This window comes from Mesobacillus maritimus (assembly GCF_044803185.1).
GTDB classification, from domain to species: Bacteria; Bacillota; Bacilli; order Bacillales; family Cytobacillaceae; genus Mesobacillus_B; species Mesobacillus_B maritimus_B.
Genome location: NZ_CP085225.1, coordinates 3,805,520 through 3,920,862 on the forward strand (window position 1 = coordinate 3,805,520; position 115,343 = coordinate 3,920,862).

The 115,343-nt window shown below is 39.0% G+C and carries 112 protein-coding genes (2 of these 112 running past the window's edge); 23 read left to right on the forward strand and 89 right to left on the reverse strand.

Going from position 1 to position 115,343, the window contains the following annotated elements:
* Positions 1-487: the 5' portion of a glycerol kinase GlpK gene (gene glpK, locus LG336_RS18405; protein WP_404328948.1), read on the reverse strand. The gene continues 1,004 nt to the left of window position 1, outside the view; the window shows 487 of its 1,491 coding nt (coding positions 1-487); it begins with the start codon at positions 485-487; the stop codon falls past the left edge of the window.
* A gap of 111 nt (positions 488-598) precedes the next feature.
* Positions 599-1,450: a Ku protein gene (locus tag LG336_RS18410; protein WP_404328949.1), complete on the reverse strand. Its 852-nt coding sequence runs from the start codon at positions 1,448-1,450 to the stop codon at positions 599-601.
* Between the two features lie 151 nt (positions 1,451-1,601).
* Here LG336_RS18410 and LG336_RS18415 point away from each other — a divergent pair, with 151 nt between their 5' ends.
* The gene (locus LG336_RS18415; protein ID WP_404328950.1) at positions 1,602-3,440 is read left to right on the forward strand and encodes a DNA ligase D; all 1,839 of its coding nucleotides are present in this window, start codon (positions 1,602-1,604) and stop codon (positions 3,438-3,440) included.
* A gap of 294 nt (positions 3,441-3,734) precedes the next feature.
* Here LG336_RS18415 and dapF read toward each other — a convergent pair whose 3' ends face one another.
* The 5 genes from dapF to LG336_RS18440 form a co-directional block, all read right to left on the reverse strand.
* Entirely contained in the window at positions 3,735-4,697 is a 963-nt protein-coding gene (gene dapF / locus LG336_RS18420) for a diaminopimelate epimerase (protein WP_404333218.1), read from the reverse strand.
* A 319-nt stretch (positions 4,698-5,016) separates the two neighbouring features.
* Positions 5,017-5,592, reverse strand: coding sequence for a redoxin domain-containing protein (locus tag LG336_RS18425; RefSeq protein ID WP_404328951.1), 576 nt, complete (start codon positions 5,590-5,592; stop codon positions 5,017-5,019).
* A 101-nt stretch (positions 5,593-5,693) separates the two neighbouring features.
* The gene (locus tag LG336_RS18430; RefSeq protein WP_404328952.1) at positions 5,694-6,464 is read right to left on the reverse strand and encodes a hypothetical protein; all 771 of its coding nucleotides are present in this window, start codon (positions 6,462-6,464) and stop codon (positions 5,694-5,696) included.
* Positions 6,465-6,579: 115 nt separating this feature from the next.
* Positions 6,580-7,425 carry a patatin family protein gene (locus LG336_RS18435; RefSeq protein ID WP_404328953.1) on the reverse strand — a complete coding sequence of 282 codons (846 nt, stop codon included), beginning with the start codon at positions 7,423-7,425 and terminating at the stop codon, positions 6,580-6,582.
* A 178-nt stretch (positions 7,426-7,603) separates the two neighbouring features.
* Positions 7,604-7,924, reverse strand: a complete 321-nt coding sequence (locus LG336_RS18440) for a DUF4870 domain-containing protein (RefSeq protein WP_404328954.1) — start codon at positions 7,922-7,924, stop codon at positions 7,604-7,606.
* A gap of 166 nt (positions 7,925-8,090) precedes the next feature.
* On the opposite strand from LG336_RS18440, the gene LG336_RS18445 reads away from it, so the two are divergent.
* Positions 8,091-8,870 (forward strand): undecaprenyl-diphosphate phosphatase, encoded by a 780-nt coding sequence (locus tag LG336_RS18445; protein WP_404333219.1) that lies wholly within the window; start codon positions 8,091-8,093, stop codon positions 8,868-8,870.
* A 290-nt stretch (positions 8,871-9,160) separates the two neighbouring features.
* A complete protein-coding gene (locus tag LG336_RS18450) occupies positions 9,161-9,721 on the forward strand; it encodes a GNAT family N-acetyltransferase (RefSeq protein ID WP_404328955.1) in 561 nt (186 codons plus the stop codon).
* Between the two features lie 47 nt (positions 9,722-9,768).
* On the opposite strand, the gene LG336_RS18455 is transcribed toward LG336_RS18450, so the two are convergent.
* From LG336_RS18455 to LG336_RS18465, 3 genes are all read right to left on the reverse strand, one after another.
* Positions 9,769-10,962, reverse strand: coding sequence for a DHH family phosphoesterase (locus tag LG336_RS18455; RefSeq protein WP_404328956.1), 1,194 nt, complete (start codon positions 10,960-10,962; stop codon positions 9,769-9,771).
* A gap of 112 nt (positions 10,963-11,074) precedes the next feature.
* On the reverse strand, positions 11,075-11,842 hold the full coding sequence (locus tag LG336_RS18460; RefSeq protein WP_404328957.1) for a CAP domain-containing protein: 768 nt from the start codon (positions 11,840-11,842) through the stop codon (positions 11,075-11,077).
* 533 nt (positions 11,843-12,375) lie between these two features.
* Complete coding sequence (locus LG336_RS18465) at positions 12,376-13,155, reverse strand: SDR family oxidoreductase (RefSeq protein WP_404328958.1); 780 nt, start codon at positions 13,153-13,155, stop codon at positions 12,376-12,378.
* Between the two features lie 193 nt (positions 13,156-13,348).
* On the opposite strand from LG336_RS18465, the gene LG336_RS18470 reads away from it, so the two are divergent.
* The gene (locus LG336_RS18470) at positions 13,349-13,828 is read left to right on the forward strand and encodes an Hsp20/alpha crystallin family protein (protein ID WP_404328959.1); all 480 of its coding nucleotides are present in this window, start codon (positions 13,349-13,351) and stop codon (positions 13,826-13,828) included.
* A 33-nt stretch (positions 13,829-13,861) separates the two neighbouring features.
* Positions 13,862-14,380 carry an Hsp20/alpha crystallin family protein gene (locus LG336_RS18475; protein ID WP_404328960.1) on the forward strand — a complete coding sequence of 173 codons (519 nt, stop codon included), beginning with the start codon at positions 13,862-13,864 and terminating at the stop codon, positions 14,378-14,380.
* A gap of 47 nt (positions 14,381-14,427) precedes the next feature.
* Here LG336_RS18475 and LG336_RS18480 read toward each other — a convergent pair whose 3' ends face one another.
* The 3 genes from LG336_RS18480 to LG336_RS18490 form a co-directional block, all read right to left on the reverse strand.
* Positions 14,428-15,825 (reverse strand): sensor histidine kinase, encoded by a 1,398-nt coding sequence (locus LG336_RS18480; protein WP_404328961.1) that lies wholly within the window; start codon positions 15,823-15,825, stop codon positions 14,428-14,430.
* Positions 15,822-16,502, reverse strand: a complete 681-nt coding sequence (locus LG336_RS18485; RefSeq protein WP_404328962.1) for a response regulator transcription factor — start codon at positions 16,500-16,502, stop codon at positions 15,822-15,824. The genes LG336_RS18480 and LG336_RS18485 overlap by 4 nt, the downstream gene beginning before the upstream one ends.
* A 209-nt stretch (positions 16,503-16,711) precedes the next feature.
* Complete coding sequence (locus LG336_RS18490; RefSeq protein ID WP_404328963.1) at positions 16,712-16,999, reverse strand: hypothetical protein; 288 nt, start codon at positions 16,997-16,999, stop codon at positions 16,712-16,714.
* Positions 17,000-17,302: 303 nt separating this feature from the next.
* On the opposite strand from LG336_RS18490, the gene LG336_RS18495 reads away from it, so the two are divergent.
* Complete coding sequence (locus tag LG336_RS18495) at positions 17,303-17,545, forward strand: DNA alkylation repair protein (RefSeq protein WP_404328964.1); 243 nt, start codon at positions 17,303-17,305, stop codon at positions 17,543-17,545.
* An 18-nt stretch (positions 17,546-17,563) separates the two neighbouring features.
* On the opposite strand, the gene LG336_RS18500 is transcribed toward LG336_RS18495, so the two are convergent.
* The 4 genes from LG336_RS18500 to deoD form a co-directional block, all read right to left on the reverse strand.
* Positions 17,564-18,427: a hypothetical protein gene (locus LG336_RS18500; RefSeq protein ID WP_404328965.1), complete on the reverse strand. Its 864-nt coding sequence runs from the start codon at positions 18,425-18,427 to the stop codon at positions 17,564-17,566.
* Between the two features lie 152 nt (positions 18,428-18,579).
* The gene (locus LG336_RS18505; RefSeq protein ID WP_404328966.1) at positions 18,580-20,085 is read right to left on the reverse strand and encodes a S41 family peptidase; all 1,506 of its coding nucleotides are present in this window, start codon (positions 20,083-20,085) and stop codon (positions 18,580-18,582) included.
* 161 nt (positions 20,086-20,246) lie between these two features.
* Positions 20,247-21,101 carry a D-alanyl-D-alanine carboxypeptidase family protein gene (locus LG336_RS18510; RefSeq protein ID WP_404328967.1) on the reverse strand — a complete coding sequence of 285 codons (855 nt, stop codon included), beginning with the start codon at positions 21,099-21,101 and terminating at the stop codon, positions 20,247-20,249.
* Between the two features lie 106 nt (positions 21,102-21,207).
* The gene (gene deoD / locus LG336_RS18515) at positions 21,208-21,912 is read right to left on the reverse strand and encodes a purine-nucleoside phosphorylase (RefSeq protein ID WP_404328968.1); all 705 of its coding nucleotides are present in this window, start codon (positions 21,910-21,912) and stop codon (positions 21,208-21,210) included.
* Between the two features lie 193 nt (positions 21,913-22,105).
* On the opposite strand from deoD, the gene LG336_RS18520 reads away from it, so the two are divergent.
* The gene (locus LG336_RS18520; RefSeq protein ID WP_404328969.1) at positions 22,106-22,234 is read left to right on the forward strand and encodes a hypothetical protein; all 129 of its coding nucleotides are present in this window, start codon (positions 22,106-22,108) and stop codon (positions 22,232-22,234) included.
* Between the two features lie 44 nt (positions 22,235-22,278).
* Here the strand turns inward: LG336_RS18520 and LG336_RS18525 are convergent, their stop codons facing one another.
* Both LG336_RS18525 and LG336_RS18530 read right to left on the reverse strand, forming a co-directional pair.
* The gene (locus tag LG336_RS18525) at positions 22,279-23,049 is read right to left on the reverse strand and encodes a sporulation protein (RefSeq protein WP_404328970.1); all 771 of its coding nucleotides are present in this window, start codon (positions 23,047-23,049) and stop codon (positions 22,279-22,281) included.
* A gap of 209 nt (positions 23,050-23,258) precedes the next feature.
* Entirely contained in the window at positions 23,259-23,432 is a 174-nt protein-coding gene (locus tag LG336_RS18530) for a YozD family protein (RefSeq protein ID WP_221872779.1), read from the reverse strand.
* Positions 23,433-23,595: 163 nt separating this feature from the next.
* Between LG336_RS18530 and LG336_RS18535 the strand changes: the two genes are divergently transcribed.
* Positions 23,596-23,763, forward strand: coding sequence for a hypothetical protein (locus LG336_RS18535; protein WP_404328971.1), 168 nt, complete (start codon positions 23,596-23,598; stop codon positions 23,761-23,763).
* Here LG336_RS18535 and LG336_RS18540 read toward each other — a convergent pair.
* From LG336_RS18540 to LG336_RS18605, 14 genes are all read right to left on the reverse strand, one after another.
* Positions 23,760-24,455: a hypothetical protein gene (locus tag LG336_RS18540; RefSeq protein ID WP_404328972.1), complete on the reverse strand. Its 696-nt coding sequence runs from the start codon at positions 24,453-24,455 to the stop codon at positions 23,760-23,762. The genes LG336_RS18535 and LG336_RS18540 overlap by 4 nt on opposite strands.
* 154 nt (positions 24,456-24,609) lie before the next feature.
* Complete coding sequence (locus LG336_RS18545) at positions 24,610-24,831, reverse strand: YozE family protein (protein WP_090749779.1); 222 nt, start codon at positions 24,829-24,831, stop codon at positions 24,610-24,612.
* Between the two features lie 83 nt (positions 24,832-24,914).
* Positions 24,915-25,694 carry an enoyl-CoA hydratase/isomerase family protein gene (locus LG336_RS18550; protein ID WP_404328973.1) on the reverse strand — a complete coding sequence of 260 codons (780 nt, stop codon included), beginning with the start codon at positions 25,692-25,694 and terminating at the stop codon, positions 24,915-24,917.
* A gap of 18 nt (positions 25,695-25,712) precedes the next feature.
* On the reverse strand, positions 25,713-26,912 hold the full coding sequence (locus tag LG336_RS18555; protein ID WP_404328974.1) for a thiolase family protein: 1,200 nt from the start codon (positions 26,910-26,912) through the stop codon (positions 25,713-25,715).
* Positions 26,913-27,030: 118 nt separating this feature from the next.
* Positions 27,031-28,008, reverse strand: coding sequence for an electron transfer flavoprotein subunit alpha/FixB family protein (locus LG336_RS18560; RefSeq protein ID WP_404328975.1), 978 nt, complete (start codon positions 28,006-28,008; stop codon positions 27,031-27,033).
* A 16-nt stretch (positions 28,009-28,024) separates the two neighbouring features.
* Positions 28,025-28,798, reverse strand: coding sequence for an electron transfer flavoprotein subunit beta/FixA family protein (locus LG336_RS18565; protein ID WP_404328976.1), 774 nt, complete (start codon positions 28,796-28,798; stop codon positions 28,025-28,027).
* A gap of 14 nt (positions 28,799-28,812) precedes the next feature.
* A complete protein-coding gene (locus tag LG336_RS18570; RefSeq protein ID WP_404328977.1) occupies positions 28,813-29,694 on the reverse strand; it encodes a 3-hydroxyacyl-CoA dehydrogenase family protein in 882 nt (293 codons plus the stop codon).
* Positions 29,684-31,306: a long-chain fatty acid--CoA ligase gene (locus LG336_RS18575; RefSeq protein ID WP_404328978.1), complete on the reverse strand. Its 1,623-nt coding sequence runs from the start codon at positions 31,304-31,306 to the stop codon at positions 29,684-29,686. Before LG336_RS18575 ends, LG336_RS18570 begins: the two co-directional genes overlap by 11 nt.
* 21 nt (positions 31,307-31,327) lie before the next feature.
* A complete protein-coding gene (locus LG336_RS18580; RefSeq protein WP_404328979.1) occupies positions 31,328-32,344 on the reverse strand; it encodes a TAXI family TRAP transporter solute-binding subunit in 1,017 nt (338 codons plus the stop codon).
* Positions 32,345-32,362: 18 nt separating this feature from the next.
* Positions 32,363-34,318, reverse strand: coding sequence for a TRAP transporter permease (locus LG336_RS18585; RefSeq protein ID WP_404328980.1), 1,956 nt, complete (start codon positions 34,316-34,318; stop codon positions 32,363-32,365).
* Positions 34,319-34,526: 208 nt separating this feature from the next.
* Positions 34,527-35,675 (reverse strand): acyl-CoA dehydrogenase family protein, encoded by a 1,149-nt coding sequence (locus LG336_RS18590; protein ID WP_404328981.1) that lies wholly within the window; start codon positions 35,673-35,675, stop codon positions 34,527-34,529.
* Positions 35,676-35,940: 265 nt separating this feature from the next.
* Positions 35,941-37,614 carry a sigma-54 interaction domain-containing protein gene (locus LG336_RS18595; protein ID WP_404328982.1) on the reverse strand — a complete coding sequence of 558 codons (1,674 nt, stop codon included), beginning with the start codon at positions 37,612-37,614 and terminating at the stop codon, positions 35,941-35,943.
* A gap of 187 nt (positions 37,615-37,801) precedes the next feature.
* The gene (locus LG336_RS18600; protein ID WP_404328983.1) at positions 37,802-38,116 is read right to left on the reverse strand and encodes a DUF3870 domain-containing protein; all 315 of its coding nucleotides are present in this window, start codon (positions 38,114-38,116) and stop codon (positions 37,802-37,804) included.
* A gap of 81 nt (positions 38,117-38,197) precedes the next feature.
* A complete protein-coding gene (locus tag LG336_RS18605) occupies positions 38,198-39,412 on the reverse strand; it encodes an acyl-CoA dehydrogenase family protein (RefSeq protein ID WP_404328984.1) in 1,215 nt (404 codons plus the stop codon).
* Positions 39,413-40,027: 615 nt separating this feature from the next.
* Between LG336_RS18605 and LG336_RS18610 the strand changes: the two genes are divergently transcribed.
* Positions 40,028-40,525, forward strand: coding sequence for a DUF4367 domain-containing protein (locus tag LG336_RS18610; RefSeq protein ID WP_404328985.1), 498 nt, complete (start codon positions 40,028-40,030; stop codon positions 40,523-40,525).
* A 73-nt stretch (positions 40,526-40,598) separates the two neighbouring features.
* Here the strand turns inward: LG336_RS18610 and LG336_RS18615 are convergent, their stop codons facing one another.
* The 5 genes from LG336_RS18615 to LG336_RS18635 all read right to left on the reverse strand — a co-directional run bounded on the left by LG336_RS18615 (position 40,599) and on the right by LG336_RS18635 (position 47,606).
* The gene (locus tag LG336_RS18615; protein WP_404328986.1) at positions 40,599-42,209 is read right to left on the reverse strand and encodes an acyl-CoA dehydrogenase family protein; all 1,611 of its coding nucleotides are present in this window, start codon (positions 42,207-42,209) and stop codon (positions 40,599-40,601) included.
* Between the two features lie 173 nt (positions 42,210-42,382).
* The gene (locus tag LG336_RS18620) at positions 42,383-42,694 is read right to left on the reverse strand and encodes a YbjQ family protein (RefSeq protein ID WP_404328987.1); all 312 of its coding nucleotides are present in this window, start codon (positions 42,692-42,694) and stop codon (positions 42,383-42,385) included.
* A gap of 192 nt (positions 42,695-42,886) precedes the next feature.
* The gene (locus tag LG336_RS18625) at positions 42,887-44,254 is read right to left on the reverse strand and encodes an aspartate aminotransferase family protein (RefSeq protein WP_404328988.1); all 1,368 of its coding nucleotides are present in this window, start codon (positions 44,252-44,254) and stop codon (positions 42,887-42,889) included.
* A 307-nt stretch (positions 44,255-44,561) separates the two neighbouring features.
* Positions 44,562-46,034 (reverse strand): NCS1 family transporter, encoded by a 1,473-nt coding sequence (locus LG336_RS18630; protein WP_404328989.1) that lies wholly within the window; start codon positions 46,032-46,034, stop codon positions 44,562-44,564.
* A gap of 786 nt (positions 46,035-46,820) precedes the next feature.
* Entirely contained in the window at positions 46,821-47,606 is a 786-nt protein-coding gene (locus LG336_RS18635; protein ID WP_404328990.1) for an HAD family hydrolase, read from the reverse strand.
* Positions 47,607-47,800: 194 nt separating this feature from the next.
* Between LG336_RS18635 and LG336_RS18640 the strand changes: the two genes are divergently transcribed.
* A complete protein-coding gene (locus LG336_RS18640; RefSeq protein WP_404328991.1) occupies positions 47,801-48,751 on the forward strand; it encodes an endonuclease I family protein in 951 nt (316 codons plus the stop codon).
* Positions 48,752-48,841: 90 nt separating this feature from the next.
* Here LG336_RS18640 and LG336_RS18645 read toward each other — a convergent pair whose 3' ends face one another.
* The 3 genes from LG336_RS18645 to LG336_RS18655 all read right to left on the reverse strand — a co-directional run bounded on the left by LG336_RS18645 (position 48,842) and on the right by LG336_RS18655 (position 52,616).
* Positions 48,842-49,636, reverse strand: a complete 795-nt coding sequence (locus LG336_RS18645; protein WP_404328992.1) for an endonuclease/exonuclease/phosphatase family protein — start codon at positions 49,634-49,636, stop codon at positions 48,842-48,844.
* Between the two features lie 2 nt (positions 49,637-49,638).
* On the reverse strand, positions 49,639-51,294 hold the full coding sequence (locus tag LG336_RS18650) for a PTS transporter subunit IIBC (RefSeq protein WP_404328993.1): 1,656 nt from the start codon (positions 51,292-51,294) through the stop codon (positions 49,639-49,641).
* Between the two features lie 827 nt (positions 51,295-52,121).
* Positions 52,122-52,616 carry a hypothetical protein gene (locus LG336_RS18655; protein WP_404328994.1) on the reverse strand — a complete coding sequence of 165 codons (495 nt, stop codon included), beginning with the start codon at positions 52,614-52,616 and terminating at the stop codon, positions 52,122-52,124.
* 290 nt (positions 52,617-52,906) lie between these two features.
* Between LG336_RS18655 and LG336_RS18660 the strand changes: the two genes are divergently transcribed.
* Entirely contained in the window at positions 52,907-53,866 is a 960-nt protein-coding gene (locus tag LG336_RS18660; protein ID WP_404328995.1) for a D-2-hydroxyacid dehydrogenase, read from the forward strand.
* Positions 53,867-54,362: 496 nt separating this feature from the next.
* Here the strand turns inward: LG336_RS18660 and LG336_RS18665 are convergent, their stop codons facing one another.
* Together LG336_RS18665 and LG336_RS18670 are read right to left on the reverse strand one after the other, a co-directional pair.
* Positions 54,363-55,121 carry an NADPH-dependent oxidoreductase gene (locus LG336_RS18665; RefSeq protein ID WP_404328996.1) on the reverse strand — a complete coding sequence of 253 codons (759 nt, stop codon included), beginning with the start codon at positions 55,119-55,121 and terminating at the stop codon, positions 54,363-54,365.
* 186 nt (positions 55,122-55,307) lie between these two features.
* A complete protein-coding gene (locus LG336_RS18670) occupies positions 55,308-56,162 on the reverse strand; it encodes a manganese catalase family protein (protein WP_404328997.1) in 855 nt (284 codons plus the stop codon).
* Positions 56,163-56,767: 605 nt separating this feature from the next.
* Between LG336_RS18670 and LG336_RS18675 the strand changes: the two genes are divergently transcribed.
* Together LG336_RS18675 and LG336_RS18680 are read left to right on the forward strand one after the other, a co-directional pair.
* A complete protein-coding gene (locus LG336_RS18675) occupies positions 56,768-57,982 on the forward strand; it encodes a CynX/NimT family MFS transporter (RefSeq protein ID WP_404328998.1) in 1,215 nt (404 codons plus the stop codon).
* Positions 57,983-58,010: 28 nt separating this feature from the next.
* Positions 58,011-58,685 carry an SOS response-associated peptidase gene (locus tag LG336_RS18680; RefSeq protein WP_404328999.1) on the forward strand — a complete coding sequence of 225 codons (675 nt, stop codon included), beginning with the start codon at positions 58,011-58,013 and terminating at the stop codon, positions 58,683-58,685.
* Positions 58,686-58,755: 70 nt separating this feature from the next.
* On the opposite strand, the gene LG336_RS18685 is transcribed toward LG336_RS18680, so the two are convergent.
* The 5 genes from LG336_RS18685 to gltB all read right to left on the reverse strand — a co-directional run bounded on the left by LG336_RS18685 (position 58,756) and on the right by gltB (position 66,796).
* The gene (locus tag LG336_RS18685; RefSeq protein ID WP_404329000.1) at positions 58,756-59,874 is read right to left on the reverse strand and encodes a YecA family protein; all 1,119 of its coding nucleotides are present in this window, start codon (positions 59,872-59,874) and stop codon (positions 58,756-58,758) included.
* A gap of 150 nt (positions 59,875-60,024) precedes the next feature.
* Positions 60,025-60,324, reverse strand: a complete 300-nt coding sequence (locus LG336_RS18690; protein ID WP_404329001.1) for a hypothetical protein — start codon at positions 60,322-60,324, stop codon at positions 60,025-60,027.
* Between the two features lie 68 nt (positions 60,325-60,392).
* Complete coding sequence (locus LG336_RS18695; protein WP_404329002.1) at positions 60,393-60,614, reverse strand: hypothetical protein; 222 nt, start codon at positions 60,612-60,614, stop codon at positions 60,393-60,395.
* 133 nt (positions 60,615-60,747) lie between these two features.
* Positions 60,748-62,229 carry a glutamate synthase small subunit gene (gltD, locus tag LG336_RS18700; RefSeq protein WP_404329003.1) on the reverse strand — a complete coding sequence of 494 codons (1,482 nt, stop codon included), beginning with the start codon at positions 62,227-62,229 and terminating at the stop codon, positions 60,748-60,750.
* 16 nt (positions 62,230-62,245) lie between these two features.
* Complete coding sequence (gltB, locus tag LG336_RS18705) at positions 62,246-66,796, reverse strand: glutamate synthase large subunit (RefSeq protein ID WP_404329004.1); 4,551 nt, start codon at positions 66,794-66,796, stop codon at positions 62,246-62,248.
* 127 nt (positions 66,797-66,923) lie between these two features.
* Here gltB and LG336_RS18710 point away from each other — a divergent pair, with 127 nt between their 5' ends.
* Entirely contained in the window at positions 66,924-67,826 is a 903-nt protein-coding gene (locus tag LG336_RS18710) for a LysR family transcriptional regulator (RefSeq protein WP_404329005.1), read from the forward strand.
* Positions 67,827-68,088: 262 nt separating this feature from the next.
* Here the strand turns inward: LG336_RS18710 and LG336_RS18715 are convergent, their stop codons facing one another.
* Both LG336_RS18715 and LG336_RS18720 read right to left on the reverse strand, forming a co-directional pair.
* Positions 68,089-68,211, reverse strand: a complete 123-nt coding sequence (locus LG336_RS18715) for a hypothetical protein (protein WP_404329006.1) — start codon at positions 68,209-68,211, stop codon at positions 68,089-68,091.
* Positions 68,212-68,248: 37 nt separating this feature from the next.
* Positions 68,249-69,214 carry a prolyl oligopeptidase family serine peptidase gene (locus LG336_RS18720; RefSeq protein WP_404329007.1) on the reverse strand — a complete coding sequence of 322 codons (966 nt, stop codon included), beginning with the start codon at positions 69,212-69,214 and terminating at the stop codon, positions 68,249-68,251.
* A 272-nt stretch (positions 69,215-69,486) separates the two neighbouring features.
* Between LG336_RS18720 and LG336_RS18725 the strand changes: the two genes are divergently transcribed.
* Together LG336_RS18725 and LG336_RS18730 are read left to right on the forward strand one after the other, a co-directional pair.
* On the forward strand, positions 69,487-69,651 hold the full coding sequence (locus LG336_RS18725) for a hypothetical protein (protein ID WP_404329008.1): 165 nt from the start codon (positions 69,487-69,489) through the stop codon (positions 69,649-69,651).
* Positions 69,652-69,836: 185 nt separating this feature from the next.
* Positions 69,837-70,796 (forward strand): arsenic resistance protein, encoded by a 960-nt coding sequence (locus tag LG336_RS18730; RefSeq protein WP_404329009.1) that lies wholly within the window; start codon positions 69,837-69,839, stop codon positions 70,794-70,796.
* A 107-nt stretch (positions 70,797-70,903) separates the two neighbouring features.
* Here the strand turns inward: LG336_RS18730 and LG336_RS18735 are convergent, their stop codons facing one another.
* The 3 genes from LG336_RS18735 to LG336_RS18745 form a co-directional block, all read right to left on the reverse strand.
* The gene (locus LG336_RS18735; RefSeq protein WP_404329010.1) at positions 70,904-71,203 is read right to left on the reverse strand and encodes a YokU family protein; all 300 of its coding nucleotides are present in this window, start codon (positions 71,201-71,203) and stop codon (positions 70,904-70,906) included.
* Entirely contained in the window at positions 71,196-72,626 is a 1,431-nt protein-coding gene (gene ablA / locus LG336_RS18740) for a lysine 2,3-aminomutase (RefSeq protein ID WP_404329011.1), read from the reverse strand. The genes LG336_RS18735 and ablA overlap by 8 nt, the downstream gene beginning before the upstream one ends.
* A gap of 149 nt (positions 72,627-72,775) precedes the next feature.
* A complete protein-coding gene (locus tag LG336_RS18745; protein WP_404333220.1) occupies positions 72,776-74,143 on the reverse strand; it encodes a sigma-54 interaction domain-containing protein in 1,368 nt (455 codons plus the stop codon).
* A gap of 235 nt (positions 74,144-74,378) precedes the next feature.
* On the opposite strand from LG336_RS18745, the gene LG336_RS18750 reads away from it, so the two are divergent.
* Entirely contained in the window at positions 74,379-75,362 is a 984-nt protein-coding gene (locus LG336_RS18750) for an MBL fold metallo-hydrolase (RefSeq protein WP_404329012.1), read from the forward strand.
* Between the two features lie 52 nt (positions 75,363-75,414).
* Here the strand turns inward: LG336_RS18750 and ablB are convergent, their stop codons facing one another.
* The 11 genes from ablB to LG336_RS18805 all read right to left on the reverse strand — a co-directional run bounded on the left by ablB (position 75,415) and on the right by LG336_RS18805 (position 87,847).
* On the reverse strand, positions 75,415-76,272 hold the full coding sequence (gene ablB / locus LG336_RS18755; protein WP_404329013.1) for a putative beta-lysine N-acetyltransferase: 858 nt from the start codon (positions 76,270-76,272) through the stop codon (positions 75,415-75,417).
* A 132-nt stretch (positions 76,273-76,404) separates the two neighbouring features.
* Positions 76,405-77,670 carry a peptidase gene (locus tag LG336_RS18760; protein WP_404329014.1) on the reverse strand — a complete coding sequence of 422 codons (1,266 nt, stop codon included), beginning with the start codon at positions 77,668-77,670 and terminating at the stop codon, positions 76,405-76,407.
* 38 nt (positions 77,671-77,708) lie between these two features.
* A complete protein-coding gene (locus LG336_RS18765) occupies positions 77,709-78,374 on the reverse strand; it encodes a 3-oxoacid CoA-transferase subunit B (protein WP_404329015.1) in 666 nt (221 codons plus the stop codon).
* Positions 78,375-78,401: 27 nt separating this feature from the next.
* A complete protein-coding gene (locus LG336_RS18770; RefSeq protein WP_404329016.1) occupies positions 78,402-79,103 on the reverse strand; it encodes a CoA transferase subunit A in 702 nt (233 codons plus the stop codon).
* On the reverse strand, positions 79,097-80,455 hold the full coding sequence (locus LG336_RS18775; RefSeq protein WP_404329017.1) for an aspartate aminotransferase family protein: 1,359 nt from the start codon (positions 80,453-80,455) through the stop codon (positions 79,097-79,099). The genes LG336_RS18770 and LG336_RS18775 overlap by 7 nt, the downstream gene beginning before the upstream one ends.
* Before the next feature lie 148 nt (positions 80,456-80,603).
* Positions 80,604-81,587, reverse strand: a complete 984-nt coding sequence (locus tag LG336_RS18780) for an LD-carboxypeptidase (protein WP_404329018.1) — start codon at positions 81,585-81,587, stop codon at positions 80,604-80,606.
* A 46-nt stretch (positions 81,588-81,633) separates the two neighbouring features.
* A complete protein-coding gene (locus LG336_RS18785) occupies positions 81,634-83,238 on the reverse strand; it encodes an ATP-binding protein (RefSeq protein ID WP_404329019.1) in 1,605 nt (534 codons plus the stop codon).
* 4 nt (positions 83,239-83,242) lie between these two features.
* Positions 83,243-84,082, reverse strand: coding sequence for a CheR family methyltransferase (locus LG336_RS18790; protein ID WP_404329020.1), 840 nt, complete (start codon positions 84,080-84,082; stop codon positions 83,243-83,245).
* Positions 84,083-84,131: 49 nt separating this feature from the next.
* The gene (locus tag LG336_RS18795; RefSeq protein ID WP_404329021.1) at positions 84,132-86,825 is read right to left on the reverse strand and encodes a response regulator; all 2,694 of its coding nucleotides are present in this window, start codon (positions 86,823-86,825) and stop codon (positions 84,132-84,134) included.
* A 197-nt stretch (positions 86,826-87,022) separates the two neighbouring features.
* Positions 87,023-87,211, reverse strand: coding sequence for a YjcZ family sporulation protein (locus LG336_RS18800; protein WP_404329022.1), 189 nt, complete (start codon positions 87,209-87,211; stop codon positions 87,023-87,025).
* 138 nt (positions 87,212-87,349) lie between these two features.
* Positions 87,350-87,847, reverse strand: a complete 498-nt coding sequence (locus LG336_RS18805) for a PTS glucose transporter subunit IIA (RefSeq protein ID WP_404329023.1) — start codon at positions 87,845-87,847, stop codon at positions 87,350-87,352.
* A gap of 436 nt (positions 87,848-88,283) precedes the next feature.
* On the opposite strand from LG336_RS18805, the gene LG336_RS18810 reads away from it, so the two are divergent.
* Positions 88,284-89,054, forward strand: coding sequence for a DUF4397 domain-containing protein (locus tag LG336_RS18810; protein WP_404329024.1), 771 nt, complete (start codon positions 88,284-88,286; stop codon positions 89,052-89,054).
* Positions 89,055-89,136: 82 nt separating this feature from the next.
* Here the strand turns inward: LG336_RS18810 and LG336_RS18815 are convergent, their stop codons facing one another.
* From LG336_RS18815 to LG336_RS18905, 19 genes are all read right to left on the reverse strand, one after another.
* Entirely contained in the window at positions 89,137-89,721 is a 585-nt protein-coding gene (locus LG336_RS18815; RefSeq protein WP_404329025.1) for a YpmS family protein, read from the reverse strand.
* A 146-nt stretch (positions 89,722-89,867) separates the two neighbouring features.
* Entirely contained in the window at positions 89,868-90,443 is a 576-nt protein-coding gene (locus LG336_RS18820; protein ID WP_404329026.1) for an SCO family protein, read from the reverse strand.
* Between the two features lie 160 nt (positions 90,444-90,603).
* Positions 90,604-91,446: a DegV family protein gene (locus tag LG336_RS18825; RefSeq protein WP_404329027.1), complete on the reverse strand. Its 843-nt coding sequence runs from the start codon at positions 91,444-91,446 to the stop codon at positions 90,604-90,606.
* Between the two features lie 330 nt (positions 91,447-91,776).
* On the reverse strand, positions 91,777-92,535 hold the full coding sequence (gene tatC, locus LG336_RS18830) for a twin-arginine translocase subunit TatC (RefSeq protein WP_404329028.1): 759 nt from the start codon (positions 92,533-92,535) through the stop codon (positions 91,777-91,779).
* A 118-nt stretch (positions 92,536-92,653) separates the two neighbouring features.
* Entirely contained in the window at positions 92,654-92,857 is a 204-nt protein-coding gene (locus LG336_RS18835) for a twin-arginine translocase TatA/TatE family subunit (RefSeq protein WP_404329029.1), read from the reverse strand.
* Positions 92,858-93,027: 170 nt separating this feature from the next.
* Positions 93,028-94,293, reverse strand: a complete 1,266-nt coding sequence (gene ilvA / locus LG336_RS18840; RefSeq protein ID WP_404329030.1) for a threonine ammonia-lyase IlvA — start codon at positions 94,291-94,293, stop codon at positions 93,028-93,030.
* 156 nt (positions 94,294-94,449) lie between these two features.
* Positions 94,450-95,163 (reverse strand): lysophospholipid acyltransferase family protein, encoded by a 714-nt coding sequence (locus LG336_RS18845; protein WP_404329031.1) that lies wholly within the window; start codon positions 95,161-95,163, stop codon positions 94,450-94,452.
* Between the two features lie 166 nt (positions 95,164-95,329).
* Entirely contained in the window at positions 95,330-95,827 is a 498-nt protein-coding gene (locus LG336_RS18850) for a dihydrofolate reductase (RefSeq protein ID WP_404329032.1), read from the reverse strand.
* Positions 95,824-96,618, reverse strand: a complete 795-nt coding sequence (locus LG336_RS18855; RefSeq protein ID WP_404329033.1) for a thymidylate synthase — start codon at positions 96,616-96,618, stop codon at positions 95,824-95,826. Before LG336_RS18855 ends, LG336_RS18850 begins: the two co-directional genes overlap by 4 nt.
* Positions 96,619-96,722: 104 nt before the next feature.
* Positions 96,723-97,424 carry a toxin gene (locus LG336_RS18860; protein ID WP_404329034.1) on the reverse strand — a complete coding sequence of 234 codons (702 nt, stop codon included), beginning with the start codon at positions 97,422-97,424 and terminating at the stop codon, positions 96,723-96,725.
* A gap of 444 nt (positions 97,425-97,868) precedes the next feature.
* Positions 97,869-98,441, reverse strand: a complete 573-nt coding sequence (locus LG336_RS18865) for a YpjP family protein (RefSeq protein ID WP_404329035.1) — start codon at positions 98,439-98,441, stop codon at positions 97,869-97,871.
* A 303-nt stretch (positions 98,442-98,744) separates the two neighbouring features.
* A complete protein-coding gene (locus LG336_RS18870) occupies positions 98,745-99,521 on the reverse strand; it encodes a class I SAM-dependent methyltransferase (RefSeq protein ID WP_404329036.1) in 777 nt (258 codons plus the stop codon).
* 111 nt (positions 99,522-99,632) lie between these two features.
* Positions 99,633-100,067 carry a BrxA/BrxB family bacilliredoxin gene (locus tag LG336_RS18875; protein ID WP_404329037.1) on the reverse strand — a complete coding sequence of 145 codons (435 nt, stop codon included), beginning with the start codon at positions 100,065-100,067 and terminating at the stop codon, positions 99,633-99,635.
* A 114-nt stretch (positions 100,068-100,181) separates the two neighbouring features.
* On the reverse strand, positions 100,182-101,321 hold the full coding sequence (locus tag LG336_RS18880; protein WP_404329038.1) for a glucose-1-phosphate adenylyltransferase: 1,140 nt from the start codon (positions 101,319-101,321) through the stop codon (positions 100,182-100,184).
* Positions 101,322-101,642: 321 nt separating this feature from the next.
* Positions 101,643-102,767 carry a conserved virulence factor C family protein gene (locus tag LG336_RS18885; protein WP_404329039.1) on the reverse strand — a complete coding sequence of 375 codons (1,125 nt, stop codon included), beginning with the start codon at positions 102,765-102,767 and terminating at the stop codon, positions 101,643-101,645.
* A 103-nt stretch (positions 102,768-102,870) separates the two neighbouring features.
* Positions 102,871-104,754 (reverse strand): ABC-F family ATP-binding cassette domain-containing protein, encoded by a 1,884-nt coding sequence (locus LG336_RS18890; protein ID WP_404329040.1) that lies wholly within the window; start codon positions 104,752-104,754, stop codon positions 102,871-102,873.
* Positions 104,751-105,395: an HD domain-containing protein gene (locus tag LG336_RS18895; protein WP_404329041.1), complete on the reverse strand. Its 645-nt coding sequence runs from the start codon at positions 105,393-105,395 to the stop codon at positions 104,751-104,753. Before LG336_RS18895 ends, LG336_RS18890 begins: the two co-directional genes overlap by 4 nt.
* A 318-nt stretch (positions 105,396-105,713) precedes the next feature.
* Positions 105,714-106,562 carry a DegV family protein gene (locus tag LG336_RS18900; protein ID WP_404329042.1) on the reverse strand — a complete coding sequence of 283 codons (849 nt, stop codon included), beginning with the start codon at positions 106,560-106,562 and terminating at the stop codon, positions 105,714-105,716.
* A 98-nt stretch (positions 106,563-106,660) separates the two neighbouring features.
* Complete coding sequence (locus LG336_RS18905) at positions 106,661-107,191, reverse strand: hypothetical protein (protein ID WP_404329043.1); 531 nt, start codon at positions 107,189-107,191, stop codon at positions 106,661-106,663.
* A 167-nt stretch (positions 107,192-107,358) separates the two neighbouring features.
* Between LG336_RS18905 and metA the strand changes: the two genes are divergently transcribed.
* Both metA and LG336_RS18915 read left to right on the forward strand, forming a co-directional pair.
* Positions 107,359-108,267, forward strand: coding sequence for a homoserine O-succinyltransferase (metA, locus tag LG336_RS18910; RefSeq protein ID WP_404329044.1), 909 nt, complete (start codon positions 107,359-107,361; stop codon positions 108,265-108,267).
* Between the two features lie 337 nt (positions 108,268-108,604).
* Positions 108,605-108,820 (forward strand): hypothetical protein, encoded by a 216-nt coding sequence (locus LG336_RS18915; protein ID WP_404329045.1) that lies wholly within the window; start codon positions 108,605-108,607, stop codon positions 108,818-108,820.
* Between the two features lie 249 nt (positions 108,821-109,069).
* Here LG336_RS18915 and mntR read toward each other — a convergent pair whose 3' ends face one another.
* From mntR to LG336_RS18930, 3 genes are all read right to left on the reverse strand, one after another.
* The gene (gene mntR, locus LG336_RS18920; protein WP_404329046.1) at positions 109,070-109,498 is read right to left on the reverse strand and encodes a transcriptional regulator MntR; all 429 of its coding nucleotides are present in this window, start codon (positions 109,496-109,498) and stop codon (positions 109,070-109,072) included.
* Between the two features lie 79 nt (positions 109,499-109,577).
* The gene (locus LG336_RS18925) at positions 109,578-111,740 is read right to left on the reverse strand and encodes a DNA topoisomerase III (RefSeq protein WP_404329047.1); all 2,163 of its coding nucleotides are present in this window, start codon (positions 111,738-111,740) and stop codon (positions 109,578-109,580) included.
* Between the two features lie 119 nt (positions 111,741-111,859).
* Complete coding sequence (locus LG336_RS18930) at positions 111,860-112,144, reverse strand: hypothetical protein (protein ID WP_404329048.1); 285 nt, start codon at positions 112,142-112,144, stop codon at positions 111,860-111,862.
* A 449-nt stretch (positions 112,145-112,593) separates the two neighbouring features.
* On the opposite strand from LG336_RS18930, the gene cspD reads away from it, so the two are divergent.
* Positions 112,594-112,794, forward strand: a complete 201-nt coding sequence (cspD, locus tag LG336_RS18935) for a cold-shock protein CspD (protein ID WP_046524220.1) — start codon at positions 112,594-112,596, stop codon at positions 112,792-112,794.
* A 125-nt stretch (positions 112,795-112,919) separates the two neighbouring features.
* Here the strand turns inward: cspD and LG336_RS18940 are convergent, their stop codons facing one another.
* Positions 112,920-113,105, reverse strand: a complete 186-nt coding sequence (locus LG336_RS18940; protein ID WP_404329049.1) for a zinc-finger domain-containing protein — start codon at positions 113,103-113,105, stop codon at positions 112,920-112,922.
* 17 nt (positions 113,106-113,122) lie between these two features.
* Positions 113,123-113,779 (reverse strand): reverse transcriptase-like protein, encoded by a 657-nt coding sequence (locus tag LG336_RS18945; protein WP_404329050.1) that lies wholly within the window; start codon positions 113,777-113,779, stop codon positions 113,123-113,125.
* Positions 113,780-113,900: 121 nt separating this feature from the next.
* Here LG336_RS18945 and LG336_RS18950 point away from each other — a divergent pair, with 121 nt between their 5' ends.
* Positions 113,901-114,308 (forward strand): reverse transcriptase-like protein, encoded by a 408-nt coding sequence (locus LG336_RS18950; protein WP_404329051.1) that lies wholly within the window; start codon positions 113,901-113,903, stop codon positions 114,306-114,308.
* Positions 114,305-115,249, forward strand: coding sequence for a DMT family transporter (locus LG336_RS18955; RefSeq protein WP_404329052.1), 945 nt, complete (start codon positions 114,305-114,307; stop codon positions 115,247-115,249). Before LG336_RS18950 ends, LG336_RS18955 begins: the two co-directional genes overlap by 4 nt.
* 26 nt (positions 115,250-115,275) lie before the next feature.
* On the opposite strand, the gene LG336_RS18960 is transcribed toward LG336_RS18955, so the two are convergent.
* Positions 115,276-115,343, reverse strand: the 3' portion of a protein-coding gene (locus tag LG336_RS18960) for a DUF6123 family protein (RefSeq protein ID WP_404329053.1). Its footprint extends 205 nt past the window's final position; the window shows 68 of its 273 coding nt (coding positions 206-273); its start codon lies beyond the right edge, outside the window — the gene reads right to left on this strand; the stop codon is at positions 115,276-115,278.

A 115,343-nucleotide genomic window follows, 5' to 3' on the forward strand; every position in this document is an offset into this window, starting at 1 on the left:
TGCCAAATAAAAGCTTGCCTTGTTTCGCCTGCTCACGTGCACCCTCAACATGATCAAGAATCCATTTCACCTTAGTGGCGGAAAAATAGGCGTCGATTAACAAACCAGTTTTTTTTCTAAATAAATCATTGTAGCCTTTTGTTTTTAGCTCTTCACAAATTTCTGCTGTTTGCCTTGATTGCCAAACAATCGCATGATAAATAGGATCCCCAGTCTCTCGGTCCCAAACGACTGCTGTTTCTCGTTGATTTGTTATCCCTATACCCGCAATTTGTGAGGATTTAACACCAGACTCTGTTAGTACAGTAGCAATCACCGAAAGAACAGAACCCCAAATTTCATTCGCATTATGTTCCACCCAGCCAGGCTCTGGAAAATATTGAGTAAATTCTGTTTGGGCCGAATGAACAATCTGACCTTGTTTATTAAATAAGATCGCTCTGGAGCTTGTCGTTCCCTGATCAATTGATAAAATGTATGTTTCCACCCTAACGCCTCCCTTGAATGCGTTTTATCTCTTACTCCATTTTCTTATAGATAATGTCCACAAACAAGAAAAAACCGATATGCATAAGCAAAATCGGTTTTTGCGCAATGTTTATGCTTGTTTTTTTACCTTCGTGACAGTACGCTTTCGTTTTGCAGGTTCTTTCTTCTTCACGGTTTCTGCCTTCTCCGGCTTGGTTCGGTCGATTGAGGCCTGAAGTGCCGCCATTAAATCAGTAACATTGGTAACCGGCTCTTTTTCTTTTGCTGTTACCGTTTCTTGTCCCGTACGCTTGTTTTCAATAAGTTCAAGCAATGCCGTTCGATAGTCATCACTATATTTTTCAGGATTGAATTCAGTTGTTAATTGATCGATAAGCATAATCGCTGTATCCAGTTCCTTATCAGTAACTTTATCTTCGGCCGGAACACTAGGGACATCAGCGGAACTCCTTACTTCGTCAGGAAAATGAATGGTCTCCATTACCAGTGTGTTTTCATAAACCCTTACTATGGCTAATTGTTCCTTCGCCCTGATGATAATTTTCGCTAGCCCAACCTTTTGCGATTCCTTTAACGCTTTTCTTAACAAGGAATACGCCTTACCCCCACCTTCATTTGGAGACATATAATAGCTGCGGTTGTAGTAAATCGGATCGATTTCTTCCATTTTCACAAAATCAATAATTTCTACAGCTTTATCCTCGTTTTCTTTTCTTAAGCTTTCGAGTTCTTCGTCTTCAAGAACAACATATTTTCCTTTGGTATACTCATATGCCTTCACAATATCATCCGGCTGTAATTCTTCTTCACAAACGGAGCAAACTTTTTCATATTTAACAGGGGAGTGACATTTTTTATGAAGGGTTCGTAATTTGATGTCCTTATCCTCTGTTGCCGTATGCAACTTTATTGGGATATTAACCAACCCAAACGAGATGCTTCCTTTCCACATTGTATGCATCGACATTTCTCCATTTCTAAATAGGTTAAGCTTAATTTATGTAAGAAATCTTGAATCATCCTTATAAACATTTGCCAGTGGTTTAGTTTCCGTCACTTCTGGAAAACTAACCACATAAAAGAATCATTAAAAGACCGGAAAGGAGACTATCATGAAACCAATGCTGCCGACACTTACCTTTCAGCTCCCGCAAGGAGACGAATGGCGTTACGAGGTAAAGTATGATGGATTTCGTGCCTTCCTAGAATGGGGAAAAGAGATAAAATTAACGAGTAGAAATGGGAATAGCCTTTTGGGGAACTTTCCGGAGATCGAAGCTTTTTTACGAGACAATCTAGAGCTTTTCCGCCCCTTTTTGCCATTGACACTTGATTGTGAGCTTGTTGACCTAGAAAGCCCCTATAACGCAAACTTTGGGGCGCTTCAAATTAGGGGCAGGATGCGTTCGACTGAAAGAATTAAAGAAAAGGCAAAGGAAAACCCTTGTAGGTTGATGGTTTTTGATGTTCTTAAACTCCAGGGGAAAGATACGACAAAAAAGCCCTATCAACAGCGACGTGAGATATTAGAACACTTTTTTAATGATTTGAAGCTACCTTCATTTCCAGAAAAGTCAAACCCAAAGCTTCTCCAGTTGGTTCCGGCAGAAAGTGACTTTTCTCAATTATGGGACCATATCCTTTTAAACGACGGCGAAGGGATTGTCGCGAAACATCTAAATAGCTTATGGGAAGAAGGAAAACGCACAGATAAGTGGTATAAGTTCAAGAACTGGAAATACGTATCATGCTTTGTCACTGCATATGAAAAATCCAATGGTTATTTTTATGTTTCCGTATTTAAGGGGAAGGAATTCTCTCCTCTCGGAGCAGTTCTTTTTGGGTTTAAGCCTGATGAAAAGGCAGCACTTTTTCAGACCATTAAAGATAACCATATTCGGGAGGACGATCGCTTTCTTTATGTTGATCCAGCAATCTGTTTGGAAGTAAAGTACCTAGAGCTTTATGAAGACCAAATGCGCGAACCTCATTTTCATCGATTTCGGTTTGATATAAAGCCAGAGGATTGTACATTTGAAAGGTTTGTTGAGCAGCAAAAAAATCTTCCAACCGGGATTGAAATTACTCATCCTGACAAACCCATTTGGGAAGAACCTGCAGTAAGTAAGATGGAGTTTATTCAATATTTACGGGAAGTATCCCCGTTTATGCTCCCGTTTTTGAAAGATCGGCTATTGACTGTGATTCGTTATCCCCATGGGATGTTTGGAGAAGCTTTTTATCAAAAAAATACTCCCGATTACTCACCTGATTTTGTACAAACCTCGATGTCAGAAGGAATAAATTATATTGTCTGCAATGATTTAAAAACCCTGCTATGGTTAGGAAATCAAATTGCGGTGGAATTCCATATCCCATTTCAAACCATTAGCAGCACCGGGCCAGACGAAATCGTGTTTGATCTTGACCCACCCTCAAGGGATTTTTTCCATTTAGCTGTTGAGGCAGCGTTACTGATAAAAGAGGTCTTGGATCAGCTTGAACTAATTAGTTTTATAAAAACTTCAGGAAATAAGGGCTTGCAAATTTACATACCACTGCCAAAAAATAAATATACGTACGACGAAACGAGATTGTTTACAGCGTTTATAGCAGAATACCTTATCAGCAAAAGTCCTGATTCTTTTACAATTGAACGAATGAAGAAAAAACGTGGAAACCGCCTCTATGTTGACTATGTGCAGCATGCAGAAGGAAAAACAATCATTGCTCCCTTTTCTCCTCGAGGCAAACAGCAAGCCACTGTAGCTGCTCCATTGTTCTGGGAAGAAGTAAATGAGGATTTATCAATTACAGATTTTAAAATTAACAACATGATGAAAAGGATAAATGAAAAAGGTTCTCCTTTTGCAGATTATCAAAAGGTAAAAGACGAGCAAAACTTCGACCCGGTTTTGGCCGTTCTGCGAAAAGGGAAAAAGAAGAAATAGTGAATGGAGAACGGACCTTCAATGTGACCGTTTCTCCAACTTCCTTTGCTGTTTGGTCACATTGAGTCCTTCAATGTGACCGTTTCTCCAACTTCCTTTGCTGTTTGGTCACATTGAGTCCTTCAATGTGACCGTTTCTCCGATTTTGTTTGCCACTTGGCCACACTTGATAGCGAAAGAAAAAAATAATGTCTAGAGAGTAAGAATATAGATAAAGGGCACATTCGACGCTCTAGGAAATTCCTAAACGACAAAAAAAACCCTGAAAATTTTACTTTTCAGGGTTTACCTGCTTTACTTTGCGCTTAACACAGTTTGGGCATGTTCACGTAAATGTTGATAAGCCTCTTGTTCACTGTAACCTTGCTTTTCGATAACCTTCTGGCTTTCTGGATCGACTGTTGCTTTATACAGATAAGTCGCATTGCCGATTAAATCAATCGTAAAACGGTCAGCCACTTTATGCACGACGCATTGAACCATACCCCCGTTGTTATAAACAGAGATCTTTTTTTCAAACTGATTTTCACCAATTAAGCAGGTCACAAGACTTGAGGAAGACATCGCAGTTCCGCATGCATTGGTAAAGCCTACGCCGCGTTCAAAGGTGCGAACATATATTTTTCCCTTCTCAAGGAGCTTAATAAAACTTACATTGACTCCATCCGGGAACCACTCGTTTAGTCCATTTACTTTTTCACTTAATTCCTTTTGCAAGTCTGATTCCACTTGTTCATTGTCAACGATTGCCACAAGATGTGGGTTTGGAACCGCTAAGGCTGAGAAAATAAGCTCACTGGACAAGCCCGGGATTTTTTGCTGAATCAATTCTTCTTGGTCCAATTTTAACGGAAGGTCCTCTAAACGGAACGAAACCGGAGAAATTTCAACATTATAAGTTGGGACTCCTGGGAAAATGTCCGCTTCTTTTTTCACTTGTAAATTTGCCTTCATTGTCTCAACAATCGCCTCGTTGACCCCAAGCTTCTCACAGATATAACGCCCGGCACAACGCAAACCGTTCCCGCACATCGAAGCTTCTGAACCATCTGAATTAAACACACGCATTCTTGCATCCGCTTTTGTACTTGACAAAATAAACAGGATGCCATCGGCACCAAGCTCTGTTTCACGGTTACAAAGAGACTTCGCCAGCTCTGCACGACTCTCCTCTGTAAAGCCGTAATCTCTTCCCATTTCATCTATTAAAAGAAAATCATTTCCTGATCCATGACACTTAATTAAATCAATCATCATCATTCGCCGCCTCCAAACTATGTACTATATTAAAAGATGCCACAACTTCACTGAATGTTCAACAAAAAGGGAAAGCGCAAGCGCCCTGGTCAGCGGCGTATGGCCTGGAGCGCTCCAACTGAGATAAAGGAAACACGAAGAGCCGGAGGCGCATTCGTGCTTGACGCAATCGTTGCGGCGGTAAAAATCCAAAAGCCGATTTTTACTAGGAGAGCGAAGGACACTAGCCGCTAGGGCGCTGGAGCTGGACAATTCTCTAAGTTAAAACCTTTTTTAGAAAAACCACCCACTGATAAACGGGTGGCACTAAAGCAATCCGTTAAGGTAGTTTTTTAATTTCCCCTTCAAGATGCTCCTTCGTCATACCGCCGACTGTGATACTGCGAATGACTCCATCTGAATCAATGAAAAAGCTTGTTGGGAATGCCATGATTTCATAATCACTGGAGACACGATTTTTTTCATCCATAGGAATTGGAAAACTCAATCCATATTCCTCAACAAAATCGACGACATTTTCCCGTGACTTTTCTGTTACGGTCGAGTTAACTGCTAAAATTTCAAACCCTTCATCCTGATATTTCTCATACATTTCTTGCATATAAGGCATCTCCGCTTTACATGGCGGGCACCATGTAGCCCAAAAGTTTACAAGAACTTTTTTTCCTCGATATTCACTTAATTTTATCGAATTCCCGTTTAAATCAACCAAAGAGAAATCGGGTGCTAGGTTCCCTTCTGCCAAGCCTATAGGAAGTTCATCTAGGTTATCGAGCTTTTTATATTTCCCTGTAAGCCCGACTTTATTAATCATTCCTTCATCCTGTAAAACCGTCTTATCGACTACAAATAAAACTGCTAAAATAAGTCCGATCACAATCAAAAACTTCTTCATGTTAACATTCCTTTCGAAAAAAAACCTCTTGATGCTATTGTAAAACGAAATGAACATAAACTACATCAAAAAAGTGAAAACTTTCTAAACGATTATTCGGTTTAATGATTTTCATATTGATAATGGCTGATGACAGCAGCCAGAGTTAGTAGCTTGTCTGTCTGATTGGCAGATATGTCAAACGAGAGGATGGGAGTGTTAATCGTAAAGTGTTTAGTCCATTTTGTTGGCATCCACCCTCTTTGTAATCTTGACACAACTTGTTCTTCCCTCACTACCTGTACATCCGTATAGACACTAGAATGGCTACTCCTAGTAAATTTCACACCGGTTTCATCCGCGGTACCTAATTGTTTATGATGATCATAAACCATCACTACGTTCTTATCCACATCCATCACTTCAACTCTTTGATTCATTGCGATAAAATAAGCTAAGAGGTTTCCTCTAGAATCATATAAACCAAAGGTCTTTTTTAAGCGACGATCCAACACATTGGGTAAAAGGTAGCGCCAAACCTTTTGGTTTAGTTCTAAAATTTCTCCTGCAAGCAAACTATTGGGATGGAATAGCAACAGCCTGAGGGCAGGGGCCGGAGCAAAAGTAAGCAGATAATCGGAATGTGAAAAAAAATCATCTAAGTCTTCGTCCAGACGGACAAATAGTGCCTCCAGTGAACGTTTCCTGTAACGTAAATAACCCTGAAATTGGACAACTGCAAATAAGGTAAAAGGGATAAACAACAAGCCTAATGGCGGTCTCGATGGTAGGAGCAACCCGAAAATTAATAGAAGGGTAAATAGAGTAATTGCTGCGATAAAGCCCTGTAAATAGGATTGAGCTGTTCTAAAATAATATTGTTTAATGCTCATAAGAATTCTTCCTCACAATTCTTTAGCTTATTACTCTATTCTATTAAACTCGCACCAAATTCATTCTATTAAAATCTATGAAAAAAGCCATCCGAGTTAGGACGGCTTTTTACTATTACCAAGCTAACAGACGACCTTCAGCTTTTCTTGCGTCATCATACCCCTGTTGATATAGTTTTTCAAGTTTTGCTGGATTTCGTTCCATACGACCAACCTCCAACGACTCTGTCGGTCTAATAATCATGACATTCCCTTTTTTCTCCTCTTCTGTTAAAAAGGCAATCGTATCATTATAGACTTGATAACGCTTGGCTAAAGCAGTCTGCAATCCACTGTATTGCGGATATTTCCGTTTCACAAGGAATTGAAATTTGGACGGTTTTTTTAAATAGCCTTCATTCCTCGTTAAAACAACCACATTCCGTTTATTACCGTCTTGAATCGATTTCCTAAGGGGAATCGGGTCACTAATTCCACCGTCAAGAAGGATTTTATGCTTAAAATGCATTTCAGGAGACAGAAACGGTAATGAACTTGACGCGCGAATAACTTTTAACATATCTTGTTCATAATCTTCTTTTGAAAAATACACCGGTTCCCCACTCAGACAATCGGTTGTTCCCACCACAAACTCTGCTTCATTCTTGTAAAACTCATCGTAATGATAAGGGACAATTTTATTCGGGATTTCATCAAAAATAAAATCCATTCCGAAGGCTTGCCTCGTTTTTATAAAATTTTGCCAAGAAATATAGCGAGGATCTGAAACCATATCAATGTTTACTTTTCTATTTCTTCCTTTTTGTTTAGATAAGTAGGAGGCAGCATTGGCCGCACCTGCAGAAACACCAATCACATAAGGAAATTCAATCCCCTGCTCTAAAAAATATTCAAGAACACCAGCCGTATAAACTCCCCTCATCCCTCCACCTTCAAGGACAAGACCTGCATCGATTGCCACGTATATCTTCCTTTCTACAAAAACAATTAATTTTCATTAGTTATTTTAGCATATTAAAGTATTTTCATAGGAAAAGATGCTTTGGTAAATAACGTATAGGTGCCCATTAACTTTTTCAACAAAAAAAGGTCAAACCAAAAGCTTACAAATACTAAGCCATTGATTCAACCTCTATAAATTATAAAATCCGGAAAATAAATGGAATTCGATATTCCTGACCTTCGTAAGCTTTAATCGCCCCAACGATTGTAAATACGACACCTAAAACTCCAACAACCGGTGCCAAGATAAACCCAATCAAAACAATCATCAGAATCCAACTAACGATTCCATATACAGCGTACGAAATGAGGAAGTTCAAGTATTCTCTCCCATGATAATCAATAAAACTTGATTCATTCTTTTTAACTAGCCAGATGACGAGTGGGCCAATAAAGACAGTAAAAAAACTTATTGCATAAATTGCAGCCGATAGAAGTCTTTCTTCATTGCTAGGCATTTCCATCCCCCCTATTTTCACCCTTTTCTTATTTACGTAGGACCTGAATAAAAGTTTCATCGTTTAAGTATATTCCACTCCGACTAGATGAGAAGTTCTTGGTTTTGGACAATCTGAATACATTTGTAGTACAAGCAACTTCTATGAGGTGATAGTTATGGAGATGATGTCAAAAATTGAAGCATTCATCCTTGGGGTGATTCAGGGGTTCACTGAGTTTCTGCCGATATCCAGTACGGGACACTTGTATCTGGGCAGGCATCTTTTTGGTCTTGATGAAGCTGGGTTATTTCTTGATACCATGCTTCACACTGGTACACTATTAGCTGTTCTGGTCATTTATAAAGATGAGCTCATCGATGTGATCAAACATCCATTAGGGAAAACCGCTAAACTACTCGTTATTGGCACAATCCCGGCCGTCATTGTCGGAGTACTTTTCGATGATTTTTTTGATTCGATTTCAAAAAGTGGCGTAACGATTGGCTGGGAATTTCTTGTGACAGGGATGATTCTTTGGATGGCTGATGGAATTCGAAATGGTCGTAAAAAAATGCATCAAATTTCGTACGGGGATGCATTATTTATTGGTGTGGCACAATCTGCCGCCATCATGCCGGCTCTATCTCGGTCTGGCCTAACAATTGCAGCTGCACTATTTAGAAAACTTGACAGAGAGACAGCCGCTTATTTTTCCTTTTTACTATCGATACCAGCGATTGCAGGTGGCGTTGTTTATAAGTTACCCGAGCTATTTTCAGGTACAACCGAAGCCGTGTCTCTCGGCAGTTTAATGGTTGCAACTGTTGCTTCAGCTCTATGTGGCTATGTAGCCGTTGTGTGGATGATTCAGTTCCTTCAAAAAAAATCGCTAAAAATTTTCGCTGTCTATGTGTGGATACTTGGATTTATCGTATTAGCCCTGCAATATACAGGAGTTTTTTAATTAGTAAAATTTGATGAAATTTGGCAAAAAAAAGTTATAAAAATACGCAAAAAAACTATTTTCTTTTTCGCTTATTTTTAGTATGATTCTCTATGGAAATTGTTTAATAGAAAAGTTCATATTGGAAACTGTAATAAGGGAAGGCAAATGGTGCGCCACCAGTATCCTGGTTCTAGTGGGTTCGATTCCCACCCCGAAATTTTTTAGCAATTTTTACAAAAAATTTCGAGGGTGGTCCATGTCTATTTGTACATGGAGAAAATCTGCCCTGCTATTAGGAGGGATACAAAATGCTCAAGAAACGCGATCTTCATGATTCTCACGTTCTTTTCGAGCTTATGTCGCATCCAGATGTCTTCCCTTTTGTACGTCAAAAGGCATATTCTTACGATGAATTTGTTTTCGTAACAAAACAAACCATTGAAGCTGAAGAACGAGGCGAGCTCATTTCTAGGACGATACTCGACGATTGGGGTGCCCCAATAGGCACGATTAATTTATTTGATATTCAGGACGGGGCAGGATTCTTGGGAACATGGATTGGAAAACCTTACCACGGTAAAGGCTATAATGCACCCGCAAAGGATGCTTTTTTTCAAGAAGTGTTTTATGAGAAGGACATTGAGACCATCTTTATGCGTATCCGAAAAGAAAACATCCGCTCAATTAAAGCGGCTGAAAAGCTTCCCTATGTGGTAAAGGCTAATGAAACTAGAAAAATGATTTATGATCAACTGAACGCCAATGGAGACGTTTATGACCTATACGAAATCCCTAAAGACCAATACTCCCTATATCTACGTAGGGAAATGGTTCAAGTCGGGGAAGATCCACAGAGATTAGAAGCCTAAAGTATTTGAAAAGGGAGGACACAGATATTGGTGTCTTCCCTTTTCATTTAATCTTTTTGCTTTAAATAAAAATCAATTAAGTACTTGACGTATACATCGTCCCTTGAGAGTGAGGCGCCGAAATTTCTTTTCAAATAATTTTCCGCCTCTTGAAATTCATTGAAGGTAACGTCAATCGCACCGTTTCTTCTCTCAATCCCCCACTGGTTTTCTTGTGTCGGAAAAACAAAGAATTTTTCGCCGTGTCTAGTATCATAAAGTGACCCTTTTGGGGATTCTTTAAGATTGTATCGATTTCTAAAAGCATCTGGTTTTATCGGATCTAATGGGTAGACTTCCTGAACATATAATTCGAAGGCTTCCTTGCCCATCGAACACCCTGAAGCTTTGGCATGGCCTCCGCCGCCAAATTGGCCTGCAACAGCGGAAACGTCTACATGATCATGGATGGTTCTGAAGCTGATTTTTTTCCCACCGACGTTTAAAATCGCTATGTAATCTAAATGTGGATATTCTTTTCCTAGTTCATTGCCAAGTTCAGAATGATAAGACTCCGCATGGACAATCCCTGCACAATAATCATCAATAAACGTTTGGAACGTCTCTCGTTTTTTCCTTCTGACATATCGCTCGATTTTGTCCTCTTCCATCGATAAAAGCTTTTGTTCAAACTCATCAAACTCAAAGCCCTCTTGATGTTGTGTTAATCGATCAATCATCTTTTCCTCGAATTCATCTATCGAGAACATGAAAAACAAATCATTCAATTGCTTCGCTTTCACATTATCGTTTTGATCCCATTCCCATGTATCATATTGTCGAACGAGTTCTACGAATTGATCAACAGCTTTAGATGGTTGAATCCACTTGTTTTGAAGCAAATGTTCATAAAGCAATGAGGTTGCAGAAGTGAGCCTTCCATCTTCATATTCAACCTTAACTGACCCCCAGCTGTAGTCATTAAAATGGAGCGCTGTCTTATGGTGGTCAATAAAGTTTACCTTTCCTCCACTCTGATGGAGCGTCTCTACACGTTTTGTATTTTCTTCATTAATGGATAAATCAGTTATGAATAAATGGAACTCACTTAACTTCTTCTCATGCTCAAACAACCGTTCAACCTGTGTGTCTAATCCCATTACGGAGTTATACCTTACATCCACTTTGTCACCAAATGCCAGCTTCGCTACAATCCCACAACCAACACCATCAAGATCATTATGAGTATATAATTTATACAAAATCTTCACCCGCTATCTAATTGTTTCTTCCCATAATAGGGTATCATTCTTTCCCCTTATTTAACCACAAAAAAGCCAGGCCTCCAAAAGCTGGAGGACCTGACACTTCCATTTATTTCCCAATAAACATTTGAGTCCAGTAGTTCCCGTCCGCTACATGACCTACACCAATATGAGTATAGGAACTACTTAGGATGTTTTTACGGTGACCTTCACTATTCATCCAAGCATTGACAACTTCTTCAGGTGAACGTTGCCCCATTGCGATGTTTTCTCCGGCAGTGCGGTATGAAATCCCGAACTGCTTCATCATATCAAAGGGTGAACCATAGTTTGGACTTGTATGGCTGAAATAACCATTATTTTTCATATCAACTGATTTCTCTTTTGCTACTTTGCTTAATTCTATATCCAATTTTAGAGCAGGCAGACCTTGCTTTGCCCGTTCTTGGTTCGTTAAGTCAACGACTTGTTGCTCATATGCGCTTACCTGTGAAGGAGCTGATGTACCTTCACTTGGTTTTGTTGGTTGTGCTGGTTGTTCTTGAACAGGTGGAGCAGTTGGCTGCTGTACCGGTTGTTCTGGAGCTGGAGCCGTCGGTTCTGGAGTTTGAATAGGCTGTTGCTCCTCTTTAGGTTCATTCGATTGCTGATCTTGCGTTTGATTTGTATTTAAACTCTCCCAATTGATTTCATAATCACTTAAGTATTTTTGTAGATAGCTATTTATTTTGTCATAATTGATGTTTCCTGTTTGGTAAACATATACCTTTTTCTCTACACTATAGGATGGACTTGCTGCTTCTGCACCATTTATAGCTGGTGCTCCTAGAAGTAGTGCGGCTGTTGCTGCCACTGTCAAAATCATTTTCTTTTTCATCTGTATTTCCTCCCTAGATTGTTTCTCTCTCGCTTGCCCCTCTATCATAGCATTCGATTCTTGTAATATTTCAGGAAGGAATTCCCATCTATGTCTATTTGCCAGTATAATAAATTAGAAAACAAAGTTTCTCTCTTGGAGAAAGATATCTTTTCAATGACCTATCTATGTTTATAAAGAATCAATCAATAATTTGTAACTAAATTACTTAAACCCTGCTATTTACCATCTATTCCAAATATTTCATAAAAATTGGAGTTGACAACTTTTTAAAAACCCCTCATTTTTTACATAGATTACGTTTAAATGACTAGTTTTAAAACCATGTGTTTACCTTTACTATATGTTAAAACGGTAGATTTAGAGTTAAAAAAAGTTAATGTGTGCAAGAGAATATCACTAAAGATTTTAATGATTTCGTCTAATAGAAACTCATATAGCCAGATGATGTAATTTGATTGAATGAACTAAAAAAGCTAACTCCAAGACGATTATCCGCCTAGTAGTTAGCTTCTCCATCAATGTAGGGCTTCTTATTTATTATCCCTGTAAACTTTACCGAGGACATCCTTGCCGCCAGTTACAGGAATTATACTGCCGGTTATATAATCAGATTTCTTGTCTGCTAAAAAGGATATAACCCGAGCAATATCCTCCCCCGTTCCTGGCCTTCCTACCGGAACAGATGCATCATTTACTCCGACTGTGTCATCAATGTTTCGTTCCTTCCAATCCCCGACAATATCACCTGGACAAACCATATTCGCTGTAATCCCAAATTCTGCTTCTTCAAGAGCAATGGATTTCGTTAACGAAGCTAAACCCGATTTTGCTGCAGCAAAAGCCGAGCGATAAATCCAACCGGGTGCTGATTCAACCCTGTCAAAACCAACGGTAATAATCCTTCCCCACGCCTGATTCCGCATTCTTGGGATAAGAAGACTTGAAAGATAAAAAGCTGAGTTGAGATTTCCATTGATGAGATACTGCCATTCCTCAACAGAATAGTCCGCCATTTTTCTCCGTTCATGGATATAGGGTCCGGCATTATGGACAAGAATATCAATGGACGAAAAATGGTGCTTTACCTTCTTAACCATCTCGCAGCACTGTTGATAGTCCGACACATCTCCACCTATCGGGACGTTTTTAGTCCCAAATTCGGACGTTAGATCCTTTGCAAAAGCTTCTGCTATATCCACACTATGCCGATAATTGATGATTAAATCAATTCCTTCAGAAGCGAGTTCAATCGCTGTCCTTCTGCCAATTCCTGTTGCCCCTCCTGTTATGAGTGCTGTTTTTTTACCCACATTTATACCCCACCATTTTTTATTCACTAACCTTATAGTAATTAGTACTAGATGTTTATGCAAATATTAGTGTGTAACATTCCTTACTGACAATGATTCCTTAACCACTAGGCGATTTCCTGCATAGAATACCACAACATGAAACCCATATATGAATCTGCGCCGCTAAGACGAATAAAAGGAGGAAAGGTTGATGCTCCCGTGGAATCATCTTCCTTTTAACGAGGAAATGAAAAAAAAATTTAGTAACATGAATCCTAATGACATTGATAAATACGTTCAGAACATGATATCAAACATGTTTCCAAAGGAAATGGACGGCATATTAAACCCGCAAGAATGGCTAAAAGGGGTCCAAAGCTTCACCAATGACCAACCCTCCTCTCACAACGAAAACAGTCTAAACGCCGTCGTTTTTGAGACACATGATTTTGTATTTTTAAGAATTCCTATTAAAGAAGATCATTGGGTAAGAGAGATGAAAATTTATCACACCTCACATGAAGCCATCATTGAGCATATTCCTTCTCCTGATGATAAACATACAGTTAAATTGCCTGCTGCCGTTAGAAAAAAAGGAGCTATAGCTCATTATAAGGATGATGTGCTCGAAATAAGAATCCCGAGGAGTATACAGACACAGATTTCTGAGATTGATATTCAAGAGAGATAGATGGAGTTAGAGCTTTTGAGGAGGTTTTTAAGTATGGAAGCTGAAAAATGGAAAAATTGGCTTGATTTAACGAAACAATATGCAGCCGAAAGCTTTTGGAAGGAAGTCTTTAACCAATCTGAGCAACCGTTTTCCGGTAATGAAAAGGTTGGGGAAACGATATCAAATCTTATTAACGAAACAAAGATAAAAGGACTATTCCCTCGATGTGATATGTTTGAGGAAGAGGATCAACTGTATATTCAAGCCGAATTACCTGGTATTTCAAGGGAGGATGTTGTGGTTAGCTTACGAGACCAAGAATTGGTTATACAGGGGAATTACTCTACTTTAAAGCCTAGACTACAATACTATTTAAAAGAGCGTTCTGATAGAAGCTTCGAAAAATCAATAAAACTACCAGTAAAGGTGAATAAACAGAAAATCAGCTCTAGCCTCAATAATGGTCTTTTAACCATCATGTTCCCCATTATTAAAGAAGAAGATGCTGTTCCCATTCATATCGAAATCTCACCGTCTCCCATCCCTAATGAAGTCCATAATCAAGAATAAAGGTACAGAGCAGTTTCCAATTCTGCTCTGTGTCCTTCCCTATACTACTAAATAATCCTGAATAATAACCGGACAGTCGTTCCTTTCCCTAATTCACTTTCAATCTCAATTTTACCGTAATGAAGCGTAATGAGCTTTTCGGCAATGGCTAACCCTAAGCCTGTTCCACCATTGCTCCTAGACCTTGCTTTATTTACTCGATAAAATCTTTCTGTAATGTTCATTAAGTCTTCCTCTGGAATCCCAATCCCCGTATCAGAAATCTCAACGCTAGCCCCGTATGGATGTTTTTCTAAGCTAATAGTAATTGTTCCGCTACTGTCTGTATATCTGACCGCATTATCCATGATATTTTGCAAAATTTGTTCAATTTTCCCTTCATCAGCATCGATGATAATGTCGGGATTAAGGTGAACTGACAACGTAATTTGTTTCTCGTTAAGCACCTGTAAATACTTTTGAACGAAATCCTCTATGAGCTGAGCTAACGGAAAAGGATGTCTTTCAAGCGTAAACTGTCCAGCATCAATCTTCGATAAATCAAGCAAGTCTGAAACAAGCTTGCCCATCCTCCCCGCTTCTCTATTGATAAGCTTGAGATATTTCTCTTGTTCTTGGGGGGATTGAATGACCCCAGAAGCTAACCCCTCACTATATCCTTTAATATAGGAAATCGGTGTCCGAAGTTCATGTGATACATCCGCTAAAAACTCTCTTTTTCGCTCATCTTCTTGTTGAATGGAAGCAGACATTTGATTGAAGGCTGCTGCTAGTTGTCCAACCTCATCCTTTGAATGGATAACTACTCTAGTAGAGTAATCACCTTTAGATACACGTTTTGCAGCCCTTTTCATATCCACCAGTGGGCGAGTTAACCGATCAATCATGATATACCCTATCGTTAATGCAACCACAGTGAAGGCCACTCCACCTATAAGCCAAAGATAAGAAAAGTCCTTTGTTAGCTCTGAAATCTTAGCAAGAGGGACATACAAAAAAATCATTCCCTCAAGAATATCATCATCAATTAAGGGAATGATTACGGCAATCATTTTACGACCAAAAAATTCTTCAAAGCCTATTTTTGCGATAATCTGTCCTTTTTCGAGTTGTGCTAAATCTTCAGATGGAAATAATGTATCATTATTAGTCTCAAATGGTAGACAACTAGTTAACTCCACAGAGCTATGAACCAAAAAAACCTCCATTTCAGACTTTTCATTGAACCATTTAATTTTAGCTTCTAAATCCTCTGACAGCGGTCCTCCTTGATAGTCCTGTGCAAGCATTTCTCCGGTTTCAAGGAGATTTTCTTCAATTCGATCCACATACAATTTTTCATAAAATAAATAGGATAAAATAAAAGAGACAGAAATCGTAATCAGGACCGCGATCGTAATGGTTAGCCACAACTTTTTTAGCAAACTATCTGCTAGGTGTTTCATGAACCGACAACCTCAAACTTATAGCCGATTCCCCAAATCGTCTGAATATAATCTCCAATTCCTAATTTCATTCTTAACGTTTTTATGTGTGTATCAACCGTTCTAAGGCTCCCAATATAATCAATTCCCCAAACATGCTCCAACAACTGTTCTCTACTCAATGCATGTGAAGCATGGTCAATCAAGAAATTTAGTAGCTCAAATTCTTTTAGAGTTAATGGTATGATTTTGCCATCCACACTAACCCGTCGTGCCTTTTTATCAATTGATATTTTTCCATACTTAACAATCTTCTCTTCTTGAATTGTTGGGGAAGTACGCCTCAACACAGCTGCAATCCTTGCAACAAGCTCACCTGGACTGAAGGGCTTAACGATATAATCATCCCCTCCTAGCTGCAATGCCTTAACCTTATCCCATTCTTCACCTTTTGCGGATAAAAAAATGATTGGAACCTGTGAGAACGAGCGAACCGTTTCACAAACAACAAATCCGTCCTCCCCGGGCATCATAATATCTAAAATGACCAAATCTATCTGTTCATATTCTAAAATATCATAAGCCATTGCCGCACTCTCTGCTTGAAAACAGCGATATCCGGAGTTTTCTAGATAGATTTGCACCAAATCTCTCATATCTTCTTCATCATCAATGATCAATACTCTAACAGGATACATCCTTCTCTCTCCCTCAACACAATTTGCATCCGTTTCTATTTTTTTATCAAACTTTTACATTTCTGGACATAAATCTAGCTCATTTTCATTATACCGTTAAAATTCTATTGATATTATGAAATTTATAAGAAGAGTTGTGACTATGACGAAACACTTTTAGCTAATAGTTTGTTCCACTTTCCCCCAAAAATCGTTAAAGCATTATCACTCTAACGAGATTCATTTTCTTTTTCGAGGCTAATCATCAATTCTTTGTACTGGTGCAAGAGCTTAATCTTATCTTCATTTTCCAATGTAGATTCAATAATTCTTTTTGTGCCCAGATAATATTTTTCATAAAACGTTTTTCTAACTCGAGGATGAGTGTTCTCATCCCTTAATTCTCTCAGAATGGCTTCCTTAAGGTTTACTTCGGCATTTAAGTTTGAGCTCAGCTGACGGTTGTTCCAAAGTTTCCGGTATTCACGAAGAAGGAAGGTGAAATTGATTTCATCCATTATGGCTTACGCTCCTCTTTTAATAAAGAATCTATCTACAGTTATCCTCTTTACATAAGTCTGTATTCGTAAGGTTGGTTGTTAAAATCCTAAAGCCGATTTTAACGCAGAAAAAGCGTATTAGTACGTCATAACTAAGTTTGCCGCTCTTTTCTCATACGTTAAAGTTATTTTTCAATGAAAAACATGGCATTAATGTTCTATTTAGCTCCGAAAGCAACAATCTTTGAGAAAAGAGCCTTACATAAACAATCCAAATGATGCAAAAAATAATGATAATAATCATGATGAAGGAGTGATAAAATGAATGTCCCTTACCGTTGTCCAAATTGCCGTACCAATAAGAGTAGGTTTAATCTAATTAAACAAGTCCCTCAACCTGTGAAGCTCAATCCACAGTCTGGAGAGGTTGTAGAGGAATATAGCAACACACAGTTGGACCCTTTCCATACACCTTACAGGGGGCCTGAACTAAGAGTACAATGCGGGGTGTGCGGTCTAATTGAGGATGAAAGAACGTTCATCAAATTTGGTGAGCAAAACTAGATAAAAAGGCTGAAACCATTAACCAATCGGTTCAGCCTTTTTTATTTGGAACGAAATGTTATTATCACCAAGGAAGGAATTTGAATCAACTTTCCAGCCTTCATAAGGGGTAAATCGTACCAGCTTTAATGTTCCATCGTAGCGCCGGTGTCCAATCCCACGCAAATGCATCGTGAGACTAACTGGAACATTCAAAGTCATTTCGCCTTTTAAGTCTTCGACTGGCAAAACAGCCATTCTATTTACCGTTATATTTTCGATTTCAGGAAGAACCATGGCCCAATCAAATTCTTGAAAAGAAGTTAAGGAGACAATTTTAGCATCCTGCTGCTTTAAACCTGCTAAATAGGCATTAGCCAAATCATATGGATTGCTATTCGCCAAAAAGTGTTCCAAATCTCCAGCGGATTTGAGAATCATCAATTTATGAGAAAGGTCCATGAAATTGGTACGATGTGTTGTACTCCCGTAAAAATGAATGCAAAAATGTCCAGGAAAATTATTCTTTAGTGCACCAGCACCGTGTGGCATCCCGTGCATAGATGCGGCAATTTTCCTTTCCTTAGAATGTACAATAATAGCTCGCCGTTTCCAACTCCACTTCCCATTAAAAATCTCCTTCATCATTTTCGTGTCTTTGGAAGTAAGTGGTTGTACATCCGCGTGTCGACTTCCTGCCCTGCGCTGAACCTTAAATTTCTTCCCGGTTTCTAAATCCTCCACAATAAACTTACTGTAGCGTGGGAGCAATTGGTTTACCTGCTCCCATGGAAGCATTTCGTTTTCCCCTTTTTTAGCTTCGACCTTCTGCTCGACCATTGTTAAACTGAGCACAAGAATGATAGCCAAATGAAGTACCCGCATTTTTTTCACCGCTTCCATTTAAGGTCTGCGAAAAAAGTTTTTCCGTTTTCCTACCTCACTATACAATTGATTACACAATAACAGGATTTGGAAAAAATAGCGGTTATCCTCATTTAAAAAATAGCCAATTCAACTAGTTCGTACTGAACGTTGAATTGACCATCCTTTTTTTATTTCTTATTTATTTTTTCTTTGACAACTTCAATTGCCTTTTTCAGCTGTGGATCATCTTCGAGCATTTTATTTCGAACTGCTGTCATTAACTCCATGGTAGAGCTTCCCTCTAAAGTACCCGTTTCTTCAAGTTCTTTTTCCTTCTGGAATTGTTTCACAGCTTCACTAGTCTTTTCATCGAAATAACCATCTTCTCGTCCAGGATCATAGCCGAGAACCTTCAGCATCGTTTGAGCAGCTTTAACTTGTTCTGATGCTGTTGAAAGCTTTAACTCGGTTTCAGGGTCAATAAATGGCAGGGACGCATAATCAGGCATTGACACCTCATAATCAGGCTTAATCCCTTTTTGATGAACCCAATTTCCATTTGGAGTCAACCATTTTTCAGTAGTTAGTTTAAGATTAGAACCATCTTGGAAGTTTTCGGCCCTTTGGACCGTTCCCTTTCCAAAAGTGTTTTGACCAACTAAAGGAACCCCAGCAGATTCACTAACTGCGCCTGCTAAAATTTCTGAAGCACTAGCACTTCCTTTATCTATGACAACAACTAATGGGAAGTCCCCTTCATTGCCTCCAACTGATGGATACTCTTGAACATTGCCTTTTCGATCTTCTACTTTAAATAGTAGTTCGCCTTCTGGTACAAATAAGCTGGTAATCTTTATTGCTTGATCAAGCAACCCACCTGGGTTTTGACGTAGATCAAGTACAAGCCCTTTCATCTCTTGAGATTGAAGGTCTTTCAAAACCTCCTCAAGTTCTTCAAAAGTATGTTCAGAGAAGTTTGTAATTTGGACCTTTCCAACGCCGTCTTCTAGCATCTCACCGTATACTGTTTCAATCGGAATGGTATCCCGTGTAATGGTAACCTCTGTTGGTTCAGCATCACCACGTTGAATAGTCAACTTCACCTTTGTTCCTTTTTCTCCTCTAATTAATGCAACAGCTTCAGTTGTACTCATTCCTTGAATACTTTCCCCATCTACAGTCAAGATGAGATCCTCAGGGAGTAGGCCGGCCTTTTCCGCAGGTGAGCCTTTTAAAGGAGTAACAATCGCAATATGCCCATCCTTTTCTTGTATTTCTGCTCCTATCCCTTCAAAGGAAGCAGATATACTCTCGTGGAAACTTTTTGCATCCTCTAAGCTCATATAATCGGAATAAGGATCATCTAAGGATTCAACCATTCCACTTATGGCCCCATCTATTAGCTGCTGTTCATTTAAATCAGTATAATAATTATTTTTTAACGTATCATAGGCTTCGTATAGTTTAGAAAATTCTTCTCGTTCACGAATCACTTGTACTACTTTCTTATCATCATCGCCAAATGCTAAAGCAAAGGTTGTAATTCCTGCTGTAATGAAGACAATGAAAAATAAAAGCATAGCAAAATGAAATTTTTTGATTCGCATAACATTCTCTTTTGAATCAGTCTCTCCCAATTGTGCAGAAGGACCTTCTGTCTCTGTACTTTCACCATTCGGTTTCTCTTGGTCCATTTTTTCACCACTTTCAATCACTAGGCTATATTCAATTCCTATTTTTTAGAATAACACTTTTATACAAAAAAAAACAGAAAAATAACGGGCGCCTATTTTTAGACAAATTAAAAAAACAGCACTTCAGATTTGCGCTGTCTTCTTCATTGATACAATCAATACTAGACACTGTCCTTCATTTTCTTGGCCTTTTCAAAATACTCTTCTAACGTCCAATCATTTCGATAGATTTCCTTCGCAACTTCGTGACCCACGTATCTGTAGTGCCATGGTTCATACATATATCCGGTTAAATGTTCCTTCCCTTTAGGATACCTAAGAATAAACCCAAACCTGTGTGCGTTCTTTTCTAGCCATTTGCCCTCAGGTGTTACTCCGAATTGTTCAGTTAAGCTTAGGCCAACACTCCTGCTTGAGATATCCATAGCCAAACCGGTTTGATGTTCACTATTTCCAGGTGTAGCTACAGCCTCTACAGCCATTTTCCCCCCTATATTCTGTACTTCAGCAGTAAAGAGTGTTTCTTGGCGATCATACGAACGATAGCCTGAAACAGCATATAGCATAACCCCGCTTTGCTCTGCATCAGCAAACATTCTCTCTAGAGCCTTTGCAGCTTCCTTCCGTAACTTACTCTTTTCAACATCCTCATTACCAAAAGAAAAGGAAACATTTGGCCTAACTAAATCATCTGGAAAATACTCGGCTGGTAACCCAAAGTTTTTATTAACTAAAGCAAATAGATTGGAAGCATTTTGAATTACTTCCTCTCCATTAACCGTTTGAATCTCATTAAAAATTACTCCCTCTAACAACATTCCTTCATCTTCAGAAGCTTGTTCACTAGTAGAATTTAGTTCTTTAAAAGCAGACCCTTCTTGTGTAGATTTCGATGAACTTCCCTCACCGGTATAATCTGTACTATTTATAAAGGGTAACTTGTCCATCAATAACTCCATTGAAGTACAACCTGATAAGAAGAAAACCACTAAACAAAGCAACCAAAACTTTTTCATAACACTCATCCTATTCATGGCAATTTCTAGTTACCATAAATATTCACAGTAGGTTTCCCTTTTATACCTAAAAAAAACCCCTTTCTATGTGGAAAGGGGCTTTTCATTATTCTTTTATAACAGCTTCTAATGAAACTTCAATCATTTCGTTAAAGGTTGTTTGACGCTCTTCGGCAGTTGTTTCTTCACCTGTTAGAATATGATCACTGACTGTTAAAACAGATAATGCCCGGCGGTTTAGTTTTGCTGCTAACGTATAAAGTGCAGCTGTCTCCATCTCGATTGCTAGGATATTATACTTTGCCCATTTCTCAAGCTCAGCATTGTCATTATAGAACTGGTCAGCTGTAAATACATTTCCAGCTTTCAAATTCAACCCTTTCTCTTGACCTGCATGGTACGCCTTTAAAAGGAGGTCAAAATCAGCGGTAGGAGCGTAATCAACCCCACCAAATGTCAGGCGATTCATCTGTGAATCAGTAGAGGCGCTCATTGCCAAAATAACATCACGAACCTTGACATCCTTTTGGATGGCCCCGCATGTGCCCACACGGACAAGTGTTTGAACATTATAGCTGTTCATTAATTCGTTTATATAGATTGAAATGGATGGTACTCCCATTCCTGTACCTTGAACAGAAATTCTTTTCCCTTTATATGTACCGGTATACCCAAACATATTTCGAACTTCATTGTACAGTTGAACATCCTCCAAGAATGTTTCAGCAATATATTTTGCTCGTAATGGATCTCCTGGAAGTAATACTGTATCCGCAATTTCATGTTCTTTTGCATTGATGTGTACACTCATTGTCTAACCCTCCATCTTTTACTTAAGCAGATTCGTTAAAATGATACCATAATATGTGTAAGCTGGGAAATCCTTCGTTAGGTTATTTTCACTACGTAAGGAAAAGCTAGAACTAGCTTGCCCTTTCCTTTTGGATTGATTCCAAAAGCCGGCCAGCAGAATGAAATAACCTATCCTGAAAGGAGTTTTAACTTTGGGAAAAAAACACCGTAATCGAATCAACTCTCCAAAAAAGAATAACCATATCTCACCAGAAGCAATTATCGCAGAACACAATGCACATGCAAAAGAGATCGTGTCTGCGCGCGAACGAAAACAATAAAAGAAAAAACGATGAAGCAATTAACCTGCTTCATCGTTCCTCTCTTAGCTATATCGATTGATTATTGATTCTAATTTCTGCCTTAACCCTGGTAAATCACTAGTTGTAACAGAGAAGCGGATATTGCTTTCATCCATTTCTAAAGCCTCTGAGAGAAAACCGCCAAGACCCCGTGCCCTGCGATCTACCTGCATATAAATCTCGACCTCATTTTCAGAAACTGGAAAAAAGACAAGTTCTAGTTCATCCAAGCGACCACGGAAAGGCCCCATTATAGGAACAAATTCAAACTCTTGAATAAATGGTAATCTTTTACGTATACGGTATGGTGCCTGTTCACAATCTACCTCCCGTAGCCTAAAGCCTAAATCCTCAATAACATTTAAAACCGAATCCATCAGTCTGTTTGGAACAATCTGAAGGTAATCTTTGTCCGATGGATCAACGGCATTTTTGATGTCCAGTGCTGTTGTCACCCAAATTTTTGTTCGACCAATTGAAATTGGTACATCTAATGGTAACACAATAGAGAAAGGGATTTCCTTCGTTGCTCCTGGACCAATGGAAAAAGGTTCATTTAAACGGAAACGATCAATCACCACTGGTACATTGAGCTTGCGATCGTTCGATTCTTTTAAGTAAGTTGTGTTAAGACTTAGATATATCTCATCTACCTTTTGCTCTGTATTGCCACCTTTAATGTGAACAATGCCTCTAATTTCGCCACCAGGGGCTACTTTGTCCTTCTCTAATTTTGTATCCACCTGTGCTGACCCAATCCCAATACTAGCAAGAGCCTTATTAAATAGTGACATACTCATCTTCCTCCTCTAGCTTACATATTAAAAATTTTTTTATTATGTATTTAACCAATGTTAAATGTGCACTGTTCCTATCCTAAAGGTTCGCTTTTATCTTACTTTTTTCCTTCAGCGTTTATGTATAAAGAGAAAAGTTTCAGATTTTTGTCACATTCAATCTATTAAAAAAGGCGGACCAAAACGGCCCGCCTCCTTATTCATTATCATTCATTATCGACTTCCTCATCGATGATACACTTATCTAGAAGATATTCGAAGGTAATGTCTGCAATTTCCTCCAATTCACCTTCATTGGGAACGTATCCCCTTTTGACTAACTCATGAAAGAAAAATTCCGCAATTTCTTCCGTATCAATGAAAACTTCAATCTCCTTCACCAGAATCGCCCCCTTTGTACTGAATGTATGAATGCACCTACTATTTCATGCATCTTTACAATGGAAGCCTTTTAAAAATTCCAAATTAACGAAACTAGAAGTCTATCCTTTATTGGACAAGCATAGAATTTATCAACATAGTTCATAAGGGGTGTTGATTGATATGGGAAAAGTAAAATTAGTTGCACAAGCTGTTACAGAAGACCTTAATTCTGAGGATAGTGTATTAATTGATGTGATGGAAAAGGGGACTGACTGGCTTTTTAAGCTGATTGTATTTTTAGGCGTTCCGTATCTGATTTATGTGGTAAGCCAATTTTTCACCATTTAAACATGACTTTTTCCGTCATTAACGATTACAGCTAACTTTCGCAAGATGACTTTCATGACATGCGCATATTCTTCATCTCCAAACCACAAGTAAAGAATACGATAATCATTATAGATATCAAGCATGCTGTCAATTAAACTCTGTTTCATGCTTTTTTTTCGCAACTCCTCTTTTTCCGATTTTCGATTCGAAGAAGTTTGTTTTTTGTTTTCTGGAGCAGGCAATGTTTTCTTGTCCGTGTTTAACAACAATCCAAACTTCTTGATAAAAATATCGGCACTTTCGGCGTCTGCGATAAGCGTTAGTTCTTCTTCCCCAGCTTCGAGCCATTCACCGTCCTTGATTCGGGAGAGCTCATAAATAACATCCTCCCAGGAATCCTCCTTGTAACGCCAGATTTCTGTTCGAAATCCGACGATTTTAAAAAGATCCGAACCATATCCTTTTACTTGGACAAGGTCGCCAAAGAAAAACTTATATTCTATATCAATATGCTCTTTTTCAAGGAGCTTTCCTTCGTATTCATCTAACGGCATTAGGCTTGATTCAAGATACAACCCTTGGCCTTTATTTATTTCATATACGTACAGCCCGTCAAGCCATTTAACATTTGTTACCTTCCCAACGGTTCCATAGATTGTGATCACGACTGTATCACCGATTTTATATTTCGGTTTTTTCTTGTTTTCCATTTCCTCCATCCTCTCAATGATGCGTCGTGAGTTATTACCACATTATATGCGGAGGATGATTAAATCGACACGCCTAAAAAAGAAAAGAGGCCTAATCCCGATAAATAACCGAGGGCCTCAATAGAAAATCGAAGTAAATATATTTTCGTACATTTTATCCTTCTGTCTGCAAGTAAATCTCCCATGCTTCATCAAAAATGGCCATGCTCTCAAGGTATTGACCGTTAAACTCAAGATAGGAGCTTACCTCATCATAGTCCTCTGAGTTCTTTGGAAAGCTATGGTCTTCATACGCATTATTCGCAAAACGACTGATATCATCCTTTGGCTTCGGATGACGGTATTTCATTAAGAAATGATAAAAACTCTTGTACATATTGAACGCCTTCCTATAGTTAAATGTTTGTCCTTAACTATAAACGAAAGCTCCGATTTAGTACAAGAGTTTTAGATTAGATTTTACCTATTCATAAATTCTGGTTTTCTTTTTTCAGTAAAAGCAGCTGTCCCCTCATTCTTATCTTCTGTTGCAAAAAGGACCGCCTGTGCAAGCTTTTCAATAATCAACCCTGTTTTTTGATCCGTTTCGAATCCAGAATGAACGGCAAGCTTTGCTAACTTCACGGCTAGCGGACCTTTTGCTAATATCTTCTCTGCCACTTCTACGGTCTTTTCTTCGAGTTCCTCTGGCGAAACGACATCCGAAACTAAACCAATTCGATGCGCTTGTTCGCCATCTAGAATTTTCCCGGTAAGAATCATATCGAGTGCAATCCCTTTACCCACAACCCTTGCCAAACGCTGGGTACCACCCGCTCCTGGTATGATAGATAAATTCAATTCAGGCAACCCGAACTTTGCATTCGAGGATGCAATCCTAATATCACAAGAAAGTGCTAGTTCACAGCCACCCCCAAGCGCAAAGCCGTTAACCATGGCAATTGTAGGCTTATCGTACATTTCAATCTTATCGTAGACCTCTTGCATACTGTTTGGTTTAAAGACATCAAGGAACGTTTTTTCCTTTAGCTGACCAATGTCCGCTCCTGCAGCAAACGACTTTTCCCCTTTTCCTGTAAAAACAACACAGCCAACCGTATCATCTCGTTGCAGCAGATCAAGAGCACCAGCGATTTCCTGAAGTGTCTCCGTATTTAACGCATTTCGAAGCTCAGGCCGATTAATGACTATATAAGCAAGTTTCCCATTTTGGGTGATTTCGATATTTTTAAAATTCAAAGCGCTTCAGCTCCTCTATTACTCGGTAATATTTTCTATTAAAATCGCCATTCCCTGGCCGCCGCCGACACAAAGTGTCGCAATTCCATATCGCTGATTCCGTCTCTTTAATTCATACAATAAAGTCGTTACAATTCGAGCACCAGTGGCTCCAACCGGATGACCAAGGGCAATTGCTCCGCCATTGACATTAACTTTTTCTTGATCAAGGCCAAGCTCACGAATTACTGCCAAAGCTTGAGAAGCAAAGGCTTCATTTAATTCAAACAAATCAATTTCTTCAATGCTTTTACCAGTACGTTCAAGCAACTTTTTCACAGCCGGAACTGGACCAATTCCCATAATTTCCGGTGATACCCCTACAGCAGCCCAATCAACGATGCGCGCAAGCGGTTTTACCCCTTTTGCGTCGGCTGTTTCTTCTGTCATTAAAACAACAGCAGCGGCACCATCATTACGGCCACATGCATTACCAGCTGTCACGCTTCCACCCTTACGGAACGCTGGCTTCAAGGTAGCAAGCTTTTCAATTGTCGTATCCGGGCGCGGATGCTCATCCGTATCCACAACGATTGAACCTTTTTTTGTTCTAACCTCAAACGGAGCAATTTCCTCTCTAAATTTTCCTTCCTCGATGGCGACACTTGCTCGACGCTGACTTTCAATTGCAAACGCATCCTGATCTTCGCGAGATACCTGATATTTTTCTGCTACATTTTCTGCGGTAATCCCCATTCCAAGATTATCACCGTATATTTCTTTTGGCTGCTGACCTGCTTCCGTATTGGAATCGACTAAATGAGCGCGGTCACCACCAAAACGCGATCCACGTAAATAAACAGGCGAACAACTCATACTTTCCGTCCCACCGGCAACAACAATTTCCGCTTGACCTGATTGAATTTGCTGAACACCAGAAGCAATTGCCTGCATCCCTGACGCACAAAGTCGATTAATCGTAAACGCCGGGACGGTTTCAGAAATGCCCGCCCTCAACGCCGCAACCCTGGCCACATTCGATGATTCTGTGCTCTGTCTCACCTCTCCTAATATCACTTCGTTCACTTGATCACCGGAAATGTTCGCACGTTTTACTGCTTCCTTGACAACATGGCTGGCTAAAAACCCTGAATTAACCTCTTTAAAAGAACCCCCGTAACGACCAATTGGTGTACGGGTCGCACTAACAATGACAATGTTTTGCTTTTCTCCCATCATTCCTGCTCCTTCCAAAATAATCTAGTTTATATTCCTTCATAATTGACCAGCAACAATATTCTTTTGAATCAGCATTAACTAATCGGAATAAGCCCCCGCCTAAACGGAGGCTCTTCCTTTAAGCCTTTACTAGTAAACTCTTAAACTCTTCGACAAGTAACGGAACAACTTCAAATAAATCTCCAACAATCCCATAGTCTGCTACTTTGAAAATATTGGCTTCAGGATCCTTATTGATGGCAACGATGACCTTAGAGTTTGACATCCCCGCAAGGTGCTGGATAGCTCCGGAAATTCCACAAGCAATATAAAGGTCTGGGGTTACCACTTTCCCTGTCTGCCCGATTTGAAGGGAGTAATCACAATACTCAGCATCACATGCTCCGCGTGAAGCACCTACAGCTCCACCGAGCAAATCTGCTAGCTCCTGAAGTGGTTCAAACCCTTCTTCACTTTTGACTCCACGCCCACCGGCAACAACCACTTTTGCCTCGGAAAGATCAACGCCTTGGGTCGCTTTTTTCGCAACTTCACGGACAATCGTCCGAAGGTCTTTGATTTCAGCAGAAACCTCCGAAATCTCCCCTGTACGTGAGCTATCTATTTCTAGTGGTGGGATATTATTAGGACGAATTGTCGCAAAAATTACTCCATCGGTTACAATTTTCTTTTCAAAGGCTTTGCCTGAATAGATTGGACGGGTAAAGACAACATTTCCACCCTCAACCTCTACATTTACAGCATCAGATACAAGACCACAGCCAAGTTTGCTGGCAATTTTAGGAGATAAATCTTTTCCAAGTGCTGTATGACCCAAAAGAATCGCCTCAGGATTTTCCTGTTCCACGACCGCTAACAAGGCCTGTGCATATCCATCTGATGTATAACCAGCTAACTTCTCATCTTCAACAACGACAGCTCGGTCTGCCCCTGCTACAATCATTTCTTGAGCTAAGCCTTTAACAGAAGAACCTAGAAGGACAGCGACAACTTCCCCATCTTCTGCAATTTTCCTAGCAGCTGCTACTCCCTCGAAAGATACGTTCCGTAGTGCTCCATCACGAACTTCACCTAAAACTGTTACTTTCTTCGCCATTATTCTTTATCCCCCTTTAAATAACTTTTGCTTCTTTATGGAGTAGGTTCACAAGTTCTTTTACCTGTGCATTAAGCTCCCCTTCAAGGACACGACCTGCTTCTTTTGTTGGCGGAAGGAAGATTTCAACCACCTTTGTTTTCGCTTCAACATCGTCTTCTTCCAAATCCAAATCATCTAGTTCAAGCTCTTCAAGTGGCTTTTTCTTTGCCTTCATGATTCCTGGCAATGATGGGTAGCGCGGTTCATTCAACCCTTGCTGTGCAGTAACGAGAACTGGTAGCTTCGTTTCAATCGTCTCTGAATCACCTTCCACATCGCGAACAACTGTAACTTTCTCTCCAGAGATTTCTAGATTCGTAATTGTTGTTACGTATGGAATATCTAATAAATCAGCCACACGCGGTCCGACCTGACCGCTGCCACTATCAATCGCTACGTTCCCAGCAAGAACAATGTCTGCTTCTTTATCCTTTAAGTATTCCGCTAAAATTTTTGCCGTTGTATATTGGTCTCCTGATTCGAGATCGTCTTCCGTATTAATTAAAACCGCTTTGTCTGCACCCATTGCTAACGCAGTACGCAACTGTTTTTCTGCTTCTTCATTTCCAACAGTTACAACCGTTACTTCACCGCCATGGTTATCGCATAGTTGAATAGCTTCCTCTACTGCATACTCATCATAAGGATTGATAATGAATTCTGCGCCCTCTTCATTGATTGCGCCTTTAGCAATCGTAATTTTTTCTTCTGTATCAAATGTCCTTTTTAATAAAACAAAAATATTCATTCGTTTTCCCCCTCCTAAACTTTTGCTGGTACAGAATCGTACGTATAGAATCCTTTTCCAGTCTTTCTGCCAAGTTCGCCTTTTTCAACTTTTTCTTGTACAATTTTTGCCGGTTTATCTTTTTCATCTCCGGATTCTTGGTAACGCTGCATTCGAACAAGATAATTAACATCGATGCCTGTCAAATCCATTAAAGCAAATGGTCCAATTGGATGATTCAGTGCTTTCTTACATACAATGTCAATATCTTCATGACTGGCGATTCCATTTTCAAGTAGGTAGACCGCTTCATCCATTAGTTTTCCGAGAATTCTGTTTGCGACAAAACCTGATATCTCCTTGTTTAATAGCACAGGATATTTATTGATTGATTTCACAAAGGCCATAGCGGTATCAGCTGTTTCTTCAGAAGTATGTGGTCCGCGAACGACTTCGACTAGCTCCATTACAAGTGCTGGATTAAAGAAATGAACATTACATACCTTATCAGGTCTATTCGTCGCGTCGGCAAGCTTAGAGCTTACGATCGTTGAACTATTAGTTGCCAAAATCGCATGTGCTGGTGTGACCTCATCAAGCTTGGTAAATAGGTCTCTCTTTATATCAACTTTTTCAACAATCGCTTCAATGACGATATCGGTATCCTTCAGATCAGTTAATGAAGTAGTGAATACTATTTTCTTAAAGGCCTCTTCTACTTCTTCCGCAGATAACCTCCCTTTTTTCACCCTTTTTCCCATTTGCTCTACTAGGATTCCTTTGCCTTTTTCAAGGCTTTCTGGGCTTACATCCTGCAGAACCACTTGATATTGTGCCAACGCACAGACCATTGCAATTTGGGCTCCCATCGTACCAGCCCCAATTACGGCCACCTTATTTATGTTTTCAACCGGCATCGTTCTTCTCTCCTTTCTCAAGCTCTTCCTTTACTAGCAGTCTTTTTAATAACTTGCCGACTGTATTCCTCGGAAGCTTCTCCCTGATTTCAATGACCTTCGGGACTTTATAGGGCGTTAGTTTTGTATAGCAATACCCTTTTAATTCCTCAAGGTCTATCTGCATTCCATCCTTTGGAACAACGTAAGCCTTTACCAACTCACCTTGTTCCTCATGTGGTATTCCGACAACTGCAGCTTCCTGAATATCAGGGTATTCATACAACACACCTTCAATTTCCTGCGGGTAGATGTTGAAGCCACCGACAATAATCATCTCTTTTTTCCGACCAACAATGTAAAAATATCCATCATCGTCCATCATTGCTAGGTCACCTGTGTGTAGCCAGCCATCTTGAAGAGCTTTGGCGGTTTCTTCTGAATTCCCCCAATAACCTTTCATAATCTGAGGGCCTTTCAGCAATAATTCTCCGACGGATTTGGTTCCTAATTCATTGCCAGCATCATCAACAATCATGCAGTCTGTAAGCGGCATCGGGATTCCAATACTCCCCACTTTTCTAATTCCAAATGGGGGATTTCGATGGGTGGAGGGCGAAGCTTCGGATAGACCAAAGCCTTCTCCAATCGTCGCTCCTGTTAGCTTTTCAAATTTCTTAATTACCTCTACTGGTAACGGAGCTGAGCCAGAGGAGCAAGTCTTTAAACAGTTCAATTTGTACTTTTCAATATCAGGGTGATTTACAAAAGAGATATACATTCGTGGAACCCCTGGAAAAAAGGTCGGCTGATATTTTTTTATCCTTTCTAATACATCAGTGACGTCAAACTTTCGGAACAGTAGAATTTCTGCACCAATAAAGATTCCAAGATTCATAGCACTTGTCATCGCATACACATGATATAAAGGCGTTGCGGTCAACACGGTTTCTTGACCTTTGACCATGTTTTCTCCGTACATCGAGTAACTCTGAACCACATTCGCAACAAGATTCTGATGGGTCAGCATTGCCCCCTTCATTTTCCCCGAGGTTCCACCCGTGTATTGAATAACAGCGACATCGTCGTGTATACTCACTTCTTCGGGTCCCTGAATTGGGGTGGCAAAAGGGATGAGGTTGTCAAGACTTTTAAAATCCTCTTCACCCCAAGTTTCAATTTGGGAACCTATTAAATACCTAAACTTATATAAATCGTTCACTTCCTGAATGGTTTTCATCGATAAAGGATCTCCAACTATGGAGGATACTTTCGAATCGTTCACTATTTGCAGCAACTCTCTAGGTGTATACATTGGATTGATTTGAACCACGGTAATTCCAAGTGCCTGTGCTGCATAATAGCTAATCACATAGTCAGGATGGTTGGCTAACATCAAGCCGAGTCGTTCTCCTTTCTTAAAGCCCAGATCCTTCCAAGCTCCAGCTAAGAGATCCACTTGGTTTTTCAGCTGACGATAGCTGATTTTCTCATCTTCGAAAATGATGGCTGTTTTATCACCGTAAACTTTCACGGTCTCTTCAAGCATTGAGTAAAGAGAAATCTCAGGTATCTCTATATCAGCATTTTGGTTGTAATATTTGTACCATGGCCGTTTTTCTATATTTTGCAATCCACTTCACCTCACTGCTTATTAATTCAATACACCTTGCTCTTCATAATATTTTTTCGCACCTGGGTGTAATGTTTCTGGATCAATACCATCCAAAACAGTATCAAGGGTGAAATGCTTTGCACGTTCAGGAATTTGTGCTTCAAACGAATCCATGTTATCCCAGAATACTTTTGTTAGATTGTATACATATTCTTCATCTAAATCCTTATGAGCTGTCAACATGGTAACCATTGTATAAGTTGGGATGTCCTCATCCTGGCCTTTATACGTTCCGGCTGGTACATTATCATAGGAAATACCTAACCCCTTTTTACTAATGCTTTCTAGTTTATCCTGATCGATTGGCAGAACCTTCACTTGGTTGGTCATTTCAATTTCCTGTAGTGATGGAATTGCAGGGGCACCACCTCCAAGGAATACATCGACATTGCCGTCTGCCATCATTGAAGCGCCATCATTATAGCTACCATAGGAGATTTTTCCTCCTGCCTCTTCAATCGTTTTCTCATCAATTCCGTACTCCGCCATCATTCTCCAGAATGCAACCGGACCACCGCCATCCTTAGGTCCAAGAAAGATATGCTTATCGACAATATCTTCGATTGTATTAATATCCTCGTTTTTCTCAAGAGTAGCAATGGTTTGGTAAACAGGATATAAGGAGGCTACACCTGTAACAGTATCAATCTTTTTATCAAAGCTTCCTTCTCCCTTAATGGCATCTGCGAAATCAGATGTATAATTGAGAGCTATTTCAACATCCCCAACATCCAAAGACCTTAAGTTAGCTGTAGAACCCCCTTCAATTTGTGAAGCATTCAACCCGCTAAAATTATCCATATAGATTTCCGACATCACCGTCGTAATTGGAAACCAACCAGATCCCATAGGACCAGATCCTATGCGCAAAAACTTGCTAGGTGCGTCTAACTTGCCTTCTTCTCCTGAGGCAGCGTCATTTCCACCAGAACCGCATGCAGCTAGTAGTAAAGTAGTACAAATCAGCAATAGTAAACTCAATTTTAATTTTTTCAACAAAATCGCTCCTTGTTTTTAAACGTTTAATTGTTTCGTTGTTGATTCCATTACTGTACGTTTTTGCCAGAGATACACTAGCAAAAACAAGCCAAGTCCAACAATATCAGTTAGTAATCCCGGAATAACAAGGACAGCTGAAGCTGTAAACATTAAGATTCTTTGAATCAAGTTCAATTCATTGACCAAATACCGTTCAATCGCAGCTGAAAAGAGAAAACAGCTAAATAGAGCGCTTACAACAGCTAGGATAATTTCCAAAGTATTCTCGCTTTGTAGCAACAGCTCCGGATTATAAACGAATATAAACGGGATAAGAAACCCACCTGCTCCAATCCTAATTGCGTACAATGCAGTAGCATTTGGATTAGAACCTGCAATACCTGCCGTTGTATACGCCGTAATGGCAACTGGAGGCGTTAACCCTGACAATACTCCAAAATAAAAGACAAACATATGGGCCGCAATTAGATTAACCCCTGCATCAACAAGAGCAGGAACTCCTAATACAGAAAGAATGACATAGGCGGAAACCGTTGGCATCCCCATTCCAAGTACTATTGAAGCTACTGCAATCAAGAGTAGTAGGAGAAATAATTGACCGCCAGCAAGGTCAATGACAAATCTTGAAAAATTCAAGCCAAGACCGGTCAATGAAACGGCCCCAACGATAATTCCCGCTGTTGCACAAGCTGCAATAACCGCAAGTGATCCCCTGATTCCTGTTTCAAGAGCAGCAAGAATATCCAAAAAACTCATTCTTGTTGACTTACGAATCCAACTAATTCCTACTGTTATCAGGATTGCATAAAATCCCGCTTTCATAGGACTATAACCATAAATCATCAAGCCAATAATAATTAAGATTGGGAGAAATAAATAACCCTGTTTTAAAAGAATTTTCATTGGGTCAGGAAGCTGTTCCCTTGGTATGCCAGCTAGTTTAAGGCGCTTTGCATGGAAGTAAACCATAAAGCCAGCAATTAAAAAGTAAATCACAGCCGGTATCAGTGCATACAAGGCTAGTTTAATATAAGGAACTCCAGTTGCTTCCGCCATAATAAACACGGATGCTCCCATAATTGGTGGCATGATTTGACCACCCTGTGATGCTACTGCTTCAACTGCGGCTGAGAATTTCTTAGAATAACCAAGTTTCTTCATTAAAGGAATTGTAAAGGAACCCGTAATCGCAGCATTCGCTGCACCATTTCCAGTAATTGTTGAAACTAGAGCACTTGCCCCAACAGATGATAATGCTGGACCACCTGTTTTGTTCCCTAATGCCCCAAAGGCAAAGTTTGTGAAGAATTGTCCGCCTCCCGATTTCATTAAAAATGAGCCAAACACCACAAATAACACTAGTATCGTCGAACTCACATAAATCGGGGAACTAAAAATCCCCAAGGTACTGTTAAACATTTGGTCAATCATTTTGCCATATCTAGCCCCCGGATGAGCAAGTATTCCAGGGAAGTATTGACCAAAGAAGATGTATACAAGGAAAAATAATCCGATTAACATCATGAAAAAGCCGTTAGTTCTCCTTGTAGCCTCGAGAACAAGCACAAGTAAGAGGGTACCAAAAACCATATCATTTGTGCCCACATTCCCTTGTCTACTTTGAATACCTTCTGCACCAAAAATGATGTAGGCACCTACTGTCATCGTGATAAGAACAAAAAGTATATCGACTACTCCGAACTTCCCGCCCTTTTTAAATGGGAACAATAGGAATATTAGAATCAATGCCCAAACAACATGGATACTTCTTTGTTCCCATGAAGGTAGCGTGCCAAAGCCGGCAGTATATACATGAAAAACAGACATTCCGATTGCGAGCAGTGAAATGATCAACATAAGTACTCGTGATTTATTCCAACCCTCTTTACGAGAGTTCCATAGCTCCTCGACATATGCCTGTTTTTCTTTTATCGAAGTGTCAATTACCTTTGGTCTCTGTGTATTTTCCATACTCTTCCCTCCTTTACAGCCTATAGAAGTCCCTATGCGCTGCCTCCATCACCGAAAACACCTGTCCCGTTACAAATAGCAGGACTGACAGAGAAAAGAACTGTCCCTTTAAGAACTCCAAACTCTTTCCCTGCGCCTATCATTAAAGCAAGTTTATTCTCTATCTTAAATTATTCGTTTTTCGGATCATGCCTACCCATTGACAACATTAATTTTCTTCTAAAATTCTTCTAGCTATGATTAAACGCTGAATTTCATTCGTACCTTCATAGATTTTAGTAATCCTTGCATCACGGTAAAAGCGTTCTACTGGGTAATCAGATACATATCCCATTCCACCGTGAATTTGGACTGCTTTGTCAGCAACACGATTAAATACCTCGGATGCAAACAACTTTGCCATTGAAGCTTCCTTAATCACGGTCTTTCCTTCATCGACCATATAAGCTGCCTTTAATGTGAGAGTTCTAGCAGCTTCCGTTTCAGTAGCCATATCCGCCAGCATCCATTGAATGGCTTGATTATCGGCAATTGGACGTCCAAATTGAATTCTTTCCTTTGCATAAGATGCAGATAGCTCTATCAACTTATCACATGAACCTACCGCTCTTGCAGCCAAGCCAATACGGCCTTCACCTAGTATTTTTAATGCTGACATATATCCCATTCCAACTTCTCCAATTACGTTTTCCGCTGGAACCTCACAATCTTCAAAAATTAACTGAGCCGTATAGGAACCTTTTAAGCCCATCTTTTTATCTTGTTTGCCAATCGTGAATCCTGGAAAACCCTTTTCAACAAGAAATGCAGTAATTCCACCCTTGGCGCCTTTTTCTTTATCTGTCATTGCAAAGACCGTAAATACATCCGCTACTGGAGCATTCGTAATAAAATGCTTTGTTCCATTTAAAATCCACTTATCTCCAACCTTTTCAGCTCTAGTTGCCAAATTGGTTGCATCGGACCCTGCTCCTGGTTCTGATAGTGCAAACGCAGCTATTTTTCTCCCTGCCGCCATATCTGGTAAATACTTCTGTTTTAAATAATCAGAAGCCAACTTCACAAGACCTGTACTTCCAATTCCTGTATGGGCACTAATTAAACTGACAAAGCCATTATGTGTTCGACCTAACTGTTCAAGTACAACCGCTTTCCCAACTGTATTTAAACCAATACCACCATACTCCTCGGGAATACTGATTCCAAATAAGCCTAATTCCTTCGCCTGTTCAATTAAATGCTGAGGAATTTGGTCCTCATCCTCAATTTGCTGTGCAAAAGGTTCGACTTCCTTCTCGACAAAGTTCTTCACCATTTGTTTCATTTGTTCAATTTCCTGTGGAAGTGTTGCTAACATATGTATTTCCCCCTTTAATTCGTATACCCTTTAAATATGCAAGAAGCGTGCCAAACTTGGAAACCTATTTATATCAATATTTAGAATGTTTTATTTATTGTCAGTGATTCAATAATGAATCACATTTCTTATGTAAAAGCCTAGTAGTAGGCTGATTCTAATGATTCATTTTTGAATTTACGATACAGTTTTGAATCACATAACCTAACAATTTACTTAAACAAATGACAAAAACCACTATTCATCTACAAATAGTGGTTTTTGTTTAGGCATCATTAGCATTTAGTTTATATTTTTTCAACTTCCTGACAATTGTTGGCTGACTTGTTTTAAGAGCTTTTGCTAATTCGTACGTATTCGTATATTTCTTTAATGCTAGTTGGAGGATCTTTCGCTCAGCAAATTCACCGGCTTCTTTCAAGGTCATCATTTCATTAACCTCAAGGGTGACCTCTTTTGCCTCACGATATTCGATAGGCAGATGCTCTACCTTTAGTTCCTCTTCTTCTGTGACAAGAACCAACCGCTCAATCAAATTGGCCAACTCTCTTACATTTCCTGGCCAGCTATATTGGTAGAAAAAATCATTCAGGCTTGAAGAGGCATTCTTTTTCTTGTGATATTTCGTATTCATAACAGTGAAATAATACGATACAAGAGGCAAAATATCATCTTTTCTCTCCGCAAGACGCGGAATTGCAATTGGAACCACGTTAAGACGATAAAATAAATCTTCGCGAAACTCCCCCACTGAAACCATCTCTTTTAAATTCCTATTGGTTGCTGCAATAATTCTTACATTCAATTTTTGAGGTTTGGTACCTCCAAGGCGTTGGACTTCTCTTTCCTGAATAACTCGGAGTAACTTTACTTGGAGATGAAGCGGAAGTTCCCCTACTTCGTCTAGAAATAATACCCCCTCATTGGCCAACTCGAACATTCCTGGTTTCCCTTTAGCATTCGCTCCAGTGAATGCTCCAGATACATAGCCAAATAACTCTGATTCTAGCAAGTCAGGTGGTATTGCCCCGCAATTGATTTTGATAAATTCCCCGTTTCGACTTCTTTCACTATTTTCATAGATAAAACGAGCCAAAACATCTTTTCCTGTCCCTGTCTCTCCAAGTATAAGAACGGTCGCATCCACATTTGCAACCCTTAAAGCTGAGTCATAAATTCTTTTCATTGAATGACTGCGGATAATAACTCCATCTGGACGCACCGATTTGCCTTTAAGTCGTTCAATTTCTTTTTTATAACTATCATTTAATTGATTTGCTTTACTTAACGCAACTTGTAGCTCATTTAATTCGGATAAATCACGAATATTTGTAACAATACTCTCAATTTCTCCTTTTTCATTAAAAACAGGATTTCCTGTTAAGAGCGTTTCGCGCCCTAAATAATTTTCTTGAACAAGGGAAACGGCACGTTTTTTTTCGAGTACTCGATGAGTGACCGAATTTTTAAGAATGCCTCGTTTCATTAAGTCTTCAACTTTTTTACCCTGATAGTATTCTTTTGGAATTCCAGTGAGACGCTCAATTGCTGAATTTGTTTTCACTGTAACGCCATCTTTATCAGTTATATAGATTCCATCATAGGAATTTTCAATGATCGCATCTAATTCGCGGTTTACTCTCCTAGCCTCCTCCAACTCTTGAACGAGCGAAGTTAATTCGGAGGAAAATGTTCCAATGTAGACCAAATCATCCGAATCGGCAAAGTGGTCTTTAATAAAGATACAATTCTTCTCTTGGCAGGAAGCATAAATGATTTTTCCTCCGCGCAACTCTTTCCAACTAGAGAAAACATCCTTAATATGCTGATTATAAATAGTCTTAGAGTTTGGCAGATATCGTAGTAAAACCTCATTGCTGTAACGTATGACTCCCTCACTAGATGCCACAAACAAAGAAAACGGGAGATTATCAGTCATAACTGCCTCCATGAAAATCACCTCAAACAATAATTAAGTTCTATATATATATTCTTTTTCAACTCAAAAAGCCCTTTCCCCTTTTACGGATTACCCACCGGTCTGAAAAGAAAGAAACCCGGTAGCTTTCAGCACTTCAAAAGCTGGCACCGGGTATCTACAACGAATAAGGAAGTAAAAGTTGTTATTATTTATGTTTTATTTGTTGAAATTGGTAATGGAGATCCGCTAATGCCGCAATGATGGCATTAGTCGCTTTCCCATAATAATTTTGTTTTACCTCTTCGACCAGGTCATCGACTCCATGGAGTATGCTATGTCCTCGTAATAATCTTCCAATATAGTCACGGCCATGTTCGGTTGCAAGTGTGCAAGATGCTTCAAGGATCACCCCATACTTCCTATCTAGCTCAACCGTAATGGTTAGTGTCTCATAAACATTCTTCGCAGCCATTCCAGCTGGTAGCCTTGAATGGCCGGCCACAAACATCGTTTCTGCCATCTGCCTTCACCTCTTTGTACGATTAGTACAATTATTCGTGTTCGAAGTGGCAGAATCCTGCTTGATATAGCAGATCCTTATTTAACTCTTAACAGTTTCTTTCTTTTCATAAGGCCAAGCTGGAAGTGGATTACTCAGTGGCTTATCTTCTCTGTAACCAAGTAGGTATTCAGCCTGCATAACAGTGTGAATTTCCCTTGTTCCTTCATAAATAACTGGCGCCTTGGAATTACGTAAAAATCTTTCAACTGGGTACTCATTCGAAAATCCATATGCTCCATGAATTTGAACCGCATCATTGGCCGCTTCATTTGCAAAATCACATGCCTGCCACTTAGCAAGAGACGTTTCACGGGTATTGCGCTTTCCTTCATTTTTTAGGCAACCTGCACGGAAAACAAGTAGCCTTGACATTTGATAACCAGCTTCCATTTTCGCAATCATCTGTTGAACTAACTGATGTTTCCCAATCTCTTTTCCGAATGTTTTTCGCTCATGGCAGTATTTTACACTTTCTTCGATAGCAGCACGAATTTGACCAACTGCCCCAGCAGCGACGGTAAAGCGACCGTTATCTAGTGCAGACATCGCAATTTTAAAGCCTTCCCCTTCTTGCCCAAGTAAGTTTTCCTTTGGAACACGGACATTGTCAAAGAAGAGCTCACCGGTATTGCCGGCACGAATTCCTAACTTTCCTTTAATGGCCTTCGAGGAGAATCCTGGCATTGTCCTCTCAACGATAAAGGCAGAAATGCCATTATGTTTTTTGCTTTTATCTGTGTAAGCAAATACAAGGAAATGATCAGCATAATCACAAAGGGAAATCCACGTCTTCTGACCGTTCAGTATGTAATGGTCACCATCAAGGACAGCAGAAGTTTGCATTGCCGCAACGTCTGAACCAGCATTTGGCTCAGTCAATCCGAATGCCCCAACCTTTAATCCCTTTGCCTGTGGGACTAAGTATTTCTGCTTTTGTACTTCGGAGCCCCATTGAAGAAGTGTCATGCTATTTAACCCAGTATGAACCGAAACTGCTGTACGAAATGCTGTATCGCCACGCTCAAGTTCTTCACAAACAATTGCTAGTGTATTGTAATCCATTCCGCTACCGCCGTACTCCTCAGGAATACATACCCCCATTAATCCTAGTTCCGCAAGTCGACCTAAAATCGAAGATTCAAAATGTCCCTTTTCATCCCACTCACGAATATAAGGATTGATCTCCTTATCAACAAATTCCTTTACCATTTTCTGAACCGCTAATTGCTCATCACTTAAATTAAAATCCAACATTTCTCCATCTCCTCTTTTAAAGTTTGGCTCTGTTAAACTGGTATGTTGATTTCCACTCCAGGCACTCGCTCTCCGCGGGCGTGACGGGGAGCCTCCTCGGCGCTATAGCGCCTGTGGGGTCTCCCCTGTCCCGTTATCCCCTAGGAGCCGAGTGACTTCCGCTCCAATCAACGGTTAAAACCATCAGTATTCTATAACAGAGATTAAAAATAAAAGCCAGTTGCACAGAAAATGCAACCGGCTCTTGTCTGTGTTTTCAGACTAGACAGTTTAAATCTAATTATTCAGAATCAAAAACGCTTAATTTGCCTTTTACGGATCCTAAGAGGGCTAACTCTTTAGAGGTATTCGGCTACTATTAAAATTATACAATGATGACTGAAGGAGCGCAATATAATTTATTGAAAATTTAAAACATTATTTTAATATAGCATACATTGAAACCTAAAGATAAAATTTCAATGAGACAAACAAAAACAACATATAAGGCATGGATGGCAAAAAGGACAGGGATTAAGACATTGACAATGTTAATAGTGCATATACATTGGTAACGATGCCGAATTTTTTTCATTGTATGCTTCATTCAAATAAAACAAGATGAAAGGAGGACTCATGAAGTATTATTTCATCATTGGATCCATTTTTATAGTTCTGGTCTTCGGTTCTCTTTTCCTTTTTACTAAACGAACGGTTGAAGTTGAAACCATCCATTTCAATATGAATGAAACAGAAGAAGCCTTTAAGGTCTTAGAATTTGATATAAAACAACCAACTTATCTTCCAAATAATATGAAATTAAGAGAAGTTACCATTGGCATGGTTGATGGGAAGCAGCAGATGATTGGGCTACGGTATGGAAATAAAGACGATACCCATGAGTTTGAGTTTTCAGCTACTCTAAGTGGTGAATCTCTAAAAGACATCGCTTCTAAGGACGAATACTGGCAGTGGACAGAAGTAGAAATTGGAGGTATTCAGGGTCTTGTTGGAATCAACGATTCATCAAAAGACCGCAGCATTGTACTTCGAATAGATGGAACTTTATATCGTTTTTATTCAAAAGAGATGGAGACCCGACAGCTATTAAAAATTGCAAAAAGTCTTAAATAAACAAAAGTGGTTTCTCAATTTAAGAAAACAAGAGCTAGAAAAAACTCTAGCTCTGTTTTTACTTTTGTGATCCCTATACTATCTCTTGTAAAGCCACGGACTGATATTCCTTGAAAAACGCGTCGCAAAACGAATCCCATTCATTAGCAGCTTCCATTGAGGCTTCATCTACTTCACCTAGGACAGGCTTTTGTAGCAAATCAATTAACTGGATAGAGTATCGTTCAATTGTTTCCTGCTGAGTCCCTTCAAGTACATTTTCAACAAATTCTTCAGGTGCATACCACTCTGCTACTCTTTGAAGGTCCCGGTAGATTTGCGTTAATAACAGGTTTCTTGGACCTTCCCATTGTTCATTGACCACCACATCGCGGAAAATCCTCGGTAAGGATGAAAACTCCTCCATTACCCCATGCCCACCAAAAATTGAAATTGCCTCACGAAGTACATCGGCTCCTTCATTTGTTGTACACATTTTCTGCAATAAAACTAGCTCTCTTAAATTAAACAATTGCTTTCTAATTTCCATTGGCTGCTCTGATTTTATGCCAGGATTAAGTGGTTTTTCTAGTTTGAGGAAAAGGTCATAAATTTTAAAAGCCCCGGCTGTCGTCCGTTGAGCTGCATTTTTAATATATTTCAGTTTTCTCGCTGAGAGTGGATAATCTTTTACCTTTTTACCAAAGACGGTTCGGAAGTCACTATAGAGGCTCGCTTCCCTATACGCCCGAAGCATAAATCCAGCACAAGCAATCCCAATCTCGAGACGTGATAGAGTAAGCACGATCCCAACTGCAACCGCAATTCCCTTATCCTTAGGACCAATTGGATAGGCAATAGCTCCATCGTATTGAATTTCACCCGTAGGCAATTCGGCTGTTCCCATTTTCCATTTAATTCGATTGATTTCATACCCATTCCGCTTTTCCTTTTCCTTATCTCCCGGAAGCCAGGATGGGACTATAAAGGTTGAAACTTTATCTGTTCCAGTAATCTTGGCCGTGACAACCGAATAGTCAGCATGTGCTACCGAACAGAAAAACTTATTGCCATACAAATAATAGCGCTTACCATCTGGTACAGCTTCAAGCAGATTTGCTGGAAGGTCAGAGCCCCCCTGAATTTCAGACATAAACTGCGCACCAATTGCGAAATCGCCATCTAAGCCTTCCTTTGTATGTAATAGGATCTCTTTAAGTTCCGGCAAATCCGCATCAGGGAATTCACCAAGAAGGGCAATAAGACCATGGGTACATGTTAATGGACAAGTAACTCCAGCTTCCCCAAGCTGATGAATCAACATGCGTTTTACAAAACTTTCCCATGGAGCGATATTACTCGAAAACAATCCTTCTCCGAATACTAGCTTTTCTAGTTGTTGAGTCTCCATTGGGCGCACGACACGGTCAATCCGATTATTAAATGCATCGTAATGCATCATATACGGCCGAACTTCAGGTCTTGCTGCTCGCTCAGCCAATTGATTCATTTTTTTCGAAACCGTTGGTGAAAACGATAATAAGGCTTTTTCCACTGCCTCATGTTGATCCCCAGTATATTTTTTTACTACCTTTCGTAAAAAAGGATCATCGCGGAACCAATCTACTTGATCACGTTTTGTCACAAACTCTTCAAAGGTGTAAGGATTTCCCCCTTTAGTTCTATCCTGAGAAACCAAGGTCATACAATCTCCTCCCTTTACTTAAAACACCATAGTCAACTAGTAGGAAGTATAAACTTTACACATTATGCCTTTTATAGACTGAATAGTACCCAGTTCCGTCCCTTCACTACAAAATAAACAATCGCGATGATAAAGACTTGGCGAGGCTTCTTTTTAAGGCGTATCTTCTATGCTTATTCAACCACAACTGCAGTCCCATAACCAATTAATTCAGAAGTACCCTGACCTGCTGAAAGCTCGAGTCGCAGTCCCACGATGGCATTGGCCCCAACTTGTTCCGCTTGTTGAATCAGCCGTGATTTAACCGTTATTTTAGAATCCTCTAACATTTCTGTATAACTTTTTAACTCTCCACCAACAATCGACTTCAGACCGGAAAGAAGGTCTTTTCCGATATTCCGCGATTGAACAATGCTACTTGTAACCACACCTTTTACCTCAACAATGTTTTTATTTGCTACGGTATCTGTAGTGACCATTATCATACTATTTCCTCCCTTTTAGTTCGGACTCTTACCCCTAAATTTCGATCATACTAGATCATAATCCTGCCATAATTAAAAACTCAACCCTTGAGTTATACGCTTTTTGTTCGTTCTTTGAATGAGCTTTTGATTTTGGGCATATCAATCGGTATAGCTGACCTCAAAAAAAGCAGATGGCTTGACACCATCTACTTATCCCTTTTTCCTTTGAATTAATTTAGCAATCTCCTCAGATACAGTTTTAATGAGAAAATCAACTTCTTCCTTTTTAATTGTTAATGGAGGTGCCATACTTAATACATTATTATATCCTGCAACAGTAGCTCCATTTTTACCGATTATAATTCCTTTTTGTTTACAGCCGGAAATAACTTGATTTAAATATTCAACATTAAGAGGAGCTTTTGATTCCCTATCTTTAACCAGTTCAATTCCCACTAATAACCCCTTGCCACGGATATCACCAACAAGAGGATGGTCACGCAGTGCATCCAATAACCCTTCTTTTAAATAGGTGCCCATTTTTTTTGAGCGAGAAAACAGATTTTCATTTTCCATGATTTCCAGATTTTTTATCCCAAGTGCACAGGCTGCCGGGTTTCCTCCAAATGTATTAACATGGCGGAAATAATCGTATTCTTCCGTCCCTTTGAATGCCTCATAGATCTCCTTCTTTACTGCCGTGGCCGATAATGGTAAATAGGCACTTGTAATCCCTTTAGCCATCGTAATTACATCTGGTTTGACTCCGTAATTCATAAAGCCAAACGGCTCACCTGTGCGCCCAAACCCACAAATTACCTCATCAACAATTAGCAAAGCTCCATGTTTTTCACAAACCTCCTTAACTCCTGACAAGTAGGCATCAGGCGGAATTAAAATTCCTCCACCTGTGATAATCGGCTCCATTATGACCCCGGCGATGGTTTCACTTAATTCCCATGTCATCACATTGTCGATATCCTTAACCGATTGTAACTCCTCTGGTTTCGACTCCTTTTTATCAGATGACCGATATAAATCCGGAGGCGCAACATGAATGAACCCTGGAGCCAATGGCTCATATTTATATTTTCGTTGTGCTTGCCCTGTTGCCGCTAATGCCGCCATCGAATTTCCATGGTAGCCCCGATACCTAGAAATAAATTTATAACGGTTAACATCTCCCTTTTGCTGATGGTATTGCCTTACAATTTTAAAGGCAGTCTCATTGGCTTCTGATCCACTATTTGAAAAGAAGATGACATAGTCTTCCCCGAGCATTTCGTTTAATTTTTCAGCTAACTCAATGGCAGGACGATGACTTTGAGTAAGGGGAAAATAAGCCATGTTTTTTAACTGCTCGTACGCAGCCTCTGCCAATTCTGTCCTCCCGTACCCTACATTTACACACCAAAGCCCAGCCATTGCATCTAGATATCGTTTCCCATTTTGATCAACAACCCATGCTCCCTCCGCCTTCTCAACCACCATGGTAGTGTCCGGGCTATAGGTCTTCATCGAATGCCAAAGATACTCTTTATCTTTCATCAAGAGGTCATCGTCCTTCCTGTTTCCCATCTACTTACCTCCCATTCTAAAAATGGTTGTGTTATATAACACGTCCTGTAGTTCAACTACTTCCATTTGTATCCCATCTTAAACTAGAAAAAAGACTGGCTAGCCCGCTTATGGTTTACCAGTCCTTTCCATATTCATATTTAAAAAATTAAATTGCTAGAACCGTTTTGGAGAATGACATCGCCGTAGCATCACTTAAAATTCTCAACAATCGATTTGACTTTGTACCTTCTTCCTAATTAAATGGTCAATATGCTGTCGTTCTTGTAAAAACTGTTTACAGTTAGCGTCCTCATTGCTCCCCTTTTTAAATTCTTTCACTTACAGTCTCGGGAGCAACCACTACCTCTTCGTCGACAGGAATCTTCCAATCACGTCCAACAGTGATGCCTAAATATTTTTCATCACTTGGATTTTCAATTTCAGCTTGCTTGTATTTTTCAAACCACCAGTTTTTTGCTAAGAAATAATAAACAACTGCACCCACAGCAAACCCAACGATGGAGGAGTATGTCGGAAGTAGATTTGCTGCAATACCACCGATGATCCAAGCTATCATACCAGCTAGGTTGAAACCACCTAAATACTTGTATTGGCCTTCCGTTTCATAAAGTTCCTCTACATTGACCCGTCTCTTCCGTATAACATAATAGTCAACAAAAAGAATTCCGACAATTGAAGACAAGACTCCACCAATGATAAGGAGTGCTGAAACTAAAACACCGAATAAGCTCCATGGCTGAGCTAGGATTCCTATAATCCCCGCTACGATAACACCAACCCAAAACGGTACCTTAGGTCCACCTACATTTGAAAAAATCGTCGCAGCCGGAATAACATTTGCTGACGTATTCGTTGACCATTGGGCCAAAACAATCATTAATAAAAGAATCCCCAATATAAAACCACCTGCTGCTTCTTGAAGTGCGACAACAGGATCTGCATTCGATACAGCTATATAAGATACAGCTCCAATGACGACCATAAAAGTATTAAATATTGGCATAACAACCAGGCTACCAATAAGTTGTGTTTTATTTCGTTTAAACCAATTCCGCTCGTGCTTTGGAGCTTTGAAAAATCTCGATAACGAAGGCATATCTGCAGCAAGCGTTGCCCAAAAGCCCATATTTGCCATTATGACAACCATGAATGCTGTAAACACCGACCCTCCAGCAACAGGCGTTTCCACCCATGACCAAATATCCTTCCCTTGTGCCGCAGCTTGATCTGATAAAGTCACGTACATCCAACAAGAGATTAGAATGATAATCGGGGCTGCCAAGTCGGCAAACCGCTCGATGGATTTAATCCCAAGTGAAGTATTGAATAACTGTAACGCAGCAAAAATTAGAAAACAAACAAACCAATTATCAAAACCAAATAATAAATTCAAGATTGCATTCATTGCGGTTGAACCAAAATAGGTGTTAATCCCAAACCAACATGAAGCGGTTATCCCACGAACCACTGATGGTATATGGGTGCCTATCGTACCAAATGGAGCCCTCATATAGACTGGGAAGGAAAGTCCGTGTTCCACCCCAATGTCCCCAATGACAACCATGAAGATTCCAATTGCGACAGAACCGATAATCGTTGCAAGTATAACCATATCTAGCGGTAGATTGATAATGCCACCGCCACCAATGGCGAAGGCTGCCAAAACAATGGCCATCCCAACCCAAATGACCGCGAATCCGAATGTGCCAATTTTTCGCTCACCATGAGCAATAGGGAGTAAGTCTGGGGATTTTAAATAGTTGCTCGTCTTTTTCATATAAACACCCCTTTTTTTTGAATATTCGGAATTAAAATCGTAAAAAAACTCAATTTCTTTACTAGTAATGATATTGCTAAGTGAGTATGTGTATCAATCCCTCCCCACAGAAAATGGTTTAGCCCTTTTGTCCGATTATTTAGCTCCTAATGTTGATGGTTTCCACCATTTTGAGTAATGATTTCATCTTTGAATAGGGCATCCTTTTTGTTATGTATCGGGTAGCGGTGACAAGTGTCCTATTTTACAACTACTCTTCTTCATAAGTTTAGTTAAACCCTCCTTATATCGCAGAATATTCAGAAAATATATTATTAAACATAGGCCATGCCTGTGGTTTACTTTTACTCCTGCCCTAACCTCACCCTCAATCTATTTCTAGGTTTGAGAAAAGAGCCTTAAAAAAAGAATAAAGCAAATTGACAGGGTTATCCTCTGTTTTGTGATTATTTCTAACGTATTTTTCGAAAATTAAAATAGAGAAAATTTTTAGTTGCCTAGTTAAAGGGGAATAAGCCACCAACATAATCTTTTTGAAATAAGAAAAGACTATTATTTGGAGGTGATTTGATATGAATGAAAAAGAAACTAGCTATCCTAATGTTCAATTAAAAGGAAAGTTGAATAAACAAAAAGGGGAAAAAGAAGCAGGTCATTTAAGATATGGACAAACAAAGAAATCTAAATAGAAGAGTATAAAATAGGCATCGGCTCCATACCGATGCCTTTAAACTTTGCATTCTTTGCTAACCACTAACAATTCTTTACAGCGTTAGTAAACATTACTTACTTTAACTTCTCCAATAATGGGAAAAGCTCCTCAAGATGCTTGATTTCATACGTTGGCATAACTTCATTTCGCTCTTTTTGGTGACGATTGATCCAAACCGATTTCATCCCTACTCGATTTGCTCCGAGGATATCTGTCATTAAATTATCTCCAACCATAATGGCTTCTTCTTTATCTAGTCCCATAAGTGACAATGCATGATCAAAGATACCTGGGTCTGGTTTTCCTCGACCATAATCACCAGAGATAACAATTTGCTCAAAATAAGGCACAAGCTCTGCTGTAATTTCAAGTTTAGTTTGTTGCAAATCCGGCGAACCATTTGTTAATAGCAAAAGCCGGTAGTCTCTCTTCAATGCATCTAATACCTTAAAGGTTTCTTCATATAAAAATGGAAGCTTCATTCGGTTTTGTGGAAAGGCCTCCGCTAACTCCAAGCCAAACTCTGGATCAGTGATTCCCAATTTTTTCAGACCATTTGTCCATGCATCCTTGCGGTATACTGGGGCAATGTTTTTTAGTTTTTGAAATTCTTCATGATCGTCTAGAAAGTTTCCCCACAGCCCCTCAAAAGGGTTAATTCCAATCATTTGAGTAAACGAGAACGTTTCATAAGAAGAGTATAGTTCTCTAGCTGCTTCACGTACTGCATCTTCTAAATGACTCGAATCTACCCCGTATCTTTCCTCCGCCAGTTTACAAGTGGCTACAAACGCTTCCTTAATACTTTTTTGATCCCAAAGAAGGGTATCATCTAAATCAAAAAAAACTGCTTTAATCATGATTATCCTCGCTTTTTTCTTCATTTTGTATTGTTTACTAGTTTACCATTTTTCAAAAAAAATGAATATATGAAAACTCAAACTATTCAACCTTCATTAAAATATCTTTTATAATATAGATATGTTAAAAGAGTTTGTTGATTTCCGCTCCAATCAACGTTACAAAATAAATTCAAAGGCTTAAGGAGAAATATATGGGTAAACGAAAAAAACAGGAACAAAAGAGGAAAAAGATAAAGTATCTTGGGGATAGCTCTTCTAATTCCATTGACTTATCCAAACAAATGGCTTTTTTAAGAGCTAATAAGCGTCGAATTCAGGCAGACCATGAACTTTATTTTAGTGAAAAGCAAAACCAAATTGATATCAATCAATATTATGGCTCCTTGTTGAACTATTCACTTGATTGTTCCAGTTTATCTACCAATCTAACAAAACTATTAACGAAAACTCATAAACATCATGTTCCCTATTTTATAAGTAAAGATTTGTATTTATATACATGGGTAGACTTATACCCGGACGGAACAGTGAAAAGTATTTATTCAGGGGAAGAAAAGGACCCAGTTTCCTTGATCGAAAAAGATCACGAAGTCATTCAGGAAAAGTACGAAGAATTTATGCAAACACTCCATCAGGTGGACCAGAACGAATTTGTATCTTTAAAAGAGCTAAAATCCATTGAGTGGAAATACAAATTTAACACCGAACATATAGTCCCGCAATCGTGGTTCCAATCACTTGAACCAATGAAAGGCGACCTGCATCATCTTTTTACATGCCAACCAGATTGTAATATCTCAAGATCGAATTTTCCCTACGCTGATTTCAACTTCTATACACCCGAATCAGATACTGAACCCATACAAAATCATTGCGGAGTCACAATCAATGAACGCTTTGAACCAGAACACGGCAAGGGGAAAAGCGCTAGAGCAATGTTATATTTTTTGTTGCGGTATCCTCTTGCCATAAAGAAATCTTTTAGAGTCTTGGTCGATATTCCTTTACTCATTCATTGGCACCAGCAATTCCCTGTAACACTGTATGAAAAGCATCGAAATCAATCAATATACATGATTCAAGGGAATAGGAACCCCTTTATCGACTTTCCTGAATTGGCTGAGGCAGTACACCTTAAATAAAGCCCCCAAAACACTCTTTTATATTTTAGTTTCCAAAACGTAAAAAAGGTATCGTCTGTAAAGAGCGATACCTTTTAGAGATTTAAAACCTTATAAATTCACTTCAAGTTCTAATCCGTAATGATCGGATACTACTGGCTTGTTTTCACCGTTAAAAATAACATTGGATTTGACTATTTTAAACGGATTACTTGCCAAAATCAAATCAATTCTTAAATCTCTTTGATTGTCTGCCCACCCCTGGATTTTCCCTTTTACCGTAGAACCTGAATCCTTTTCTAAGGCTAAATGATAAGTATCATAAAGCCCCTTACTCCCTAGATAGTCATAACCTTCATTCCTGATATTGGCATCATTATTAAAGTCGCCCATCAGAAAATACTTCGTTCCTTCCCCATCGGCTGCTTTGCATAAGGATTCAACCTGAGTTTGATAAGGTTCCTCATCATCTCCCCACCAGCCAAGGTGACAGCTATAGAACGATACTAACTCACCGTGGTATTGGATTGTTGCGCCAACGATTTTTCTCGTTTTCCAATAATTTGTATCATGTGATTGGGTAATAAAGAAAGAATGAGTCTTTTTAATTGGATGCTTTGTTAAAACTGCCAAACCTTCTTCATAGATTTCAAATCCAACATGTGAGAAATCCCAAGTGAAATTGTAATCTGTAACCCCAAGCTTTTCTAGTTCTTGGAGGAGCACTACAACAAAATTATCTGCCTTTAAACCGTCAATCATTTGCTCTGAACCCATTTTCTGACTGACTTCCTGAAGAGCAATCACATCATAGGATTGCTCTTTAATGGTTACAGCCAGTGTTTTAATTTTTTCAATTTGATTTTCTTCCTGCCATGAATGACAATTTAATGTTAATAATTTCATCTTTACGCTCCTAATCGGTCCTGAATATCTGACTTCAATACATCCGCTTTTGGACCATAGATTGCTTGTACACCTTTATCTTTTAGAATAAGGCCTAGTGCTCCATTTAACTTCCATTCCTTCTCTGATGCAACAGCCTCGATATCTTTTACCGTTACACGAAGACGAGTCATACACGCGTCCACATCCTCAATATTCTCTTCTCCACCTAGTAACGCAATGATAGTAGAAGCTTGAGAATCATCTGCTTGCTTCGTATCTGAACCAGTAGAAGGAGTAGTAGCAACATCGCTATTATCTTCTTCAACATAGTTTCCTAGTCGACCTGGAGTAGCGTATTTAAACTTTTTAATAATAAAGTTTGCAACGGTAAAGTTTAGTCCGAAGAATAGCACACATGCCACAACAAAGTAAACAAGATCAAGCCATAATCCAGCCTTGAGAATCATTGGAGTCCGCGTGATAAATTCAATAATTCCAAAGGAGTGAACACGAATATTAACGATATCAACAATTGCAAAAGCCAAACCAGTCATAATCGCGTAAGCTCCGTAAAGAACAGGTGCAACAAACATAAACATAAATTCAATTGGTTCCGTTACCCCTGTTAAAAATACAGCCAATCCAGCAGATAGGAACATTGACTTGTATTTTGTTCGCTTGTCTTTATCAACATTTCGGTACATCGCAAAAGCAATCCCGATAAGTGCCGCAGTCGATAGAATCATTTGTCCAACCTTAAAACGTGCAGGTGTAACATCGTTTAATAGGGCTTGATAACCAGCTGTATCTCCAGCAGCAAGAAGATTATTCAAATCAGCAATCCATGCTAACCAGAGTGGATCTTGTCCAGCCACCGTTGTCCCAGCACTTGTACCCGTTAAAATCGTATAAGTCCCACCTAATTCGGTATAGTTCATTGGTACTGTAAGCATATGATGCAACCCGAACGGTAATAGTAAACGCTCTAAGGCTCCAAAAACAAATGGAGCTACTACTGGAGCTGTATCACGTGAGGTTGCAATCCAACGACCAAAATCATTTAATAAACCTTGGATAAATGGCCAAACCAATGCCAAAATAACGGCAGTTACAATGGATCCGCCAATTACAACGAATGGCACAAAACGTTTTCCATTAAAGAAAGCAAGCGATTGAGGAAGTTTACTAAAGTTATAATATCGATTAAAGAGATTCGCCCCTAAGAAACCAGAGATAATCCCAACGAAAACACCCATATTTAATGCAGGTGCTCCTAGTACGGAGATAAAATAGTCACTTACTACTAATTCACTTCCAAGCAAAGACGTAACAGTTGCTTCAGTGTCTGCTAACATCCCATTATTCACACCGAAGATTGCGCCTGTGATTCGATTAATAAGGATAAAAGCAATTAGTGCCGCAAAGGCTCCACCAGCACGTTCTTTAGCCCACGAACCACCAATTGCAACAGCAAAGAGAACATGAAGGTTTCCAATGATTCCCCATCCTATCTCCTCCATGATTACTGCGATGGTATGTACAAGGGTTACATCTCCACCCATCATCCCAACTAATTTCCCTAAAGAAATCATAATCCCTGCTGCTGGCATTACTGCGACAACGACGAGTAACGCTTTTCCGAATTTTTGCCAAAAATCAAATGACATAAATTTCATTTTTCCCTATCTCCCCTCAGCAAATCGTCAAGCAAACGTTTGCAATCATTTTAAAAATTTTTAAGTTTATAATCTCTTGCATAATAAAAGTTTAGTATGTTCGGTTCGGTTCTAGTTATGCCAGGATACCATATGTAAATCTCTGTAAGGACCTTCTTTCAATGAACGTGTATCAATGAACCAAACATCGTGGATAAATTTGTTAGGCAACGGCTTGTTTCCACCATACTGTTTTCATGTTGCTTTCCTCCTCTGTTCCCTAAATTAAAATATCACATTTTTAATTTTTGTGCAATCGTTTGCATTTTTCTTTTGATATCTCTTTAATTGTTAGACAAAGGAGGTAAACAAATCAGCCTTCCTAAAGTGATTTAATGACAGCCATATAATGGAGTTGTTTCATTTTTAAACCCCCATGTAACCTCTGATTGTTTGAATAAGGGGAGTTTTTCCCGTTAAGGCAAAGTAAAATGGTCCATTTTCATGTTTTTCGAGTAAATAGGGGGAATCTTTCCCTCTATTTCATCTATTTTTCGTGCTATTTCCCCAATAAGAGGAATTTCTCCCCTTATTTTAGTAGCTTATCGCCTGGCAATTCTTGAAGATTTGGAAATCGCTGAACCGGGCTTATCTTGGGATAAAAAATGCTTGGAGCATATGTCTCCAAGCATTTTTCTTTTCTGATTAACTTGCCAAATTGCTTTTTAATTTTAGTGCGAATTACTATACGAAATGCAATGTTAACTCATATTTTGTACTTCAAAACAGAACCCGTTATTTATATTAGCATGTTTTTTTATCTCGAACATCCCCCTACTAATTCAATCTTATTTCCTTTCCATGCTTCCTCCCCAAATAATTCGGTTAAACTCAACGACTGTTTTCATCCACCAAAGCCATCGAGAAACACAAGGAGCCTGTCTGTTCTGTTGAGCTGAGGTTTGATTTTCGTTTACGGAAGTATTTTCTTTATTTGCTTCCGGTACTGCTACCAATTCTGTTTGAATCGTCTCTTCTTGCTTTTCCACTGCTGACATTGACTTAATTGCTTCTGTTATTACATCTACTAGCTGATCTTTCGTAAACTCTTTAATAGAAATCCAACCACGTGGGTCGATTTCAAGCCCATATTGTTTTATGGTTTCAGGTGCCATGTACTTTCCTATCACATATCCATTACCGCTTGTATGCAACTGTGTGCCTACGACTTTACCTCTTTGTTTACTTTCTGGAAAATTAAAATTAACTCTTCCATTGCTAATTTGGTTTTCTTCAAGGTTAAACGAACGGAAAATAGCCTTTTTCTCTTCAAAAGATAACATCTACTTTCCTCCCCCTCCCGATAAAATTAGACTTTAAATGTTTTCAACTTTTTCCATGATAAAAAATTTAATAGTTTCCTACTATTGACAAAATAATAATCCTCTATTAAGACTTCCTTCTAAAATTAAAAATCCCTGCTCCCCTTTCTAAAATAGTTTTTAATTCTTTTTATTACTTTTGAAAAATCAATAAACACTTATTGTTAGGAGTGTTACTACTTGGGAAAAGAAGGTATAGTAGAGCAATAGAATCCTTTTTTCATTAATTAACACGCTAAGGAGGGAGTAACTTGGGGAAAAGAACATTACTCATTACACATAATATAGACGATAGGCTAATAGACGCTGTTGAAAGATTAACACCTGAATGGAATCTGATTACTGGGAGAGATCCTTCTATTTGGCAGAGTCATTTACACGATGCTGAAATTATTGTCGGTTGGAAAAAAGAAATGACAGAAATGTTTGAAACCACTCCTAAATTACGCTGGCTCCAATCATGGAGTGCAGGGGTAAACAGCATGCCTCTACACAAAATGGAATCTTTTGGTGTCAGGTTAACAAGTGCCAATGGAGTCCATGCCTATCCTATCAGTGAAACAATATTTGCTCTAATGCTAGCCTTAACGCGAAAAATTCATACATACGTAAGAAACCAAACCTCAAAAACATGGAATCATGCGGGACTTAATTTGGAAATTCACGGGAAAACAATCGGGATTATTGGTGTAGGAGCTATTGGGAAAGAAACGGCTAAAATTGCAAAAGCTTTTGGGATGAACGTAGTAGGTGTCCGTCATACTGGAAGACAAGAACAATTTGTAGACAATATGTACTATTCACATCAATTAAATGAAGTACTTCCACAATGTGACTATGTTGTCGTAACTCTTCCGTTAACAGCGGAAACCCGCCATATATTTGGGGTAAAACAGTTCGAGTTGATGAAGAAAACGGCTTTCTTCATTAATACCGGGCGTGGCCCCATTGTTGACGAAGGAGCATTAATTACCGCTTTAATTGAGGATCAAATAGCAGGTGCTGGCCTTGATGTGTTTGAAAAAGAGCCTTTAGACAAAACAAGTCCACTATGGGAGATGGAGAACGTCATCGTTACGCCACACACAGCGGGAGCCACCGAACATTATGCTAAGCGCGTAATTGAAGATATTTTTATCCCGAATCTCAAACTTTACTTAAAAGGTCAATCGCCTGACATCAACTTAGTCGACTATAAAAAAGGGTATTGAACAAACGAAAACCAAAAAGAGAGCTGGGGAATCAGTAACGGGTTCCGTTTCCTATCACAAACATTAAAAATGCAACTTTATCCTTAACTGAGTAACCAGTGATATTTAAAATAAGCGGAGATTTTCCCGTTAAGATGCAGAATAGAGCTCGTTCCGGGGGATATAGAGGGAGATTCTCCGCTTATGCCATGCAAAATTACCTATTTTCACATTTTTTGGGTCAATAGGAGAAATTTCTCCGCTTATTTACCAAACCCGTTTTTAACTTGCCCCCAACCGATAAAAGCGGACCCTAACGGACCCAGATGAGGGAATCAGCATCTTTTAACGGCTGCCAAAAATGGAAATTAAAAATGGCTCAGTGCAATGAACTGAGCCATTTTATTTTTAATTGCTTGGACAGATACAAAAGGCATTACAAATTGGGCTACATTTTCGCTTGCATTTTCAGTTTTTCGACAGGAAACGGAACCCGGTAGGTGAATCAGCTCTCTCATTATTCTCTGCGATAACGAAAACCTTGCCTTTTTAAGGCAGGAGCAACTGCCTTTTGGTAGGCTTCAAATCCATTATCGTAGAAATGAACAATCTTTGATGACCAATTTGAAGTATCATGTCCATTCGTTCGTTCTGCCATATAAGCAGAAACGGTTTGATCATATTCGTCCATTAACGATTGCTGTTGCTCTCTGTTATACTTTTCTTTATGATGAACGGCTTCCAGTGGTAGTCGCGGCTTTTGTTCTGGTATCGCTCTCGGATGACCAACGACAAGACCTGAAATTGGGAAGACATATTCTGGTAGTTGCAAGGCATCTATATATGTATCTGGATTCCTCCTGATCCCTCCAATCGGAACGATTCCAAGCCCCATCGATTCAGCTGCAACCGTTGCGTTTGCTAAGGCAATTCCAACATCCGTGGATCCAACGATAATCGCCTCAATATTATCAGCAACTTGAAACTTTTTACCCTTGTTATCTGCCGCTAACTTCGCCCGATAAAAGTCAAGGCAAAACACAAAAAATACCGGTGCCTCCTCAATCCACTTTTGCTTGCCAGCAGCCTTCGCCAATTTTGATTTTCTATCATTATCACGTATTTCAATCACACTTACTTGCTGGCCGTTAATCCAATTTGGTGCAGCCATCGCTGTTTCAATGATTGTTTTAGTTTGGCTTACACTTACCTCTTTTTCAGGATCAAACTCACGAATAGAACGGTGATTTTTTAATAATCGAATAGTTTCGTTCATGACTATCACTCCTCACTGTCCACCTTACCTTAATGGAGTCATTATAATCAAATGATACCGTCTAGACATCCATCCGGTAAAAGGATCTAGAATTAAAAACCGCTTGGAAAGTGTAATTTTCCAAGCGATTCTTCGGAATATCCTCTCAATATAAAAGAAGCAAGGCAGTGGTCTTTTTACTTTCATTTATGCGAGATTAGGAGGAATGTCGTCATTACGTAGCACAATCGGCAGCGTGTCATGAATGTATTTTGGCGCTGGGTTTAACTTTGGCTTTTCCCCATACGGTTGAGGGTTCTGTACATACTTAAACGTACCTTCCCCATCCATACTAGGTCCATTAGCCCAACGGCCTTTTGCACTTTGGTCACCTTTAGAATAATTAAACAGAACATGTGAAACTTCTCTTTTTTCTTTTTGACGTGGGAATGTACTTGGAACAACGATGTTTTCTTTTGCTTCTAATTCACAAATAGCTGCGTACCATTGATTTTGATGCATCGTATCACGGGCGATTAACCACGACAACATATCTTTTACCCCGCGATCATTCGTTGCCTCATATAAGCGAACAGCCTGAAGCCGTCCCTGCGACTCTGAATTTAAATTAGCGCGGAAATCAGCCAGTAAATTTCCACTGGCAATAATGTAGTCAGCTGTCCATCTGTTGCCTACACTGTCAGCCGGCATCGCACCTAGTCCTGAAACAATGGCGTGTTGAGGATTCATCCCGCCTAGAATTGCCCCAATAACAGGATCTTTCGCAGCTGTCTCAAGGTCACCAACAGGTGCTCCATCAAGAAGTCTTGCAATCATTGTAGCAAGCATCTCAATATGTGCTAATTCTTCTGCTCCTGTATCCATAAGTAAATCTTTATATTTACCGTTTCCGCGTACATTCCATCCTTGGAACAAGTATTGCAATGCAACAGAAATTTCTCCAAATTGGCCACCCAGGACCTCTTGCAGTTGTTTGGCAAAAAGTGGGTCTGGCCGTTCAGGCTTGGCATGGTATTGTAGTTCTTTAACATGATAGAACAAAAATAATCACCTTTCTCCCCGGAAGTTTCGAATACAAAATTAGAATATTCAGTAAGGAAGAAATGGGTGAAAGGCAAAGGTTAATCCCTTGTGTTAATAACTAAGCGTTAAGAAGGCTTTTTGGCTTGTGATAATTGGGAGAGGGCCCAGTTGGAAGAACAATGTAAATTTTAATAAGGGAAACATCAGTTAAAGCAGCCAATTTGGGATACTAGGAGGAAATACTTTATTTATGATTATTTATTTCGATTTCGACAATCTCTCCATTCCCACAATGCTCACATTTCTCTACTTCTTTCGTAAAACCCATACATTTTTTACAATAGTGTTTTGTCATTTAAATCCTCCTCCTTTTTAAAAATAAATAACACTAAATTTCTAATGTTAATTTGACATATAGCCTTATATTTCCTGCATTAAAGTAAAACTTTTTTAAAATTCACAAAAAAATATCATACTTCTCATCTATTCCCTTATTTTAAAAATAATAAACACACTCATTTCATGTCAGAACCTATACAAAACTCAAAATATTCATTATAATAGTGCGAATAATGAAATTACACTTAAAGTTTTCCATCTTTTTCAAGGAGGAGCGTTTGGAAATGAATTCTACCCGTTGGGGGAAAGTATTATTATTTATGGGAATCATCTTTGTAGCTTTTAACCTACGTCCTGCGATTACTTCTGTTGGTCCCCTTATAGGCTTAATTCGGGAAGATACTGGGATTTCAAATAGCTTAGCTGGGTTATTAACGACATTGCCACTCGTGGCATTCGCAGCCATCTCCCCATTAGCTCCCAAAATTGCTAAAAAGTTGGGGAGTGAGCGTAGTATACTGCTAGGGTTAATTGTATTAGGAATTGGAATTTTCATTCGGTCAATTGGGATATTAATCCCTTTGTACATAGGAACCGTTCTTATAGGGATAGGAATCGCCATCTGCAATGTTTTATTACCAGGAATTGTTAAACATAAATTCCCCGGAAAAGTGGGCTTATTGACTGGGAGTTATACATTGTCGATGGCCTTTTGGTCGGGACTGGCACCGGGGCTAAGTTTCCCGTTAGCTGAAAACCTTCACTTAGGATGGAAAATGTCTCTTGGGGTATGGATCATTTTGCTTTTCCTAGCCATTGGCTTTTGGCTTCCACTAATTTGGCGTAGTAATAAAGAGACCCCAAAACCGCAGGGGAACATAGCAAATTCATCCATATGGAGTTCAGGTATCGCTTGGCAGGTTACTTTATTTATGGGGTTACAATCTCTGGTGTTTTTCAGTTTTTCGACTTGGCTTCCAGAAATTCTTCATGATCAAGGCCTAAGCATCACGGCAGCCGGCTGGGTTGTTACCTTGATGCTATTTTGCGGACTTCCTGCTAATTTTCTCATTCCAGTTCTAGCAGATCGTCTACCTAATCAGAAAGGAATTGCTCTAGGGATAGGACTCTTTTGTTTCACTGGTATTATCGGCCTATTATTTGGAGGAAATTCATTGGTCCTAATTATTAGTTCAATTTTAATCGGAATCGCTCTTGGCGCAGCCATAAGTCATGCATTAATTCTTATAAGTTTACGGGCAGCTAGCGTCTCACAAGCTGCGGATTTATCAGGGATGGCTCAATCCGTCGGTTACATCTTGGCAGCAGTTGGTCCGTTTATCCTTGGATATCTTTATGATGTGTACATGAGCTGGACGTTTCCACTTATTCTACTAGCCATTGTGTCGATTCTATTCACCATTGCTGGCATTGGAGCTGGGCGTAACCAGTATGTCCATCAAGAAAACAATGAAATAATGACAAGTAAAACATTATGAACAACTAATCCTTTTCGAGGTGAAGAACATGTGTGGTCGTTTTACATTAACAGCAACGTTTGAGCAGCTAATTGATCGATTTGATATAGAATCCTTTCTCTTGGATGAAGACTACAGCCCAAATTATAATGTCGCCCCCTCCCAATCAGTAATAGCTGTTTTAAATAATGGATCCATTAATAAAATGGGCTATTTAAAGTGGGGGCTAATTCCTCCTTGGGCTGAGGATCCAAAAATTGGTTATAAAATGATTAATGCCAGAGCAGAAACTCTTGCTGAGAAACCCAGCTATCGTAACGCTTATCGAAGTAAACGCTGTCTGATTGTAGCTGATAGTTTTTATGAATGGAAGCGAGGGAATCAAAACAAAAAAACACCTATCCGCATTAAATTGAAAACGGATGATTTGTTTGCAATGGCAGGTCTGTGGGAGAAATGGACCTCTCCTGACGGACAGTCCGTCTTTTCGTGTACAGTTGTTACCACTAGCGCAAATGAACTTGTCCACGATATTCATGAACGGATGCCCGTCATTTTAAAGCCTGATGATGAAAAAGTTTGGCTTAACCCTAAAAGTAACCCTATAGAACTAAATCACTTACTTAAACCATTAGACAAAGAACTTATGGAAGCTTATGAAGTAAGCTCTTTAGTGAATTCTCCAAAGAATAACTCCGTGGAACTAATTCAAAAAATATGTTGAGAATAGAAGCGAAGATGTACTTATAAAAAGTGAAACAGCCTAGTCATTCTAGGATGTTTCCCCTTTTTCCTCAATTATCAAAGAATCTATTCTTAGTTTGACTTCCTCTTTTCAATCCAGCACGGTTCAGCATCTCATCTTTCATTGCCTTTTCCATTAAATGATCTAGTTTTTCTACCTCATCATTTAATCTTTCCTCCATTTTACGGTAGGACTTAGATAAAGCTGTCGCACTCACTACATACCGTTCAGCTAGCTCCTTTTGGGTAAGGATACCAAGACCTGGGATATTCGTATCAATAAAATAATGCAGAGCGGCTGCATAGACTTCCGGCTTCCTTATACTAGGTTTTTCCTTTAAACAATAAATGTTCCACATGATTGCCCCTAATTCAAGAAGCTGATGGGAGTATTCGTAATCTTGTGTCGCCCTCTCTGCAAAGAGATCGACGACTCGAAAATAGGTAGGATCATCCCAACGCAATTCCTCAACAGGATCGAAATCAAACAAGACCCAATTTAAAATATATGGAAACTCTATGGTTAGGAACTCAGCGAAATCATTATAGTCGCTTTCCTCATATAACTCAGATAAGGTTTCAGCCACGATGTCTCCATCTCCCTCCCCAAAGTGAAGGGCTAATAAAAAGTAAGAATAGTAACTACCATACGGCAATAGGAAACCTAAAAGAGACATTCCTACTTCAAGCTTAGGAGCATTATCAAATACTTTCACTCGTTTTATTTCCTTTGTAGCCACATCCTCAACTTCCATCCAATTTCCATCAGTCATTTTGGTAATTTTAGAAAAGCTTGGAGGGATTTGATCCCATTTTTCTAATTGAGCGATAACTGCGGGACGTAGTTGCTTTCCTCGACGTTTATCTTCAATGAATTGTTGGACGAGGGTTTTATTCATGAAAGGCTTTTCTAATGTTGCCCATAATATAAGGAGTGTGGTTAGAAGAATTCCTTCTTCCTCCGTAATTTCATCTTCAGGAAAATAATTATCAAGAATGGAATAAAATGTTTCCGCATCTTTTTGTTCAAAATATTCGTATAGCTGTTCCTGGAGTTGATTTAATTCTTTGCCAATAATCTCATCCATGGAAACAACCTTATTTAAACAGCATTTTTTATACTTTTTCCCACTGCCACAAGGGCAATCATCATTACGACCTATATTCATACTTCCTATCCTTTCTGTGGTACTCTGTAAGTAAAGTTTCTTATACTTTCTATCTGCATGTCAAGAAAGGATGGTAAGTATATAAGAAAGGACACACCTTGACGGAATGCCCATATCTATCACATAGCCCATTTATCTCCATCCAAACATCTATCTATATCGAGTTTTTGAGCGATAAGCGTCAATTAATAGAAGCACCCCTGTAATCATATGCAAAACCATCCCTACAACTGGAATCCATGCAAGTAATGATGTAATGATTCCCATTATACTCCCGTGCTTATTTTGAAACTCATTAACTGAAAATATGAGAGTAACAATATGCAATACGAGCATCACAAGCAGTGGAGTCCAGCCAAATCCAATGACGATTGCTCCTCCAAGGACTGGTATTCCTAAGAATGCCTCCAAACCACCAGTTATCCATTTTAAAATCGTTGAAGTGCCCATACATGATATCCCCCTTTCTAGTTTGCCATCTTCTATTACGATAATATAGTTCCTTGTCTTATGTGTACTTATTTGATTTGCAAACCATCCTTCTGCTCAATGGTCATTTTTTCTAGCTCAAGTTTCATCTTTTCGGTTTCGATTAAAAAGTTTTGATTCTTTAGTCTTTCAAGTTCTAACTCGTCTTTCAACATCTCTTGCTTCATTTTTGTTTGTTTTTGAAAATGACTTGTTATAATTGCAACAAGCGGAATAGAAAAGACCAATATCACAGTTATTGTCCCTGTCATCCTTATCACCTCTTTAAAAATCTCTTCACCTCTAATTATACGACTTTTCTTAAAATACAAACAGCCTTTCGTTGATTTCGAGCATACAGAAATAGCCCAAATCCAAGACATTCGGATTTGGGTATTATAAGAATTATGGTAACAAAGTACTCCCCATCAAATAACGGTCGACCTCTCTAGCAGCTTCTCGGCCTTCGTTAATTGCCCAGACAATTAGGCTTTGACCCCTTCTAGCATCTCCTGCAGCAAAGACCCCTTCAACATTTGTTTTATACTCACCATAGGTTGCCTTTACTTTATTATTGTTCGTTTCTACTGCAAATTGATCTAATAATGGCTGCTCTGTCCCCTCGAAACCAATCGCAATAAACACATGCTGCGCAGGCCAAACTTTTTCAGTCCCTTGGATTTCTTTAAAATAGAAACGGCCATCGTCGCCCTTGTATTTCTCCATTTGAATCGTATGCAGTTCTTTCACTTCGCCATTTACATCCGCGACGATTTTCTTTGTTTGGATTGAATATTGGCGAGGATCTCGACCAAACTTCACATCCGCTTCCTCATAAGCGTAATCCAATGTAAATACATTTGGATAGGCCGGCCACATATTTTCTGACGTTCTTGCAGTTGGGAGTTGCGGGTGTTTGCCAAACTGGACAACGCTTTTACATTTCTGACGGAGCGCTGTTGCTACACAGTCTGCACCCGTGTCTCCTCCCCCAATCACAATAACATCCTTGCCTTCCGTATCAACGAATTGCTTGTCTCTAAAATTAGAATCTAGTAGGCTCTTTGTTGATGTCGTTAAATAGTCCATTGCAAAATGAACTCCTTTTGCATGGCGACCTTCAATCTTTAAATCTCGTTGTTTTTGCGCTCCTGTACAAAGGATAACAGCATCATAATTCTTACGTAACTCTTCTGCGGTAATATCTTTGCCGACTTCTGTATTGGTAATAAAGTCGATTCCCTCTTGGGTTAAAAGCCTAATTCGACGTTCCACAACCTCTTTTTCCAACTTCATGTTTGGAATCCCATACATCAGCAAACCCCCAGGACGGTCGGCACGCTCATAAACGGTGACGGAGTGCCCGGCTTGGTTGAGTTGGTCGGCACTTGCTAAACCTGCCGGGCCGGAACCGATCACAGCAATTTTCTTTCCTGTTCTTTTCGTTGGAATTCGAGGGGTAATCCAGCCATTTTCAAACCCTTTATCGATAATGGTTCGCTCAATGCTTTTAATCGCTACAGCCGGGTCAGTTATCGCTAATGTACAAGACCCCTCACAAGGGGCAGGACAAACCCGCCCTGTGAACTCTGGGAAATTATTTGTTTTGAGCAAACGGTCCAGCGCTTCTTTCCACCGACCGCGATAGACTAAATCGTTCCATTCTGGGATTAAGTTATTTATCGGGCAGCCTGTTGTGGTTCCCTCAAGCTCCATGCCCATATGGCAGAAAGGAGTTCCGCAGTCCATACATCTTGCCCCTTGTTTCTTTAATGTTTCATCAGATAAAGGAGCGGAATATTCTTTCCAGTCGGTTATACGCGTAAGCGGGTTCCGTTCTTTAGTCTTTTCACGAGTATATTCCATAAATCCTGTTGTCTTCCCCATCTTTCTCTCCCCTTTCCTACTGTACTAACGATTCTGGTTGTTCTGTTTGTTTTTTCTGCCTTGCGTTCGCCTCGAAGGCACGCATAATTGCTTGTTCTTTGGTTAAGCCGGCAGCCTTTTGTTCTTGAATCTTGCCCACCATCCGTTTAAAATCATTTGGAATGACCTTAACGAATTGTTTCACGACATTCTTCCAGTTCTCCAGCACATAATTCGCTTTGGCGCTGTCTGTATAACGCAAGTGGGTTTCCACCAATTTTTTAACCTCGTTTAATTCGTTTTCTTCGGAAATTCGTTCTAACTGAACCATATCCAAATTGCATAATTCTTTAAATTCGTCGTGATTATCCGGTAGAACGTAAGCAATTCCTCCAGACATACCCGCTGCGAAATTTTTACCTACATCACCTAAAATAACGACACGACCACCAGTCATATATTCACACCCATGGTCACCAATTCCTTCAACGACTAAATTAGCCCCACTATTTCGCACGGCAAAACGTTCTCCAGCACGACCACTGATATATGCCTCGCCGCTTGTTGCTCCATAGAAGGCAACATTTCCGGCAATGACATTTCCAGATGAGTATAGCTTCGAAGGTTCGTGAGCTTTAACAGCTATTTTACCTCCAGATAGTCCTTTTCCGATGTAATCATTCACATCACCAGTTAATAATAAAGTCATTCCTTTTGGTACAAATGCACCGAAACTCTGCCCCGCCGAACCAGTAAAGCGCAGTGTGATTGTATCTTCTGGCAAGCCCTCTTCCCCATAAAGCTTTGAAATTTCACTTCCAACAATGGTTCCAACCACCCGGTTTACATTCGTAATTGGGAAATGAACATCAACCGGTTTTTGATGTTGTATTGCATCTTGCACGGCAGGTAGCAATTTTTGCATATCAAGAGATTCATTGATTTTATGATTTTGGGGCACACGGTAGGTCCGTTCTCCATTTGGTTGATACACCAATGTAGATAAATCTAGATACTTGGCTTTCCAATGGGTTTTAGCTCGTTCACCTACTGTTAATACATCTGTACGACCAACCATTTCGTCAACCGTTCTAAATCCTAGCTCAGCCATGATTTCCCTAACTTCTTCGGCAATAAAGCGCATATAGTTCACAATATAATCAGCTTCACCAGTAAACTTCTTCCGAAGCTCAGGATTCTGTGTGGCAACACCAACTGGGCAAGTATCTAAATGACAAGCTCTCATCATGACGCAACCAAGAACAACTAGAGGAGCGGTCGCAAACGCAAATTCTTCAGCCCCGAACAGAGCAGCCATGACAATATCCTTGCCTGTCATTAATTTTCCATCTGTCTCCAACACGACTCGATTACGCAGTCCGTTCAACATCAGTGTTTGATGTGCCTCAGCAAGTCCTAGCTCCCACGGAAGACCTGTGTGCTTGATACTAGTTTTAGGTGAGGCACCTGTACCTCCGTCATAACCACTTATAACAATCACGTCTGCAGCACCTTTTGCCACACCAGCAGCAATTGTTCCAACTCCAGCCTTAGAAACAAGCTTCACACTAATTCTTGCATCTCTATTGGCATTTTTTAAATCATGAATTAGCTGAGCTAAATCCTCAATTGAATAGATATCATGATGTGGTGGCGGAGAAATGAGACCGACCCCTGGTGTTGAACCGCGTACATCAGCGACCCATGGATACACCTTGTTACCCGGAAGTTGACCACCTTCCCCTGGCTTTGCTCCTTGGGCCATTTTAATTTGTAATTCATCAGCATGAACTAAATAATGACTTTTTACACCAAATCGACCAGAAGCAATCTGTTTAATCGCACTACGACGCAAGTCACCATTTTCATCTGGGGTATATCTGCTCGGGTCTTCTCCACCTTCACCACTATTGCTTTTACCTCCTAAACGATTCATCGCAATCGCCAGTGTTTCATGAGCCTCTTTACTTAAAGAGCCAAAGGACATCGCACCGGTTTTAAACCTTTTTACAATCGAGTCAACTGATTCCACTTCCTCCAACGGGATTGCTTGTTGGGAGGAATTAAAGCCGAATAAATTACGCAGGAAACCAATTCTTTCTTCGTCGGCAGCTTTCGAAAATTGTTTGAACAGCTTATAATCATTCTTCCGTGTTGCCCATTGTAAAGTGTGAATCGTTTTCGGGTTGAAGGCATGGTGCTCTCCTGTTTTACGCCATTGAAAGTCACTCCCTGATTCGAGCGATGGATCACTATTTGAAAAAGCTTGATCATGAATAAGCTTTGCTTCCTTTGCAATGGTATCAAGGTCAATCCCACCAAGCTGAGATGCCGTTCCAGGAAAATAACGTTCAATCACAGTGTGGCTAATTCCAACAGCTTCAAAGATTTGCGCACCACGATAGCTTTGTACGGTCGAGATACCCATTTTAGACATTACTTTTACAACGCCTTCGGTCACTCCTTGAATATATTTCGAGACAGCCGTTTCGTATGTGAACGAGATTTCCCCTTCCTTAACAGCCTGTTGGTAAGTTGCGAATGCTAGATATGGATTGATAGCATCGACACCATACCCAATCAATGCTGCAAAATGGTGTACTTCCCTTACTTCACCCGATTCAACCACAATACTCACTTTCGTCCGAGATCCTTTAAGCACAAGATGCTGATGAAGGGCACTCGCTGCTAATAAAATTGGTACAGCAGGCTCTTCTCTATTTATTTTTTTATCGGAGAGAATAATTAGACTAACTCCACTAGAAATGGCATCTTCAGCCTCTTTGAAAATTCTTTCCAGTGCTTCTTCTAAATTTCCAGAAAATAAAGTGTGTATCTCTTTACTCTCAAAACCTTCTAATAAGTTCGTTTTTAATAGAGCTAACTGCCCATTTGATAAAATTGGCGTTTCCAGCTGAATACGTTGGCAGTTTTCTTCATTTGGCTGTAGAAGATTCCCCTCTCGTCCTAAGTACGAGACAGTAGAAGTAACAATTTCCTCTCGAATGGCATCAATCGGTGGATTGGTTACCTGGGCAAATAGTTGTTTAAAGTAATTGAACAAAGATTGTGGCTTATCCGATAGGATTGCTAACGGGCTATCATTTCCCATTGACCCAAGTGGGTCTTTCCCTTCTGTGACTAATGGAATTAAGTATTTGTGTATGTCTTCGTACGTGTAACCAAAAGCTTTTTGGCGAAAAGTAAGATCCGTTACTTCCTCCTCTTCTATATCAAACTTTATATCTTTTAATCGAACAAGCTGTTCAAACAGCCATTGTTCATAGGGGTGCTCCCTTGTTAATTCAGCCTTGATTTCTTCATCAGAAATGATTCGCCCTTCCTCTAGGTCAATTAACAGCATCTTACCTGGGCTTAAGCGGTCCTTGAACACAACATTCTCCGGTTCAACGTCAATGACTCCTACCTCGGAAGAAAAGATAATGTAATCATCTTTCGTTACATAATAACGAGCTGGACGAAGGCCATTTCGATCTAAAATAGCTCCAATTTGTTTGCCATCTGTAAAGGAAATAGCAGTTGGTCCATCCCACGGTTCCATCATAGTACTATGATACTCGTAAAAAGCTCGATTTTCCTTTGACATATGAGGGTTCCTTGCCCATGGCTCAGGAATTAGCATCCTTGCAGCATGTGCCGGTTTGCGTCCTGCTAATACTAAGAATTCAAGGGCATTATCCAAAACAGAAGAGTCACTTCCGTCTGCTTCTAAAACTGGTACAACTTTTTCTAGATCTTTCCCAAATGCCTCAGACACAAATTGTTTTTCACGAGCATTCATCCAATTCATATTTCCACGAAGCGTGTTAATTTCTCCATTATGAATTAAATAACGGTTAGGATGCGCGCGCTCCCAGCTTGGAAATGTATTTGTACTAAATCGAGAATGTACTAACGCAAACGCCGAAACAAAATTCTCATCCTGTAGATCTAAGTAGAAGTCATCGACTTGTTCAGGAGTCAAAAGCCCCTTGTATACAATCGTTCGACTTGAAAAGCTTGCAAAGTAAAAAGACTTTTGTTCTTTTTTCGCCCAATTCTCCGCTTGTTTTCTAATAATATATAAATCTCGTTCAAAAGATAATTCATCACTGATATTGTCATTTGCTCCTACGAACAGTTGGCGGATAATAGGGGCTGAATTTTGTGCATTCTTTCCGATTTTTCTGATATCAACCGGTACAGTTCGCCATCCAAGAAAAACTTGCCCCTGCTGTTCAATTAAATGATGAAGATAGGATTCGATTTCCTTCCTATTTGGGTCATCGTTTGAAAAAAACAGCATCCCTACCCCATATCGCTCCTTTTCGGGTAGATTCATCTCAGGACATTCTTTGCGAAAGAATGCATCTGGTAGCTGTACCATTAATCCTGCTCCATCACCTGTCAGCGGATCACTTCCCTGTCCTCCACGATGGTCAAGTTGGCAAAGCATATCAAGTCCCTTTTTCACGATCTCATGTGTTGCGTTCCCTTTTATGTGGGCATATAAGCCAATTCCACATGCGTCATGTTCAAATTCAGGACGGTAGAGACCCTGTGCCTTTGGTATTTGATGAAAAGTCATATTAATATCCCCCATAAATATCCGTTTTTTACACCTGAGTAATATTTTAATTTTCAGATTGATATTAAACAATATATAATTACTATATAATCAATCTTGGTACGATATGAATATGGAGGGATAAAGGATGGAACTTAGACAATTGCAATACTTTGTGGAGGTTGCCAAACGTGAACATGTCACGGAGGCTGCTGCCCATTTACATGTTGCCCAATCAGCCGTTAGCCTACAAATCTCCAAGCTCGAAGACGAGTTAGGAGTTTCACTATTTGAACGAGTGGGGAGAAACGTAAAATTAACACAAATAGGAAAAAGCTTTCTAACACATGTTAAAAAAGCCCTGAAGGAATTAGACAACGCTAAGCAAAATGTAGAAGAGTATCTAGATCCTGAACAGGGCACAATTAAAGTTGGTTACCCTACAAGCCTTGCCAGCCATCTGCTTCCAACCATTATTTCGGCATTCAGGGAGGAAAACCCAAAAATCATCTTCCATTTAAGCCAGGGATCATACGCTTCCCTGATTGAGGCTGTCAAAAATGGGGATCTTGATTTAGCCTTTCTCGGACCTGTTCCTACCAATGAAGCTGATATTAATGGAACCACATTATTTACGGAAAGATTATCTGCACTAGTCCATATTGGCCATCCCTTAGCAAAAAAGAAAAGTCTGTCTCTAACGGACCTACGATCTGATAACTTTGTATTATTTCCAAAGGGATATGTCCTTCAACAAATTGTAGTAGATGCATGTAAACAGGCTGGCTTCAGTCCTTATATTACTTCCGAAGGCGAGGATATGGACGCCTTAAAGGGGCTCGTATCAGCAGGTATCGGTATAACCCTACTTCCCGATAGTACGATTTCTGAATCGGTTCCTCGTTTTACCGTTAAGATCCCAGTAGAGGATCCAAAGGTAACAAGAACAGTTGGGATTATTATTCCTAAAAAAAGGGAAATCGCTCCGTCGGAAAAGGTATTTTATCAATTTGTCATTAACTTTTTTGCATTATTGGAGCAATATCAATAGGCTCGGTCAGAGAATTGTTCAAAAGATGAAGGTATACAAAAAGGCTGTTTTCGTAAAGATTTGTTAAAATCCTAAAGCCGATTTTAACGTAATATAAGCTATTTAGTACGTTATAGGAAGTTTGCAAGCTCTTTTCTCAGATAATAAAAGCTATCTTGGAGTGAAACAAAGCTTAATTCATTCTATTTTATATCTAAAAGCAACAAAGTTTGAGAAAAGAGCCAACAAAAAAAACAGCCTCAGCTGTTTTTTTATTTTCTAACTACTCTTTTTCTGTGCCTTTTTCAATTTTGACATGTTGTGGTCGTTTTGGATAATTTCGTTTTCCTTTATCTGGACCGTTAAAATCATTTCTTTGATCTAAATAGTCATTTCTTTTATTCACTTTAAAATACACCTCTCTATTTAGGGATTCAACTAGCCTACGGTTTTAGGTGTTTATCGAAGAACGCATGGACAATATCAATAATCTCAGGAGTTGAAAACCCTCCTCCATGTCCTCCACCTTTTACTTTATAGAGGGTAACATCGACATTTTCCTTTTTTAGTGCTTCGTATAATAGTTGGCTCTGGTTAAATGGTACCCTTTTATCTCTGTCTCCATGCATAATTAAAAACGGTGGCGTTTCAGATGAAACGTAAGTAATTGGGTTTGCCTTGCTAACTTTATCTTTGTTCTTTAGTAAGGGTCCTCCTATCAGCAATGACTCTGCTGATTCTGGGTCCTCGGCATTATAATCCTTTGACGCTTTGCTCATTTGCAGAAAATCGGTTGGTCCATACCAGTCAACAACGGCTTGAACACACGAGTTATAATTCGATGTATGCTTGCTTCCTTCGAATTCAGATACATGACAACTTGTACCTACCAGGGCTGCTAGATGTGCCCCCGAAGAGGTCCCCCATACTCCAACTAAATCCGGATTGATCTGATATTCCGAGGCCTTTTCTTTTAAAAACACAACAGCAGCCTTGACATCCTGTACTTGCGCAGGAAATTTTGCTTCATGACTTGTACGGTGTTCAATACTCGCAACAACATAACCACTTTTTGCAAACTGTACTAATTGGGGAATAAACGCAAATGAATCTTGTGGTTTATATTTTCCCCAACTGCTTCCTTTAATAAAAATGATGAGCGGTTTTGGTTTACTTTTATGTTCATCGGGAATAAGTAAATGTAATTTCAGCTCCTTATTTCCCAATTTGTAAAACGAGACATCCGTTTGCAAGCGAACATTATAGTTCGCCCTTTTCTTTGGTTTGATTGTTCTTATCTCGGAACTTTCATTCTTTGTTGAACTACTAGCTAAGGGGTTGGCAATCAAAAGAAAAGAAAAGGAAAAAATCAGAACACAGAAAGCAGAAAACTTCATGGATTTCTTCATTATTTAACCTCATTTACACAAGACTTCCATTCACCATTTTAGTATTTGTGAAGACTCTCTTTCTATTCAGTATTCCGTAAAGATACCGTAAAAAACGTTCTCCTTCCAAAGCATGGAAAACACAGAAGTATTAACAATATTTACAGTGTTTTTTCGTTGACATCCCGTTTTCCATGTGGAATACTTGAACTACGCTTCATGTTTCTAAACAAGATGAAAATACATGATTGTTACTTACGTTTTAACAAAAACCCAATGGAAGGTGATAACAGATGAAAGCAGAAAACCAAGAAATAAATAACTTATCTGTCGATTCGACTATTTCTCTTAAAGGAATTGTTAAGGCAATTTTTAAAGACACCATCCATGTTCAGATTGGCGGAAAAGTCATTTCTTTGCCTCTCTCAAACCAAGACACTAAAAACCTATCCTTATAAGCTTGCGACGAACATTATAGATCTTCAATAACAAAAAGACACCTTTTTTGGGGTGTTTTTTTGTGTCCACTTTTCTAAAGATGTCCTTTATGGTTATGTTTTAAGGATGAAACCTACACCTCCAAACATCGAATTATGATAAAATTACCTGTGCTTCAATAACTCTTTGTTAGGTGTGAAATCGATTGAGTTTATTTGAGAAGTTTTATACTTTTATTATTTTTTTTGCAGTTATTGTTGGAATAAGCTTAGGGCAAGTACACCCTATTCAAGCTCATGCAGAAAGCTTTATTGTTCCTTTACTAATGTCCATGCTGTATATTACCTTTTTACAAATTCCTCTTGAAGAAATGAAGAAGGCTTTTAAAAATACGAGGTTTACTTTCACATCAGTAGTCATGAACTTCGTATGGACACCTATTTTTGCTTGGTTTCTTGCACTCCTCTTTTTAGGAGATAATTCAGCATTATACATTGGGTTTATCATGCTAATGGTTACACCTTGTACGGATTGGTACTTGATTTTTACAGGGATGGCAAAAGGAAATGTTGCATTATCAGCAGCAATCCTACCATTAAATTTAATTTTACAAGTTATTTTGCTACCTTTTTATCTTCTCATCTTTGGTGGGGCTACTGGAATTATTCAGTTCGGATTTCTATTAGAGAGTATTCTAATTGTATTGTTGATTCCATTAATTTTAGCTGTACTTACTAAAAGATTCTTATGGAATCAGCAACAGTTAAGAGAAAATTTAATAACAAAACTTAGCGTGCTCCCCCTTATTTTCTTAAGCCTTGCGATTGTCGCGATGTTTGCTTCACAGGGGCAGCTATTGCTTGGAAATCTAGACTTAATGCGGCAAATTACCATTCCCATTCTATTATTCTTCAGTGTGAATTTTTTCGTTGGTCAAAAGGTTGGAAAATGGATGAATTTCCCGAAACCCGACAGAGTTAGCTTAAGCTTGACTACTTTGGCTAGAAATTCACCAATCGCTTTAGCAATTGCGATGACCGCATTTCCAGAGCAACCATTAATCGCTTTAACTTTGGTTATTGGACCACTACTAGAATTGCCGGTTCTGGCGACCATCACTCAAGTTCTAATCGTAATAACTAAAGGGAAAAAGACGTCAATCTAAAAGCACACATCAGCTGTGTGCTTTTCTACGTTGTAATCTCTGTTTTAGTTTGTTTATACACCCGTCAGCCTGTCGATTTTTTGTAAACGGATATAATTTGGTATTATTCAAGAGGTGAAGTCAAAATAATTCCGTTTCAAAAGCCTAGGTAACGTCATTAAATCGTTATACTTTATGGTTTTAGTGATTTTCTTGGTATCAACTAGCAGTAACTGATCCTCAATCTCTTTTGTTACCTCATCGCTTGAATAAATCATTCCACAGGTTGAGCAGATAACGGAAGGAACATTTGTAATTTCAACAGCTCTCGTGCCATCCGGCAACTCCCAATAAACGGTTTGCTCCCCCTTTTCTGCTTCACTTTGACACCATTCGCATGGAACGTTAATCCCAATCCCCCTACTCATTTGACTTCCTCCCCTCAGAAGGATTGCTTTGCTGAATTGTACTTTTCTTCTGCTCGGCCATAAACTTCTTTTCCTTCAATTGGTCACGTTTTTCACGTTTATCTTTCAATGAAGAATGCGACGGATCAATTTCATATTTTTGCCGTCTATCAAGTCGCTGGAGGTCTTCTGGGATAAGATTAAATTTGCTGTCATTCATTACGGCCGCAATCCCAACATTTGATTTTTTCTTTTCATAATCAGGATAGATCTTTTTAAAATAATCTTCCGCACGTCCTGGAACATAATTTTCAGGTTCTGGATAAGAAGTTATTACTCCTTCAAAGTTTCTCAAGACCACTTTTTCAGGACTTTGAGAAATTAAATAATTTGGCTGTAACGCAATCTTCCCGCCCCCACCAGGTGCATCACAGACAAAGGTCGGGACTGCATACCCACTTGTATGACCTCGTAATCCCTCAATGATTTCAAGGCCTTTAGAAACAGGAGCGCGAAAATGCCCAATCCCTTCAGACAAATCACATTGATAAATATAATAAGGACGTACTCGAATCTTGACCAAGTCGTGCATGAGTTTTTTCATAATGGGTACGCTGTCGTTGATACCAGCAAGAATTACGGCCTGATTGCCAACAGGAACACCGGCATTGGCCAACATTTCACAGGCCTTTTTAGATTCTTCGGTAATTTCAATTGAGGTATTAAAATGTGTGTTCAGCCAAACTGGATGGTACTTCTTCAAAATATTACAGAGATTCTCTGTTATTCGTTGTGGGAAAACCACAGGGGCTCTTGTTCCAATTCGGATAATCTCAACATGGTCAATTTCTCTAAGATTCTTCAGGATATATTCAAGAATCGTATCATTAATCAGCAATCCGTCCCCACCCGAAATGAGTACATCTCTTACTTCTTCTGTATTACGAATGTAATTAATGGCAGCATCCAATTGTTTTTTCGGTACACCCATACCAATTTGTCCTGAAAACCTTCTTCTTGTACAATAGCGACAATACATAGAGCATTGGTTCGTAACAAGAAAGAGTACACGGTCTGGATAGCGATGGGTTAGACCCGCAACAGGTGAATCTTCATCTTCATGTAGGGGATCTTCCAAATCATATTTCGTTTTATAAATCTCTTTTCCAATTGGAACCGACTGCATCCGTACTGGACAACGAGGATCATCTGGATTCATAAGAGAAGCATAATATGGCGTAATATTAAGTGGAATAGTCTTTGTCGAAATTTTAACTCCTTCTTCCTCTTCTGGAGTAAGGTTGATCACCTTTTTTAAATCCTCCAATGTTCGAATCGTATTTGTCAGTTGCCAAAGCCAATCATTCCATTGATTTTCTGTGACATTCTTCCATAATTCAATGTCCTTCCAATGGCGGGAAGGTTTATATACAAACGATTTCATATGAAATCCCCCTCAAACCTATTTAATTTATCTAATATGCAATTTTTGTGCCAAAGGGAACAATTGGTAAGAATGCGGTGAGGACAGAACCATTCATAAATAACAATGGTTCCACAAAAAATAGCCCGCCGAGTTTTCAGCAGGCTGGATTATTTTTTTAACTTGTACTGTAAGGTTTGCCTTGGAATGCCAAGGATACTGGCTGCTTTTTGTATATTTCCCTCACTTTCAGCCATGGCAGCCTCAATCAATGTTTTCTCATATTGTTTAAGCCGTTGTTTTAAATTCCGTCTAGGATTATTAGTAGGGGGATCAGAAAATGATTTTCTTAGCATGGGAGGCAAGTGGGCTAGTGTTAAGATCTCTGTTTCACTGACACTCATCATGTACTCTATTGTATGCTTTAACTCACGGACATTCCCTGGCCATTTATGTGACATAAATAGACTAGCGGTCTCTTCATTTATACCTGAGACATTTTTCCCCATTTGTTGATTAAAAGTATGAATGAATCTAGCTGTTAAAAACAGTATATCCTCTAGTCTTTTCCTTAGTGGAATTAACTCAAATGTGAGAACATTGAGCCGGTAAAATAAATCTTCCCTTAACTGCTGTTCCTGGAGTGCTTTTTGTGGGTCGATATTCATCGCAGAGATTACACGAACATTTACTTTTTGTACGCTCGAGCCACCAACCCTTCTGACAACCCCATCTTCGAGCACACGTAATAACTTTGCTTGAAGCAACATCGGCATCGCATGCAACTCATCAAGAAAAAGACTCCCTCCATCTGCAAGCTCAAACAGACCTGGTCGATCAACTGCACCAGTATAACTACCTTTTGAGGTTCCAAAAAGGATACTCTCCAAGAGACTTTCTGGAATGGCAGCACAATTTTGCGCAACTAAAGGACCCCTAGAACGTTGGGAAGCATTGTGAATGGCGTGAACAAACAATTCCTTTCCTGTTCCGCTCTCCCCAAATACCAAGATAGGAGAATGAGATGCAGCAAGTTTTTCTGCTCTTTTCTTAGTTTGAATGAAACTTTCGTTCTTCGTGAGGAGATCTTTAAAAGTATAGCTGGCCTGTTGCCCTTCTGTTTTTATGGTATTGGGTTTTATCCTTTTTTGAATATCAACAAGTTTCTCTGCAAGCTCCTTCAATCTTGAATAATCCTTAGCAATTTCGACTGCCCCCATAATCTGTCCATTCACAACAATGGGTAAAGTTGTATTGACTGTCTCAATCCGTTTCCCGTGAAGATTCACAAAAGTTTGAGTTTTGTTATATAACGGTTTGCCCGTCTTTAAGACGTTTAGGAGTGTACTCGATTTTTCGTTTAAAGAGGGAAAGACATTTAACAAGGGCTTGCCTAATACTTCAGCCTTTTCTAATCCGTCATGCTTTGCGGCTACCTTATTATAATAAATCGTAATTCCATCTGTATTGACGGCATGGATGGCCTCATCGATACTTCCTAGAATGGCTCCAAGAAATTCCTCAGTCATTATAGGAATAGTATTCAATACCCCACCTACCTTTCGTGGTGCCGAAAAGTCGGCCCTCATTGCTAAAAATCCGGCACTTAATTGGTCTTCTTATTCATTACGAGCTCTGTGAAAATCCTGATAGCAGGAAAACGACATGAATTAGCGCAAACTAAATAGTTGGTCCAAGAAAAAATATCATGTATTATAAAATTATGAATTTTCAAAACATAGTGCATAAATTTAATCGAACGAGGTGAAGGATATGGACCATCATAGTAAAGATGGATGCGATGTTTTTCCAGTCATTGTTCCAGCTCAAAATTTAAAAACAATCAACTTCTTTTTAGTGAATCATGAAAATGGTCTTTCGTTAATAGATGCTGGACTCGACAATGAGGCGTGCTGGAATGCACTACAATCACAATTAAAGCAAAACGATTTAAGACTAGAGGATATAACAGAAATTATCCTGACGCACCACCATTTTGATCACGTCGGGTTAGTAAATCGTATCGTTTCCTTACATTCGATTCCAGTTTTTGCATCGTCTCTTTCGATTCCCCGCTTAAAAAGAGAACCTCTTTTCATGGAAAACAGGGTAAGCTTTTACGAACAGCTATATCAAGAAATGGGTTGTGGTGAACTAGGAGACAAACAAATTCATTATTTAAGAAAATCCATCAAGAAAAATAAACATCAAGCTATTCAGACAGAGATTACGGAAATAAAAAATAAGCAATTTCTGCATTTTAACGTCCTTGATATCCCCGGCCACGCACCGGACCATATCGCTTTTTGGGACGAAAAAAGGCATTGGCTGTTTTCAGGTGACCTGTTGCTTGAGCATATTTCAAGTAATGCATTTATTGAACCTGACGGGAGTGGGAAAAGACTTTTTAGTCTTGTGCAGCAAAGAGACTCTTTAATGAAATGTTCTTCACTTCATGCTGATATTGTTTTTTCTGGTCACGGAGCGATGATTGAGCACCCTAATGACTTAATCGCTAAAAGGTTGGAACGAATTGAAGACAAAGCACAAAGATTTCTTCGGCTGATTCAAAATGGAATCACTACGGTAAATGACCTTGCTGAAGCCTATTATAAAAAGACATACTACGAGCAATTTCCACTTGTCGTCTCAGAAGTGGTTAGCCATCTAGATTATTTAGAGATTCAAAGAAAAGTTAACAGAGATATCGTTAACGGAGTATGGCATTACTCCCTACCTAGCAATATTCAAGCCTAATTGGATAAAAAGATATTGTTGAAGCACTCTTTAGAGTGCTTTTTCTCTGGACCTAGGTACTATTCAAAGATAGGTCCCTCACCCACACATTCATGTCTTCAAGCTTATCATATATATAACAATTATTGATTAGCCTGCCCTGATAGCGATAACCAAGCTGATGCAAGGCCGCATTCATTCCAAACGATAGAGACCTAGCAATTGAGTAGGAACAATAAATTCCTTTTTCCTTCAACTCCTTTTCAAGCCTAATGAGCAGAATCTTCATAAGCCCGTATTTTCGATGTTCTGTTAGGGTTGCACAATCAGTTAATTCAGCATTTTTATAAAAAAGATTGACCTCAGCAGATGCGGCACTGACAATTTCCCCATCACACTCAAAGCCATAGTAAATGGTGCCTTCCTGCATCGTTTTCTTAATATAATCAGGTTTATTTAGTGGAGTAGGATATATTTGAAAAACCTGCTGATATAGTTTTGCTAGTCTAGTAGCATCTTTCACCCCCATTTTTTTTAGCAGATATTGTGTTGGTGGATGAACATAGTTGGATTGTCTCTCTAGTAGAGAAACACTAGACATAATTGCTTCTTCCTTAAGCCAATGATTGCTTTCTTTTCGGTCTGAGGAATAGAACTTTGAAAAAAACAAACAATTTGAACCAAGAAAGTAGCCTCCAATTCGCCCTTCACACCTAAACCCATATTCTATTAAGGTTCCAAACTGTTCAATTCTTGATTTTATGATTAATTTTTCAGCGTTGTTTTCTTTGGCAATCGTTTCACTCTCAGTAATTATTTTAGTAATATTCCCTTGATAATCATCGATTCTCACCCTACGGTTATATGGATCTAAAAATATTTCCATTGTATAATCAGCATGTTCCTTCCTCAATGTTTTGCTTTCATCCATGGTTTCACCCCTTTCAAAAGCCCGGCATCAAATGAAGTACCAGGCTGTCATAATTTCATGTAACCTCACTGTAAAGGAATGCCCTTCTGTTAGTTTACATAAAGGGAATCTAACTTCTATTGAGTTGCGTCATTATTCTGTTCCACACCAATTCATAATAGAAATCGCAATGATTTCGGCCGTTTCAAAAACATCCTTGAGTTCAATATACTCGTTCGCATCATGCGCCATTTTGGTTACTCCCGGGCCAAAAACTACAACGGGAACACCACCAACCTTATTAAGAATCCCCCCATCTGTTGCCCAAGGCGAAGCTTCAATAATTGGACTAGTGGATTTGATTTCAGTATAACTGTCACTCAAAACCTTAACTAAATCATGACTGACCTCTAAATCGCCTGGGAGCCATCTCGCCCCGAACCATTCCACAACTGGAGGATTTTCCTTTAGCCAAGAATCCCTGGCTGAAATTTCATGTAGAGCCTGCTCCATTTCTTGTTTAGCATGTTCCATCATTTCGTCTGGTGCTACGCCCATCCTTCCTTCGATGATCGCTAAATCTGGAACTGAGGATGGCCAGCTTCCACTGCTAATTTTCCCTATATTAATAGGAATCGGAATGGGGATGCTTAAGAATAGTGGATCTGTAATCCTTTTATTCCTTTTACTCTCTAGTTCTCTTATCTCTTGTAATATGATTTCTGCCTTCTCGATGGCACTGACCCCTTCATATCTTGTTCCACCATGCGCTTGCTTCCCTTTCACCTTAATTCTGAACCACATTGAACCTTGTTGTTTCGGGAAAAATTTCATATTGGTTGGTTCTGGAATAATTGCACCGTCTGCCGTATATCCTCGAAGAACTGCTGCTAGTGTTCCGGCTCCCCCGCTTTCCTCCTCAATCACACTCTGAAAAAAGACATCTCCCTTTAAAGTAATTCCACTGTTAATAATAGCTTCTAGTGCGAGTAGTAGAGAAATAGTGCCGCCCTTCATGTCCGTTGAGCCCCGGCCATATAGTTTTCCATTCTCTATATGACCACTAAAAGGATCTTGTTGCCAAGAATTAACATCCCCAACTGGAACAACGTCGATATGGCCATTTAGTATAAGGGAACGCCCGCCACCTGCGCCTTTCAAAATACCCACTGCATTAGGATTTCCTTTGAAGTCAGTCCGATCTGAACAAAAAGCTGGATGGTTCGTTAATGATTCACCGCCAATCTCCCAAATGTCCATTTTCATCCCAAGTTCACGACATTTTTCAATGATAATGGCTTGGGCTCTGCTCTCATGACCTCGAATACTACCTTCCTGAACAACCCTTTGAAGGTACCTTGCTCCCTCACCCTGATGATGTCGAATATACTCTCTTACCTTTCTTTTCTCCTCCTCCACACAGTTGCCTCCTATCTATCTTTTATCCAGGCCTTTATCTAATAGTCAATAACTGATAGATTTTCAGCTATTAAAAAGTCACAGGCAGTTTTATAGATAATTTCATTGACTGTGGTAGTGTTAAAGTGTTGGATTAACATCAGCTTCTTATTAAAGATTTCGAATACAGCTAGTTCAGTTATGATTAAATCCACACATTTTTTTGCAGTAAGTGGTAGCGTGCATTCATCTAAAATTTTCGGCAACCCTGTTTTATCCGTGTGATTCATTAAGACAATTAATTTGTTCGCTTTTGACGCCAACTCCATTGCCCCGCCCATTCCTGGTACCTTTTTCCCTGGAATAATCCAGTTTGCCAAGTCTCCTCGACTACTTACTTGTAAGGAACCGAGAATAGAGACGTCTATCTTGCCACGACGAATCATGCCAAAGGCAGTCACACTGTCAAAGTAAGAGGCTCCAGGAACAACCGTAACTGGAAACCCGCCTGCATTACAAAGATTTTCATCTTCCCTACCTGTAGAAGGCGACGGACCGATTCCAAGGATTCCATTTTCTGCATGGAACATGACTGTCATTGTTTCTGGAAGATGGTTGGGAACAAGGGAAGGGATTCCAATCCCAAGATTGACAACCATTCCGTCGTTTATTTCCTCAGCTGCCCGTTTTGCCATCTTGTTCCTAACATCTAGATTCAATCCCATCAATATGAACCTCCTACATTACAGGTGCTATTCCCACGCCCATTTCCAGTTCACTCCACTTGAAGGAATGACCATATCCACAAAGACTCCTGGTGTTACGATTTCCTCAGGCTCTAGACTTCCAAGAGGAACAATTTCCTCAACCTCTGCAATCGTATAATTACCGGCCATCGCTACCAGTGGATTTGTGTTCCTCGCGCTTTTGTCATAGATAAGGTTGCCATAGGGATCTGCCTTCTTTGCATAGACAATTGAAACCTGAGCTGTTAAAGCTGGCTCTACTAAATAGTTCTTTCCATTTAATTCCATCCGTTTCTTGCCCGCAGACACGATTTCATTGTCCACCCCTACATCTGTAAGTACAGCCCCTAGTCCCATTCCCCCAGCACGGATTCTTTCCACAAGGGTTCCTTGTGGCGAGAATTCAACTTCTAACAATCCTTCGTTCATAAGCCTTCCAGCAATGGGATTTGACCCTATGTGAGAGGCAATGATTTTTCTTACCCTTCCTTGACTCACAATTTTCCCAATTCCGATTTTGGGAAAGCCTGTGTCATTTCCTATTAAGGTTAAGTCTTTTAGATTTTTAGCAATCATCCCATCAATTAAAGCTGGTGGCGAACCTACACCTCCAAAACCACCAAACATAATGGTCATTCCATCTTGAAGCTGTTCGAGCGCCTGATCCAAGGAAGCAATCTTCTTAAAAGGATTTTGCAACTCTACCATTCCGTCTTTACTCCTTTTGTTTCTAATTCTTCTTGTACTTTAGTAAGAGCAGAAGTAAACAACCTAACAAGCTCCTCAATCTCCCGCTTGGTGATGGTAAGTGGGGGAGAGATTATTATGGCATCCCCGCTTTTGCCATCCTCCCCAGCGGTTGCCGGATAAAGTAAAAGTCCAACATCCTTTGCCATCTTTACTACCCGTTCCGTTACATTCAACTCACGTGGAAAGGATTGCTTTGTTTTGGGATTGCCAACAAATTCTATTCCAATTAACAATCCCTTTCCCCTTATATCACCTATAAACGGGAAAAGGGTCTTTAATTTTTTAAGTGAATTTTTTAAATAAGTTCCTTTTGCTTCAACGTCTTCTATAACGTTATTTTTTTCCAGATATTCCAAAACGGCAAGGGCTACGGCTGAGGATTGTGGGTTTGCACTTAAGGTGTGTCCGCTCATAATTACTTTGGAGCCTTTTTTTATTGGTTCCATAACCCTTTCCGTTACAAGTGTTGCAGCAATTGGAGCATAACCTGCCCCCATTCCTTTCCCGAGGGAAACAAGATCAGGAACAATCCCCCAATGCTCGCATGCTAACATGGTTCCTGTTCGACCAAACCCTGTCATGACTTCATCGGCAATAAATAAAATGTCATGCTTCTCACAAATTTCTTTTATTATTCTGTAATAATCCTTGGGTGGAGTAATCGCTCCACCAGCAGCCCCAACAATTGGTTCTGCAATAAAACCTGCGATTGACTCAGGTCCAATCCTTCTAAAGGCAACATCCAACTCCTTGGCACATTCATAGCCGCAGCTTTTAGGTTCCTTATTGAATGGACAACGATAACAGTAGGGAGGCGAAACAACAGGAAAGTCTGCTAATAATGGAACAAACCTAGATCTTCGACCTGGATGACCTGACATTGATAAAGCACCAATCGTGATCCCATGATAACTAACCCATCTAGAGAGTATTTTGGTTTTAAGTGGTCGGCCCTTTTCTTGCCAGTGTTGAATGGCTATCTTCATAGCAGTCTCCGTTGCTTCTGACCCACTGTTCACAAAAAAACTCCAATTCAAGTCTCCAGGTGTGGATAAAGCTATTTTCTCTGCAAGTTTTTCAGCTGCCACGCTCGTGAATTGCGATCTATAAACAAATGAAACTTTTTTAGCTTGGTCCATCATGGCTTCATTGATTTCTTCCACACCATGGCCAATATTTGCCGTGACAGCGCCAGAGGACGCATCAAGGTATCGCTTCCCGCTAATATCGAATAAATATACCCCTTTGCCGTAATCAATTACTGGGTAGTCTTCGTCCAGTTCTGGTTTAATTAAATAGGTTCGATCCATTATCTCACTCCGCTTCCCTTGAAACGTGTCAATTCACTTACAGCCCTTCTCTAATTTATATGAGGAGGAGTGAAGATTCTTTCTTAAAGAATGGTATTCGATAAATAAAAACTGGTACCCTTTACTAGGTACCAGTTCATCATTGTGCCTATATTCTGTTTTGGTCAATCGCTATTTCAATATGATTGCCAATCGCATTAATTGTTGCTTGGGAGCCTATTGGAAAGGTCGCAAATGGGTGGACATGCCCAATATTAACATTGGCAATGACGGGGACTCCCCGGAGTTCCTGTTTAGTAGTAATGATTTTCTGCAATGCTGGTTCAGTCATTTGTGAGTTGTTTTGAAACCTTCCAATTAACACAGCTTGTATTCCCCTAACCTCTGGTTGTTGAAGGAGTGATTGGAGTTGTCGCTCAAAAATCCTTGCGTGTGTCTCTTCATCATCCTCAATAAAGAGAATGCTATTTTCTAAAGACGGCATGTATTCAGTTCCTTGTAGAAGGTTAATGGTTGAAAGGCTTCCTCCAATCAGGTTACCTGTCGCGCTTCCCTCCTGTATAATCGTATAGCCATTGTTTTGAACAAAGGTCCTTTGATCGTGTTCTAAATACCATGCGTCATCTGACCACTGTTCTGACGGTTCAATATCAAAGGGAGCATCATTTGTAACCACTTCTAAGAAATATCTTAAAGTGTATTCAAATCCATGTTTCATCCCGAAGCTAGAAAAATGCGGACCTGAATATGTAATGAGACCTGTCTTATGATAAATAGCCAAGAGTAGCGAAGTAATATCACCATATCCACAGAAGATCTTTGGATTTTCGGCAATTAATTTATAATCGATATATTTTAAAAGCTGATTGGAATTGTAGCCACCAGTTGCCGTTAACACGGCTTTAACATTTTGATCTGTGATAGCCTCATGCAAATCAATTATCCGTTCTTCAACAGAGGAACTAAAAAATTCATCATGATTCTCGCAGTGTCTTCCGAATGTTATCTTAAATCCTAGGTCACTGAGGCGATTCATCGCGATATCGATTTGTTTTCCCTTAACAAGTGCCATACTTGTTGATGGAGCAATAATTCTTATTTCATCACCAGGTTTTAATCTTTGTGGTATCATTTCTTTTCCTTTCCAGTGTCTCAGTTAAAAACATCTTGCCAGCCAATTATAAGGTATACTCCATTTGGTTTTCTTGGGTTTGGTAGAGGGGCAACAAGATTGATACCGTTGTCCCTTGTCCACTTTTACTATCAATTCCCATTTTTCCCTGGTGGCTTTCAATAATACTGTAGCACACCATTAATCCTAAGCCTGTCCCTTTTTCTTTCGTTGTAAAAAATGGTTGGCCGACTTTGGAAAGAAGCTCCGGAGATATTCCACTGCCACCATCGATAATTTTAATCTCAACGTCCTTTTCACTTCTCTGAAGCGAAATAGTGATCTCTCCACCTTCCTCCATCGCCTCAATCGCATTTTTCAAAAGATTAATAAAGACTTGTTTAAGTTTGTTTTCCTCCCCGTGGATAATAAGAGAAGGAACCCCCTCACATTGATTACACTTAATTTTAACTCCATATAGATTTGCTTGGGCTTCCATAAGAGTAATAATCTTCTTGAGGACCATTCCGATATTAAGTTCTTTAAAGTCTAACTTTCTTGGTTTAGCTAATAATAGAAGCTCGCTTACAATTGTATTTATCCGTTCTATTTCTGTGATCATGATATCCATATAGTCCTGATTGGAATCAATCTTATCCCCCAGTAATTGGGTAAACCCTTTTAAACTAGTCAAGGGATTACGAATCTCATGGGCAATTCCCGCAGCAAGCTCTCCCACAACGGTTAATTTTTCAGTTTGGTGCATATATTCTCGGCTTTGCTTCAACTCGGTAATATCCCGCACTAAAATATGTAAGCAGGGTTCGCCTTGATAATCAAATGGAATGCTTTTGACTTCTACATGAAGGTTTTCCCCATTTAAACAAATGATGCGGCATTCGTAGGTATTATGCCCTCCCCTATTCTCAGAAAATATCTTTCGCACCTTTTCATGGTCTTCAGGATGAATATATTCAAATAATGACCGTTTTTGTATCTCATCCTTTGATGCCGCTTTTAAAAGCTTAACTGCTGTCTGATTAACAAATGTGGGTTTTTCATGATTTTGCTTTGTTAAAATTATGGCTTCTGGGGACTCCTCAACGAGCCTACGATACTTTTCTTCACTCTCCAAAAGCTTTTGATTTATATTGGTTAATTCATCTGTCCTTTTGATAACAAGAGCTTCTAGCATTTCCTCATTTTTCTTTAATGCTTGATTCGCTTCTTCTAACTCCCTCGTTCTCACAGCAATAATTTTTGCTTGTTCTTCCACTTTCTTCTGATTCAAAAACAGGGATACAAACCCATTAACTTTGCATTTTAAAATATGAGGGTCAAAGGGTTTAATAATATAATCAATTGCTCCCACTGAGTACCCTTGCATCACATTATCATTTGTTTGACTTAACGCAGTTACAAAGATAATTGGTACATCCTTCGTTTTCTCTCGTTTTCGTATCATTTTCGCTGTATCAAATCCATTCATATCAGGCATTTGAACATCCATAATAATCACAGCAAACTCTTCCCTCAACACCCATTTCAAGGCTTCATTCCCTGAATGGGCTTTAATTAAGCGAAAATTAGGGGAAGTGAGAACTGCTTCTAATGCAAGTAAATTTTCTTCCCGATCATCAACTAGTAAAATATTGACCATTCGATTGTCCATTTTCTCACTGCCCTCCTTTCATTCTTCGATAAATTCTTTCTTCTTCATCAAAAAATTGATAAATTTCTTCATTATTTGGAAAAGAAAGCCCTTCCCGATTTCCCAAGGCCAAAAATCCATTTGAACTTAAACTATTAAGAAACAATTGATGAACCCTTGCTTGTAATTCTCGATTAAAATAAATGAGCACATTCCTACATACAATCAGATGAAACTCATTAAAAGACCCATCTGTAACCAAATTATGTTGAGCAAACACAATGTTCTTTGTTAATTCTCGATGGAAAATGGCATGATTCTCTCGAACGGTATAGTATTCAGAAAAGTCATTTCTTCCTTCTGAATGTACATAATTGCTGGTATACCCTTTCATTTTGTGAAGAGGGAAAGATCCGAGCTTTGCTTGTTTAAGGACATGGTTATTCATATCCGTCGCATAGATCCTCGTTTTATCTAATAGCCCTTCCTCTTGAAGAAGGATTGCCATGGAGTATGCTTCTTCACCGGTTGAACATCCTGCATGCCAAATCCTTATACTTGGTAAATGCCTTAATTGAGGCAGCACCTTTTGTCTAAGCGCCTTAAAGAAGGATGGATCTCTAAACATTTCTGTAACATTGATGGAAAAATCGAGATACAATTTTTCCATCATCAAAGGATCGTGCAAAACCTTATTTAAGAGGGCAGTAATGGATTCAAGTTTTTCCCTTTGAATTCGATGCCAAACCCTTCTTTGAATCGAAGAAAAAGAATAATTCCTAAAGTCATACCCATAATACCGATAAATCCCTTCTAACAAGAGCTCTAATTCGACTCCTTCTAAATCTGCACTAGGGCTTTGCACTATATACTTTTCATTACTAAGAATGCTATCAATAGCTAAAACCCCCTGCTTATTTATATAACCATACCTTCAGTAGGGACAGTAGTTGCTCTAGATTAACCGGCTTACTAATATAATCTGATGCTCCAGCCTTCAAACATTTTTCCCGATCATCCTTCATTGCTTTTGCCGTTAACGCAATAATCGGTAATTGCTCATGTTTTTCTGTGGCTCGTACTCTTTTAATGGCCTCATATCCATCCATCTCTGGCATCATAATATCCATAAGAATTAGATCAATCTCTGAATTCTCCTCCAAAGTCATTAATGCTTCTCTACCATTCTCAGCAAATAACACGTTAATTCCGACTTCCTCAAGGACTGTTGTCAGTGCGAAAACATTCCTCATATCGTCATCTACTAAGAGAACATTTTTTCCAGAAAGGATATCCTCTTGACATTCACTAGTCGCTTCCTGAATCAAAAGGAGATCTGAGGTAGACTCATTCTGGACGGAACTTTCAGCTGTTACCGCTACTTCTTGGTTCACTCCACTAGTTTCCACATTTTCATTGAGAGTAAGAGGTAAATAGAAAGTAAACGTACTTCCCTGACCTTCCACACTCTCAACCGAGATTGATCCTCCTACAAGGTCAGCCATCCCCTTACTAATTGACAGTCCTAGCCCAGTACCACCAAACCTCCGACTGGTTGTACCATCCGCCTGTTGAAATGCTTCAAAGATTAAGTCTTGTTTCTCATCAGATATCCCGATACCCGTGTCACTGACAGCAAAAGCAATGACATCCTGTTTAAAACCTACCTTTTCTAGATTAGATTTAAATACTCTTAATTGCACGCTTCCCTTTTCAGTGAATTTTATTGCGTTTGATACTAGATTTTTAATAACTTGATAGATTTTTTGTTCATCTGAGTAAAAAATGGTCGGGACCTCTTCTTCAATTTGCACCTCGAATTTGATTTCCTTTCGTTCAGCAATGGCACTAAATTGATTATTTACAAAGGAAATAACACCCCTTAAATCGATCTCCCCAATATGAAAATCAAGTTTTCCAGATTCAATTTTCGACAAATCTAAAATATCGTTGATTAACTCTAGGAGCTCCTTGCCTGATGAATAAATCGTATTTGCGTAATCAGTTTGCTTGTCTGTTAAATTGCCTTCCTTGTTCTCAACAAGGATTTGGGCTAAAATCAATAGGCTATTTAATGGCGTTCGGAGTTCATGAGACATATTTGCTAGAAATTCAGACTTGTATTGCGAACTGAGCAATACCTGTTTCGTTTTCTCCTCAAGCGCTGCCTTTGCTTGCTGTAAATCACTTGTCCGTTTTTCAGACTGGCGATATTGTGCCTCTAGTTCTTCGTTCATCGTTTTTAATTCTTCTTGTTGTAGTTGCAATTCCTCTGACTGATTTTGTAGCTCATCATTCAGAGTCTTGGTTTCATCTAAAAGCTGTTTCACCTGCATTTGCTTTAAAATCCGATTGATAATGCTACCCAACTGGTCACTAGTTTGCTGTAAAAAACTTTCATGTGTATTCGTAAAATCATATAAGCTAGCAAGTTCAATCACTGCAAGTACTTCTCCGTCTAGCTTAATCGGTAGAATCAGAACACTTCGCGGTTTTGATTCCCCTAGCCCCGAGGAAATCCTAATAAAATCTTTAGGAATGTCAAAGAGCCTTATTGGCCTTCCATCTTGCAAACATTGACCCACTAAACCCTCGCCTAATTCAATTTTCTCTTTTACCTTGTCATTTGCATAGGAGGCGATTTTTTTGAGATACGTACGTTTATCCTTTTTTTCTATTTTCAAATAAATCACACCGTAGCACGCGTTTACGGCTGGAATAATTGCTTGAATATATTCCTGCCCTAGACTCTTTAGGTCATGTATTTCTTGAGATATCATAGAAAGCTCTGACAACTGTGTTTTTATTGCATTTTGCTCCTCGATACTTTTCTTATAGATTCGTTCTTTTCGTTCGTGACTCTCTAATGCCGACGCCATTTCGTTATAGGCATTCGCAATTTCTCCAATTTCGTCATCCCTTGTTACCATTATGCGTGGAAGCTCCTCTGAACCATTTCCAACACTTTTCATCACTTCCTTGAGCTTTCTTAAGCGAGTAGTAATGGTTCTGATTGACCAAAAGGACAAAGCGATTCCTAAAATAATTCCTAGAACTATCGATAGAATTCCAGTATTGACTGCAGCATTTAATCTTTGCTCTGTTTCTTCAATCATTGTATCCATTATCATTTCTTGATTCTCTATTAATATTGTAATATTAGATAGAATTGCATCTCTATCCTGTCTAGCAATACGAAGTGAACCTTCTACACTTTCAAGTTCAATTATTTCTTCATTAATCTTGTCAATGGTCTCTTCGAAACTTTCAACTAGTAGTTTCAATTTTATGAAATCCTGCTTTTCCTTTTCACCCAAACTCATTTCAATGAGCGTATCCATATTCTGATTAAGATCAAAGATAATTTCACGTCTGGATTTTAGGTTATTGTCTGTCGCAGTAATATATTCCCCTTCTAGATCCGCATGTATATAAAAAGCATCTTCGCGGATTTCGTTTAGAAGTTTGATTTTTTGGTAACGCTCTTTTACAAGCTCCTTAATTTCTTCTGACTGTCTACTTTGAATACTAATATTAACCAAGAGCAAAATCGTCATCATAGCAATAATAATTCCAAAACCAACATATAACCTAGTAGCAAATTTCATTTTTTCAACCCTCTTAATTGGATAATTACATCCATTTTTGTAAAAGATTCTGATTTATATATAAGCTTTTTAATGGGCGATGTCAATCTAATTCTTAATTCTATGATATCAAACATTATGAAGTATCTAACTCACTTTTTTCTATATTATAAAGCAAAAAAAAATTGTCCGGGAGTCCGGACAATTTTTATCTATTTTTACCAACTTCCACAGCTGCAACCAATGATGATAAGCAAAATAAATAGTACCACGACTAACACGAAAGTGTTGTTAGTCCCCACACCTGCAACACCGGCATAAGGGTACCCACCACAGTAGCCGTAGTCGGCAACAGGTGCCATCCCAACAGGTGACATAGGTGCAGGTTGATTAGCATAATGATGCATGAAACATCTCTCCTCTTTTACTATATTTCTTACACTTCTACCTTATGCCGTGGGTACTTGACCTGTTTGTGCATTCGCCTATATTTCTTTTCCAAAGAAAAAAGGTGAGTACCTGAAGCACTACACCTTTCCTTATTATTAACTAAATGTTACTTCTAGCACTGGGGTATTGCCTTTTTCAACTGGCCCTTGTGCCTTCACTTCAAGAGATGAAGCCTGATCAGTATTTGTGATGATAACTGGAGTTATCGTGCTCTTCGCCTTTGTCTTAATGATATCAAGGTCGAATGATACGAGCTTATCTCCAACCTTTACTTTCTCGCCCTCTTTTACAAACGCTTCAAAGCCTTCACCGTTTAGAGAGACTGTTTCAAGGCCAATATGAATAAGAATTTCCGCACCATTTTTTGCTCTTATCCCGATGGCATGCTTAGTTGGAAACACTTGGATGATTTCACCATCTACGGGCGATATAGCTAAGCCTTCCGTTGGTTCAATCGCAATTCCATCTCCCATCATCTTTTCTGAAAAGACAGGATCCGGAACATTGTCTAGAGTTACGGCGTTACCAGTAATTGGAGCAAACAATTGCACAGTTTTAATTTCTTCTTTTTTACCAAATAACTTTTTTAACATAGCAGTACATTCCTTTCGGTGACTTTAAAAAGGTAATGGTAAAACTATCCGAATTTAAAGTCAAGTAATATGGCTTATCTGTTCTCAAAACACCACTACCGTTTTCTTTTAACCGCCAAAAGCAACCTTCTTTATTTAATTATTATCCTCATTCTTTTGGTTTGGTTAACATATTATTTTGATGCATTCTATTGTGCATAACAATCTACAGAACGTACCTAACATTTAATATCTCTTAAAGATTCCAGATTTAATCGTTTTTTGTTTTTTTGACCCAAGAGTAATGATATACGGAAGATAATATTCATTCCCTTATGAAAGTACACCTATTTCTTACGGCGTGGGCACATGTATGCCTGCAAAACCATACTATATAAAGAATCCTTTCTGATTATGTATATCAAAAATTCCAAGAATATTTGTAAGGGAGAAGGATATGACCGTGAATGAAAGCGCAGCAAATTATTTGTACAAAGCGGCCATGTACCAAGAATTATCCAATTTTTATAAATACGGAAATCTGAGTCCCCATATTTATGGTTACTTGAATCATATAAAAAACCATAATAAGCCATCACAGAGAACTCCGACAACCTATAGAAGTGACTCACAACCATTACCAGCACGACTGAGGGTGTTCCATTCAGATAAATCAAACCGAAAATTGGATATTTATCTCGATGGCATCCCCATCATAACCGATCTTTCCTATAGCGAAACGAACCAATACCTCTTAATTCCACCCGGGAAACATCAAATTATAATAAATGTTGCCGGAAATCGAGGTCAACAACTTTTAAAGAAAAATATCTTTTTAGCAGCTGGTAGATATTATACCTTGGTGACAACTAAAGATTCTCGGAATCAAAAATTACTTGCCTTCGAAGACCACCCCATTGTCCCTGTAGGCGAAGCAAAAATTCGGTTTCTGAACCTATCACCTAATGCTCGAGAAATTGATATTGCTGTAAAAAACAGAGACGTAATTTTTCCTAAATTAAATTATAGGAATGCTACTTCATACCTTGGAATAACGCCAATGAAGCTTGATCTTGAAGCGAGAAAACACGGAACAAACGAAGTAGTCTTAAATTTGCCAATACTTTCGCTTAAGCCTAATACAGCCTATTCCGGTATCATTTTAGAAAATGATGATTTTATTCTATGGAGTGATATCCAACACCCAAAAGACTTTCAATTTATATAAAATCCTTCAATTACTTCTTATTTGTATTTTATCAACAATTCAACAAGGGTGTCCCTAAAGGAAACACCCTTGTAATTTCATTCTAGTTTACAGGTACCCACAGAGTGAATGAAATATCATCCCGCTTTAGATTAAACGAATTTGCCCTCACTTTAATATCACTTTTGAGTTCCATCTCCTGTAAAGAGACATAGATACTTTCATTGTTAGGCTGTATTTCCACCCAGTCTGGAAGCTTATAATTTTGCTGAATCACCTTCATGACATAAGCGACAGGAAGATTTAAAGACCCAATTGAAATCGATCTCTGTTTTAACAAGAGGTCACCATTTTCGAGTGCCTGCGGCTCAAAAGTCAGCAACATTTCTAAATTTTGCCCAAAAACAGGAAAAGTCCCGTATAACTCGACATTATCCTTCACAAAGACTTGATAATCAAGCGGCCCCGTAAAGCCTTCTTCAACTAAGTAATGATTAATGACTTTATTTAAATCTGCTTTATTCGTCCGAACTAAAAACGAAACATGTTCATCTTCTGTAATCCCGACATTCTTATCATTTGTTTCGGGTCGTTCAAATGGGGTACTAGCCATTATCAATAAGGTCCCGATAAAAATCCCCACAACTCCGAGTAGGATAAAAAATGCAACTTTCCATTTATTCTTCATTGATTTGAAAGCTCTCCTCTTTAAGGACTTTACAATTAACCCTTTGCGTTTTTTGATAATATTATATCATTCATTTTCTTACATTGACATATGCCCTCGCTCCTTAGTGGAGAAACTCAAATTCAAAAAAAAGACCTAAATAAGGTCTATTGTATTGCTTTTATATCACTGATAATTTCCTCAAAGGGGATATCATTCAAACCAGAATATTGCTTCATAATTTCTCCTTCCTGGTTTACAAGGTAGAAATATGTTTGGTGAATCACCTGATCTCCCTCATCTGGTTTAACCACTAAGGTCTTAAAATTGTCCATTGCAAAGGTTTCGATTTCATCCTGTGTATATCCGGTCAACATATTCCAGTTTTCAAAATCTACATAAAAACGTTCGCCATACTCACGAAGAACTTCTGGAGTATCAACCTTTGGGTCTACGGTAAAAGAGATAAATTCTACATCTTCAAGCTTCTCTTCCTTGACCATTTGTTGCAATTTTTTCATATTCGCGGTCATAGGCGGACAAACATCCGCACAATTGGTGAAAATAAAATCAGCGACCCAAACCTTTCCTTGTAGATCATCGAGTGAAAAAGCGTCACCATTGTGATTAATTGAATTGAAATCCTCAATTGGCCAATTCAATGCTCCTTCTATCCCTTTTTGTCCACACGCAGCCATCACCAATATAGCAGCGAGGATTACAGCATAAACATGTTTTTTCATGATTTTCCCCCACTAATTTCAATATGATTCCATCCTCATTCTAGCAAAGGTCTTTTAATTAAGGAAGAGAAAGGTCTTCACTAATAGATTGAGTCTACCGTATAAATATATTATTTCTTTTTCGCCTTTTTTAAAAGTGGAAGATAGATTTACTGAATGACTATTCTATGTAATACATGAAACCAATAGCACCAGGTCCTGTGTGTGTGCTAACAATGGGCGTTGTATCTTGAATATGAATATCATTATAGCCTGTAATGTCTATGATAGCTGCTTTTAATTTTTCAGCAAGTTCATTTCCATCTGCATGAACAAGACCCACACCTTTTATGAACTTCCCTTTAGCGTCCTCGGCAAACCTTTGTGCAAGGAACTTGATAACCTGAGAATGACTCCTGGCTTTTGAAACTGGAGTATAAACTCCACCTTCGAGTGATGCAATTGGCTTAATATTTAACAAGGAACCAATCATGGCTTTTCCTTTCCCAATCCTGCCGCCTTTAACTAAATTCTCAAGGGTATTAACCACGACAAAGAGCTGGGTCTGTTGTCTAACTTCATCGAGTCTATCTAGTATCTCGTCGATACTCTTACCTTGCTTAGCCAATAATGCTGCCTCGATGACTTGAAAAGCTAAAGCCTTAGAAATAAAACGTGAATCAATTACCCTAACATTAGCTCCCACCATACCTGCAGCAGTTTCTGCAGAACCCACAGTTCCACTCATTCCCCCCGTCATATGTATCGAGAGAATTTCATAGCCTTCCTTCGCATATTGTTCATATACTTTTAAAAACTCCCCTACTGGAGGCTGTGAACTTTTCGGAAGTTCTTTGGAATTCTTCATTTTTTCCATGAATTGACTTGGAGTAATATTTACACGATCTAGAAAATGCTCCTCATCAATCGTGATTGATAAGGGAACAACATGTACATCGTATTTTAATAAGTCTTCATCACTTAAATCAACTGTAGAATCTGTTACAATTTTAACCTTCGCCATACCTATCCCTTTCTAAGTAAAAAAATTTTTTAAGCTTTAAGCTCAGTTTCTTGATTTCTTCTTCATACACCTTTTTTCGTTGAAGGCTACTCCCTTCAAATCATTTGCTCCTGAATGAGCGTAATGAAACCTGGCTAAATAAAATAAAAGGTGCCTAATAGGCACCAAAAGATAAGCGTTATTTTTTAGCTCTAATACTCGGAACCATTTTGTATAAAATCATTCCGCTTTTATACCCTTAATATATTATACCTTATTATTTTCTCAATTTGTGTCCGTTTTACATTTTCTAAAACTTCAAGCTGCTTTCTTAAATGATTCTAGACTCGCCTACTTTTGATTTTCCTCATCGTAGCCCATTTGCTCTTCCCACTCTTTTTCCTTTTTCAACTTTCTTCGATAAACAATCTTAGAAAGATTGATACTGATTTCGTAAAGGAATAGCAGTGGTACAGTTACAAGAAAATCAGACATAATATCTGGCGGTGAAATGACAACGGCAACAACAACTAGCACAAAATAAGCATACTTACGGATCTTCGCAAGCACATAAGGATTAATAATGCCTAAGGAAGTTAGGAACATCACGACTACAGGCATTAAGAAAAGCACGCCAAATGGAATCGTCATATTCAAAATAAAACGGAAATACTTATCAGCAGTAAAGTTCGTAACTACCATGTCACCGCTTAATTCAACTAAGAAGTTTAAGATAGTAGGGAAAATGACGAAATATCCAAACAAAAGACCCACGATAAAGAGGATAAACAAGGCTGGAATATAGGAAAGTGTCATTTTTCGTTCAATCGGTTTTAAGGCCGGCTTAACGAAAAGCCATATTTGTGTTGCAAGCACTGGGATTGTCCCAGCTATGGCAATCACCGTGGCAATCATAAAGTATATCCAAACGATATCACTTGGCCCAAGAACAACTAGCTTGACGTCCAGATCCTGAACAAAAAATTGATAAATATCTTCAACAAAGACAAAACCCACAACAAAAAAGACTAAAAACGCAAAAACTGTGAGAATTAATCGTTTTCTTAGCTCGTCCAAGTGGTCTATTACATTAAGTTCTTTATCTTCCATAAATCTCCCCTACCAAACGTGGATGCGTATTTAGAAAAGCTACAGCACTTCTCTCGCGCTGTAGCTTGTATGCGACTTTCATTTTAAAAAGTTGGGTGTAAGAGCAACCATCCTACACCTATTTTAATGATTTCTGTATTTCTTTCTTCTCTTCTTCAAAATCTTCCATTACATCGCTTGTCAACTCGCGAGTGGATTTTTTAAATTCACGAAGGGTTTGACCAAAAGCTCTACCAATCTCTGGAAGCTTTTTCGGGCCAAAAATGATTAAGGCCAACACAAGGATTAAAATTAATCCTGGAACACCGATGTTCGATAACATTGATCAACATCTCCTTTCACATTGTAAATCTACCATAATTATAGTGCATTTGTTGCCCTTTTTGGGGTTTAGCTATAAATGTTCATAAGACTTTCACAATAACAAATTTAGTGATGTAAATGTAACATTTATACTTGATTCCAACACACATTTTATCTCTATTATGATTTTTAAACAAGTAAATTAAACAACTGGTTATCTTTGTTTAATTCGAGAAAGGAGAAGCCTTTTCTTTCAAGGCTTGCTTTAAGTCGAGAATACTCATTTTTATCCTTTAATTCAATCCCTACAAGCGCTGGACCACTTTCTTTATTATGTTTTTTTGTATATTCAAATCTAGTAATATCATCTTGTGGTGCGAGAACATCATCAAGAAATTCCCGTAGTGCGCCTGCACGTTGAGGGAAATCAACGATAAAATAATGAAGTAACCCTTCAAATAAAAGGGAACGTTCCTTTATTTCCTGCATACGGCTGATATCGTTATTTCCTCCACTAATGACACATACCACGGTTTTCCCTTTTATCTCATCTTTGATGTAATCTAGGGCAGCGATAGGCATGGCTCCCGCAGGTTCAGCGACAACGGCATGCTCATTATAAAGCTCCAATATCGATGTACATACCTTACCTTCTGGTACCACTACAATATCATCAAGGATCTCATTGCAAATCTCGTATGTTTTGGAGCCAACGCATTTTACTGCCGCTCCATCAATAAAGGTATCAATTTTCTCTAGAGGCAAAACGCTTTCGTTAGCAATAGAAGCCTTCATTGATGCAGCCCCAGCTGGTTCTACCCCAATTACTTTAGTAGCTGGAGAGACACTTTTTATGTAAGTGCCCACACCTGACATTAACCCACCACCACCAATGCTTCCGAGTATATAGTCAACGGGTTCTTCACAGTCATTCATTACTTCTACTGCCACTGTACCCTGCCCAGCAATGACTTTTTCATCATCAAAAGGATGGATAAAGGTACGTTCCTCTTTCTCTGCACACTCCACAGCTTTACTATAAGCATCGTCGAAAGAATCCCCTGCAAGGATGATATCGACAAATTCACGTCCAAACATTTCAATTTGTTTTACTTTTTGCTTCGGGGTTGTGGCTGGTAAAAATATTTTCCCTTTCACTCCAAGTTGTCTACATGCGAATGCTACACCTTGAGCATGATTTCCAGCACTGGCACATACAACACCATTTTCTAGATTATCACCTAAAAGCTTCATTGAGTAATATGCCCCTCTTAGTTTAAAAGAACGGACATGTTGCAGGTCTTCTCTTTTAAGATAAACATTAGCCCCATATTTTTCAGAAAGTCGTTCATTTTTCTGTAGTGGTGTATGGGCAACAATTTCCTTAAGATGCCTGTAGGCAATCAATATATCCTCGACTTGCACCCATTTTTTCGCTACTGTTTTTTGTTCCATACAGCACCCTCGTTTCTTAAAATAATTAATTGGTACATTATATCATGAAAAAGCGTTAATTGATGAAAGTTTTTTAATATTTCGCATTAATAAACGTAGGCGAAGTACAAGAGTAGCTTGGCGCTGGAGCTGGATACAGACAACACATACAATTATCTATCTTCTACTACTAACTATCATTTCTCTCAGTTCCTCTGCGACTAGTTTCAGGTCTTTATCCTGATAGTCTTTAAACGGGATGGGGGGACAAATGGTTAGAGTTATGTTTGCCGGTTTAATCAGTCTTCCATTCTTCTCGAAAACATCGGCGGTTCCCTCAATCGAGATAGGAACAATCGGGACACCTGCATCTTTAGCAAGTCTTAAGCTCCCTGATTTAAACTCACCTATCGGGCCACCCTTGCTTCGTGTACCCTCCGGAAAAATTAAAATACTATGACCATCTTTTAAAAGTTTAACTCCTTCTCGAATGGAGCGCACTGCTTGGCGCCGATCCTTTCGATCAAGGTAAACACAATTCATCACATCCATCCATTTGGAAAGCACTGGCACTTTTTTCACTTCTATTTTTGAAATGAATCCAAACGGTTTATTTAAAAACCCTAACAATAATGGGATATCAAAATCTCCCTCATGATTACCTACGATTAAAACAGGTCCCTCCGGCAAATTTTGTTCTCCTCGAACCTCAACCTTTGAGTCTGTCATTTTCATGATGGTTTCCGACCATGTCTTAGGTGTTTCCTGAACGAGTCTATCTCTTTCTCGTGCAGACATTCCCTTCGGTAGTGCCTGCATTCGTCTTAGCTTTGGGATACTATACACTAAATAGCCACTCATATATAAAAAAATAAATACCAAACGTAGCATGGGTTTCCTCCTTAACTATTTTTCCAGATATATTATAATTGATAGATAGGCTATTAAACTCTAATTATATAACTTTTTTGTGTTTAGTTATTATAATACTCGATTCGAGGTACATCGTTAAATAAAGCAAAGAATAAAATAGGCAGCCGTAATAGGCTGCCCATTTTTATTCTTGCTTTCGTTTATAAATGAGGAATTCATAATCATAAGGATTTTTCTCATCCTTAACTCCCATTTGTCTAGACTCTAATTCCCATTCGTCAATATGAAATACGGGAAAAAGGGTATCCCCTTCAAATTGGTGATGAATCATGGTCAAATACAAGCGATCTGCATGTTGCATGAGTTCCTTAAAGATTTCTGCTCCGCCAATCACAAACACTTCTTCAGCTTCATCAAATTTATTCGTGTAGTCTATAAACTCTTCTACTGAATGCAGGATTGTACAGCCTTCACTCTTATACTGTCTGTCCCGGGTGATGATAATATTTTCACGTCCTGGAAGCGGCTTCCCAATCGATTCATGAGTTTTACGTCCCATCGCAATCGGATGCCCCATTGTGACTCTTTTAAAAAACTTCAGATCCTCAGGTAAATGCCATGGAAGCTTATTGTAACTGCCGATAACCCTTTTCTCATCCATCGCCCAAATTAATGATATCATACACTCACGACTCCTTTAATATGTGGATGCGGGTCGTAATCTTCAAGGGTAAAGTCCTCATAACGGAAACCGAAAATGTCTTTCACCTCTGGGTTAATTTTCATTATCGGCAACGGGCGCGGATCTCTTGTTAATTGGAGCTTTACTTGTTCAAGATGATTTGTATAAATATGGGCATCCCCCATCGTATGAATGAAATCTCCAGGTTCGAGGTCACATACTTGAGCAATCATCATCGTTAACAATGCGTATGAGGCAATGTTAAAGGGAATGCCCAAAAACACGTCCGAACTGCGCTGGAAAAGCTGACAAGAAAGTTTTCCGTCGGCAACATAGAACTGGAAAAGGCAATGACATGGTGGTAAAGCCATATTATCTACGTCTGCCACATTCCACGCACTTACAATCAACCTTCTTGAATCAGGGTTATTCTTAATTTGGTGGATTAAATTTGAAATTTGATCTATGCTTCCCCCATCAGGAGTTGGCCATGACCTCCATTGATGTCCGTAGACTGGTCCAAGTTCACCATTTTCGTCTGCCCACTCATTCCAGATTCGAACACCATTATCCTGAAGATATTTCACATTCGTATCTCCACTTAAAAACCAAAGTAGTTCATGTATGATACTTTTCAAATGTAATTTTTTTGTTGTGACTAGTGGGAACCCTTCCTTTAAATCGAATCTCATCTGATACCCAAAGGTACTGATTGTCCCCGTTCCGGTTCGATCTTCTTTTTTTGTCCCATTTTCTAGTACATGTTTACACAAGTCTAAATATTGCTTCATAGAAAATCCCACCTTTAATTTAAAACAGTCTATCTTATTTTAGAATACTAAGAGCATTAAATCCAGAACAAAAAACGACAAACCTTTCTTTGTCGTCCAGTCAATTATTCAAGACTATCGATAAACCAATACGTTTCTGGAGCAACTTTCCGTAATAATTCTTTATGTTCTCCACCCAGGTAATACATCGCGAAGGTTTCAGCAAAATACTCTTCTGGATAGTTTAAAAAGTAATCTCTTCCTGGAAACAGGTATTTCGTTTCCTTTTTCCAGATTTCAAGGAACTTTGGATCTTCACGAATCAGTTTATAGACATGACGGTCAATCGAATGAGCAAGTTCATGTAGTTCTAGGTTTACAGAACTATGACCTGCCCCTTGTTCACTGCTTCCAATTTTAGCCAGAACTAATTTAGAACCACCAACACCAGGTACCTCGTCCCATGTTTTATCAGTTTTGTATCCTCTAGGAATAACACCTCGAAGGTCACGAGCGGAAGGATTGTCTGTGAGCTTTCCGTTAAAGAGCGCTAAATAAATTCTCTCCTCCGTAATTCTTCTTAGCATTTTTTCTGGTAGAGCATCAATTCGAGAGATAATTTTTGCCACTTCGATATAATCAAAGGATTCTTCAGGTAATAATATTATCTCGCCAAGTAAATCGAGATGCTCTACATTCAAATTTTCATATAATAATGAGTGTTTGGGGTAGTGTTTCAATGGAGTTCCATTCACATTCGCATGTAAACTTCCAGGTAGTAAAAAAGTGAAGACGGCAATGAGGAGGAATTGACTTAATCTGCGCATCTCATCGTCTCCCTTATTATGTGTTATATTATAAACCTATTAAAATTATATCATATATATTACAATTCCCGATGGCACCTAAAGCAGTTTACAGAATAAGGAAACCTTTGTCCCTCTTCACACTTTTCAATGCTTATGCATATAGTTCAGTACATAGTGAAGTAGGTGAAAGAACCATGTTTTTTATGGGACGAAAACGCAAGCAGTATACAGCTGCAGACTTTGAGCTGTATCGACAAGTGGTGACCTCCGGTAAATTAATCCTGCTAGACTTGTTTTTCTACACGCTATTCTTCGTTATTATGTTTTATAGTGTTCCTGTGCAAGTCTATGTTTCAACCAGTATCGTGTTCACACTGTATCTGCTGACCTCTTTGTACCTCTATTTGCAATCAAGAAAAAAGAGAAAGAGAGCAATCGACAACTGATTGCTCTCTTTCTCTTTTAACTTTTCCACTTAGGTGGTGTATTTTTATTCCAGTAGATTGTCCCTAATTCATAATGCGTTTGAAATTGATCATGATACGTATGGTAATGGAAATTAAACCAATATCCTTCTTGAGGAGGGTTATCTCTTCTAACATGGAAACGAATAATATCGCTCTTTTGCTCATTCACAATATGAAAGATTTTCTCAGAAAAACCCCCACCTGGTACTTCAGTTACTTCAAGATTCACAAGAAGTTCTTCGGGAAACTGTTCAGCCACTGATGCGATTGCAGCCTCCATATTAGGGAGAATAATTTCACGAAATTCGTCTTCTATCACAGGACCAATCCGGCTTCCAAACTTCGTTAAGGATTGCTGTTCTGCTTCCTTCATAATTCTACTAACGAAGCTTTCATGATTTTCATGTGTTAAAGAATCAGAATGAATTGAAACATTTTCAAACGTATCTGGACGGTCATTATCTTTTGGTTCTATTGATAGCAGTTCAGACGCCTGTGCTGGAGAAACAAGGCCAAACGTGATGATGGATATTAAAACGACGAGAAAATTCCTTAGCCACAACGGCATAATTGATCTCCTTTCGTACAATTCTTCAGGTTTACTATTAAGTGATTCTATTAATCAATTTTTTTTATTAATAGTATTATACCGTTTTTTATAAGGAGGAGAAAGGTTTTCCATCTTTTCATGTAGGATAAATTTAAAATTTACGTATATCAGTACATCTAATGTACATAATCTTAAGACAGAAGTAAAAAAGGGGGAATTTTTATTGACTTGGGCGGTTGCTATTATTAGTTTAATCATGCTTGGCTATTTCGTTTACCTAACAGCGACAGATTAATCAAAAAAAACCTGGAAGAATTTCTTTCAGGTTTTTTTAATTACTCCAAAATGAAACTTTGCAGACTTTCTTCGATTGACTGTAAAATCATACTGCGCAAACCTTGTGCTGCGAAAATGGTCCTTTAATACAATTCGTTTTCTAGCAATTCGATGAGCTTGTTTCATCAATTCTGTAGAAAGACCCTCATCTTTAGCAAATTTCGCTAACCCTCTAATTCCATCTGATTCAAGGATGGTTTCCTCAAACATCGGATCAAAGTATACACAATCAAAACTTTTGTCTTCAAGCTCTTGCAGCACTTCTAGGGAATTATTTTGTTTGATTATAATTCTTCTCATTGCCTCATTCATGTCATCGATGCCTGAATCCCATTGGTTCAAACCTTCTCTTACCAAATATGCCAGATATGGATTCGCCTCAATTCCGACTACTTTCCCAGTCTCCCCAACTGCAAAACTTGCTACGATGCTATCGGAAGCTAGTCCTAAAGTACAATCTAAGATACTCATCCCCGTCTGTAACTGAGCTGCATCTATAAATGGATCATGTTCTCCTTTCAACAAGCGTTTAATCCGAAACATAGAGGAATTAGGATGAAAGAAAAAAGGAGTCTCCTCACCCAAAGGATAAAGTTCTAGTCGGTTTTTACCAACAACAATACAACCTTCCTTTTCTGTTTCCATCAGGGTCAGGACGGAACGTTTTCTTCGAGTAACATACTTAGAGTCTAATTCAATTGCTGCTTGCTTCGCTTTATTGCCCATTTCTTCTGTTGTACGTCCGGCCGTTGTAATAATCACCTCTAAACCACCTGCATTCATATATAATGATAAGGTCTCTTATCGATATTACCCAAAATAGAAAAAAGGACATCATTTTAGACATCCTTTTCTTCCTTTAAAACAGCTCCATTAACAATTTGCTTCGAAGGCTGTCTCAAGGTTTTCCATTACTTCTTCCATTGATTTTCCTTCAATTTCATGGCGTGGGATGAAGTGAACAACTTCTTTCCCTTTCAAAAGTGCCATTGACGGTGAAGATGGCTCAATTCCTGTAAAGTATTCACGCATTTTTGCGGTCGCTTCCTTTTCCTGTCCAGCAAACACAGTGACAAGGTTATCCGGTTTTTTCTCTGAACGAAGCAAAGCCTGATTAACAGCAGGACGAGCTAAACCAGCAGCACAACCACATACAGAATTAACGACCACAAGGGTTGTACCAGTTGTGTTTTCAACATACGCTTCAACATCTTCAGGTGTTAATAATTCCTTAAAGCCTGCATGAACAAGTTCCTCGCGCATTGGCTTTACCATTTGTCTCATATATTCTTCATAAGCCATTGACATCTATATCACTCCTATCATTAGTTGCAGTGTTAGCATACTATCTTTTACCATTGAATGCAATTTAGACGCCACTTGAGTGAGTGGTTGAAAACATTCATTTCCCTCTCCCTAGACTCACCGACGATTCAGGATTTTTTTTTCATCGATGCGAAGAATATTACTGAATGAATCATTAAATTTAAGATTGCTATCAATGATGGTATTGCCATTAACGACTGAATTTTTAATTTCAACGTTTTCTTTTATTATGGTATTTGGCAAAATAACAGAATTTTTTATTACCGACCCTTTACCTACCGTGACACTGTGGGAAATAACTGAACTTTGTATTTTCCCATAAATCTCACACCCTTCGCCAACAAGGGACTGGGTAAATGATGACCCTTCCTCAAAAAATGTGGGAGGCAAGGAATAGTCGGCTGTGAATATTGGCCAATCCTTTTGTTTAAGAATTGGATTCGTCTTTAATGAAAGCAAATCCATATTTGCCTCCCAATAGCTTTCAACAGTACCAACATCCTTCCAGTACCCATTGAATTCATGGGCGAACAAACGATAATTAGACTTTAACATGAATGGGATAATATCCTTGCCAAAATCATTTAAATAATCCCGATCATTTTGAAACTGTTCAAATATAGCCTTTAAAGTTTGCCAATTGAAAATATAGATACCCATGGATGCAATATTCGATTGAGGAAAAAGAGGCTTTTCTTCAAAACCGAGGATTCGTTTTGTCTTAGGATCTATGTTCATAACACCAAATCTTGACGCTTCATCCCAAGGTACATGGGTTACCGAAATCGTTACGTCAGCAGCACTCCTTTTATGTAGATCAAGCAACTTATTATAGTCCATTTTGTAGATATGATCACCAGAAATCACTAAAACATATTCAGGGTTATGGTACTGGATATATTGCCGATTTTGCGCTATCGCATGAGCGGTCCCTTCATACCAACGATCCATATCATCGCATTGAAACGGAGGGAGAAAGGTTATGCCTGAATCTTTACGATTTAGTTCCCAATTCTCACCATTACTAATATAATTTTGCAATGTATGCGGTTGATACTGGGTTAGAATTCCTACGGTATTCATTCCCGAGTTCCGACAATTGCTAAGAGCAAAATCAATAATTCTATACTTCCCCCCAAAAGGAACTGCTGGTTTAGCCATTTTTTCCGTTAATTTCTTAAGTCTCGTACCTCTTCCCCCAGCTAGTAATAAGGTTAAAATTTCCTTTTTCGCCATAAGAATCTCCCTTGGTACTGTTTTTCGGTGGAGTTCACCACGTTTCCTAACCAAAGTTAAAAGCTTAATCTTCTAAATTTTATTTATTTATTTATATAATCCTTTTCAACTTAACAAACCCTCACCTAGAATTAAACCTCTTTTTGTCGACGAAAGTTCTAATTTTCTGACGGAAATCTCAAATTTATCTCAATTTAAAGGAATAATCACGTAGTGCTTTTGATTAGCTACGGTTTTTTTGTCGTAAACGCCCTAAAAAATAGTTCAAAAGAACTAGGTACTAAAAAAAGCCTGTCTCATATAAGAAACAGACTTCCTCTTTTAATTGTTTTTCCTTGCCTCAGTCATTTGCTTCCAAACTGACCCCTTCGCTTCTTCTCCATGTTCAATCCGAGCAATCGCTAGTTTTACTTGGAGGCTAACTTCAAACTCAGGGTCTTGCTCTGCTTTTTTTAGTGCAGGAAGAGCTCGTTCATCACCGACCTCATATAAAAACATTGCTGCACGCCAACGGACAAGCTTGCTAGTGTCATCCAGTGCCTTCATCATTGCTTCCATCGCTTCAGGATGCCCTAGATCGGATAAACAATCCCCAGCAGTTCTTCGAACGGTTACACTTTTATCCTTCAACGCTTTATAAAGGAATGGAAGTGCCGCTTTATCTTCAATCATACCTAGATAAACAGTAGCAAGTCTTCTAATTGATGCCTTATCATCGGATAAAGCTATTTTTAATAATGCTAGATCCTCAGCAGTTGGGTCAGGCATTTGTTCTAATAACTGATACCGTACTCGCCAATCCGGATGATTGAATTCGGTTATGCTGACTTTCTTCCGTTCCTTCCCTGTCAGTTGCGTTTCGGGTTTTTTTGCCTGTTCAACCAGCGCATTCAACCTCTCAGGTGGATAGGCTGCCATCAGCTCTTCTTTCATTTCGGCACCAATTTCATCCCATTCACCATAGCGGACTCCATAATCCTTCCATCTTCTAACCATTACAAGATTGTCATCTGGCCCTTGAACATCAAGGGCTGCTTTGGCAAATACTTCAGGAAGTGCAAAGCGCTTTTCTTCTGTTCCATCTGTCAACTTTATTTGAACAGGGACTCCTTTATACATATGAACCTGAACTTTAATTTCACCAAAATGTTCATCGATTTCAGGAGTTTGTTCACTTGCATCTCCTTGCTCCTGACCAAATGCTTTGCGAACTTCAGGTAAAATCACCTTCCAGTCAAAACGGGCATTCCGTTCCACAGCAAGAAAGTCAGCTACATGATAGACCCCTTTTACCCCGTCTATTTCAAGAATTTTTTGAACGACCTCTGGTGCCCCATCTTGTGCTTCTTTTTTATAGTTATTGCTTTTGCCCATTGGAAGCTCTTCATCAAGATTGATTTTCATCGTATTCGGGCTTGGAGTCGGTTCGATTGATATTATTTTCATGATTCCCACCCCTATATTTTGGATAACAGTTATTTTATCATAAGAAGTTAGCTTGTTCATGGACTCTGCTTAATAGCACCCGCAAAAAGAGTACGAAATATTCTTAATCAGCGAATTCAGATAAATAGCTCCAGCGTTCAATCAACTGTTCAAGTTGTTCATTTAACTCTGCTTCTTCCTTCATTAGACTCTGACCTTTTTCAAAGTCACTTCCAATTCCAGCCATCTCCGATTGAATTTCTTCTATCCTTGCTTCAGTTGCAGCTATTTTATCTTCAATTTCGTCCCATTCTCGTTTCTCCATATAAGACAACTTTTTCTTCTTTGGTTGTTTGTCCTCAATATCGACTACTTTATCCTTTTTTACGTCGGTCACTGGAGCAACTTTTTCCGTCTGCTTCTCCAAGTAATCCGTATAATTGCCATAAAACAAGGAAATCTTTCCTCCACCCTCCAATACAAGCAAGGTGTCCACCGCTTTGTCAAGAAAATACCGGTCATGGGAAACAGTGATAACTACACCTGGGAAATCTTCGAGATAGTCCTCTAATACTGTCAATGTCTGTGTATCAAGATCATTTGTAGGCTCATCAAGGAGGAGGACATTTGGCTCTTCCATTAGAAGTTTTAATAGATATAAGCGACGCTTTTCTCCACCAGAGAGTTTACGAATTGGCGTACCATGACTATATGGAGGGAACAAGAATCTTTCTAGCATTTGTGCAGCTGATATCGTTTTTCCGTCAGAGGTATGGACGATTTCTGCTGTCTCCTTTAAGTACTCAATCATACGTTTGTTTTCATCTAAATCTTCGTTTTCCTGTGTATAGTAAGCGATTTTTACTGTTTGACCAGTTATGAGTTCGCCAGAGTCAAGCGGAAGTCTACCTGAGAGAATATTGAGCAATGTAGATTTTCCTGTTCCATTTCGGCCAATAATCCCTAATCGATCTTTAGGTTTGATAAGAAGGTCAAAGTCATGAAGAATGATTCTATCCTCAAATGACTTTGTCGCATCCTTTAACTCAAGGACTTGTTTACCTAGACGACTGCCGCTAAGGGATATATCCAGTTTTTCATTTATCTTTCCTGAAGAAACCTGTGTTTCAAGCTCTTCGAAACGCTGAATCCTGGCCTTCTGTTTGGTTGACCTGGCCTTAGCGCCCCTCCGAATCCATTCGAGCTCATGACGAAAAAGATTCTTTTGCTTATCAAGTGTGGCTGCCTCATTTTCTTCTCTAATCGCCTTTGCTTCTAAGAAGCTTGCATAGTTCCCTTTATAACTGAATAGGGAGCCTCCGTCTATTTCAAATATCCGATTCGTCACACGATCAAGAAAGTAACGGTCATGCGTCACGAGTAGCAATGAGCCTAAGTAACGACCTAAATATTCTTCGAGCCACTTAACCGTTTCATAGTCAAGATGGTTCGTTGGCTCATCGAGAATAAGTAAATCTGGTGCTTCAATTAATACTTGAGCAAGTGCTACACGTTTTTTTTGGCCTCCAGAAAGCTCAGCCGTTTTTTTAGTAAAATCAGGAATACCCAGCTTCGTTAAAATCGTTTTGGCTGCAGTATTGGCATCCCATGCATCTGCACTATCCATGTGTTGTTGTAGGTTCATTAGCTCTTCTTGCACCTTCGTGTTGTCAGGGTTCTTTTCCAATCTTAACAAAGTCGTTTCATAGTCTCTCATTAACTTTAGGATTGGTGCTTCTCCGTAAAACACTTGCTCAAGCACTGTTAATTCAGGTTCCAGATCCGGCTGCTGTGATAAATAGCTAATGTGATAATCTTTACCAGAAACAACCTCCCCGGTATCCGCCTGGTCTATTCCCGCAACTATTTTTAATAATGATGATTTTCCTGTACCATTTACGCCAATTAGCCCGACCCGCTCGCGCTCCCCAATCGTAAAATTGATATCATGAAATAAAACCTTTTCTCCATAAGACTTTGTAATATTTTCAATCGAAATCATTTTCAAGCCTGACCATTCCATTCCCTATAAAATTGTTTTAGAAAATCGTCCATGAACTCATGCCTCTGTTCAGCAATCTGGCGAGCTGCGTCCGTATTCATCAAATCTTTTAGCTTAAGTAATTTTTCGTAAAAATGATGAACCGATGAGCTTTTTCCTGTTCGATACTCCTCATTCGTCATCTGAGTACGAACTTCAATCTCTGGATCATAAAGGGGCTGCCCCTTTTTCCCTCCAAAAGCAAATGTTCTAGCAACGCCAATTGCCCCTATCGCATCAAGACGATCAGCATCTTGAACAATTTTTGCCTCAATACTCTTTAAATTTGTTGCACGTCCCCCTTTGAAGGAAACAGATTCAATACAATCTACAATATGTGAAACAACAGCACTAGGAAGTCCAAGACTGTTTATGTACTCATTTAGCTTCCTCCTTCCAGCTTCTTCAGAAGTATTCAATTTCTCATCAGGGATATCATGAAGTAAGGCCGCCATTTCAATCACAAAGAGATTTCCTGCCCCTTCTTTCTGCTGGATTAAAAGGGCATTTTTCCAAACTCTTTCTATATGATACCAATCATGTCCTGTTGCTTCATTCTCTAGCACACCTCGGACAAATTCTTCTGTTTTCTTAATTATTTCATTCATTCGAACACCTTCTTCCTACCGTGCTATTTTAACACGAATAGTAGTTAATCCTGTAGACTAGAACATTTACATATAGGCTGTTTTCGTAAAGATTGTTATTAAAATTGTAAAAATCTTAAAACCGATTTTTACTACCTAAAACCGATTTTAACGAAGGATAAGCTATTTTGTACGTTATAGTAAGTTTGCAAGCTCTTTTCTCATAATTAAAATGCTATTTTTCAGAGAAACAAAGCCTCATCCATCCTATTTTGTATCCAAAAGCAACAAAGTTTGAGAAAAGAGCCTACATATAAAAAAGTGCCAATAAAATGGCACCTAGATTTGTTCATTATACCAGCTAATACCGATTGTGTCCTCACCAGCATGGACACCGATAACAGCCCCAAGTGGATAACAGCTAAAGCGAATTTCCTTGAATTCAGCTTCTAATTCTTGCTTCCACTGATTAGCTGTTTCTGGATGTAGTCCATAAAGCAACCATGCCTCATTAAACTTATTCTTCTGGTAGGCCGTTCGGAAATGATCGAAGATCTTCTCCTTCGCTTTCTTTTCACTACGAGCTTTATCCCTAACCTCTAACGCACCGTCTTCAATCGATATGATTGGCTTAACCTTCAATACACTCCCAAGAAAGAACTTTGCACTGGACATACGGCCACTTCGATGTAACTGTTCTAGACTTCCTATCAACACATACGTTTCATTGCGATCACGAATTTCCTCCAACCTAGTCTTAATTTCTTCTACGGTAGCTCCCTCTTCGGCCAGTGCTATTCCTTTTTTTATTAGCGCTGTCTGGGGATATGTTAGTATTTTTGAATCGATTGAGGTGACTGGCTTATCAAGGAGTTTGGATGCCTGCTCACTAGAGTCAATCGTACCACTAAGCTTTTTTGAAATCAGAACAGCAATAATTTCATCGTATTCCTTACTTAACTTGTCATAGAGTTCCTTGAATGCTCCTATCGCTGGCTGAGAGGTTTTCGGCGGCTCTTTTGAAGTCCTCAGCTTGGCATATAACTCTTCAGCTGTTAAATCAACACCATCCGTGTAGGATTCCCCGTCAAGTATAATCGATAACGGAATGAAGTAAATATCAGGATGATTTTTCAATTCCTCATCTAATATCGATGTACTATCAGTAACCCATGCTATTTTTGTCATGAGTAACTCCCCCTTTACCACATGTATATTTTAATAAAAAAAGATTAAGACAGCTTTTCCCTTATCTCTGCTAATTACTGTTACCCCAGTTAATTGTCTTACCTTACGACGCCTTCAAGTTCCTTTAAGGTTAAAACGATGTAGTCGATCATGTCTGTTAGGTCCCCTATTTGGTCCTCTACTACAAGCCTATTAAATTGGACAGTTGCTTCGTTAACGATTGTAACTGTTTTTTTTATGGGGTTTATTTTTACAACTTGTTCTATCTTTCTCTCTCCACCCCAGATTTCCTCCAAAACTTTCTGAATGTTAAAAAATATTTTTTCGTCATTAGCGTGAGTTAAATGAAATGCAACGGTAACTACACAACCCGCACTGGTACTTGAATCGCCCATCTCTAAAATTTCTGCAGCAAGATTCTTAAGTCCAGCTTGAATTTTAAGTTCCGCATGGAGGTTACTTCTGTTCGATTGGGTTAATGAGAAAGCAAGCTTAAATGTCCGCGATAAGTTCGCCAGATCGACTAAATCCTCACGATTAGTAACCAATAACTCTCCGTCAAGGTCTCTGTCATAAATTGCACCTTCAACTACTACCTTCATATTATCGAATGCAGTTGGATCAAACATTTTACACACCACACTTACCTGTTTTTAGTACCATTATTGTACCATTTGTCTTTTGTTCCATGAAAAAAGTTCGATTTATCTAAAAAATTAGGATTCTTAAATTGCTAGAAAGTAGAACTGCCTTTATAATTAATCGTACGGAAATGATGTAAAAGGAGGGGTATGGATTGCCAATTACAATTCCTAGGCTTTTGCCAGCTCGGGAGATACTTGAAGAAGAAAATATTTTTATTATGGATGAGGATCGGGCGAGTCAACAGGATATTCGACCATTAAATATCTTAATCTTAAATTTAATGCCTGAAAAAGAAAAAGCGGAAGCACAATTTTTACGTTTGCTCGGCAATACGCCACTCCAGGTTAATATCACGTTTTTAAAAACGGCTACATATGAATCCAAAAACACTAGTAGATATCACCTGGAACAATTTTATACAACTTTCGATGAAGTCAAACACAAGAGGTTTGATGGGATGATTATTACAGGAGCGCCAGTAGAGTTGATTCCATTTGAAGAAGTAAGCTATTGGAGCGAACTTAAAGAGATATTTGAATGGACAAAAACAAATGTCACGTCGACCCTGCATATATGCTGGGGTGCTCAAGCTGCCTTATACCATCATTACGGGGTTGGTAAGCAAGAACTACCGCAAAAGTGTTCTGGTATATTTGCGCATCGAATTTTTGATAAAAACGAGAAGATTTTGCGTGGTTTTGATGATGTATTTTTTGCACCTCATTCCCGTCATACTGATACATCAGAAGAAGCTATTTTGAATTCACCAGATCTAAAATTATTATCTTCCTCTGAGGAAGCAGGGGCTTTCATCGTTCAATCTATAGACCGTAAACAGATTATGGTAACAGGTCATTTAGAATATGAAACAGACACGCTAGCAATGGAATATACACGGGATTTGGAACGAGGTCTAACCGTCCCAATACCCTCTCACTATTTCCCTGGGGATAACCCATTACAACCGCCAATCAATTGTTGGCGTTCACATGCGCATTTATTTTTCTCGAATTGGCTAAATTATTATGTGTACCAAGAAACACCGTTTGAGTGGAAATGAAAGAACCAAAGGAGTATTCTTTTTTGAAGAATAACTCCTTTTCTTTTGTATAAAGTCTGTTTTCTAAAGATTGTTGTTTAAATTGTAAAAATCTTAAAACCGATTTTTACTACCTAAAGCCGATTTAAACGTAAGATAAGCCATTTTGTGCGTTAAAATAGGTTTGTAAGCTCTTTTCTCGTAATTAAAGGCAATTTTGCGATGAAACATCGTTTATTCAATTCCATTTTATAGTCAAGAGCAACAAAGTTTGAGAAAAGAGCCTATATAAAACTTAAACACTTTGTTTATTTTCCCCTAAAAAATGAAACACTAGGAAACGAAGGGAAGTGAATAGATGAAAGAAGAAGAGCTAACAGGTTTGTACCGTAACAATGCTGGAGACATTATTTCTTTCTTAACATCAGAAGGCAGGGTTATTTCTTACCGTAAAGCATTGATGGAAGCCGAGGAGGGTACTCTCACTGGCATTAGCATTGAAGAACCAGGTTCAAACGAGCCCCCACTCAGCTTTGAATCCACATTCATAGATCAGTTACCTGAACTCTATTAAAAAGGCTCTTTTCTCAAACTTTGTTGCGTTTTATACAAAATAGGATGGATGAAGCTTTGTTTCACTGCAAATAGCTTTTTAATTTCGAGAAAAGAGCTTGCAAACTTACTATAACGTATAAAAAAGCTTACCATGCGTTAAAATCGGCTTTAGGTAATAAAAATCGGTTTTAAGATTTTTACAATTTTAACAACAATCTTTACGAAAAAGCCATTAAAAAACACCTGACGCATCAGTCAGGTGTTTCATTTATTCTTCATTATCCTCATTTTTTCGCTGAATTTCTCTTAAAGATTCCAGTCTATGATTATCTTCCTCGAAATATTGAACTAAATCTCCGATACGATCAATCGCATCCCAACTTAAATGGTGCTCTATCCCTTCAACATCCTGATAGATATTCTCATCTTTTACACCGATTATTTTCAATAATTGTTCAAGCAATTCATGGCGATAAACCAAGCGTTTCCCCGTTTTCTGACCCTTGGCAGTCAATACAAGGCCACGATACTTTTCATAAACCAGATATTGGTCCTTATCTAGCTTTTGAACCATTTTGGTTACCGAGGAGGGATGGACGGATAATGCTTCAGCGATATCTGATACCCTTGCATATCCTTTATCCTCAATTAATATATAAATCTGTTCAATATAATCTTCCATACTAGGTGTCGGCATCCCTTAACCTCCAATATTCTTCCATGACCAACATAAATTTTACTATAAATGCTGTTTTTAGACAAGAATTGACCATATTTCACCCGTTGTTGGCAAAGTTAAACTTTGTTTTAGCTTCTTTTTCATCCCAAGCAAGATGGGCATTAAAGGCCTTTTCTTTTCCCTTGAAACCCTCAATTACCTCAGTAGCACCTTCCTTTAATAACTGTTTAATATGTTTTTGTGTTATGTTCTTTCCAAGTATCTTTTTCGAGATACTGAAGGAACATTTTGTTTTTTGATAGTTTGAACACCCGTAAAGGCTTCCTTTATCCACAACACTACCACCACATAGTTTACAGTTCCCTAGACTTGTACTCCGTACCTTTTTTCCATTCTTTTTGCCTGGTATAAAGGCATCCTTTATTTCTGTCTCGAAGCTCCAACTTGCCGAAGCTTCCGTTGTTTGCAAGACTAAATGTGCGACCATTTTTTCTGTCTGTTCAATGAATTGTTTTGGTGAGGCTTCACCCTGGCCTATTTCTTTTAGCCTTTGCTCCCATTTTGCGGTCATTTCAGGTGAGGCTAGGACTTGTCCACCTAATGCTTGAATGAGGATTTTTGCTTTAGCCGTGGCATAAACGAGGTTTTTCTTAATATCGATATACCCTCTGTCCTTAAGCATTGTAATAATGCCTGCTCTAGTTGCTTCGGTTCCAAGGCCTTCGGTTTTCATTAACACTTTCTCTAATTCTTTATCTTCTATATGCTTCCCGGCTGTCTTCATTAACGTTATTAATTGACCCTCCGTATAACGCTTTGGCGGCTGTGTTTTGCTTTCCTTTACTTCTACTTTCCGCACCTCACCCGTCTCCCCCTGTAAAATCTTAGGGAGTTCGGGGTCTTTATCCTTCTCCCTTTGAGGAAGAACTTTGCGCCAGCCCTCTTCGAGTTGAACCTTTCCTTTTGAAACAAAATCTGCCCTGCCATCCACTTTTGTTCGAATCGTTGTGTATTCTGAAACCGATGCAGGATAATGAGCAGCAATAAGGGTTCTAGCTAGTAGATCATAAAGCTTCATTTCATCCGGGGTTAACCTATTCAAGTTGGGTACTTGTTCGGTTGGAATAATCGCATAGTGATCGGTTACTTTCTTTTCATTTACATATCGATTGTTGTTTTGGATGGAACCAATTGGTAACGGAAAAAGCTCCTGATATTCCTCGCTTGCTTGGAACTTTGATAAGATTGTTGGAAACCCCTCCGCCTCTCCTGGAGTAACATACCTTGAATCAGAACGAGGATATGAAACAATCCCGCGTTGATATAGTCCTTGGAGAACATCAAGAGTTTTCTTAGGTGAAAATTTAAACCTTTTGTTAGCATCTGCTTGTATGGCAGACAAATTATAAAAAAGCGGGGGAGAAAATTCTTTTTTCTCCGATTTTACTTCAACAGCTTCGGCGGGTTTTCCCATACAAAAACCGGCTATCTTTTCAGCTAGTTCTTTCGACTTAATTCTTGAATCGCTGTCTTTTTCCCATTTCCCATTGTACTTTTTACCACTTAGATTGAGATGAGCGATAACCTCCCAAAATGGTTCGGAAACGAATTGATCAATTTCCTGCTCGCGCTTCACAATGAGTGCGAGTGTAGGCGTCTGCACGCGTCCTAATGAAAAAACATCAGAAAATCCTTGCTGTTGGAGGAGCAAGGTGTATAGCCTTGAAGCGTTCATACCCACAACCCAATCGGCACATGACCTTGTATAAGCCTCAAAGTAAAGATTTTTTGTTTCTGATTCATTAAGGAGTTTTTGAAATCCTTCTCGAATGGCTTTTGGGGTTAACGACGATATCCATAACCTTTTCATTGGTTTTGAACACCGTGCAAGTCGTAGGATATTACGGATAATCAATTCCCCTTCTCGCCCTGCATCTCCGGCATGAATAATTTCCGTAATCTTTGAATCAGAGGATAGATTTTTAATGATTGAAAATTGTTTTGTTTTAGATTTCACGACTTCATGCTGGAACTGCTCCGGAATAATTGGCAATGTAGATAGTGACCACTTTTTCCAAGAGGCGTCATACTTTTCAGGAGCAGCTAGTTCGGTTAAATGACCAATTGCCCATGTGACGTAAGCTCCATCAGGGAAAATCTCATTCGGAAGGATTTCAATGAATCCTTCTCGTTTTCTCGTTTTAAAAACGGAGGCAAGCGTCCTGCCCTGGTCAGGCTTTTCCGCAATAATTAATTTCATAGTTCCTCCTATACACAATTCTAAAATAAAGTCTCATCTTATTTTAGCCGAGCATATCTTAAAAGGTAAAGACACAAATAAAAAGAAGCAGCTTTTTCCAGACTGCCTCTTGCTAATGCTTATACTTGGTAGGGATCAATACTCGACTCATTTTTAATAAACCATTTTTCTTTAGGAACAATTGTGGATACGGTTAAGATAGACGATGGGACTTTTTCAATATTAAATACAATAACTCCCATTTCTTTATCAAATAGTAAAAACGAGTCTCCATGAGAGAAGCCCTTCAGTTTCGGTCCCTTTATCACAGAGTGGATAATGCTTTCTCTTTCTTTCTCTTCTATTTCCAGATACTGGGAAAACCTTAAAATCCAATCACGTCCGTCAATTGAGAATCGGTACATACTCTCACCCTTTTCTCTTTTAAATAGGCTCTTTTCTCAAACTTTATTGCTCTTGGATACGAAATCGGTTGCATTTAACTTTGTTTCACGACAAATTGGCCTATTAATAATGAGAAAAGAGCGTGCAAACTCCCTGTAACGTACAAAATAGCTTATCTTGCGTTAAAATCGGCTTTAGGATTTTAACAACAATCATTACGAAAACAACCTTTAAATAAAAGTATGAGAGAGTCATAATTTTTATTCTATTTCTTTGTCCAAAGTCTGTGAACTTTATGCAAATTCTTGCATTGTCATCTTGACTGCCGAGGGCCCATCATGTATATTTAAAGCATCATTTATCAGAATATATTATTATTTTAGAACTAGTTAAATATATATCTGCTAAATGAAAATTTTTACTTTGACACTCGATTGTGTCTCGAAAAGGCTTAGGAGGAAAAAGTAACATGCAAAACGGTAAAGTAAAATGGTTCAACAATGAAAAAGGTTTTGGTTTTATCGAAGTTGAAGGCGGAGACGATGTATTTGTACATTTCACTGCTATTCAAGGAGAAGGCTACAAGTCTCTTGAAGAAGGCCAAGAAGTTTCTTTTGAAATCGTTGAAGGAAATCGCGGACCTCAAGCTGCAAACGTCGTGAAATTATAATAGATTATCAGTAGTACTTGAACTGAGGCTGGCCTAGTGCCAGCCTTTTTTATGGTTAACCAAGAAAGCTAAGGCTAATCGTATGCGCTGGGTACATTCAGTCTCCTCACTTACTATTCAGTTGTTTATATTTCATCTAATAACTTTTCCCCACATCCCCTTATTTTTTCACCAACCGTGCAGTTCTTAATGCAAAAATGGTGAGCATATCGTTTTCCATAGTCTTTTTTTAACTGTTGCTTTAAAAAGCAGCCACTGCAATAAGTATTAATGAGATTTTCTACCTCTGCAAGTACCTGTTTTCTTGACAAAATTGTTTCCACCTTTCTCAGAGAATTTGCATCTTACTGTAGATTGATTTTCCTTCGAGTGCCTGGGTCGCTAATTTATCCGCTTCTTTGTTTAATTTTCTTTCGATTGGGAGGTATCTCGGATGAATCCCTAATGCTTTAATTTTCTCTTCAATTCGATCAAGCCACCGATTTAGCGTTTCCTCATAACACGGCCATTCTCCTTCAAGTTGCTTTAGGACTACCTGTGAATCCCCTTTAAAATCACATGGAAGATGATGGACATCTAGCTCCTCTAACAAGTTCAAAGCAAAATAAAAGGCAGCATATTCGGCCTCATTATTCGTGTCAAGTTCCCCTACGAGTTGGTTCGCTCTCAGTCGATATTTTTTCTTTCCTTGTTGATAATAAACAACCGCGCCTAATCCTGCTTGATTATTTTCACGTTCAAAACCACCATCAAAAAAGACCGTTAGATTATGAGGTTCTTCTTCTATTTCGCTAAGGAGCTTCTTCATTTCTTTAATTGACCAGGATGTACCAACCTCATCAGCAAAAGAAATTTCAATGGCCTTTCCTGAACTTTCTAGGGCTTCTCCCGTAGCTAAAGCATGGTCCCCTTCTAGCCAGTCAGAAGTAAAGGCTACCGGTTCTTTTCCCTTTAATTTATACTTCCATTCCAATTTATATTTCATTTTTGTCGCCTCTCATTTCAGAATTATACTAAGTTGTTTTATACTAGTTCTTATTAGCGTTCTCATCTAAAATATTATGATACACTGAAATTATACAATATATGAATAGGGGAAATGATTCTTGATTGAGGTTTATATTGATGGAGCAAGTGCAGGTAATCCTGGTCCAAGTGGAGCGGGAGTCTTTATTAAGGCAAATGGAGAAGTGTTTTCTTATTCTATTCCTTTAGGGATCATGTCGAACCATGAGGCAGAATATCACGCTTTTATCAAGGCATTGGAAATTTGCCATGAAAAGGGATTTAAAACGGTATCCTTTCGAACAGATTCTGAGCTTGTGGATAGGGCAGTTGAAAAGGAATTTGCTAAAAATCATACTTATAAGCCATTGCTTGAGAAGGCATTAAGTCTAGCGGGGCAATTTGAGCTTTTTTTTATGAAATGGATCCCCTCCTCGACGAATAAAATGGCCGATGAGCTTGCCCGTAAAGCAATACGCAACAATACACTAGAGGGAGAATCCGAATGAAATCTTCTTCTCTTGCTGATTTTTCTTTGTTATTTGTTGCCTTGATTTGGGGAGCCACTTTTGTTGTCGTCCAAAATGCGATTTCATTTTTGGAGCCATTAACCTTTAATGCTGTACGATTCACAATTGCAGCTACACTTTTGGCCCTATGGCTACTGTTATTTGAACGAAAACAATTAAAAAGTTTCAATAAAAAAATGCTAGGAGCTGGTCTGATTCTTGGATTTTGGCTCTTCATTGGCTACGGCTTTCAGACCTTAGGTTTAGCGTACACCTCCTCCTCTAAGGCGGCTTTTATAACAGGGCTTAGTGTTGTGATGGTTCCATTGTTTACAATCTTTCTTTTACGTAAGCGGCTTTCTTTAAATGCCTATATTGGCGTTGTTACGGCAACAATTGGACTTTATCTATTAACAATGACCGATGTGTCGGGATTGAATCTTGGCGATGGGTTAGTGTTTATCTGTGCAATTGGCTTTGCCCTTCAAATTCTATTAACAGGTAAATACACGAGCCAATACCCTACTTTACTTTTGACGGTTATCCAGATTACAACCGTTGCTGTTTTATCTACTATATCATCTCTATTGTTTGAAAATTGGACGCAAGCATTTGAACCAACGATCTTGTTCACTACCGAAGTAGCATTGGCTTTAGTTATTACTGCCGTTTTTGCAACAGCACTTGCTTATCTTATCCAAACGAACTTTCAAAAATATACAACGCCAACAAGGGTTGCTCTCATTTTTGCGATGGAGCCTGTGTTTGCAGCTATTACAGGTTATATGTGGGCTGGAGATCGACTTTCCTTAAGTGCTATGTTAGGTTGTTTACTCATCTTTGCAGGAATGATTTTCGCTGAAATTCCTACAAATAAACGTTTGCTAAAACTAAAGAACACTGTTATCCAAGCAAAAAAAGGAGCTGATTCAGAGGTGTAACAACCTCGAATCGGCTCCTTCTCTAGTTATGACAAAGGGAGTATCTGCTTAGCCTGTATATAAGCAAGTGCTTCACTACGTTCTTCAATCCCGT

What these genes read in the sequence shown, in the direction of transcription:
- LG336_RS18410 (WP_404328949.1), bottom strand. Translation starts at nt 1,450, where the DNA reads ATGCATACAATGTGGAAAGGAAGCATCTCGTTTGGGTTGGTTAATATC.
- LG336_RS18415 (WP_404328950.1), top strand. Translation starts at nt 1,602, where the DNA reads ATGAAACCAATGCTGCCGACACTTACCTTTCAGCTCCCGCAAGGAGAC.
- dapF (WP_404333218.1), bottom strand. Translation starts at nt 4,697, where the DNA reads ATGATGATTGATTTAATTAAGTGTCATGGATCAGGAAATGATTTTCTT.
- LG336_RS18425 (WP_404328951.1), bottom strand. Translation starts at nt 5,592, where the DNA reads ATGAAGAAGTTTTTGATTGTGATCGGACTTATTTTAGCAGTTTTATTT.
- LG336_RS18430 (WP_404328952.1), bottom strand. Translation starts at nt 6,464, where the DNA reads ATGAGCATTAAACAATATTATTTTAGAACAGCTCAATCCTATTTACAG.
- LG336_RS18440 (WP_404328954.1), bottom strand. Translation starts at nt 7,924, where the DNA reads ATGCCTAGCAATGAAGAAAGACTTCTATCGGCTGCAATTTATGCAATA.
- LG336_RS18445 (WP_404333219.1), top strand. Translation starts at nt 8,091, where the DNA reads ATGTCAAAAATTGAAGCATTCATCCTTGGGGTGATTCAGGGGTTCACT.
- LG336_RS18450 (WP_404328955.1), top strand. Translation starts at nt 9,161, where the DNA reads ATGCTCAAGAAACGCGATCTTCATGATTCTCACGTTCTTTTCGAGCTT.
- LG336_RS18460 (WP_404328957.1), bottom strand. Translation starts at nt 11,842, where the DNA reads ATGAAAAAGAAAATGATTTTGACAGTGGCAGCAACAGCCGCACTACTT.
- LG336_RS18470 (WP_404328959.1), top strand. Translation starts at nt 13,349, where the DNA reads ATGCTCCCGTGGAATCATCTTCCTTTTAACGAGGAAATGAAAAAAAAA.
- LG336_RS18475 (WP_404328960.1), top strand. Translation starts at nt 13,862, where the DNA reads ATGGAAGCTGAAAAATGGAAAAATTGGCTTGATTTAACGAAACAATAT.
- LG336_RS18480 (WP_404328961.1), bottom strand. Translation starts at nt 15,825, where the DNA reads ATGAAACACCTAGCAGATAGTTTGCTAAAAAAGTTGTGGCTAACCATT.
- LG336_RS18485 (WP_404328962.1), bottom strand. Translation starts at nt 16,502, where the DNA reads ATGTATCCTGTTAGAGTATTGATCATTGATGATGAAGAAGATATGAGA.
- LG336_RS18490 (WP_404328963.1), bottom strand. Translation starts at nt 16,999, where the DNA reads ATGGATGAAATCAATTTCACCTTCCTTCTTCGTGAATACCGGAAACTT.
- LG336_RS18495 (WP_404328964.1), top strand. Translation starts at nt 17,303, where the DNA reads ATGAATGTCCCTTACCGTTGTCCAAATTGCCGTACCAATAAGAGTAGG.
- LG336_RS18500 (WP_404328965.1), bottom strand. Translation starts at nt 18,427, where the DNA reads ATGGAAGCGGTGAAAAAAATGCGGGTACTTCATTTGGCTATCATTCTT.
- LG336_RS18505 (WP_404328966.1), bottom strand. Translation starts at nt 20,085, where the DNA reads ATGGACCAAGAGAAACCGAATGGTGAAAGTACAGAGACAGAAGGTCCT.
- LG336_RS18510 (WP_404328967.1), bottom strand. Translation starts at nt 21,101, where the DNA reads ATGAAAAAGTTTTGGTTGCTTTGTTTAGTGGTTTTCTTCTTATCAGGT.
- deoD (WP_404328968.1), bottom strand. Translation starts at nt 21,912, where the DNA reads ATGAGTGTACACATCAATGCAAAAGAACATGAAATTGCGGATACAGTA.
- LG336_RS18525 (WP_404328970.1), bottom strand. Translation starts at nt 23,049, where the DNA reads ATGTCACTATTTAATAAGGCTCTTGCTAGTATTGGGATTGGGTCAGCA.
- LG336_RS18535 (WP_404328971.1), top strand. Translation starts at nt 23,596, where the DNA reads ATGGGAAAAGTAAAATTAGTTGCACAAGCTGTTACAGAAGACCTTAAT.
- LG336_RS18540 (WP_404328972.1), bottom strand. Translation starts at nt 24,455, where the DNA reads ATGGAAAACAAGAAAAAACCGAAATATAAAATCGGTGATACAGTCGTG.
- LG336_RS18545 (WP_090749779.1), bottom strand. Translation starts at nt 24,831, where the DNA reads ATGTACAAGAGTTTTTATCATTTCTTAATGAAATACCGTCATCCGAAG.
- LG336_RS18555 (WP_404328974.1), bottom strand. Translation starts at nt 26,912, where the DNA reads ATGATGGGAGAAAAGCAAAACATTGTCATTGTTAGTGCGACCCGTACA.
- LG336_RS18560 (WP_404328975.1), bottom strand. Translation starts at nt 28,008, where the DNA reads ATGGCGAAGAAAGTAACAGTTTTAGGTGAAGTTCGTGATGGAGCACTA.
- LG336_RS18565 (WP_404328976.1), bottom strand. Translation starts at nt 28,798, where the DNA reads ATGAATATTTTTGTTTTATTAAAAAGGACATTTGATACAGAAGAAAAA.
- LG336_RS18570 (WP_404328977.1), bottom strand. Translation starts at nt 29,694, where the DNA reads ATGCCGGTTGAAAACATAAATAAGGTGGCCGTAATTGGGGCTGGTACG.
- LG336_RS18585 (WP_404328980.1), bottom strand. Translation starts at nt 34,318, where the DNA reads ATGGAAAATACACAGAGACCAAAGGTAATTGACACTTCGATAAAAGAA.
- LG336_RS18590 (WP_404328981.1), bottom strand. Translation starts at nt 35,675, where the DNA reads ATGTTAGCAACACTTCCACAGGAAATTGAACAAATGAAACAAATGGTG.
- LG336_RS18595 (WP_404328982.1), bottom strand. Translation starts at nt 37,614, where the DNA reads ATGACTGATAATCTCCCGTTTTCTTTGTTTGTGGCATCTAGTGAGGGA.
- LG336_RS18600 (WP_404328983.1), bottom strand. Translation starts at nt 38,116, where the DNA reads ATGGCAGAAACGATGTTTGTGGCCGGCCATTCAAGGCTACCAGCTGGA.
- LG336_RS18605 (WP_404328984.1), bottom strand. Translation starts at nt 39,412, where the DNA reads ATGTTGGATTTTAATTTAAGTGATGAGCAATTAGCGGTTCAGAAAATG.
- LG336_RS18610 (WP_404328985.1), top strand. Translation starts at nt 40,028, where the DNA reads ATGAAGTATTATTTCATCATTGGATCCATTTTTATAGTTCTGGTCTTC.
- LG336_RS18615 (WP_404328986.1), bottom strand. Translation starts at nt 42,209, where the DNA reads ATGACCTTGGTTTCTCAGGATAGAACTAAAGGGGGAAATCCTTACACC.
- LG336_RS18620 (WP_404328987.1), bottom strand. Translation starts at nt 42,694, where the DNA reads ATGATAATGGTCACTACAGATACCGTAGCAAATAAAAACATTGTTGAG.
- LG336_RS18625 (WP_404328988.1), bottom strand. Translation starts at nt 44,254, where the DNA reads ATGGGAAACAGGAAGGACGATGACCTCTTGATGAAAGATAAAGAGTAT.
- LG336_RS18630 (WP_404328989.1), bottom strand. Translation starts at nt 46,034, where the DNA reads ATGAAAAAGACGAGCAACTATTTAAAATCCCCAGACTTACTCCCTATT.
- LG336_RS18635 (WP_404328990.1), bottom strand. Translation starts at nt 47,606, where the DNA reads ATGATTAAAGCAGTTTTTTTTGATTTAGATGATACCCTTCTTTGGGAT.
- LG336_RS18640 (WP_404328991.1), top strand. Translation starts at nt 47,801, where the DNA reads ATGGGTAAACGAAAAAAACAGGAACAAAAGAGGAAAAAGATAAAGTAT.
- LG336_RS18645 (WP_404328992.1), bottom strand. Translation starts at nt 49,636, where the DNA reads ATGAAATTATTAACATTAAATTGTCATTCATGGCAGGAAGAAAATCAA.
- LG336_RS18650 (WP_404328993.1), bottom strand. Translation starts at nt 51,294, where the DNA reads ATGAAATTTATGTCATTTGATTTTTGGCAAAAATTCGGAAAAGCGTTA.
- LG336_RS18655 (WP_404328994.1), bottom strand. Translation starts at nt 52,616, where the DNA reads ATGTTATCTTTTGAAGAGAAAAAGGCTATTTTCCGTTCGTTTAACCTT.
- LG336_RS18665 (WP_404328996.1), bottom strand. Translation starts at nt 55,121, where the DNA reads ATGAACGAAACTATTCGATTATTAAAAAATCACCGTTCTATTCGTGAG.
- LG336_RS18675 (WP_404328998.1), top strand. Translation starts at nt 56,768, where the DNA reads ATGAATTCTACCCGTTGGGGGAAAGTATTATTATTTATGGGAATCATC.
- LG336_RS18680 (WP_404328999.1), top strand. Translation starts at nt 58,011, where the DNA reads ATGTGTGGTCGTTTTACATTAACAGCAACGTTTGAGCAGCTAATTGAT.
- LG336_RS18685 (WP_404329000.1), bottom strand. Translation starts at nt 59,874, where the DNA reads ATGAATATAGGTCGTAATGATGATTGCCCTTGTGGCAGTGGGAAAAAG.
- LG336_RS18690 (WP_404329001.1), bottom strand. Translation starts at nt 60,324, where the DNA reads ATGGGCACTTCAACGATTTTAAAATGGATAACTGGTGGTTTGGAGGCA.
- LG336_RS18695 (WP_404329002.1), bottom strand. Translation starts at nt 60,614, where the DNA reads ATGACAGGGACAATAACTGTGATATTGGTCTTTTCTATTCCGCTTGTT.
- gltD (WP_404329003.1), bottom strand. Translation starts at nt 62,229, where the DNA reads ATGGGGAAGACAACAGGATTTATGGAATATACTCGTGAAAAGACTAAA.
- gltB (WP_404329004.1), bottom strand. Translation starts at nt 66,796, where the DNA reads ATGACTTTTCATCAAATACCAAAGGCACAGGGTCTCTACCGTCCTGAA.
- LG336_RS18710 (WP_404329005.1), top strand. Translation starts at nt 66,924, where the DNA reads ATGGAACTTAGACAATTGCAATACTTTGTGGAGGTTGCCAAACGTGAA.
- LG336_RS18720 (WP_404329007.1), bottom strand. Translation starts at nt 69,214, where the DNA reads ATGAAGAAATCCATGAAGTTTTCTGCTTTCTGTGTTCTGATTTTTTCC.
- LG336_RS18725 (WP_404329008.1), top strand. Translation starts at nt 69,487, where the DNA reads ATGAAAGCAGAAAACCAAGAAATAAATAACTTATCTGTCGATTCGACT.
- LG336_RS18735 (WP_404329010.1), bottom strand. Translation starts at nt 71,203, where the DNA reads ATGAGTAGGGGGATTGGGATTAACGTTCCATGCGAATGGTGTCAAAGT.
- ablA (WP_404329011.1), bottom strand. Translation starts at nt 72,626, where the DNA reads ATGAAATCGTTTGTATATAAACCTTCCCGCCATTGGAAGGACATTGAA.
- LG336_RS18750 (WP_404329012.1), top strand. Translation starts at nt 74,379, where the DNA reads ATGGACCATCATAGTAAAGATGGATGCGATGTTTTTCCAGTCATTGTT.
- ablB (WP_404329013.1), bottom strand. Translation starts at nt 76,272, where the DNA reads ATGGATGAAAGCAAAACATTGAGGAAGGAACATGCTGATTATACAATG.
- LG336_RS18765 (WP_404329015.1), bottom strand. Translation starts at nt 78,374, where the DNA reads ATGGGATTGAATCTAGATGTTAGGAACAAGATGGCAAAACGGGCAGCT.
- LG336_RS18770 (WP_404329016.1), bottom strand. Translation starts at nt 79,103, where the DNA reads ATGGTAGAGTTGCAAAATCCTTTTAAGAAGATTGCTTCCTTGGATCAG.
- LG336_RS18775 (WP_404329017.1), bottom strand. Translation starts at nt 80,455, where the DNA reads ATGGATCGAACCTATTTAATTAAACCAGAACTGGACGAAGACTACCCA.
- LG336_RS18780 (WP_404329018.1), bottom strand. Translation starts at nt 81,587, where the DNA reads ATGATACCACAAAGATTAAAACCTGGTGATGAAATAAGAATTATTGCT.
- LG336_RS18785 (WP_404329019.1), bottom strand. Translation starts at nt 83,238, where the DNA reads ATGGACAATCGAATGGTCAATATTTTACTAGTTGATGATCGGGAAGAA.
- LG336_RS18795 (WP_404329021.1), bottom strand. Translation starts at nt 86,825, where the DNA reads ATGAAATTTGCTACTAGGTTATATGTTGGTTTTGGAATTATTATTGCT.
- LG336_RS18800 (WP_404329022.1), bottom strand. Translation starts at nt 87,211, where the DNA reads ATGCATCATTATGCTAATCAACCTGCACCTATGTCACCTGTTGGGATG.
- LG336_RS18805 (WP_404329023.1), bottom strand. Translation starts at nt 87,847, where the DNA reads ATGTTAAAAAAGTTATTTGGTAAAAAAGAAGAAATTAAAACTGTGCAA.
- LG336_RS18810 (WP_404329024.1), top strand. Translation starts at nt 88,284, where the DNA reads ATGACCGTGAATGAAAGCGCAGCAAATTATTTGTACAAAGCGGCCATG.
- LG336_RS18815 (WP_404329025.1), bottom strand. Translation starts at nt 89,721, where the DNA reads ATGAAGAATAAATGGAAAGTTGCATTTTTTATCCTACTCGGAGTTGTG.
- LG336_RS18820 (WP_404329026.1), bottom strand. Translation starts at nt 90,443, where the DNA reads ATGAAAAAACATGTTTATGCTGTAATCCTCGCTGCTATATTGGTGATG.
- LG336_RS18825 (WP_404329027.1), bottom strand. Translation starts at nt 91,446, where the DNA reads ATGGCGAAGGTTAAAATTGTAACAGATTCTACAGTTGATTTAAGTGAT.
- tatC (WP_404329028.1), bottom strand. Translation starts at nt 92,535, where the DNA reads ATGGAAGATAAAGAACTTAATGTAATAGACCACTTGGACGAGCTAAGA.
- LG336_RS18835 (WP_404329029.1), bottom strand. Translation starts at nt 92,857, where the DNA reads ATGTTATCGAACATCGGTGTTCCAGGATTAATTTTAATCCTTGTGTTG.
- ilvA (WP_404329030.1), bottom strand. Translation starts at nt 94,293, where the DNA reads ATGGAACAAAAAACAGTAGCGAAAAAATGGGTGCAAGTCGAGGATATA.
- LG336_RS18845 (WP_404329031.1), bottom strand. Translation starts at nt 95,163, where the DNA reads ATGCTACGTTTGGTATTTATTTTTTTATATATGAGTGGCTATTTAGTG.
- LG336_RS18850 (WP_404329032.1), bottom strand. Translation starts at nt 95,827, where the DNA reads ATGATATCATTAATTTGGGCGATGGATGAGAAAAGGGTTATCGGCAGT.
- LG336_RS18855 (WP_404329033.1), bottom strand. Translation starts at nt 96,618, where the DNA reads ATGAAGCAATATTTAGACTTGTGTAAACATGTACTAGAAAATGGGACA.
- LG336_RS18860 (WP_404329034.1), bottom strand. Translation starts at nt 97,424, where the DNA reads ATGCGCAGATTAAGTCAATTCCTCCTCATTGCCGTCTTCACTTTTTTA.
- LG336_RS18865 (WP_404329035.1), bottom strand. Translation starts at nt 98,441, where the DNA reads ATGCCGTTGTGGCTAAGGAATTTTCTCGTCGTTTTAATATCCATCATC.
- LG336_RS18875 (WP_404329037.1), bottom strand. Translation starts at nt 100,067, where the DNA reads ATGTCAATGGCTTATGAAGAATATATGAGACAAATGGTAAAGCCAATG.
- LG336_RS18880 (WP_404329038.1), bottom strand. Translation starts at nt 101,321, where the DNA reads ATGGCGAAAAAGGAAATTTTAACCTTATTACTAGCTGGGGGAAGAGGT.
- LG336_RS18885 (WP_404329039.1), bottom strand. Translation starts at nt 102,767, where the DNA reads ATGAAAATAATATCAATCGAACCGACTCCAAGCCCGAATACGATGAAA.
- LG336_RS18895 (WP_404329041.1), bottom strand. Translation starts at nt 105,395, where the DNA reads ATGAATGAAATAATTAAGAAAACAGAAGAATTTGTCCGAGGTGTGCTA.
- LG336_RS18900 (WP_404329042.1), bottom strand. Translation starts at nt 106,562, where the DNA reads ATGACAAAAATAGCATGGGTTACTGATAGTACATCGATATTAGATGAG.
- LG336_RS18905 (WP_404329043.1), bottom strand. Translation starts at nt 107,191, where the DNA reads ATGTTTGATCCAACTGCATTCGATAATATGAAGGTAGTAGTTGAAGGT.
- LG336_RS18915 (WP_404329045.1), top strand. Translation starts at nt 108,605, where the DNA reads ATGAAAGAAGAAGAGCTAACAGGTTTGTACCGTAACAATGCTGGAGAC.
- mntR (WP_404329046.1), bottom strand. Translation starts at nt 109,498, where the DNA reads ATGCCGACACCTAGTATGGAAGATTATATTGAACAGATTTATATATTA.
- LG336_RS18925 (WP_404329047.1), bottom strand. Translation starts at nt 111,740, where the DNA reads ATGAAATTAATTATTGCGGAAAAGCCTGACCAGGGCAGGACGCTTGCC.
- LG336_RS18930 (WP_404329048.1), bottom strand. Translation starts at nt 112,144, where the DNA reads ATGTACCGATTCTCAATTGACGGACGTGATTGGATTTTAAGGTTTTCC.
- cspD (WP_046524220.1), top strand. Translation starts at nt 112,594, where the DNA reads ATGCAAAACGGTAAAGTAAAATGGTTCAACAATGAAAAAGGTTTTGGT.
- LG336_RS18945 (WP_404329050.1), bottom strand. Translation starts at nt 113,779, where the DNA reads ATGAAATATAAATTGGAATGGAAGTATAAATTAAAGGGAAAAGAACCG.
- LG336_RS18955 (WP_404329052.1), top strand. Translation starts at nt 114,305, where the DNA reads ATGAAATCTTCTTCTCTTGCTGATTTTTCTTTGTTATTTGTTGCCTTG.